Origin of the sequence: Komagataeibacter sp. FNDCR2, assembly GCF_021295395.1 — a bacterium.
Classification (GTDB): Bacteria; Pseudomonadota; Alphaproteobacteria; order Acetobacterales; family Acetobacteraceae; genus Komagataeibacter.
Genome location: NZ_JAIWOU010000001.1, coordinates 2,545,515 through 2,660,857 on the forward strand (window position 1 = coordinate 2,545,515; position 115,343 = coordinate 2,660,857).

Sequence of the window (115,343 nt, forward strand, 5' to 3'; positions counted from 1 at the left end):
GTCGTGGCCGCGGCGCTGGCCAGCGTGCGGCTGGTGCGCAAGGATGGCTGGCGGCGCGAGCGCATGTTCGAGCGCGTCAACACCTTCCGTGAAAAGCTGCGCAGGGCCAATGTGCCCTTTACCATGACGGCAAGCCACATCGTGCCGATCCCGGTGGGCGATGCGAAGCGCTGCCGCGAACTGAGCGACCGGCTGCTCAGTGATTACGGGATCTACGCCACGCCCATCAATTATCCCACCGTGCCGCGCGGGACCGAGCGCCTGCGCCTGACGCCGGGGCCGTTCCACACGGATGCGATGATGGATGACATGGTGGCCGCCCTGACCCACCTGCTGCGCCTGAACGACCTCAAGACGCAGCCGGTGCCCGCCATGGCCTGAACCGCGCCCGCCCGCCTGCCTGTCGCGACAGAGGGCGGGCGGGAATGGTCTAGCGGTTCTGGGCGATGGCTTTTTTCAGCGTGTCATAATCCGCCGCGCCGGGAATGATCTGGCGGGCGTTGAAGACGAAGGTCGGCGTGCCGTCCAGCCCGATGGCGCGCGCCAGATCCATGTTCGCCTCCAGGATGGCGGTCACCTTCGGGCTGCTCATGTCGGTCGCGAGCTGGGTCGCGTTCAGGCCGGACTGACCGGCCAGCGCGCGCATGCGCTCGACCGTGGGGGTGGTGGAATCATTCATGACCGCGTGCTGCATGCGGAAATAGGCGTCCTGCCCCCCCTGTACAAACGCCGCCACCAGCGCCTGCGAGGCGATGAGGCTGCCCTGCCCCAGAACGGGGATGACCTTTTCGACAATCCGTACATCCGTGTCCTCCCGCGTCAGGCGGTCGAGGTCGGGCAGCACCTTGCGGCAGTAGGGGCAGCGTGGGTCGTAGAATTCCACCACCGTCGCATGGGCCGCGGCATTGCCCAGTACGCCATCACTCGCCGCCGGGGCCAGCAGTTCGGCGCGGTGGCCATCCAGCGCGGTGCGCGCGGCGTTCTGCTGGGCGGTCGTGGCGGAGGTGCGCAGGGCGGCGATGGCGTCGGACAGGATGGTGGGGTCCGTCTTCAGCGCCTCGCGCACGATGCTGACGATTTCCTGCCGCTGGGCGGGGGTGAAGCTGCCGGCGGTATCGGCGGCGGTGGCCAGGGGGGCTGCAACCGGCCCGGCCACGCTCATTGCCCCGGCGGCCAGCAGGACGTGCAGCAGGCGCGGACGCCGGCATGGGGAAATGAAGGTCACGGGTTTGCTCCGTTATCATGTCGGGATAGGGTGTCTGTAACGGATCGGGCTGCGGAAAGGAATGGCCATGCTGGCCGCAGGGGGGCATGGCGGTTGCCGGGGGGCCATAAGGCCGCTAAGTCGTGATGGGCCTGTCACGATCGCGCGGGGCCGCGCACGGGCAGCCTATGAACAAAGCCGACCTGCCCATGGAGAAGCGTGCGTGCCTGAGCATTCGATCATACCTCTTGCCCGTCGGTATATGCGTACGGCGGTTACGGCTGTCCTGGCCATTTCGGTTGCCGGTTGCTCCCTGCATCGCTATTCGCCCGTGCGGCTGGTGTCGCACATGTTCGGCCCTTCGCCCGGCCCGCTGATCGGCATGGTCTCGGCCGATGAGCCCCAGGCCACGCTGGTCGGGCGCGACATTCTCCAGCGCGGCGGCAACGCGGCGGACGCGGCGGCGGCCATGGGCATGGCGCTGGCGGTCACGCTGCCTTCACGCGCCTCGCTTGGCGCGGGCGGGGCGTGCCTGGCCTACAGGCCGGGCGACCAGAATGGCGGGCGCGCCTTCATGTTCCTGCCCGTCGCGGGCACGGTCACGGATCCCGCCATGCCGCGCGCGGACCGTCCGGCCTCGGTGCCCATGCTGGCGCGCGGGCTTTATCTCATGCATCTGCAATATGGCTCGGCGGCCTTTTCGGATCTGCTGCCCGATGCGATCACGCTGGCCGCGAACGGCATCAATGTCAGCCGCCAGCTTGCCACCGATCTTGCCGCCGTGCAGGTTCCGCTACTGGCCGATCCGGGGGTGCGGGTCGTGTTCAGTCGTTCGGATGGCAAGGCGCTGGCCGAAGGTGATGCGCTGGTGCAGACGCATCTGTCCGGCGCGCTGGACCAGATTCGCGGCATGGGCGTGGGCGACCTGTATAACGGCGCGCTGGGGCAGTCCTTTGTCGCGGGCAGTCAGGCGGCGGGCGGTGGATTGCAGATGAGCGACCTGCGGCAGGCCATTCCATCCGAACGCCTGCCGCTGGTGGTCAGAAGCGGTGAAACGCAGGTCGCCTTCCTGCCGCCGCCCGCCGATGGGGGGCTGGGCAGCGCGCTGGCGTTCCGCGCCGCCTCCACTTCCGACGCCACGCAGCGCGCGCAGGCCAGTGTTGCGGCATGGCGCGCCCAGAATGGCAACCGCCAGACCGGAACGGGGGATGACATGACCGCCCGCGCGCAGGCCATCGTCAATGCCGGTGGCGGGGCGACTGGCGGCCTGCTGCCAGCACTTCCGGCCTCGACCTCGTTCACGGTGGTTGACCATGGTGGCATGGCGGTCGCCTGTAGCGTGAGCATGGACAACCTGTTCGGTACCGGGCGCATGGCGGGCAATACCGGCATTGTTCTGGGCGCGTCGCCCGCGCGGGTGCCGCAACCGTTGCTGACGGCGGCCGTCGCCTCTCAGGGGCGCGCCTTGCGGGCGGTCGCCGCCGGTTCGGGCCAGAATGACGCCGCCGCCGCCGTAGGGATCGCGATGCGCCAGATCATGGCCGGGCAGACGCCCGACGCCCACCCGGTGACGGCGCAGGGCCGTGTCAACGCCATATCCTGCCCGCAGGGCCTGCCGGGGGATGCGTCAACCTGCGTCGCCGCCACCGATCCGCGTGGCGCGGGGCTGGCGCTCGGGCCGCGCTAGGGCATTACTTGCGGGAAGTGATGAACGGGGCATTGTAAATGATCCTGTTTTGTTCCATATTGAACGGCATGACGCATCGCCTTGGTAATCTGGCGGCGCAGGGCAGGGTGCCCGCTCTCGGTTTCATCTTCTCAAGCACCAGGTAGGCAGGCTATGGCACAGGCTCCGGGTATGGATAAAAGCAAGGCCCTGGAAGGGGCATTGAGCCAGATCGAGCGCGCGTTCGGCAAGGGTTCGATCATGCGCATGGGCGAACGCCCCACCCAGGAGGTGGCGGTGATCTCCTCCGGCTCGCTCGGGCTGGATATCGCGCTGGGCATTGGCGGCCTGCCGCGTGGCCGCATTGTCGAGATTTATGGCCCGGAAAGCTCGGGCAAGACCACGCTCGCGCTGCACGCCATTGCCGAGGCCCAGCGCAAGGGCGGCACCTGCGCCTTCATCGACGCCGAACACGCCCTTGACCCTGGCTATGCCCGCAAGCTGGGCGTGGATGTGGACAACCTGCTGATCAGCCAGCCCGATGCGGGTGAGCAGGCGCTTGAAATCGCCGATACGCTGGTCCGCTCCGGCGCGATCGACGTACTGGTTGTCGATAGCGTGGCCGCCCTCGTACCGCGCGCGGAACTGGAGGGCGATATGGGCGACAGCCATGTCGGCCTGCATGCGCGGCTTATGAGCCAGGCGCTGCGCAAGCTGACCGGCTCGGTCTCGCGTTCCAACACCATGATGATTTTCCTGAACCAGATCCGCCTGAAGATCGGCGTGATGTTCGGCAGCCCGGAAACGACCACGGGCGGCAACGCGCTGAAGTTCTATGCTTCCGTGCGCATGGATATCCGCCGTATCGGCTCGATCAAGGACAAGGACGAGGTCACGGGTAACCAGACGCGCGTGAAGGTGGTCAAGAACAAGATGGCCCCCCCCTTCCGGCAGGTCGAATTCGACATCATGTATGGCGAAGGGATCAGCAAGGTGGGTGAGCTGATCGACCTGGGCGTCAAGGCGGGCATTGTCGAGAAATCCGGTGCATGGTTCTCCTGCGACAGCCAGCGTATCGGGCAGGGACGCGAGAACGCCAAGCAGTACCTGCGCGACCACCCGGAAATGGCGGCCGACATCGAACGCCGCGTGCGTGAGCAGGCGGGCGTTGTGGCCGAAGCCATGCTGGTCGATGAGGCGGGTGAGGATAGCGGCGAGGACTGATCGCCCTTGGCCTGGGCCGTTGTGGCAGGCTATCGTTTTCCCGTGGGCCCCATCCGTTCGGGGGCCATGCGGGATATGAAGCGGGGTAAGGCTGTTGAAATGAGACCGCGTCTTGCAATGATCGGATTGCTGGCCTGTCTTGCTTCCTGTAGCGGGGGGCACGACGACAATAATGATCCGGTCGATGTGGATGAGGCCCCGCCCCCCGCCGGCGCCGCCGGGCGACAGCTCGCCCGCGCGCGTGAGGCGCTGCGCCCGCTTTCGACAAAGCACCTGCCCCCCCCGGCTGACCCGGCCGATGACACGGCGACGGAAGCCTACCACGCGCCGCCCGATGCGGCGGCGATGCAGATGATCTCCTCCGGTTACGACCCCAATCAGGCCGGTGATGATGATGGCGGCAGCGAGGACGGCAAGCATTTTGTCGTGCCGGACACGCAGGTCAGTTACGGGCGGCAGGGCAAGCCCGCGAATTAGGGCCTGCCAGGTAATGTGCGGGTTGCTCCCCGGGCAGGTTTTTCAGGCCGATCCTAAAGCACCAGCACGGCACGGATATCATTGACGTTGGTGAGTGTCGGGCCGGTAATGATCAGATCCCCGGTCTGCCGGAACACGCTGTAGCTGTCATGCGCGCGCAGGTGGTGGCGCGGGTCGCAGCCCAGCGCACGGGCGCGGGGCAGGGTATCGGGGGCGATGAGGGCGCCCGCGGCGTCTTCCGTGCCGTCAATCCCGTCGCTATCCGCCGCTATGGCCCATATACCGGGCTGTTCATGCAGGGCCGTGGCCATGGCGAGCAGGAATTCCGTATTCCGCCCGCCACGCCCCGGCGCCGGGGCGGCGGGGTTGATCGTAACCGTCGTCTCACCGCCCGAAAGCAGCACGGCAGGCCCGGCCACAGGCAGGCCATGCAGGCGGGCGGACAGGGCGATCCCGGCCATGAGGGTGCCCGCGTCGCGGCTTTCCCCCTCCAGCGCATCGCCCAGGATCATGGCGGTCAACCCATGTTCGCGTGCCGCGACGGCCGCGGCCTGAAGCGCCATGAGGGGGGTGGAGATCAGCCTGAAATCGCCCCGTGGCGCGTGACTGCCGGACGGGGCCTGCATCAGCACGGTTCTGATCGCATCGGGAATGGTGATGCCATAATGGGTGAGGATGGACAGCGCATCGGCCGGTGTGGTCGGGTCCGCCACCGTGGGGCCGCTGGCTATGGTCAGCGGGTCATCGCCCGGCACGTCGCTTATGGCCAGCGTCACCACCCGCGCGGGGGCGGCGGCCTGGGCCAGTCCGCCCCCCTTGATGGTGGACAGGTGGCGGCGGACGACATTCATGTCCCGTATGCTCGCCCCCGAATGAAGCAGGGCGCGGTTGATCGCGCGGATATCATCCAGGCTTACACCGGGCTTTGGCAGTTCCAGCAGCGCGGACCCGCCACCGGAAATCAGGGCGATGACCAGATCATCCGGCCCCAGGCCCGCCACGGCCGCCAGCATGGCGCGGGCGGCGTCCTCGCTCCGGCTGTCGGGCACCGGATGGGCGGCTTCCATGACACGGATGCGGCGGGTGGGCGTGGTATGGCCATCGCGCGTGACCACGCAGCCCGTCAGCTCCACATCCGGCCATGCCGCCTCCAGCGCCGCCGCCATGGAGGCGGCGGCCTTGCCCGCGCCCACCACCACGCATTTCCCCCGTGGGCGGGGCGGCAGGTAGCGGGCCAGCACCACGGCGGGCATGGCGCTGCGGATGGCGGCGTCCAGCATGGCGCGCAGGGCGGCGCGGGCGCGCGCGTCCGTCCACTGCGTGGCGGGTAAGGGGGATATGGTCGTATCGTTCATTGCACTGTCCTGGTCATGTGGCACGGCCCGTGGGGCCAGTTCATGCCATGCGGGCGGGGGTGGGAGGTGTGTCACAATTGTCACGTCTGTGTCAGGATACCCGGAATGGGGCGATGGCCAGCGGGTGTACACGCTAATTTGGGCGGGCCTTGTCTGGATTGGCGGGGGCGATGGTGATACGCGGCAGATGGTCTGCGCGCAGGGGCAGGCGCCACAGCAGAAAGGACAAGGGCATGGAGAAGTGTGTGCTGGACGGCGGTCCTGTCATCTCCACGCATCCTGCCCACGGCACGGTGCAGCCTTACATGATCTTTCCCCGCCCGGAATGGGCGGCCCTGCGCGCCAATGTGCCGCAATCGCTGGGGGAGGCGGACATCGCCTCGCTGCGCGGGTATAACGAGCCGGTCTCGCTGGAAGACATAACCGAGATTTACCTGCCGCTTTCGCGCCTGCTCAACCTGCATGTCATGGCGACGCGCAGCCTGAACAACATGGTCAAGAGCGCCTTTATCGGCGCACCGATGGCGCGGATGCCGTTTGTGATCGGGATCGCGGGCAGCGTGGGGGTGGGCAAGAGCACGTTTGCGCGCCTGCTGCAGGCGGTGCTGTCGCGCTGGCCTGATCACCCCAATGTGGCGCTGGTCACGACGGATGGCTTCCTGCACCCCACGCAGGTGCTGGAGCAGCGCAACCTCATGCACCGCAAGGGCTTTCCCGAAAGTTACGACCTGCGGCAGATGATCTCCTTCCTCGCGGCGCTGAAGGCGGGCGCGCGTGAGCTGAAGGTGCCGGTCTATTCGCATGAGGCCTACGACATCGTGCCCGGCCGCTACCAGGTGATCGACCAGCCCGACATCCTGATATTCGAGGGGCTGAACGTGTTGCAGACCGTGTCCGAACAGCCGTTCATGGCGTCCGACTTCTTTGATTTCTCGATCTATCTCGATGCCGATACCGATGTGATCGCGGACTGGTACGTGCAGCGTTTCCTGCTGCTGCAACAGACCGCGTTCCGCAAGCCGACATCCTATTTCCATCACTGCGCCAATCTTTCCCCCGGCGAGGCCGAGCGCATGGCGCGCGACATCTGGCGGCGGATCAACCTGCCCAACCTGCAGCAGAACATCCTACCCACACGCGAACGCGCCCGTGTGGTCATGCATAAACAGCCGACCCATGCGGTGGACACCGTATGGATGCGCCAGATCTGAAACCGGAAAAAAATGGCCCGACGCATCGCCGGGCCACTGGAATGCCGCCTGCGGCTCAGGTGTTGAGATAGATGGTCTTGGTATCGACATAGGCTTCGAGACCGTACTGGCCATCCTCGCCGCCGATGCCACTGTCGCCATAGCCGTGGTGGAAGCCCTGCGCTGCCTCGCCGCCTTCGCGGTTGACATAGATCTCGCCAAAGTTGAGGTCGTTGGTCAGGCGCATGATGTTCGCGAGGTTCTGCGTGAACAGATAGGCTGACAGCCCATAGCGCGACTTGTTGGCCTGGGTGAGGGCATCATCGAAGTCCCGCACGCGGATCAGGGACAGGACGGGGCCGAACACTTCATTCTGCACAATGTCCATGTCCCCCGATATGTCGGTCAGCAGGGTCGGGGCGTAGAAATTGCCCTTGTCGTAAGCGCCGCCGGTCAGGCGCTTGCCACCCAGTTCGACCTTCGCCCCCTGTTCCACGGCGCGGCGCACCATGTCATCCACCTTTTCCAGTTCGGCGGTGCTGATCTTGGGGCCCATGTCGGTCTTTTCATCCAGCGGGTCGCCGGTCCGGATCTCCGCGATTTTCGCGCGCAGGCGCTCCAGGAAGGCATCATAGACGGCCGTATGCACATAAGTGCGTTCATTGGCCGTGCAGACCTGGCCGCAGTTCATGAACCGCGCGCTGACGGCGGCATTGACCGCCGCGTCCAGATCCGCGTCCTCCATCACGATGAAGGGGGCCTTGCCGCCAAGTTCCAGCCGCACTTCCTTCAGCCCTTCGGATGCGGCGGCCATGATCTTGCGGCCCGCGGGCGTGCTGCCGGTCATGGTGATGAGCTTGGTGATCGGGCTCGTGACCAGCGCATTGCCCACCGTGGCCCCGCCGCCGGTCACGACATTGACGATCCCCTTGGGGAACCCGGCCTCAACCGTCAGTTCGGCCAGCGCCAGGGTGGAGAGCGGCGTCAGTTCATGGGGCTTGATGACAAAGGTGTTCCCGGCGGCCAGCGCCGGACCCAGCTTGCGGGCGGTAAGCGCGAGCGGGAAATTCCACGCGGAAATGCCCGCGACCACGCCATGGGGTATCTTTTCGATCAGGATCTTCTCGCCCGGTCGGCTGCCGGGAATGATGTTGCCTTCCAGCCTGCGCACGTTCTCGGCCGCGAAGCGGATGAGCTGGATGGCGAAATTGACCTCGATCCGGGCTTCCTTCAGCGGCTTGCCGTTTTCGGATGTAATGATGCGGGCCAGTTTTTCCCCGTCGCGCCGGATCAGCTCGATCAGGCGGTACAGGTAATCCGCCCGGTCCGTCGCGACCTGCCGGCTCCATGCGGGAAAGGCGTCCTGCGCGGTGCACAGCGCGCGGGCGACGTCGCCTTCGCCCGCGATGGCGACATGGGCCAGCACATCGCCAGTGGCGGGGTTGCGGATGGTGTCACGTTCGGAATTGTCAGCTTTGGTCCATTCCCCGCCGATGAACAGGTCATAGGTTTTCGGCTCGGCCATTATGGAGTCTCCGTTTCGGGTGATGGGAAAAATTTCGGCGCCCCGGACGCAGTACGTAGCAATGCCCCCCGATCCCGCGGGGGCGGGACGGGGCAGGCGGGCGCGGGGTGGTACGGGTGTTGGGGGAAAGGTAACAGGCGGGGATCAGGACAGGAAGGGGTGGCCTTCATGGGCGACCAGCAGATCATGCATATCGGTTGCGTGTTCTTCTTCTTCCGCAAGGATCTTTTCGAGCATGATGCGCGTTGTGGGGTCATGATCGGCAAAGTAGCGGATCAGTTCACGGTAATGCTCGATCACCAGCCGTTCGGCCACCAGGTTCTGGCGCACCATCTCGATCAGGTTGCCGCCATGGCCGTATTCGGTGGCGGAACGGGTGGCCAGTCCCTCGGGCGAGAGATTGGGCGTGCCGCCCAGCTGGTCGATGCGGTTGGCGGCCCAGAGCATGTGGGCGCGCTCTTCCTTCGCATGGGTCGCGAACTCGCTGGCCACGCTTTCGCTGTTGATGCCCGCCACGGCAATGGAATGCATGGTATAACGCAGGACACAGACAAGTTCGGTGGCCACCACCGTCTGCAACAGCTCGATCGCGGTCTTTACGTTTCCCTGATAGGCCGGGGTCAGCGCGCCTTTCTCGATCGCCTGTTTGGCGCGTGCGCGCAATGTCTGCACATCGGTCAGGAAAGTGTTCTCGACTACATCGGACATGGTCGTCTCCTTGTCTGTTCCCGCATGGCGGGAAGCCCGCACCGGGGTGCGGGCCGTTGCCGGGGTAACGGTCGGAAAGGGGAGGGGGTTCCCCGCCGGGAGGAGGGCCGTGACGACAAAATGGTCATGAATGGCGGAAACCGCGCAAAAAAAACGGAGTTTTCGCTTTTTCAGGCGTTGCCATTCACGGTCAGATCATTATTGATCCGTATTAATAAGACCTATCAGCTTTAAGGATGACTCAACGGCATGGTATCATTCACCGCAGGCCAGTCTGAAAAGCTCCCGCGTCGCGCATTGAGCGAGGAAGCCTATGACCATGTGCGCCGCGGGCTGATCCGCAGCCGTTACCGCTCGGGGGAACGTCTGGTCCTGCGGCCCCTGGCCGCCGAGCTGGGATTGAGCCCGACCCCGGTGCGCGAGGCGCTGCTGCGCCTTGTGTCCGAACATGCGCTGGAACTGAATGATCGCAATACCGCCATCGTTCCCGCCATGACCCAGCGCAGCTTTGCCGAGATTCATGACCTGCGTTCGGATCTGGAAATGCGTCTGGCCGCCGCCGCCGCCCAGAATGCGTCCGACCATGGAATCGAGGCGCTGGTCATTTTGCAAAACCAGTTCATGGACGCCGCGCGCGCATGATGATGGCGGCATGGCCGCCTTCAACGCGGATTTCCACACCACGGTCGCGACCCTGGCCGAACTGCCGCTTACGGCCACCATCCTGCGCAACCTGTGGATGCGCATCGGGCCGATCTACGCGCTCTCGCGGCCCATGCGCCACCTGGAGCATGAGGGGCGCATCCACCCGCATGAGGAACTGATCGCGGCGCTGCGCCAGCGTGACGTGGCGGCGGCACAGGCCGCCGTGGCGCGTGATTTCGAACATGCCCGCCGCTGGATCGAACCCCGGCTGACCTGAATGGCGCGGTCCCGGTCGCGCCGGTGGCCCCTTTCGGGGCGTTCAGGGGCGTTCAGGGGCCTTGAGCTGGGGCACCTCGATGTCGATTTCCAGCATCGAGACGGAGTTGCCGCGGTCCAGCTTGACCTGCACCTTGTCCTGATCGACGGGGATATGCTTCTTGATGACTTCCAGAATCTCGGCATGCAGCTTGGACAGCAGGTCGGATTCGGATGCGTTTCCCGTGCGTTCATGGGCCAGCAGGATCTGGAGCCTGTCACGCGCGACCGGGGCGGATGTCTTGCCGCCACGGCCGAAAAAGGAGCTGAACAGGCTCATCAGTTTCTTCCCTTGAACAGCCGTGCGAACAGGCCCTTGCGCTCGGTCGGCACGGTCACTTCCAGCTTTTCGCCCTCCAGCCTGCGCGCGGCCTCGGCATAGGCGCGGGCGGGCGGGCTGTCGGGGCTGCTCAGGGTCACGGGCGCGCCAAGGTTGGACGCGCGCAGCACTTCCTCGCTTTCGGGAATGATGCCCAGCAGCGGGATGGACAGGATTTCCAGAACATCCTCGATACGCAGCATTTCGCCACGCGCGGCGCGCGCGGGGTCGTAGCGGGTCAGCAGCAGGTGCTTTTCAACCTTGCCGCCGCCCTTGGCCTTCTCGGTCGTGCTGTCGAGCATGCCGATGATCCGGTCACTGTCCCGCACGGACGATACTTCCGGGTTGGTCACGACAATGGCGTAATCCGCGTGGTACATGGCAAGCTGCGCGCCGCGCTCGATCCCGGCGGGACTGTCACAGATTACCCAGTCGAATTTTTCGCGCAGTTCCTGCATCACGCGCGCCACGCCCTCGGCGCTCAGCGCGTCCTTGTCGCGGGTCTGGGATGCGGGAAGGATGGAGAGCGTCTCGATGCGCTTGTCACGGATCAGCGCCTGCGAAAGCTTGGCGTCGCCCTGGATCACGTTGATCAGGTCGAATACGACGCGCCGCTCCGCCCCCATGACAAGGTCGAGATTGCGCAGCCCGACATCGAAATCGACCACAACGACATTCTGCCCGGTCTGTGCCAGTGCCGCGCCCAGCGCCGCGGTTGACGTCGTCTTTCCGACGCCGCCCTTGCCGGATGTGACAACCAGCACTTTTGCCATTGGGGTAGTTCCTTGTCCGCTTTTGGGGGGTGTTTTCTTGTTCATGATCTGATGGATACAGTTGTATGGGTTGGCGCGCGCAGGGCGCAATGGGAATTCAGCACGGTATTGTCAGGTTTTGCGGCCCGCGAATGCGGGCGGCACCAGCGGCTGCACGACAAGTGTGTCATTACTGAGAACGATCTGCGCGGGTTTGTGCACGTAGCGCGGATCCATCTCTTCAGCGGTAATGTAATAGCCGTCAATGGCCAGCAGCTCGGCCTGCATGGACTGGGCGAAGATGCGGGCGTCGGGCTGCCCGTTCATGCCCGCGATGGCCCGCCCGCGCAGCGCGCCATACACATGGATCGACCCGCCCGCCGTCACCTCCGCCCCCGAACCGACGGAACCGACGATGATGATGTCCCCATCGGGGTTCATGATCACCTGGCCGGAGCGGATCGGCTGCTCGATGATCATGGAGGAGCCGCGTGGCGCCTCGGGGGGTGTGGGCGCGCTGTCTTCGGGAATGTCCACCGCGCCCGAGGCGCGGCCCCCCATGAAGCCCGCCGGCCAGTCCCACTGCGCGCAGGCGGGCCATGAGGTATCGCCACCCTCGATGCCGATGATGCGGATGCCGCGCGCGCGCAGCGCGGGGTAGAGTTCGGCCAGTCCCTCGGTCTGTGCATTGAGCAGCGACAGGTCCAGAATGACCGGCTTGCCGGCGAAGAACGTGCTCGAACGCGCGATCTGCGCATCCAGCCCGGCCAGCCAGTCCGCCAGCATGGGTTCGGGGGAAAGCACCAGGGCAAGAAACGACCGCCCGCGTGCGCGGATTTTCGGTGTGGGACGCAGTTCGTCTGGCAACGTGATCCTGTCCTGTATGGTAAGTGGGCGTGTCTGTTTCCAGCTATCGCGCCATGCCGCCCCTGTCGAGGGGTGGATGGCTTTTCACCGCCTGTACGCGGCAGCTTTTCCTTTCATGCGCGTCAGGGCTTGGCGAAGGGCGGCCCAATGCAATAAAGCGGGAACATGCGCATCCTCTACCACCTTCCCCTTTCGCCCTATTCCCGCAAGGTCCGGCTTGTGCTGGGGGAAAAGCGGCTGCCGTTCGAACTCAAGATCGAGCGCGTATGGGAAAACCGCCCCGATTACCTGGACCGCAACCCAGCGGGTACCGTGCCCATGCTACAGGAAGAAAACGGCCTGTGCATTCCGCATTCATGGGTCATCTGCGAATATCTGGAAGAAGCGTATCCGGACACCCCGCTCCTGGGCCGCACGCTGGCCGAACGGGTGGAGGTGCGCAGGCTGGTGGCGTGGTTCGATGAGAAATTCGGCGGTGAAGTCTCGCGCCCCCTGCTCAATGAAAAGGTGCTGAAGCGCATTTCCAAGCGCGGCAACCCCGATGGGGCCGCGCTGCGCGCGGGGTATGCGCATATCCGCGCCCATCTTCCCTATATCGACTGGCTGGCCGAAACGCGGCAGTGGCTGGCGGGCAACATGCTGTCCATGGCGGATTTCGCCGCCGCTTCCCACCTGTCCAGCCTTGATTACCTGGGGGATGTGGACTGGGCGCGCGCCCCCGCCGCCAAGGACTGGTACGCCCGGATCAAGAGCCGCCCGTGTTTCCGCGCACTGCTGCAGGAGCGGGTGACGGGCATCAACCCGCCCGCCCATTACGCGGATCTGGATTTCTGAGTCGATGACAGGCGGGAGAGCCCCCATCCTTGATGCCATCGTCCTGGGCGCGGGGGCCGCGGGCCTTATGGCGGCGGCGACCGCGGGGCAGGCGGGCAGACAGGTGCTGGTGGTGGACCATGCGCCGCAGGCGGGGCGCAAGATCCTCATTTCCGGTGGGGGGCGGTGCAACTTCACCAACATGGATGCGGGGGCGGGGCAGTTCCTGTCCGCCAATCCGCATTTCGCCAAATCGGCGCTGGCGCGCTACACCCCGGCCGATTTCCTCTCCCTTGTCCGCCGCCACCGCATTCCCTGGCACGAAAAGGCGGCGGGCCAGCTGTTCTGTGACCGCTCGGCGCGCGACATCGTGGACATGCTGCTGCGCGAATGCGCGGCGGGGCAGGTGGACATACGCCTGTCGCACCGGATCATCGACGTGGCGCGTGACGGCGCGGGGCTGTACCGGGTCGAGACGGATCACGGGGTTTTCGTGGCGCGCGGGCTGATCGTGGCCACGGGGGGGCTGTCCATTCCCAAGCTGGGCGCCACGGGCCTTGCGCATGATCTCGCGCGCCGGTTCGGCCTGCGGGTCGTGGCGCCGGCCCCCGCACTCGTGCCGCTGACATTCGGCGCGCAGGATCTGGAATGGATGGGGGCGCTGGCCGGGCTGTCGGTCAATGTGGCGATCGGCTGCCACAGCGGGGCGGGACGGCAGGCGCGCCACGTCGTGTTCCGTGATGGCATGGTCTTTACCCACCGGGGCCTGTCCGGTCCCGCCATCCTGCAGGCGTCATCCTACTGGCAGCCGGGACAGGCGCTGGAGATCGACCTGCTGCCCGGCATCGACGCGGGGCGGCGGTTGCTGGAAATCAAGCGCGACCGCCCGCGCGCGGGCGGGGTAGCCATGCTGTCCATGCTGCTGCCGCAGCGCCTGGCCCAGCTTCTGGCGCGGTCCTGCCTGCCCGAAGGGCAGCTTGCAGGCATGCCGGACGCGGTTCTGGCCGGTGTGGCCGGCATGCTTTCGGCATGGCGGCTCAACCCCCATGGCACGGAAGGCTACGTGAAGGCCGAGGTCACGCGCGGTGGCGTGGATACGGATTGCCTCTCCTCACGCGATATGGAGGCGCGGGATGTCCCGGGCCTGTTCATGGTGGGGGAAGCCGTGGACGTGACCGGCTGGCTGGGCGGCTACAACTTCCAGTGGGCGTGGGCCAGTGGCCACGCGGCGGGGCGGGCCGTGGCGGAACGCACGGGCTGATGCTGTTTGCCTCGCAGCCTTTCCTTGTGGTGTTCCTGCCGCTGGTGCTGGGGCTGTATTACGGCGTGGCGGCGTCAAGGGCGGGACGGCAGACGGTGGTGATCGCGGCGTCGGTGCTGTTCTATGGGCTGTGGGACTGGCGGTTCGTGCCGTTCCTGCTGGCGATGGTCGGGTTCAACCAGATGGTTGCCATGGCGTGGGGGCGCTGGCGGCGGCGGGGGTGGCTGGGGTTCGGGATCGCGGCCAATCTCGCGGTGCTGTTCGGCTTCAAATACGCGGACTGGCTGGCCGGTGTGGCCATGGGGCTTGCGGGCCGGGCGCATGCGCCGTGGCCGATCATCCTGCCGCTGGGGCTGTCGTTTTTCGTGTTCCAGAAAATCTCCTATCTGGTTGACCTGGGGCGCGGGCAGGCGCGGGTGTACCGGCTGGCGGATTTCATGGAATTCGTCACCTTCTTCCCCCAGCTCGTGGCGGGGCCGATCGTGCGGCATAACGAACTGATCCCGCAGTTCGACGCCAGCCCGCGCAATGGCGCGATGTGGGAAAACCTTGGCCGGGGTGGCCTGCTGGTGCTGGTCGGGCTGGGCAAGAAGCTGGGTCTGGCCGATACGCTGGGCGCCATGGCCAACCCGGTGTTCGATGCCGCCCATGCGGGGCACCCGCCGGGTCTGGGCAGTGCGTGGCTGGCCGCGACAACCTACATGCTCCAGATCTATTTCGATTTTTCCGGCTATTCGGATATGGCCATCGGCATGGCGCTGATGATGGGCATTCGCCTGCCATTCAATTTCAACGCGCCCTATACGGCCGTGTCCGTGCGGGATTTCTGGCGGCGGTGGCACATGACGCTGTCGCGCTTCCTGCGTGATTACGTCTATATCCCGCTGGGCGGAAATCGCTGCCCCCCGGCGCGGCAGGCCGCCAATGTGGTGGCGACGATGGGGCTGGCGGGAATCTGGCATGGGGCGGGGTGGAATTTCATGCTCTGGGGCCTGCTGCATGGCGGCGCGCTGGCGCTGTCGCATGCATGGACCCGCGCGGGACGCGTGCTGCCATGCTGGGGCGGGCGGGGGCTGACGCTGTTTTTCCTGCTGCTGACATGGGTGGTGTTCCGCGCCGCCGACCTGCCCACGGCGGGACGGATGTTCATGGGGATGGCGGGGCTGGGGGGAATGGGAAAGGTGCTCCTGCCGCACCCGTTGATACTGGCTCTGGCCCTTGGCGTGGCGCTGGTCGGGCCTGCCTCGCAATCGGTCATCATGGACCGGCTGCGGCCCGCGCCATGGCTGGCGGTGGCGGCGGGCGTGGCCTTTGTGCTGCTGGTGTTCCTGGTCGGGGGCAGGCCGCCCGAGCCGTTCATCTATTTCCAGTTCTGACCGCGGCGTTCCGTCGCGAAAAAAGCGGCGCGGGGATTTCTGTTTTCCAGTTCCTTAAACTCCCGCGCGTAGGTTCCCGATGATCGGGGTTCGGGAATTCTGTATGCGAAAGGGGCGGGAACGACATGGCGGAGGGGGCCTGTATTGTTCCGCCGGGACTGGTATTGATACGCGACGCATCCCAATTTGAAGGTGACGGTCCAGCAAAGGGACCGGATACGGTACGGGCAGGAGCATATGGCAGGCAGGCGTGACAGCATGGATGACGGCCCGGGGGATCTGTTCGGGGCGTCCGGGCCGCAGGCGCAGCCGGGCCGGGGGCCGGTGCCGTTTCCACCGCGCGCCACCACGCCCGCCGCGCGCACCCAGCCGCTGGCGGACCGCCTGCGCCCCGCGACGCTGGATGATGTGGTGGGGCAGGACCATCTGCTTGGGCCCCATGGCAGCCTGCGCCAGATGCTCGCGCGCGGCTCGCTCGCCAGCCTGATCCTGTGGGGCGGCCCCGGCGTAGGCAAGACCACCATCGCGCGCCTGCTGGCCGATGCAGCGGGGTTGCGCTTCGTGCAGCTTTCGGCGGTGTTTTCCGGTGTGGCGGACCTCAAGCGCGCGTTCGAGGATGCGCGGCGCACCAGCGCGCAGGGCGGCGGAACGCTTCTGTTCGTGGACGAAATCCACCGCTTCAACCGCGCCCAGCAGGACGGGTTCCTGCCGGTGGTGGAAGATGGCACGGTGGTGCTGGTGGGCGCGACGACGGAAAATCCCTCCTTTGCGCTGAACAGCGCGCTGCTCTCGCGCTGTCAGGTGCTGGTGCTGCACCGGCTGGATGACGCGGCGATGGAGCAGCTCCTGCACCGCGCCGAAACCGCGACCGGCACGCCCCTGCCGCTCACGCCCGAAGCCCGCGCGACCCTGCGCGCCATGGCCGATGGCGACGGGCGCTACCTGCTGAACATGGTCGAGCAGCTTCTGGCCCTGCCGCCACAGGCGCGGCCGCTCGATCCCGCTGGCCTGTCCGGCCTGCTCGCCCGCCGCGCGGCCCTGTATGACAAGGACCGGGAGGAGCATTACAACCTGATCTCGGCGCTGCATAAATCCATGCGCGGCTCCGACCCCGATGCGGCGCTGTACTGGTTCGCCCGCATGCTGGAAGGGGGCGAGGATCCGCGCTACATCGCGCGCCGCCTGACCCGTTTCGCCGCCGAGGACGTGGGCATGGCCGACCCGCACGCCCTGCCGCTGGCCATCGCCGCGTGGGAGACGTTCGAACGCCTCGGCTCGCCCGAGGGGGAACTGGCCCTGGCCCAGCTTGTGGTGCATCTGGCCACCGCGCCCAAGTCCAATGCGGTGTACAAGGGCTACAACATGGCCCGCCGCGCCGCGCGCGCCACCGGCAGCCTCATGCCGCCCGCCCATATCCTGAACGCGCCGACCACGCTCATGAAGGATATCGGCTACGGCAAGGGTTACGAATACGACCATGACGCCGAAGGCGGCATATCGGGCCAGAACTACTTTCCCGACGGCATGCGCCGCCCCCGGCTTTACCAGCCGACCGACCGTGGATATGAGCGCGAAGTGGCGCGACGACTGGACAGTTGGAACAGAGTGCGCGAAAGCCGTGGGTCATGAGTGTCGTTACCCTTACCGTCAGCGATGACGAAGCCGATATCCGCCTGGACCGCTGGTTCCGCAGGCACTACCCCCACCTGACGCAGGGCGCGCTGCAAAAGCTGTGCCGCACGGGGCAGGTGCGTGTGGATGGCGGTCGCGTCACCGCCGCCACGCGCCTTGCGCCCGGCCAGGCGGTGCGCGTGCCGCCCATCCCCAACGCCAGCCGCCCGCCGCCGCTGGCGGCCCGACCGCTGGATGAGCGGCAGGTGCGCGAAATCAACAAGATGGTCCTGTATCGCGATGACCATGTGATCGTGCTGAACAAGCCCGCCGGGATCGCCGTGCAGGGCGGGCCGGGCATCACCCACCATATCGACGCGCTGCTCGATGGCCTGCGCGACAGCCCCGATGACCCGCGCCCCCGGCTCGTCCACCGCATCGACCGCGATACATCGGGCCTCCTGCTCGTGGCGCGCACGCCCGGTGTGGCGGCCAAGCTCGCGGCCGCCTTTCGCGGGCGCGACGTGCGCAAGATCTACTGGGCCGTCGTCGTGGGGCGCCCCAGCCCGGCCACGGGCATCATCGACCAGCCGCTGACCAAGCTTGGCGCGGGGGCGGGCGCCATCAGCGTCGTGGCCGAACGGGGGGATGCGGACGCGGTGCACGCCCTATCGGAATACGAGGTGCTGGACGCGGCGGCGCGCAAGCTGTCATGGCTGGCGCTGTCCCCGCTGACCGGGCGCACCCACCAGCTTCGCGTGCATTGCGAGGCGCTGGGCAACCCCATACTGGGGGATCCGAAATATGGCGGTGACATAGCTCATGTCGCAGGGTTCGTGGACAGGTTACACCTGCATGCCCGCAGGCTGGAACTGCCGCACCCGGCAGGGGGCACGCTGGTGGTCGAGGCGGATCTGCCGCCGCATATGCGCGAGACATTCCGGCAGATCGGGTTTGTCGCCCCCCAGCCCGCGCCCTGCCGGCGTATCTAGGGCAGGGACAGCGGGATAACGGTACAGGACAGGAAGCGAGATGGCACAGAACGGAAATGCGCGACGGATACTGCTGGGTTCCGCCGTGGCCCTGGTAGTGGTGGCTGGCGGGGCGGGTCTTGCGGTCAGGTCCATGCTGGACCCCGATGCGCTGCGCAGCCGAGCCATCGCCGCGATCGAGAAGCAGACCGGCAGGCAGGTGCGCATGGGCGCGCTGGATTTCCATGTCTTCCCCTCCCTTTCGCTGTCGGTGCGTGATGTCGGCCTGTCGGACATGGCGGGCGGGGCCTATACGGACATGCTCACGGCGGACCGGCTGACGGCGCGGCTGGGCCTGATGGCGCTGCTGCACCATGAAATCCAGCTTGAGGGCCTGACGCTCGACCATCCCGTCATCCATCTCGAACGCACGGAGAAGGGGGAGGCCAACTGGCGTCTTTCCCCCACCAGCGCGCAGGCCAACGTCGCGCCGGATACGGCGACGAAACAGGCGGCGTCGGACTGGAAGGTGCAGATCGGCAGCATCCGCGTCACCAATGCCGACCTTGACTGGGATGACCGCCTTTCGGGCAGCAGGGGCAAGGTGGTCGTGGACCGCGTCAACCTGACCGATGTCAGCGGTGAGCAGCCCCGGATCGACGTGGCCGGTCATAATGAGGGCGGCGCCTTCACGCTGGCGGGCCATACCGGCCCGATCACCCTGACCTCCACCGCGCGCGTCGGCTGGCCGGTGGCGTTGCAGGCGACGTTCAGCGCGGGCGGCCAGCCGGTGGGGCAACTGGCGGTCGATGGTTCGGTGGCCGATCCCGACCACATGAAGGGCTACAACATCCGGCTTGATGGCAGTCTCACCACCCTTGCCGCGATCACGGCCGTAGCGCCGGGGCTGGACCTGCCCGATGTGCGCCGCCTGTCGTTCAAGGCCAATGTGGTGGATGGCAGCGCGCCAGACAGCGAAGGCAGCACGCCGCTGTTCAACAGTGTGCACCTGGACACGGGCGCGGTGGATGCGGGGCGGTACATCGCGGGCCTGACGTTGCAGGGCCTGTCGATTGACGCGCCGGGCCCGAAGGATGGCGTCACCATCCGCAGTCAGGGCCAGTGGCAGGGGCAGGGGCTGAAACTTTCGGGCACGCTGGGCTCGCTCCAGCAGGTGGAGACAGCGGTGCTGTCGCATCTGGCCGAGCCGCTGCCGCTCTCGTTCGACCTGTCGGGCGATCCGGGCGCGCTGCGGGTCGCGGGTACGCTGGGTGGTTCGCGCGCGGTGGTGAACGTATCGGCCACGGCGGGGCATCTCCTGTTGCCCAATGGCGCGGCGCTCGACCATCTGGAAGCGTCCTCCCATCTCGTAAGCGAGGATAACGGCGCGCATTTCCAGCTCTCGGACATCGCGGTCAAGAGCACGCAGGCTTCCTTCACCGGGGCGCTGGACCTGTCGGTTCATGGCGGGCATGACGGTGTGCCGCTGCTCAGCGGCGCGCTTGATTCGAGCTGGCTGAACGTGGACGCCCTGATGGGCCAGACGGCAAAGGCCGACGCCACGGGCGGCACCGCGCCCACGCAGGCGAAACCCGGTGATGAGCCGCTGCCTTTCGCCATGCTGCGCAGGCAGGACGTGGACCTGCGCCTGAGCGTGGCGCAGATGGAGTTCGAGGGGGATGAATACCACAACGCGCTGACCCACGTCGTCCTGCGCAACGGGCGGCTGACGATCGACCCCATTCAGGCGCTGGGCACGGGGCGCAGCCTGTCGGGCCAGTTGGAGGTCGATGCATCGGGCAGCGTGCCCACGGTTTCGGGCACGATCGGCACGTTGGTCCTGCCCGCGGGATGGGTGGAGAGCAGGGCCGGCCTGTCGAACATGGTGCAGGGCGCATTGCAGGTTGTCGGTACCCTGCGCGCGCAGGGCAATACCCGCACCGAACTGCGCAACAGCCTGACGGGCCATATGGGCGCGTCCATGGTCAACGGCACGATCAGCGGTACCGCGCTGGGTGAACTGCTGGGTGATGCGGCGCGTGGCGCGCTTGGCACGGGGCCGATCGCCCTGCGCTGCTTCGGCCTGCACATGGCCATGGCCGACGGGCGCGCCAATGTCGATACCATCGGTGTACAGACCAATGCGCTGACACTGACCGGCCACGGCACCGTGGGCATGGTCACGCAGGATCTGGACCTGCATCTGGTGCCGCAGGTCATGATCGGCGGAACCGGGGCCAGCGTGCCGCTGCGTGTGGGCGGCACATTGGCGTCGCCACGGCCCAAGATGGATGGCGGCGCGGACGGGCGTTACGCGATCGGCCTGCTGCTGGGCGGTTCGAACGGCAATGCCGTAGCCGATCCCTGCCCCGCGACGCTGAAGGCCGCGCGGGAAGGGCAGGCCGGCCCCCAGCCCACGACCGCCGCCCCCAAGGGGACGGCCTCCGCCGGGGGCGGGGTTTCCAAACTGCTGGGCAATTCCAAGGGCGCGCCTGATGTGAAGAAGGCGGCGAACCTGCTCAAGGGTCTGGGGATTCTGAAATGATGAAGGAAGGCGTGCGCGTACCCCGGGCCGAAACCCCCGGCACCCGCAAGCGGTTCTGGGCCGAGGCCACAGTCCGCCCCGTGGCCGGGGGGGGCTTCGGCGTTGAACTTGACGGGCGTGGCATCCGCCTGCCCGGCGGCACGGCGCTGTGCGTGCCCTCCGAGACCCTTGCCGGGGCCATCGCGGGGGAATGGGCGCGCGCGGGTGGAAAAAAGGGGGGCGCATTCACCCCCGATGACCTGCCGATGACGCGCATGGCCGGCAGCATGATCGAACGGATCGCGCCTGAACCCGCCGCACAGGTCGCGGCGCTGATGCAGTACGTGGATGGGGAACTGCTGTGCTACCGCGCGGAGCATCCCGCCCGGCTCTGCGCGGCCGAGCGCGAGGAATGGGATCCCCAGCTCGCCTGGCTGCGCGCGCGCCACGGGATCGACATGGCGGTCACGCACGGCATCATGCCGCTGGCGCAGTCCGGGGATGTGCATGCGGCGTGGAATGACGTGCTGGGCAGGCAGGATAACGCGACGCTGGCCGCGCTGGGCGTGATGGTGCCCGCCATGAAAAGTATCGTGCTGGGGCTTGCGGTGGTGACGGGCGCGCTGTCAGCCACCCGTGCGGCGGAGATCGCTACCGTGGGGGAACGCATCCAGATGACGATATGGGGCGAGGACGCCAAGCTGGTTGAGGCCCTGCGCCAGCTTGCGGCGGAGGTGGTTGAGGCCGACCGCTTCATGCACCTGTGTCAGGCGCAGTGAAACGACGACCGTGACGTAAAAAAACAGACGGCCCGGTCATGTGACCGGGCCGTTTTTTTCTGCCTGTTCCCAGGGCGTGGCATTCAGGGCACCAGCACCGTGGCGCTGGCCTGACTGGCGATCCCTTCCTCCCGCCCGGTAAAGCCCAGCCGTTCGGATGTCGTGGCCTTGACCGAAATCCGGTCGATATCCACCTTCAGCAGCTCGGCCAGTCGTGCGCGCATGGCCTCCGAATGCGGGCCGATCTTGGGGCGTTCGCAGATCAGCGTGACATCGGCGTTGACCAGCATGCCGCCGCGCTGGCGGATGCGCTCGCCCGCGTGGATGAGGAAGCGCGCGCTGTCGGCATCCTTCCACTGGTTCTGGCTGGGCGGGAAGTGACGGCCGATATCCCCTTCGGCCAGCGCGCCGTAAATCGCGTCGCACAGGGCGTGAATGCCCACATCCGCATCGGAATGCCCGGCAAGGCCGCGCGTGTGGGGCACGCTCACGCCGCACAGGATCAGGGGGCGGTTCTCGGCAAAGGCATGCACGTCATAGCCGATCCCGGTGCGCGGCAGCAGGGTCGGGCCGATCAGGCGTTCCAGGCGCACCAGATCCTCCTTGTAGGTCAGTTTGATATTGTCTTCCGAACCGGGAACGATGGCGACATGGTGCCCGGCCAGTTCCAGCAGGGCCGCGTCATCCGTCGCATCGGCGGCGGTGGCGGAGCGGTGCAGGTCGTGCAGTATCCCGAAGCGGAAGCCCTGCGGCGTCTGGGCGCGGAACAGGTCGGTGCGGGGCACGGTATCGGTGATGATGCCATCACGCGCGCGCTTGATGGTGTCGGCCACCGGCACGGCGGGAATGGCGCCCGCATGGTGCGCAAGGGCCGCGATCACGCCCTGTGTCACGCTGGCGGGCACGTACGGGCGCGCGCCGTCATGGATCAGCACCAGATCGGGGCGTTCGCCGGCGGGCAGGCGGTCAAGTGCTTCAAGCCCCGCGCTTACGCTGGCCTGGCGCGTATCGCCACCGGGCACGACCGGCAGGACCGCACAGGCTTCGGGGGCGAAACCCTCCAGCGCCGCGCCCAGCAGGGCCGGGTCGCCCACGGGCTGGATCATCGCTACATGAGGGGCAAGGGCATCCGCCGCGTGGCGGATGACGGGCCGGCCGCCGAGCGTGACATACTGCTTGGCGACGGGGGTCGCGGTCTGGGCGCTGTACCGGCTGCCCTGACCCGCGGCGAGAAGAATGGCTGCAACACGCATGATGCGGAGCAATGCGGCCATGTGGCCCGCGCGTCAAGCATTGTGCGGTGACAACCTGCCCGCGCCGCGGCACGAAAATGTTTCCCGAATGCACTGAAGCTGATTGCACGGGGCGGCGGGAGGGGGTATTCTGCCTAAATCATAAGCATTATTGGCGGATATTTTAGCCGGCATGCCCTTTAATGCCGCCGCGGGGGCGGCCGGGAGGCTGGCGGGGAAGCGGGGTTCATGTCGTCTCAACTGCTGTCGCCCATTGACCTGGGGGGTGGGGTCGTCCTGCGGGCGCCGGTCATCCTGGCGCCCATGGCCGGGGTGACCGACCTGCCGTTCCGCAGGCTGGCGCGCAGGCTGGGGGCCGGGCTGGTCGTGTCGGAAATGATCGCGTCCTGGGCCATGGTGCGGGAGAACGAGAACACCCTGCGCATGGCCGAGGTGGCGGATGACGGCCCCAATTCCGTCCAGCTTGCCGGTTGCGACCCCGACGCCATGGGGCAGGCCGCGCGGATCGCGGTCGATCGCGGGGCGGATATCATCGACATCAATTTCGGCTGTCCGGTCAAGAAAGTGGCGGTGGGCCAGCTTGCCGGGTCCGCCCTCATGCGTGATGAAGTCCAGGCCGCGCGCCTGCTCGAAGGGGTGGTCCGCGCCGTTGACGTGCCGGTCACGCTCAAGATGCGCATGGGCTGGGACCATGACAGCCTCAACGCCCCCGCCCTTGCCCGGATTGCACAGGAATCGGGCATCCGGATGGTGACGGTGCACGGGCGCACCCGCCAGCAGTTCTATAACGGCACGGCGGACTGGCATTTCGTGCGCAGGGTGGTCGATGCGGTGTCGCTGCCGGTCATCGTCAATGGGGATATCCTTACGGTGGCGGATGCGCGCGTGGCGCTGGAGCGTTCGGGCGCGCAGGGTGTCATGATCGGCCGTGGCTGCTACGGCCGCCCGTGGTTTCTGGCGCAGGTGGCGCAGGCGCTCATGGAGGGCACGGAGGTGGCCGAGCCCGACCTCGCGGCGGAAAAGGCCATCGTGCTGGAACATTACGGCATGATGATCGACCATTTCGGCGCCCATCCCGGCCTTCGGCTCGCGCGCAAGCATGTCTCATGGTATTCGGCGGGGCTGCCGGGTTCGGCGGGTTTCCGCGCCGCGGTCAACCGGGTCGATACGGTGGACGCCGCCATCGCCATGATCCATGAATTCTACGACCGCCAGATCGCCGCGGGCACCGTGCGCGGCCCGCGCCCTTCGACCGTGGAGGCGGAAAAGGCCGCGGCGCAGGCGGCATGAGGGACAGCCCCATCCCCCCATCGGCCCATGTACCGTGCGCGCCGGACAACGTGACGGGCAATGGCCGGGTCATACTCGATTCGCTGGCGCTGCCGGTCATGGTCGTGCGGGCGGATAACAGCATTGGCTACGTGAACAGCGCGGCGGAACCCTTTTTCGGCATGTCGCGCGCGCATCTGGCGCAGTCGCGGCTGACCGGCATCCTGCCGGAGGACAATCCGCTTTTCCTGCTGATGGAGCAGGTGCGCGCGCAGGACCACACCGTGGTCGAGCATGAGGTCACGCTGGAAAGCCCCCGGCTGTACCGCACCGGTGTTACCGTGCAGGGCGCGCCCGTGCCGGAGGAGCCGGGATCGGTTGTCCTGACATTCCATGATTTTTCAGCCGTGCGGGTGCTGGACCGGCAGCTCACCTTCCGTTCGGCGGCGCGCAGCGTGGCGGGCATGGCGGCCATCCTGGCGCATGAGGTCAAGAACCCGCTTTCGGGCATTCGCGGGGCGGCGCAGCTTCTGGAAACATCGGTGGGCGAGTCCGATCGTGAACTGGCCGTGCTGATTCAGGACGAGGTCAACCGCATCCGCGACCTGGTGGACCGGATGGACATGTTCAGCGACCGCCCGATAGAGCGCAGGCCGGTCAACATCCACCGGGTGCTGGAGCATGTGCGCATGCTCGCGCAGCAGGGGTTCGCGGCGGATATCCGCTTTCACGAAGTCTATGACCCGTCATTGCCGCCGGTATGGGGCAATCGCGACCAGCTGGTGCAGGTGCTGCTCAATCTTGTAAAGAACGCGGCGGAAGCCCTGCACGGCCATGTGGACGGCGCGGCCCCGCCCGAAATCACGCTGACAACCGGCTACCGCCCCGGCATATGGGTATCCACCGGCGGCGGGCAGCGCGTGCAGTTGCCGCTGCTGGTGTCGGTGCGTGACAACGGGCCGGGTATTGCGGAAAACATCCGCCCGCATCTGTTCGAACCCTTCCTTACGACCAAGGCCACGGGCAGCGGGCTGGGGCTGGCGCTTGCGGGCAAGATCGTGGGAGACCACGGCGGCGTGATCGAGGTGGAAAGCCAGCCCGGCTGTACCGAAGTGCTGCTTCACCTGCCTGTTGTGACTGAGGAGTGGGGCGCGTCGTGAACCGCCCCGTGCCGGATCTGAGAGATTTATAGCGTATGTCGCTACCGACCATTCTTGTCGCGGATGATGACCGTTCCATCCGCACGGTACTGAGCCAGGCGCTGGGGCGCGGGGGCTATCAGGTGCGCGCCACCGCGCAGGCCGCCACCCTGTGGCAATGGATAGAGGAAGGCGAGGGCGACCTCGTGATTACCGATGTCGTGATGCCCGATGAAAACGGGCTGGACCTGATCCCGCGCATCCGGCGTATCCGCCCCGACCTGCGGGTCGTGGTCATGAGCGCGCAGTCCACGCTCATGACGGCGGTGAAGGCGACCCAGCGCGGCGCGTTCGAATACCTGCCCAAGCCCTTTGACCTCAAGGAAGTGCTGGCGCTGGTGGCCCGCGCGCTGGCCACGCCCGCCACCCCCGTCACCCCCATGGCGGCCCCCGCGCCCGACGAGCAGATGTCGCTGATCGGGCGTTCGGTCGTGATGCAGGACATCTACCGCATCATCGCCCGGCTCACGACATCGGACCTGACCGTCATGATCGGGGGCGAGAGCGGAACCGGCAAGGAACTGGTGGCGCGCGCCCTGCATGAATACGGGCGCAGGCGCACGGGGCCGTTTGTCGCGATCAACATGGCGGCCATTCCGCGCAACCTGATCGAGAGCGAACTGTTCGGCCATGAGCGCGGCGCCTTCAGCGGGGCGACCAACCGTGTCGCGGGCCGTTTCGAGCAGGCGGCGGGCGGCACGCTGTTCCTTGATGAGATCGGGGACATGCCGCCCGAGGCCCAGACCCGGCTGCTGCGCGTGCTGCAGGATGGCGAATTCACGACAGTAGGCGGCACCACGCCCATCCGCGCCAATGTGCGCATCATCGCCGCCACCCATCGCGACCTGCGGCAGGCCATCCGCGCGGGCACCTTCCGCGAGGACCTGTACTACCGCCTGAACGTGGTGCCCATGCGCCTGCCCCCCCTGCGTGAGCGGGTGGAGGACATCCCCCTCCTGGCGCGTCATTTCCTGAACATGAACGCCCATGACAGCGGCATGATCCGCGTGCTGGACGAGGAGGCGGTGACCCGCCTGCAGGGCTATCGCTGGCCGGGAAACGTGCGTGAGCTTGAAAACCTCATGTGCCGGATCATCGCGCTGCATCCGCAGGAACATATCGGCGCGGACATCATTGACGCCGAACTGAACGAATCCGGCGGCGCGCTGGCCGGGGCGGAGGGCGAAGGCGGCGGGGCGGGCGAGACCCTGTCCGAAGCCGTGACCCGCCACCTGCGGCGCTTCCTGTCTTCCGGGCAGGACGGGATGCCCATGAGCGATATTTACGACAAGGTCATCGCCGAGGTCGAACGCCCGCTGATTTCCATGACCCTGTCCGCCACGCGCGGCAACCAGATCCGCGCCGCCGCCATGCTGGGGCTGAACCGCAACACGTTGCGCAAGAAGATACGGGATCTGGACATCCCGGTGGTGCGCGGCGGCGCATGAGCGCAGGGGACACACCGCGCCCCGGTCCCGCCTACCGGCTGGCGCGGCGCATGCTGGACATGCTGGTGCGCCGCAATGTGGCGCTGGTGCTGGTGCTTCTGGCGCTGGTGCTGGGGGTCGCGACCTTCGTGGTGCTGTCGGGGGGGCGTTCGCTTGCGCACCATCCGCAGATTCAGGCGCTGGTCTTTGTCCTGAACTTCCTTGTGCTGCTGCTGCTCGCGACCTCGCTGACCGAAAAGGTCGGGCGCGTGCTGGCCGAACGGCGCAGCGGGCTGGCGGGCGCGCGGCTGCATGTGCGGCTGGTGACGCTGTTCGGCATCGTGGCGGTCGCGCCGACCATCGTGGTGGGCATCTTCGCGGCCGTGTTCTTTCACTACGGCATCCAGATCTGGTTCAGCGACCGGGTCAACACCGCGCTGAACGAGGCGCTGGAAACATCGCGCGGCTACCTGCAGGAACATAACGCCAATATCCGCACGGAAGCCTTCTCGCTGGCCAACTACCTTGTCAGCGCGCAGAACGGCCTGTCCGGTTCGGGGGGGGACCTGCTGCATGATTCGGATGCGCTGTCGCAGGTGCTGGATTCGCAGGCGACCCTGCGCGGGCTGGATGTGGCGGTGGTGTACGACCCGTTCACCAACACGGTGGTCGCGTCCGGCGGGCTGATGGGGCGCACGGCCAACCTGCGCGACCTGCCGCCGCCGGCCGCGACCCTCATGGCGCGGACCAATGAAATCGCCATCCTGGATTCGGCGGATGAAAAGACCGTCCGCGCCGTGGTCACGCTGGGCGATACGCCCCCGCTCATGCTCATGATCGCACGCCCGGTCGATCCCGACATCCTCGAACACATGCACCGCACCGAGCAGGTGGTAGCCGACTACCAGCGCCTGAACGGCAACCGCGCCAAGATCCAGTTCACCTTCGTGCTGATCTTCGCCCTTGTCGCCGTGCTGGTGCTGGGGGCCGCGATCCTGATCGGGCTCATGCTCGCCAACCAGATCGTCCGCCCGCTGGGGCTGCTCATCCTGGCTTCCGAGCGGGTGAGCAAGGGCATGCTGGACAGCAACGTGCCCGAAGGCGACCGTGATGACGAGGTCTCCAGCCTGTCACGCGCCTTCAACCGCATGACCACCCAGCTTGCCACCCAGCGCGCGGAACTGGTCAACGCCACCAACCAGATCAATGAACGCCGCCGCTTTACCGAAGCCGTGCTGGCTGGCGTATCGGCGGGTGTGATCGGGCTGGACTCCCAGCGCATGATCGAACTGCCCAACCGGGCGGCCAGCGTGCTGCTGCACCGCGACATGGCCGCCAGCGTGGGCCGTCCGCTGATCGAGGTGGTGCCCGAACTGACCGGCATGCTCGACCGCATCGCCCATGACGGCGCACGTGAACTGACGGGCGAGGTGCAGGTGCTGGCGGGCGGGCGGGCCTGCACCCTGCTGGTCCGAATCGGCGCGGAAATGCAGAGCACCATGACCGGCGATTTCGCTGACGGATATGTGGTCACATTTGACGACATAACAGCCTTGCAGGTAGCGCAGCGCAAGGCCGCGTGGGCGGACGTGGCGCGGCGCATCGCCCATGAGATCAAGAACCCGCTCACCCCCATCCAGCTCGCGGCCGAACGGCTCAAGCGCCGCTTCCTGCGCGAGATCGCATCCGACCCCGATACCTTCGCCCAGTGCGTGGACACGATCATCCGCCACGTGGGCGATATCGGGCGCATGGTGGATGAATTTTCCGCCTTCGCGCGCATGCCGCAGCCGGTCATGCGTGTGGAGGACCTCTCACGCATCGTGCGCGAGGCGCTGATCCTGCAACGCAACGCCCACCCCGAAATCCGCTACGAGGTCAGCCTGCCCGACCGGGGGCCACTGGTGAACTGTGACCGCAGGCTGGTGGGCCAGGCGCTGACCAACCTGTTGCAGAACGCGGCCGACGCCATCGCCATGCGCCCCCCGCGTGAGGCGGCGGGCGGGGATGGCGTGATCGGCACGATCCGTATTACATTGAGCCATAATGGCCCGAACGTCGTGCTTGCCATCGCGGATGACGGTATCGGGCTGCCAGTCGAGGACCGCGCCCGACTGACCGAGCCGTATGTGACCCACAAGCCCAAGGGAACCGGCCTGGGCCTTGCGATCGTCAAGAAGATTCTTGAGGATCATGGCGGAAGCATCGGGCTTGAGGACCGCGCCGGAGGCAGGGGAGCTGTGTCGACGTTGATTTTGCCGATAAAGGACGACCATGGGGCATGAAATCCTGATCGTTGATGACGAGCCGGATATACGGCTTCTTATCGAGGGCATTCTGGCCGATGAGGGATACGAGACCCGGCTCGCGGCCGATTCCGATTCCGCCATCGCCGCTTTCAGGGAACGTCGGCCCGCGCTTGTCGTGCTGGACGTGTGGCTTCAGGGGTCGCGGCTTGACGGGCTGGGCATCCTCAACGTCCTGCACAAGGAGGAGCCGTCCATCCCGGTCATCATGATCTCGGGGCACGGGACGATCGAGACCGCCGTGGCCGCCCTCCAGCACGGCGCGTATGACTTTATCGAAAAACCCTTTCAGGCCGACCGGCTGCTTGTGGTGGTGCGGCGCGCGCTCGAGGCCTCGCGCCTTGCGCGTGAAAACGCGGAACTGCGCCTGCGCGTGGGCTCCAGCACGGTGCTGGAGGGCCGCAGCGTCGCCATCGCCGCCGTGCGCAACCAGATCGACCGCGTGGCGCCCACCGGCTCGCGCGTGCTGATTTCCGGCGCGGCGGGCACGGGCAAGGAAGTGGCGGCGCGGATGATCCACGCCAGTTCCCGCCGGGCGGAGGGGCCATTCATCGCCCTGAACTGCGCCACACTCGCGCCCGGCCGGTTTGAAGAAGAGCTTTTCGGCATCGAGGGCGGGGAAAACGGTGCCGGCCGGCGCACCGGCGTGCTTGAGCGCGCCCATGGCGGCACGCTCCTGCTGGATGAAGTGTCGGATATGCCGCTGGAAACGCAGGGCAAGATCGTGCGGGCGCTGCAGGACCAGACCTTCGAGAGGCTGGGCGGCGCGCGGCGGGTCAAGGTGGATGTGCGCGTGCTGGCGACCACCAACCGTGATCTCCAGTCCGAGATCGCGCTGGGGCGCTTCCGCGAGGATCTGTACTACCGGCTTGCCGTCGTGCCGCTGCGCATTCCCGGCCTGCGCGAACGGCGCGAGGACATACCCGAACTGGCGCGCATGTTCCTTGACCGCGCGGCCGAGAACGCGGGCCTGCCGCTGCGCGAACTGTCGGGCGATGCGATTGCGGCGCTGCAGAGCTATGAATGGCCCGGCAACGTGCGCGAACTGCGCAATCTCATGGAGCGGCTGCTGATCATGATGCCGGGCAACAGCTCGGATCCCATACGGGCCGACATGCTGCCCTCCACCGTGGGGGATGGCGCGCCCGCGCTGCTCAAGTTCGATTCTGACGAGGATGTGATGAGCCTTCCCCTGCGGGAAGCGCGCGACCTGTTCGAGACCCAGTACCTGCAGGCGCAGCTCCTGCGCTTTGGTGGAAATATCAGCCGGACCGCGGGATTTGTGGGGATGGAGCGCAGTGCGCTGCATCGCAAGCTCAAGCAGCTTGGCGTCACGTCCGAGGACCGCAACGCCGGATGAGCTTTTGCCCACTGCGCGCATGACTGCTACACAACGAACTGTGATACGGATGGTGGCAACGCCGTAGCATGACACGCGACTGTGCCGTGTAAGTCCGCCCAACAAGCAACAAGTAAGGCCCTGCCGTGGCAAAAGAACCTTCACAGAATGTACAGGACGTCTTTCTCAACCACGTCCGCCGGTCGAAAACGCCGGTCACCATTTTCCTCGTCAACGGTGTCAAGCTTCAGGGCATCATAACGTGGTTTGACAACTTCTCCGTCCTGCTGCGGCGCGACGGGCATACCCAGCTTGTCTACAAGCACGCGATCAGCACGGTCATGCCGGCCACGCCGGTCAGCCTGTTCGAACCCCCGGCCGAGACCGAAGACACACCGGAGCGCGCGGTGACGGATGGCAACCCGTCGTGACGGCGGGGGTGCCCCCTGCTTCGGCCACGCGCGCGGCCGTCATCCTGCCGTGGGAACGTCCTGACCGCCATGACGACGCCCGCGCCGCCGAGGCCCGGCTGGAGGAAGCGGTAGGTCTGGCCGCCTCCATCGGGCTGGTCGTGGTCTGCCAGGCGGTGCTGCTGCTGCGCGCGCGCAAGCCCGCCACCCTGCTGGGGACGGGGCAGGTCGATTCGCTCAAGGAGACGGTCAAGGCCGACAACATCACCGTCGTCATCATCGATTCCCGCCTGACCCCGGTGCAGCAGCGCAACCTTGAGCGCGCGCTGGGCTGCAAGGTGATCGACCGGACCGCGCTGATCCTTGACATCTTTGGCGAACGCGCGGCCACGCGTGAGGGCACGCTCCAGGTCGAGCTTGCGCATCTGGAATACCAGCGCAGCCGCCTTGTGCGGACATGGACGCATCTTGAACGCCAGCGCGGTGGTTTCGGCTTCCTCGGCGGCCCCGGCGAGACCCAGATCGAGGCCGACCGCCGCATGATCGGCGACCGGATCGTGCGCCTCAAGCGCGAGCTGGAGCAGGTCCGCCGCACCCGTGGCCTGCACCGGCAGGCGCGCCGCCGCGTGCCGTTCCCCATCGTCGCACTGGTGGGCTACACCAATGCGGGCAAGTCCACCCTGTTCAATGCGCTGACCGGGGCCAGCGTTTATGCGCAGGACCAGCTTTTCGCGACACTCGACCCGACCATGCGCAGCATCCAGCTTCCATCGGGGCGGCGGGTCATCCTGTCGGACACGGTGGGGTTCATCAGTGACCTGCCGACCGAACTGATCGCCGCCTTCCGCGCGACGCTGGAGGAAGTGGCGGAAGCCGACATCATCCTGCACGTGCGCGATGTCGCCCACCCCGACAGCGCATCGCAGCGCGACGACGTGATCGAGGTGCTGGAGGGCATGGCCCGCAACGGCACGATCGAGCCGGACTGGCAGTCCCGCGTGATCGAGGTGCTGAACAAGGCCGACCTGGTGGGCGGGCGCGACGCGGTGGGCGCGCGTCCGGGCAATGTAGTCATCTCGGCCATTACCGGCGACGGCCTGCCCGAACTGCTGGCCGCGATTGACGAACGCATGACGCGCACGATGGAAGTCGCCGCCTACCGCGTGCCGCTGGCGCAGGGGGCGGCCATGGCGTGGCTGTACGAGCATGGCGAAGTGACGGAGCGCACGGACGGGGAGGACGGGGCCGAGATGACCGTCCGGCTTTCCCCCGCCAATCGCGCACGTTTCGAACTCCAGTTCGGCGCCATGGTGACCTGCCTGCGCGACTGAGCACCCGGCCGCGCACTGACTGTCCTGTGACCATGGGCGGGGTGGAAAATGCGCCGCCACGGGCGCATGGAAGATGGTGGCGGAAGACGGCTTCGGCAGGCCCCCCTCCGGACGAACCCGGAGGGCCGGGCCCCGGCGGCGGACCTTTTGAAACGGTCTTCATGGGACAGTAGCGCGACGGAGGCGGCAATGACGGAACGGATCACCCTGGCGGACATGCACATGGTGGTGGCCATGATGCGGGCGGCGGCGAAGCGCCATGTCATGCCGTTCTTCCGCTGTCTCGACCGTGCCGATATCCGTAACAAGACCGGCCCGCTTGATATCGTGACCGTGGCGGACGAAGCCGCCGAGCGTGACCTGACGGAGGCCCTGCGCGCGGCATGGCCCGACGCGCTGGTGGTGGGGGAGGAAGCGGTCGCGGCCAACCCGCGTCTGCTGGATGGCCTGGCCACGGCGGCGCTGGCCTTCGTGATCGATCCGATCGACGGCACGGCGAATTTCGCCGCCGGGGTGCCGCTGTTCGGGGTCATGGTTTCGGTGGTGTCGCATGGGCAGGTTATCGGGGGCGCGATTGTCGATCCGGTATGCGACGTGGCGGTTCTGGCCGCGCGCGGCCACGGCGCGTGGCTTCAGGACACCCATGGGGCCGACCGTCGGCTGCATGTGGCCCCGGCTGTTCCGCCGCGTGAAATGTCGGGCAATGCCTCATGGCGCTACCTGCCGCCGCCGCTGCGCGAAATGGTGACGCGCAACCTGCCCAAGGTGGCGGGATCATGGGATTTCCGCTGTGCCGCGCATGAATACCTGATGCTGGTGGACGGGCGCTGCCATTTCCTGCTGTTCAACCGCACCCTGCCTTGGGACCATCTGGCCGGATGGCTGATCCATGCCGAGGCCGGGGGCTACGCCGCCCGTTTCGATGGCACGTCCTACCGCGTGACGGATCACGGCGGCGGGCTGCTTTACGCGCCGGACCGGGCAAGCTGGCAGGCGCTGCATGACCTGCTGTTCGCCACGGCCTGAAGCGCGGGGCGTTCTGGCCGGCTTCAGGTAACGGGGGCCGTGCGTTCGCGGCGTTTGACGGTCTGCCAGCCGTCTTCCATGGTTTTTACGTCCACATCCGCCAGCGCCAGGCCGCGCGCGGCCAGATCGCGCTCCATCGCGGTGAAACGGCGGGTGAATTTGGCGTTGGCCTGACGCAGGCAGGCTTCGGGGTCCATGTCCAGCTTGCGGGCCAGCGTGGCCAGCGTGAACAGTACATCGCCCAGTTCATCGAATATCTTTTCGCGGTCGCCGCTTTCCAGTTCGACCTTCAGTTCGTCGATTTCCTCATCCACCTTGGCCGCCACTTCCGCCACGGTGTCCCAGTCAAAGCCGGTGCGGGCCGCGCGGGCGGACAGCTTGCGCGCGCGCAGCAGCGCGGGCAGGCCAACCGGCACGTCATCCAGCGTGCCGCCACGGTTGCGCGCCAGACGTTCGCGCGCCTTGCCATCTTCCCACTGGCCCGCGGTGCGCTCGCCCGCGCCAAACACATGGGGGTGGCGGCGGACCATCTTGTCGCCAATCATGCGCGCGACCGTGGCGAAATCGAACAGGCCCTGCTCATCGGCCATCTGGGCGTGATAGACCACCTGCAACAGCAGGTCGCCCAGTTCATCGGGCAGGCTGTCCCAGTCCTCGCGCGCTATGGTGTCGGCCACCTCATAGGCTTCCTCGATGCTGTAGGGCGCGATGGAGGCGAAGTCCTGCTCCCGGTCCCACGGGCAGCCGGTGCGGGGGTCACGCAGGCGCGCCATGATGTCCAGCAGGCGTTGCAGGGCGGTCGCGGCATCTTGCATGGGTGTGTTTCCTGCCTGTTTGTGTTGCGGTCATGCGCAGGTTTTGTATAGATCGCCCACCGCCCGGGCGGAACGTTTTTATCAGGACATACGGAACATGCGCAGCGACGGACAGGCGACGGTCTTTATTGATGGCGAGGCAGGCACGACGGGGCTGGGCATCCGCAATCGCCTCGGGCGCCTGCCGGTCACGCTGCGCTCCATCGACCCTGAACGCCGCAAGGACCCGCAGGCCCGGCGCGAGATGATGGCGGCGGTGGATATCGTGATCCTGTGCCTGCCCGACGCGGCGGCGCGTGAAGCGGTGGCGATGGCCGACGCCATGGGGGACGACGCCCCGCGCATTCTTGACGCCAGCACCGCCTTTCGCACCGATCCGGCATGGGCTTACGGCTTTCCCGAAATGGATGCGGACCAGCCCGCCGCCATCCGCGCCGCCGCGCGCGTGTCCAATCCCGGCTGTTACCCGACGGGGCTGATCGGCCTGCTGCGCCCGCTGGTCCGCGCCGGGCTGGTCCCGGCGGATTATCCGGTCAGCATCAACGCCGTAAGCGGCTACAGCGGCGGCGGTCGCGGCATGATCGAGGCGCATGAGCGCGATGGCGGCCCCGCCTTCGAGCTGTACGGGCTGGGGCTTGGGCACAAGCACATGCCGGAGATGGCGCTCTATGCCGGGCTTGCCCGCGCGCCGGTATTCGTGCCGTCAGTGGGGCATTTTCCGCAGGGCATGATCGTGTCCGTGCCGCTGCATCTCGACCTTCTGCCCGGCCGGGTCCGCATGGCGGACCTGCATGCGGCCCTTGCCGCCCATTACCGGGGGTCCGACCGCATTACGGTGGCCGAACCCTGCGCCAAACTGGTGGCCGATGCGCTGGCGGGCACCGACCGGATGGAGCTGCGGGTGCATGGCGATGACGCGCTGGGTCAGGTCGTGCTGACCGCGCGGCTGGACAATCTGGGCAAGGGCGCGTCGGGTGCCGCGCTGCAGAATGTGGCGCTGATGCTGGGGCTGGAGCCGCCGCCGCCAGTGTGATATAGCGGGTCCGCAAGACGTCCCTGGACTGATTGCCTGTATGCGAGAGTGACGGAACGGTAGACGTAGTCGACTCAAAATCGACCGCCGAAAGGCATAGGGGTTCGAATCCCCTCTCTCGTACCACAGTCTGGCGCACCGGCGCGCGGTGTTGCCCTTCCTTGCCCGTGTCGTGAACAGGACGATGTCTCCCTTGCCTGATCCCCTTACTGCCAAGCCGTCCGCGCGGCCTGCCAATCCGTGTTTTTCTTCCGGTCCCTGCGCCAAGCGGCCCGGCTGGTCGCTCGATGCGCTGTCGGATGCGCTGGTGGGGCGCTCGCACCGTTCGACGGAAGGGCGCGCGCGCCTGAACGAGGTCATTACCCGTTCAAAGGCCATCCTCGGCATGCCGGAGGACTGGGTGCTGGGCATCGTGCCGGCGTCGGATACGGGTGCGGTGGAAATGGTGCTGTGGTCCATCCTTGGTTCCCGCCCGGTGGACGTGCTGGCGTTCGAGAGTTTCTCCGCCACATGGGCCAATGACATCATTGCCCAGCTCCAGTTGCCCGATGCCCGCGTGCTCAAGGCCGATTACGGTGAAATCCCCGATCTGGCGCAGGTGGACTGGGCGCGCGACGTGGTGCTGACATGGAACGGCACGACATCCGGCGCGCGCCTGCCTTATGACGCCGCCATTCCCACCGTGCGCGACGGGCTGGTGATCTGTGACGCGACATCCGCCGCCTTCGCCATGGACCTGCCGTGGGAGAAGCTGGATGTCGTGACCTGGTCGTGGCAGAAGGTGCTGGGGGGCGAAGCCGCCCACGGCATGCTGGCGCTGTCGCCCCGCGCGGTCGAACGGCTGGTCTCCACGCCCGCGCCGCGCGCGCTGCCCAAGATCTTCCGCCTGACGGATAAAAAGGGCCTGATCGCGGGCATCTTCCGGGGTGATACGATCAACACGCCCTCCATGCTGTGCGTGGAAGATGCGCTCGATGGCCTGAAATGGGCCGAAAGCCTTGGCGGGCTGAAGGGGCTGATCGCGCGCAGCGAAGCCAACCTCGCCACCATCGCAGAATGGGAAGCGAAGTCCGACTGGGCGCGGTTCCTTGCTCCCGATCCCCATCACCGCTCCAGCACCGCCATCTGCCTGCGTATTGTCGCGCCGTGGTTTACCGCGCTGGACCACGCGGGCCAGACGGCGGCGGCCAAGAAGATCGTCTCCCTGCTGGGCGGGGAAGGGGTGGCGATGGATGTGGGCAGTTACCGCGACGCACCGCCCGGCCTGCGGCTGTGGGGTGGGGCGACGGTGGAAGCCGCCGACCTGCGGGCCGTCCTGCCCTGGCTTGACTGGGCCTATGCACAGGTTCACCGCGAACACGCCTGAAGCGCGCCCGCTTTCCTGCCAGATCCACCCTGTTCCGGCCTGTCGGCGGCAGGGTGCAGCACAAGGCCCAGATATGACTGATGACCCGCCGTTCAATCCCGCGCTGCTGCCTGCCGGATTCGTGGACAGGCTCCCCCCCGAAGCCGAGGCCGAGGCCGCCGGTATCGCGACGCTGATGCATGTGTTCGCGGCCCATGGTTATGACCGCGTGACGCCGCCACTGCTGGAATTCGAGGAAACGCTGCTGTCCGGCGCGGGGTCCGCCGTGGCGGAACAGACCTTCCGCCTGATGGACCCGGACACACGGCGCATGATGGCGCTCCGGCCCGACATGACGCCGCAGATCGCCCGCATCGCGGCCACCAGGCTGCCCGACGTGCCGCGCCCGCTGCGCCTGGCCTATGCGGGGCCATGCATTCTCATGACCAGCAACCGGGGCGATGGTGACCGCCAGATCACGCAGGCCGGAGTGGAACTGATCGGGCCGGACCGCCCGGAAGCGGATGCGGAAATCGTCGCCATCGCGGCGGAATGTCTGGCCACGTTGCAGGTGCGGGGCGTGTCGTTCGACCTGACCATGCCCGCGCTCACCACCGCGCTGCTGGATGCGGGCGGGTTTGACGGGCATGTGCGCGGCATGCTCATGCGCGCGCTGGACCGCAAGGACGCGGCGGCGGTGGCCCGCCATGGGGGCGAACTGGCCGCCGTGCTGATCCGCCTTCTGCATGTCGCGGGCCCCGCGCAGGGCGCGCTTGCGGAACTGGCGGCGGTTGACCTGCCGCACGCCGCGCGCGTGCTGAGTGAAAGGCTGGCCGCGACCGTCGCGGCGATCGAGGCCCGCGTGCCCGGTATCCGCCTGACGGTGGACCCGGTGGAGTTCCGGGGCTGGCAGTACCATACCGGCGTGTGCGTAAGCGTGTACGCGGCCGGACAGCGCGAGGAGCTGGGCCGCGGTGGCCGCTACCTGTCCAATAATGACGAACCGGCCTGTGGCCTGACATTGCGGCCGGACATCATCCTGCGCGCGGCCCCCGCGCTGCCCAGCCGCACGCGGGTCTTCCTGCCATGGGGCACGGCGGCGGAAGTCGGCGCGGCCCTGCGCGCGGGAGGGTACGCCACCGTGGGCGCGCTGGGGCCGGATGGGGATGCGCGCGCCGAGGCCGCGCGGCTGTCCTGCCCGCTGATTGTGGTTGATGGTCAGGCCGTCGCGGTGGGCGACGCCTGATTTCGCGGTTGATTTTCTTACGAGCAAGATTTTTCCGGCTGGCCGCGCCGTGGCCACCGGGCAGCATATCAAGGAGCATGAAATGTCCAACGTCACCGTGATCGGCACCCAGTGGGGTGACGAGGGCAAGGGGAAGATCGTGGACTGGCTGGCCAGCCGGGCCGATGTGGTCGTGCGCTTCCAGGGTGGCCATAACGCGGGCCATACGCTGGTGGTGGGCGAACAGACCTACAAGCTGTCGCTGCTGCCCTCGGGTCTTGTGCGTGGCAAGACGGGCGTGATCGGCAATGGCGTGGTGGTTGACCCCGAAGCCCTGCTCAAGGAAATCGACCGCGTGACGGCGCAGGGCCTGACGGTCACGCCCGAGACGCTGAAGATCGCGGAAAACGCGCCGCTGATCCTGCCCGTGCATGGCGCGCTGGACCGTGCGCGTGAAGCCGCCCGGGGGGAGCGCAAGATCGGCACGACCGGGCGCGGCATCGGCCCCGCCTATGAGGACAAGGTGGCCCGCCGCGCCATCCGCCTGTGCGACCTGGCCGAGCCGGAAACACTGGACTGGAAGCTTGATGAACTGCTTCTGCACCATAACACGCTACTCAAGGGGCTGGGTGCGGATACCTTCACCAAGGCCGAACTGCTGGACTTCCTGAACACGGTCGCCCCGCGCGTGCTGCCCTACATGGCCCCGGTATGGGATCTGCTTGATGACAGCCGCCGCAGTGGCGCGCGCATCCTGTTCGAAGGCGCGCAGGCGGTCATGCTGGATGTGGACCATGGCACCTATCCGTTCGTGACCAGCTCCAATACGGTCGCCGCCAATGCCGGGACCGGCGCGGGTGTCGGCCCGACCAGCATCGGTTTCGTGCTGGGCATTGCCAAGGCCTACACCACCCGCGTGGGTGAGGGGCCCTTCCCCAGCGAACTGCATGACGAGATGGGGCGCATACTGGGTGAACGCGGGCATGAATTCGGCACCGTGACGGGCCGCCCGCGCCGGTGTGGCTGGTTCGATGCCGTGCTGGTGCGCCGCGCCGTGCGCGTGGGGGGCGTGAACGGTCTGGCCCTGACCAAGCTGGATGTGCTCGACGGGCTCAAGGAAATCCGCATCTGCGTCGGCTACGAGCTTGATGGCAAGACCACGAAGCATTTCCCTTCCGCCCCCGGTGCGCAGCAGCGCATCCGCCCGGTGTTCGAGACGCTGGAAGGCTGGGAAGACAGCACGCGGGGCGCGCGCTCCTGGGCTGACCTGCCGGCCCAGGCCATCAAATATGTCCGCCGGATCGAGGAACTGGTCGAAGCGCCGGTCACCCTGCTGTCCACCAGCCCCGAACGTGACGACACCATCCTGATGCGCGATCCGTTCGAGGACTGATCGCCTTCGCCATGGTGCCTGTAAATGGCCGTTCCTGAATAGGTTTCTGGGCGCCGCCTTTTTTCAAAAAGGCGGCGTTTCCTGAAGCTTTTTGAAAAAAGCTTCACCAAAAACTTCCTTAGGATTTGCGTAATACGCCCTAAAGGAAAAGCCCCGCACGCTTCTGGCGTTGCGGGGCTTTTTGCAGGGCAGGGGTGGGGCGTCAGGCAGGCGCCTGTTCGGCATGGCTGGCGCGCCGGGTGGCGACTTCCGCCTTCATTGCGGCCTGTACCTTTTCAAAGGCCCGGACCTCGATCTGGCGCACCCGCTCGCGCGAGATGTTGTACACGTGGGAGAGTTCCTCCAGCGTGGCCGGTTCGTCCTTCAGCCTGCGTTCGGTCAGGATGTGGCGCTCACGATCGTTCAGCGACTTCATGGCGTTGGCCAGAAGCGCCTGCCTGCCGGACAGTTCCTCGCTTTCGGCAAGGGTTTCTTCCTGGTTGTCGGTGTTGTCCACCAGCCAGTCCTGCCATTCCCCCTCCCCATCCAGCCGCAGGGGGGCGTTCAGGCTGTGGTCCGGGGCGGCGAGCCTGCGGTTCATGTTGACCACGTCCTGCTCCGGCACGCCGAGGGACTGCGCGATCTTGTTGACCTGCTCGGGCGGCAGGTCGCCATCATCAATGGCCTGCATCTGCCCCTTCAGGCGACGCAGGTTGAAGAACAGTTTTTTCTGCGCGGCGGTGGTGCCGATCTTGACCAGCGACCAGCTATGCAGAATATATTCCTGTATTGCCGCGCGGATCCACCACATGGCGTAGGTGGCCAGACGGAAGCCACGATCGGGGTCGAAGCGGCGCACGGCCTGCATCATCCCGATATTGCCTTCGCTGATCAGTTCGCCCACGGGCAGGCCATAGCCGCGATAGCCCATGGCGATCTTGGCGACGAGCCGCAGGTGGGATGTGACAAGTTTATGCGCGGCTTCGGTATCGCCCTTGTCCTTCCACAGGTGCGACAGGCGAAGCTCCTCCTCCGGGGAGAGCATGGGGAATTTGCGGATGTCCCGAAGATATTTGGACAGGTTGTTCTCGGGACCGGAAATGAGAGCAGAAGAGGCCATGGTAACGGACTCCTGTTCCAGAGGGATGGATAGCGGTGATCCGGATCAACGTGAATGTGACCGACCGGGTTGCATCATCACTCTGATAGACGCACGACTGGACTTCTCACGTCCCCATATAGAACCCCCGTCATGGGCAGTCTTATACAGGACGTCCAGTTAGCCTGGGGGCGTCGGCCCCGGCAAACAATCATGGAACATAGTGATTTTGGGCCTGTTTGTCAATAAATATGCATCCGGACTACGCAATATTGGCCAGAAGCTCACGGAAATCGGGCGGGGGCGCGGTCTCGAACAGCATCTCCGCGCCACTGCGCGGGTGAATGAAGCCCAGCCGGCGGGCATGCAGCGCCTGGCGGGCGAAATCCAGCGCCGCTGCCCGCGCCGGGGCGGGCAGGCCGCGCGCGGCGGCGGGAATGCGGCGCAGATAGACCGGATCCCCCACCAGCGCGTGGCCCGCATGGGCGAAGTGAACCCGGATCTGGTGCGTGCGCCCGGTGGCCAGCCTGCACTCCACATGCGCCAGGCCACCGTGGAAGGTGTCCAGAATACGGTAATGCGTCAGTGCCGCCTTGCCGCCGCCATTGGCGATGACCGCCATGCGCTTGCGGTCGCGCCGGTCACGCCCGATCGCGCCATCGAACGAACCGTGGGCGGGAGAGGGAATGCCCCAGCATATGGCCTGGTACGCCCGGTCGATCCGGCGTTCGGCAAAGGCGAGGGAGAGCGCCTGATGCGCCATTTCGGTCTTGGCCGCGACCATGATACCCGATGTATCCTTGTCCAGCCGATGCACGATACCGGGCCGCTTCTCCCCGCCGATGCCGGTCAGCCCCTCGCCGCAATGTGCTAAAAGCGCGTTGACCAGCGTGCCGTCCTCGTTTCCCGGGGCGGGGTGGACGACCATGCCCGCAGGCTTGTCCAGCACGATCAGGTCCCGGTCCTCGAACAGGACGGTCAGGGGAAGATCCTGCCCCTGCGGCGTGGCGGGGATTGCGGGGGGGAGATGAATTTCATAACACATTCCCGCCCGCACCGGTTCCGCCGGATCGCGGAGCGGACTGCCATTGCGCGACAGGTGGCCACTTTCCATAAGGGACTTGACGCGTGAACGTGACAGCGTCGGCATCGCATTGGCGATGAAGCGGTCGGTGCGCTGGCCCGCGTCGTCCGCCGTGGCGATGACAGGGGCAGGGGGGGCGGTGTCGGTCATGGCATGTATCTATCGGAAAAAACGGTATTCGGGAACGGAAAGCACATAATGGAAAAACAGGGATCGCGCGCGCTGCTGGCTGCGGTGATCGGTATGGGGGTGCTGCTGTTCATCGGCTCCCTGGGGCTGGTGGGCGTGCTGGTGCACCGGATGATGCACCCGCAGGCCACACAACAGGCCGCGACGGCCCATCTGGCCGCGCCAGTGGCGGTCACGGCGGGTGCGGGGGGATATGGTGACCTGACGCTGGATGAACCGTCCGGCACCCGCATTGAATCCGTTGCGGTGCGCCCGGATGGAATGGTTGTGGCCGTACTGGCGGGTGGTGATCGCGCCGGGCGGATCATTATATGGGATCCGGCGGGGCAGCGCGTCGTGGCGCGTCTTGTGCTCGCGCCCTGAGCCGGGGCGGCAGGAAAAACGGAGGCCGCCCATTCTTGCTCTTGCAATGGGCGGCGGGATCACATAGAAGCGGCGTCGGCCCTGGTCCCGTTCGTCTAGAGGCCTAGGACACCGCCCTCTCACGGCGGCAACACGGGTTCGAATCCCGTACGGGACGCCATTGATATTCCGATGACCGGGAATATCCGCATGAAGGGCGATGTATTTCGTTTCATGACTGAATATGACCAGCAGGCTTTGTCCCGCATGGTGCCTGTGTTCGCGCCGCTTTCCTTCGCGCGCATGGTATAATCACCCGTGCGGCAGGTCGGTCTGTAGTTATTGGGCGCTCATGTTATTGATAATCGTGATGTTATCTGGATGGGTGTAGGGTCAGGCATGGTAATTCCGGCAAATAATTTCCGGTAATTATTGTACAGGGCATAAATTTATTTCCAGATTTCGGGTATTAAAATTCATTAATGAAACGGAAACCTGAAACTCCCCCAAAATATCAATGTTTATCCGGGGCTCCTGAAAAGGATTGTCCCGCTGAAAGACGCTTCTGGTATCAAGGATGGAGTTCAAGATGACCGAGGATGAAAGCAGGCGCATACCATTTTCCACCCCGGCAGAACGAATGAAAAGTCTTTCGATTACGGCAATACTGGTGTTGTTGATAACTGTTGTTACGCTGGCAAGTCTGTTTGTTCTTTATTTCATGCTTCCTGATTTCTGAATAATATCCTTTCTGGTTTCTGGCCCTGTCTGGCCGTCCTGATACCCGCAATAAAATCCCATGCATCCGGAAACGCTCCTAAAGGGCGGAGGACGTTTCGCAACCATCCGTGTCCCGCGGCAAATCATGCTGCCCGGCCCGATATTCCCCCAGATGGTGTTTTGGGGGGTGGGAGCTGTATTTTATCGTCAGGTAAAACCCGACAAATGACAGGGAAGTTTTTGGTGAAGCTTTTTTCAAAAAGCTTCAGGAAACGCCCCATTTTTGAAAAAAGGTGGAATCTAAAAACTTTTATTCTATTTTATAGAACAATTATTTCCAATAATATCATGAATATTAAAAATCCATCGGAAATACCATTATCTGCCTGTATGGGAATTCAGATCAGCTCCGCGGCAAGAAATAAAATTGGATATTGGATTGGGGCTGCAATTTATAATTTATGTAAATCAGGTATATAATATGCCGATCGAAAAAATATTCCCTTCGTGCGGCGGATGCACTTTGAATTGGAATAATTTTCCAGAATAGACGTGATTTATTTATTCAAAATACTGCGGAACGTCTAAAATATTCCATGTAGAAATAGGTTTGTATTCCTAATGCCCCCTGTCCACGCAGGTTGGGGCATATGGAAGGGTGAGACTGAAATGCAGATACATCCCTGCCGGTTTCCAGCCGCCATGCCGGGTAAATCCTGAAAAAATCATAATTAAAATAGGTAGTTAATAAAATACGCCGTCCGGAATTTCATCCGCGCACATGCGGGCCGCGCGCCAGGGGCGGGGCTCTGGCTCGGCATTTTTTTTTCTGCTATAAGAACTATATTCGAAAAGAAATATTCCGGAGTCATGTATTGTGAATGCGCTGCTGGCAGGCCTTACACTTCTGATCATTGGCGACAGCCATGTAACATTCAAGGACTCCCTCCTCTCCATCCTGCCGGACGAATTCACCAGACAGGGCGCCAGGGTCATTACCTATGGCGTATGTTCCTCCACCGCCGCGGACTGGGTCGTGCCCAACCCCAATAATGGCTGCGGCGCGGCCCAGCGTATCGGGGATGAACCGATCGGCGCGCCGGACATGAAGCCCGCCTCTCCACCACCCATGGCGTCCCTGCTTGAAAAATGGCACCCGGATGTCGTCATGGTGGTGCTTGGTGATACAATGGCGGGATACGGCCAGAAAACGATCTCGCGCGACTGGGTGGACGAGCAGGTCAAGACCCTGACCTACACCCTGGGCAAGACCGCGTGCATCTGGGTCGGGCCGACATGGGGGCAGTACAGCCCGCGCTACGGCAAGACCGACCAGCGGACCACCGAAATGGCCACCTTCATGAAGGAGGAAGTGCCGCCGTGCACCTATGTCGACGGGACGGAACTGATGAAGCCGGGCTCGGTCAGCACCATTGACGGCATCCATGCCACCGCCGCCAGCTATCAGGTCTGGGGCGACGCCATTGTAAAAACGACGCTGCCCATACTTGAAAAGATCAAGGCGGAAGAACCCGCCGCCGGACAGTAAGGCGCATGGCTGGTGCCGCGCCGCCAGAACGCGATGCAGCCAGCCGGTAGAATGACGGTATTTCATGGGTATCCGGTTATGAGCCAAGGGCAGGCGGCAGTTCCCGCGCGCAGTACGTGGCGGCAGATCCTCCGTAATGAATTCTTTCCCACGGACCGGCGGCGCGACATCGATGGCCTGCGTGGGCTGGCCATCATTTTCGTGGTGCTGTTTCATGCCGGGTGGCTGGATGGCGGCTTTATCGGCGTTGACATATTTATCGTCATTTCCGGTTATTTCATCGGCCGTTCCGCGTTGATCCAGCAGCCTTTCCAGCCCATGCGCTTCGTCAGCCGCCGGTTGTACCGGCTGCTGCCGGCCCTGTTCTGCATGGTCGCGGCCATATCCGCCGGCATGCTGTGGTGGGTGCTGCAAAGCGACCGCGCCGATATCGCGCTGAACGGGGCGTACGCGCTGGTCTATCTGTCCAATATCTGGGCGGCGGGCCATGTGGGATATTTCGAGGGGCAGAGCATTGCCTACCCCTTCCTGCATACATGGTCGCTTTCCCTTGAGATGCAGTTCTATCTCGTCATTTTCATCATGGCGCTGGTGCTTACGTACACCCATCACCGCAACCGGGGGCTGGTCGGGATTTTCGTGCTGTCGTTGGGATGCAGCCTGTACAGCAACCATGTCGGCAATTCTCAGGGCTACTATAATATCCTCGACCGCCTGTGGGAGTTCTCACTGGGGGCGCTGATCTGGATTGTTCCCCGCCCGCGTTTCAGTCGCGCGGTGTCCAACATCGTCTGCGGCCTTGGGGTGGCCTTCCTTTTTTACGCGGCCTTTTCTTACCCGCTCCGGTTCGCCTGCCCCTCCTACATGATCGCCCTGCCGTGCCTGGCGGTCATGGGTGTCATCATGTGCCCGCAGCATGATGTCGCGCGCATGCTGCTCGTACCCGTTTCCCCTATAGGTGTTATTTCGTATTCGATATATTTATGGCATTGGCCAGCCATCGTGGTGGCGAACTACCTGTTGATGTTTCAGGTCCATGGCCTGGTTATGGGGGGTGTGCTGGCGTTGGTCATGGTCATAAGCCTGCTCAGTTACGTGGGGATCGAACGGGTTTTTCTCGATTATGAAGGCCGCGTGACGCCATCTGTCCGGAATTGCGGCGCATTGGCGCTGGTGGGCGCGTGCGGCGGGCTGGCGATGGTGCTGTCCTACGTGTCGTTCGTGTCACGTGTGCATTAAGGCACACAGGTCCCATGTGTCCTGGGTGGTGCGGTCCGTCCGTATGCCCATGCCCAGAGGCATGCATAATGTGACGCTGCTATGTGGTGCTGTATTATGCATGCCCTTGGGTATGGCGCATGCCGATGGCGGCGTGGCCCCTGGCTCCCCACAGGTCGCGCAGGCAGGTGTGACGGCGGCGGGCGCGCCCGTGCCTGAAAACGCGGCGCTCGACCTGCTGCTGCGCAAGGCGGAGTACTGGATCGGGCAGCAGGAATATGACAAGGCGACCGAGGTGGTGCGTGAAGCGCGCAGCATCGCCCCCGACAGCAGCCGGGCCCTGTACGACCAGGGCCGCATCCAGATCGGGACGGGCGACGCCGCGGCCGCGGGCCAGACGCTCAGGCAGCTTTCGCGCAATGGGGATGCATCGTCCTATATCGGCATGCTCAATGCCCAGATCAGGTACGGTAAACTCGACCCGCAGGCATTGGCCGAGGCGCGCCATCTGGCTGAAACCGGCAAGATGATGCAGGCCATGTTCAAGTACAAGGCCCTGTTCAAGAACGGCGATCCGCCGCCGGATCTGGCGCTGGAATATTATCGTGTGCTGGGTTCCACCATCCTTGGGTATCAGGAAGCGCGGACCAAACTGGGCGAATACGTCGCCCATAGCCCCGAAGACCTGGATGCGCGCCTGGCCTATGACCGGATCCTGACCTACCGCATTACCAACCGCGAACAGGGGCTGAGTGACCTGAAGGTGCTGGCCCGCACCGCCAGTTCCAGCGCCATCCGGCAGGATGCGGCGGCATCGTGGCGTCTGGCCCTGACATGGGAGCCCATAACGGGTTCCAGCATGCCATTGTACCGGGAATGGCTGGAAGCCCACCCCGATGACGCGGAGATACGCGATCTCCTGCAAAAGGCGCAGGAAACGCAGTCCGGCATCGATGCGGCCACCTACCGCATAGAAGGCTACAAATTCCTGTCGCGGAAGGATTACGTCGCGGCGGCCCGTAGTCTGCATCAGGCGCTGGCGCTCAATCCCGACGACCCGGATACGCTGGGTGGTCTGGGGGTGGTGGCCGAGGGAGAACAGCGTCTGGAGGATGCGAAAAAGTATTTTGCCCAGGCCGTCGCCGCCGATCCCGCGCCCGACAGCCACTGGCGCACGGCGTTGCAGCATGTCTACGCCGGGGGCGGCCCAGACCCGCTGGTGGGGAATGCCCAGTCCGCCATTGATGAGGGGCGTCTGGCCGCGGCCCAGGACGATATCGACCGCCTGCGCCAGCATCCCGGCGCGACCGAGGCGGCGCTGTTCTTGCAGGCGGCGCTGTATCGCAAGCAGGGCAGGCTGGATGAGGCCGCGCGGGTGTATCGGGAAATCCAGCGCATTTCGCCCCATAATCCCGAAGCTCCCTATAACCTTGCCTATGTCCTGATCCAGCAGGGGCGCGGGGATGAGGCCGATGACCTGATCCGGCTCGTGGCGCAGAAGGAGCCACGCCGGGCGTCGCTCCTGCGCGGCATGCAGTTGCGTTACGCGGCGGCGCATACCGGCGACCTGACGCGGCGTATCGCCCTGCTGCGCAGCGCGCTGGCCTATATGCCGGATAATCCGTGGGTATATCTCGAACTGGGCAATGCGCTGTACGACAACGGGCAGGTTGCGCAGGCGGACGCCCATATGCGGCAGTTGACCAGCGGCCGCGATGTCACCGATGCAGATATCGAGGCCGGTGTCCTGTATGCGGTGGCGCATCATGACATCACCACGGCGGCCCGGCTGTATGCCCGTCTGCCCCCGTCCGCCCGCACGCCCGCCATGGTGCAGGCGGAGCGCCAGATCCGCCTGACGCAGATGGTCCGCGCCATCGACCCCCAGGCGCCCGATTACAGGGACCAGCTCATGGCGCTGGCCAATGCGCCCGACCCCGATGGCACGCTGGGCACGATCATCGCCACAGCCTTCATGGATCGCGACGATCCCCGCTCCGCGCGCAAGGTGCTGCGGTATGAGAACCAGATCACCCCCAATCCCGAACCGGAGCAGAAACTGGGCTATGCCGGAACGTCGCTGCGCATAGGCTCATTGCGGGACGCACAGGCCTACCTGAAGGATTTTGACCAGCTCGCGGCTGAAAACCCCGATGGCATCACCAGTGACCAGATGCGTGTGCGCGAGCAGATCGAGATCGGCATGACCATCATGAAATCGGACCGGCTGGACCAGGGCGGCAAACCCGGCCAGGCGGAAAAGCTCATGCTTCCCCTTGTCGCGGCCAATCCCGATTCGGCCGAAGCCCATCTGGCGCTGGGCCGTGTTTACGAGACACAGGACAGGGCGCGCCACGCGCTGGGCGAGGATCTGGCCGCGCTGAAGCTGCGCCAGAACGACCGCTACATCCTGGCCTCCATCGTGCGGGACGCCACCGGGGCGGGGGATCTGGCGCTTGCGCATGAATACATGCAACGCCTGACCGAGCTTGCCCCCGACAGTTCGATTACATGGGAAGTGCGTTCGGAGATCGACCGGGTGGAGGGGCATGCCAGAGAACAGCTTGCCGACCTAGAACGGGCGCATGACCTGCAATGCAGTAGCAGCCCGAGCGTGAAATGCAACGCGCCGGACGCGTTCGTGCCCGATTACATGTGGCCGGACATGGAGGGAGACCATAACGAGCCGAAGGCGGTCACGCTTTCCGCCATGTACCCCTCCCTGCCCAGTGACACGGTGCTGCAGGCGACCGAGCGCAATATTGCCTACCTGCGCGAATCCCTTGCGCCGCAGATTGACGCGAATGTCTATATTCGCGGCCGTACCGGCGCGCGCGGGCAGGGGCAGATGACGGAAGTGTCCGTGCCGATTACAGGCTCGTATCCGCTTTCCTCATGGGAACACCGGCTGACCTTCTCCGCCACGCCCACATTCCTGTTCACGGGCAATCCGGGCCAGAGCACCTCCATCTACAACCCGAGCACCTTCGGAACGCAGGCCGTCAATGGCGGCAAGGCCAGGGATCATTACAATATACAGGGCATCGCGCTGGGCGTAAGCTACATGAACCGCTGGTTTACGGGCGATGTGGGGACATCCCCCCTCGGCTTTCCCATCACCAATGTCGTGGGCGGGGTCGAATTCGCGCCCCAACTGGCCCGGAACCTCAGGCTGCGGATCAGCGGCGGTCGGCGCATGGTTACGGATAGCGAACTGTCCTATGGCGGCATGACCGACCCCGCGACCGGCAGGACATGGGGCGGTGTCACCCGCATTTTCGGCCATGGATCGCTGGAATACGCATCCGCGTTATGGACGGCCTATGTCGGCGGTGGCGGCGCCTATCTGGAGGGGACCAATGTGGTCAGCAATACCGAAGGGGAAGCCAGGGCGGGCGGGAATGCAAAGGTATGGCGCTACAGGGACCGGCAGGCGCTGCGCGTGGGGCTGGATCTCATGTATTTCGGGTATGAACGCAACACCTACTTCTTCACGCTGGGGCAGGGGGGGGTACTTCTCTCCCAGCGCGTATTACGGGGCGATGGTTCCGGTGGAATGGTCCGGCCATGCGGGGCGCTGGAACTGGTTCCTGCGTGGCGAGGCGGGGTACCAGAACTACCATAGCGGCGGGTCGCCCTATTATCCCCGCAATCCCGGCCTGCAGGCCGAACTGCCGCAGGGCAGGGGGCGGTTCGGGGGCGAGGGGGCCAGCGGGCTTGCGGGTAATTTCGGGGCGCGGCTGGTCTATCAGCTTACACCGCAGTTCAGGCTGGGGGTGAACGGTGGCTACACCCGCGCGGGGAGCTGGTCTGAATCCACCGGCATGCTGCTGTTCCATTATGTATTCGATGCGCCCGATACCCCGCAGGCCCCGGGATCGTCACGCCTGTCGGTTGATGAGGACTGAACCCCATGGCCAGATGCAGACAATGGCTTGTGAACACGAAATACCACGCTCTTGCCGCCTGCGCGCTGGTGGCGCTGGGGCCGTGCGCGCCGCTGGCGCGGGGCGCGTCCTGCCCGGTGGGGATGGGGGAGGCCACTGTGTGCATCCCGGCGGCGGACAGGCTGTCCGGCGGCATGGACCGCGCGCCGGGCGTGCATGACGATGCCCGGGCCGGTTACGCGCCCGGCAATATCTGGCAGGTCGATGGCCGGGTCTGGCGGGCGGTATCCGTGGCGGCGGGGGCCGCGCGGTGGGAGCCGGTCGCCACCGCGCGCCCTGCGGATGCGCTGGCGGGCCATGCCGTGTTCGCAGGGGGGACGGTACGGATGGTCACGGGCTATGTGGGGCCCGCCGTGGATGTGGAAACCCTGCATGCGGGCCAGCCGGTCGTGACCACCATCGGTATCGGGGCGGATGGGGCCTTTGACCACGCGGCCCTGCGCGCGGTTCTGGCCGGGCGGGATGCGGGAACATTCGCGACCGTGCTGCGGGTGCATGACCAGAGCGGGCATGGCCACGACCTGGAGGCCACGCCGGGCCGCCATGTCGTCCATATCGGGGAGGTGCAGGTCGCGGGGAACGAGACCCTCTCATGGGGGGAGGAAAACGGGCCGGGCGGGTTTGTCATCCCCGCATCGCTGCGGGTTCCGGCGGATGATTTCTTTTTTGGGACAGTAGGCACCTATGCCTCCTCCAATTCCGGGTACGCGGCCTATCCCGTGCCGGTAATGCTGGGGAGCGCCGTGCGCGGGCGCGTGTTCAAGGCATTTTTCGGCAGCTACAGCCTGGATGGATTCGCCCATATCGCCGATGCCACAAGCCCAGACCGCCGGACGGACATGGTCATTACCAATTCCCCCGCGGCCTTTGATGTCCATGCGACGCGGGGCGGATATGGTCTCGATTGCGCGAATGCCTCCGCCCGGCTGGACTCCCCCATCGCGCCGGGACAGATGAATGGCGGCTATATCGGCTTCAATGCCGATGGCGGGCCATGGTTCTCGCAGGGGCGCAATACGGGACAGTGGAGTGGTCTGGTCATTGCCGACAGAGCGCCCGATCCGGCGGGGCTTGCGGCGTTCCAGGCCTCGGCCGCGGCGGTGGGGAACTACATGCCCCAGCTTCGCGCCACGCTTGTGGTGATCGGGGATAGCCGGTCGGAGGGGTTCCGCCTGTCGGATGGCCGGAACTGGCCCTATCTCATGCAGCAGTATGGGCGCTACCAGAGCTATGACTTCGCGGTGTCCGGCGCGACGACACGACAGATGCTGGGCATGGTCGCGGCGGCGGAAGCCGTGGGCCAGCGGACCACCGGCAGCCGGGTCGCGGTCATTTTTGGCGGGTATAACGACCATCTGGAGTTCAACCACATCCCGGCGGAGGAGACGGTACGCAACATCGCCAGCATGGTGCGACGCCTGAAAAAGGCTGGCTTCACGGTCGCCCTGATCGATGAGACCAACACATCCGGCGCACCGCGCGCGGCGCTGCGCGCGGCGGTGCGCGCCGGGACCATCACGCCCGATATCGAGATCGACCCCTTCGCGCCCGACCAGCCGCTGTACAATGTGGAGAACCATACCAACTGGAGCAATGACGATACCCACCCCTCCCAGACCGGCCATGCCATCCTGGCCAGCATGGTGTGGCGGCAGGTCGGCGCCCGCCTGCTGCCCGCGCGTTGACAGCGTGGGGCGCGTGGGGGAGCATCAGGCCACGACCGGTGGCGTGCCGGAAATGCGGGTGGTTGCACTTTGACGGATTCCAGATAGGGAAGCCCGACAGTTCAGGGGATACATGATTATCTGATGCGGTTTGATCTCAAGACATCCGGCCTGCCAGCCCACCCGGCCCCGATCATGGGGCGTCGCGCCATGCTGGCGGCCCTTATGGCCATGGGGGGCGTGTCCATGTCGTCCATCACCGGGTTCGCCGCGCCCGGGGCGGCGGATGACGTGGCACGGCAATGGGCCGTGTTCCGGCGGAAATATTTCCGCCCCGATGGCCGCATTGTCGATACGGGCAATAACGGGGAATCCCACAGCGAGGGTCAGGGATACGGCATGCTTTTCTCCGCCGCCGCTAATGACCTCCCTTCGTTCGAGGCGATGTGGAACTGGACGCAGGCCACCTTGCGGCACACACGGGACAGTCTGTTTTCATGGCGTTTCCTGCCCGGTCAGGTACCCGCCGTGCCCGATACGAACAACGCGACCGATGGGGACCTGCTGATCGCCCTTGCCCTTGCCCGCGCCGGGCGGCGGTGGCAGCGCGTGGATTTCGTGCAGGAAGCCGTGGCGATCTACCGCGACGTGCTGCGGCTCATGACCCTGCGGGTGGGAGGCTACAGGGTGCTGCTGCCCGGCGCGCAGGGCTTCGTGTCCCCCGATGCGGTCACGCTCAATCTTTCCTATTACGTCATGCCCTCGCTGCTTCAGGCCTTTGAACTGACGGCGGACCCGGCATGGCATGGCGTGATGCATGACGGCATGCGCCTCATCCTTCAGGCCCGCTTCGGCCAATGGCGGCTGCCGCCGGACTGGGTCTCGATCGACCGGCGCACACAGGCCCTTTCCATCGCGAAGGGGTGGGCGCCGCGTTTTTCCTATGATGCGATCCGGGTTCCGCTCTACCTGTACTGGGCCCACATGCTCACGCCGGACCTGCGGGCGGGATACGCCCAGTTCTGGACCCATTTCGGCGCGGATGCGCTGCCCGGCTGGATAGACCTGACAACGGGCGCGCGTTCGCCCTATAATGCCCCGCCGGGATATCTGGCGGTCGCGCAGTGCACGGGGCTTGCTTCATCGGCAAAATTGCCGACACTTGACCATGCGCCGGATTATTATTCCGCGGCATTGACGCTTCTGGTTTATATCGCGCGGGCAGAGGAGCAGGCGAAGTGAGCGGATCAGGGTCAGAAGACAGGGTTGAAGGCGACGGTCAGTCCGGTGCGGTGGGGCGTCCGCGCGATATCGAGCGTGTCCTGCAAAGCTTCGGGGTCGAGCAGGGATTCGTTTACCGGCCTTTTGTCGATCGCTCCCTTATGGAAACGGAAGAGACATCCGCCGCCACCGACTCCTCCAGCCCCGAAGATCTGGCGGAGGTCGAGGATCCGTACGACTGGCAGGCCGAAAACGAACCCGGTGAGGAACCACCCGCGGATGAAGTAGTGGACTCCGAACCACCGGCGGAGCAGCTTCTGCCCCCGCCCGAAGCCAGCACGGCCCCACAGGTGGAACCGCCGGTTGCCGCCATCGCCGCCCCGCATGTGCAAGAGGAACCTGTCGCCATCGCGCCACCCGAGGTGCAAACGCCCGAGCCCGCCATTGCATCGGCTCCGGAGGGTGTATCGGAACCCGAACCCGAACCCGAACCCGAACCCGAACCCGAACCCGAACCCGAACCTGCGCCTGCGCCTGAGCCCGAAATCGTGCCTGAACCCACACCGGAACCCACACCGGAACCCGTGCCCGAAACCACACCCGCGCCCGCGCCGGAGCCTGAAGTCGGGCCGGCACCGGAGCCGCAGCCCGAAGTCGATGCGCCCCCTCCCGCCATGCCCGTGGCCGCCCCGCAGCCCGCGGCCGATGCTGCCGAGACCGGGCGGAAGCCCCTGGCCGCCGCAATGCCCGAAACGGTGGCGCCGATTGAAAAAAGTGATGCGGAGCTTCTTCCCCTCCTGCCGCCGGCCGAAGCCGGGGAGGACTGGATGCCCGTGCCCAAGGCGCGGCACCAGCGTGGCGAACGCCCCCGCCCGGTAAGCCGTGGCTTCGCCTTTCCCCTGCCCGATATCCGCAGGCAGGCAGAGCGCAGGCTGTTCCGCCCCGCGCCGCTGCCTGTGCGTGTTTCCCGTCCCCAACAGACCAAGGTGAGTACCATGACCAAGTCGAATTCCAGCCCCGCCAATGAATCCCCCCTCGCGCCGTCCACCGATGGTTCACCCACCATGGAGGAAATGTTCATGATCCTGGGTGGCCGGGCGACCGATCGGCTGACCCCCAAATCCACGTTGCGTGACGCCCTGTCGCGCCGCAAGGAAGACGACGAATCCTGAAGCGGCGCATTTTCCCGCTTTTCCGTCCATCCGGCGGCCTGCCGGGTGTGATGGACGGACACAGGCGTGGCGGTTGAGGCAGGAACGTGCATCGTCCCATCCCTGGGGCGCGGCACGGCTGGCCACGCAGTTGTCCGAACCCGTAGGACCTGTTTGAAGTGACATGGACTGTTCTGATGCACGCGATCGGCAGGCGTGCTGCCCCTCTGACAGTTTTTGAGCGTAACTTTCTGTTTTTGCCGTTTATTTCGGACGAGTGGTTTTATGTCAGAGGTTGAGTCGCCCACATCGGCGGATTCGGCGTGGTCGCGCCGGTTGGAGCAGTTTCTGGCTTCGCGTCCGGGAATCGCCATAGTGGTGGCCTTCGCCCTGTGCGCCATGTTCGCGGCCGCCACGGTCACGCTCACGCCCAATCAGCAACTGGTCGTGGCGGGTATCTTTGTGGGTATCTTCTTCATCGTCGGCCGGAAGAAGACCCGGCGCGTGCAGGTTTTCCTGGAGGTGCTGTCGGCCGCCGTCTCGCTGCGGTACCTGACATGGCGCCTGACGGATACGCTCTATTTCAACACATGGATCGAGATCGGGCTGGGCACGCTGCTGCTTACGGCGGAACTCTATGCCCTCGTGATGCTTTTCCTGAGCTATTTCCAGAGCATCTATCCACTGGGCCGCGCGCCGATCCCGCTGCCGGACAACCCTGCCGACTGGCCTACGGTGGATGTCTACATCCCCACCTATAACGAAGACCTGAGCATCGTCCGGCTTACCGTTCTGGGCGCGCTGGGCATGGACTGGCCCCGCGACAGGCTGAACGTCTATCTGCTCGATGACGGCAGGCGGCCGGAATTCGCCCTGTTCGCCGAAGCCTGCGGGGCAACCTACATCGCGCGGCCCACGAACGAACATGCCAAGGCGGGCAATTTCAATTATGCCATCAAGCGTTCATCGGGCGAATTCATCCTGACGCTGGACTGCGATCATATCCCGACCCGCGCCTTCCTGCAGATCACCATGGGCTGGATGGTGGGTGACCCCAAGATCGCGCTCATGCAGACGCCGCATCACTTCTATTCCCCCGACCCGTTCCAGCGCAATCTGGCCGCGGGCTTCCGCACCCCACCCGAAGGCAACCTGTTCTATGGCGTGATCCAGGACGGAAATGATTTCTGGGATGCGACATTCTTCTGCGGGTCGTGCGCCATCCTGCGGCGTGTCGCGATCGAGGGGATCGGCGGGTTCGCGACCCAGACCGTCACCGAAGACGCCCATACCGCCCTGCGCATGCAGCGCGAGGGCTGGTCCACCGCCTACCTGCGCATTCCGCTGGCGGGCGGGCTGGCGACCGAGCGCCTGATCACCCATGTCGGGCAGCGTGTGCGCTGGGCGCGCGGCATGCTGCAGATTTTCCGTATCGACAACCCCCTGCTGGGGCCGGGCCTGAACTGGGGGCAGCGGCTGTGCTATCTGGCGGCCATGCTGTCCTTCCTGTTCGCGGTGCCGCGCGTGGTGTTCCTGACCGCGCCGCTGGCCTTCCTGTTCTTCGGGCAGAATGTCATCGCCGCATCGCCCGTGGCCGTGCTGGCCTATGCCGGGCCGCACATGTTCCACGCCATCGGCACGGCGTCGCGCATCAACAGGGGCTGGCGCTATTCGTTCTGGAGCGAGGTGTACGAAACCACCATGGCGCTGTTCCTGGTGCGCGTGACGGTCGCTACCCTGCTCAACCCCTGGCGTGCGAAGTTCAATGTCACGAACAAGGGCGGCGTGCTGGAAAGCGGGTATTTCGATCTGCGCGCGGTCTATCCCAATGTCATTATGGGGGGGCTCATGTTCCTCGGGCTGCTCCGGGGGCTGTACGGGCTGGCGTTCGAACATGTCGATTTCATCGCCCGGCGCGCCTATCTGCTCAATTCCTGCTGGGCCACGCTCAGCCTGCTGATCATCCTTGCCGCCGTCGCCGTGGGCCGTGAAACCCATCAGAAACGCTACAGCCACCGTATCCGCGCCAGCCTGCCGGTAAATGTGACCACCGCGGACGGCATTGTGGTCGCGGGCGTGACCGAAGACCTGTCCATGGGTGGGGCGTCGATCCACATGACATGGCCCCAGCCCATAGTGGGGCCACAGACGGTCGAGATTCACGTCAATATCGAAGGGGAGAGCCTGCGCCTGCGCGCGCATGTGATCCGTAGCCGGAACGGCCAGTGCGTGTTCAGGTGGGACATCGGCTCCCTTCAGGAAGAAGCAAGTATCATCCGCATCGTGTTCGGTCGTGCCGATGCGTGGGTGGACTGGAACGATTACGGAAATGATCGCCCCCTGCGGAGCGTGTGGGATATTTTCGTCAGTATTCTGGGCCTGTTCCGTCCCCCCGGGCGCCTCACTCCACGGAAGGGGGCCCGCTATCCCAGTTTCAGTGAGGAAAATGTGTCGACGGATGAAGCCGCACCCGGGGCGGGGCGCGCCCAGCGCAGGAACAGGACCGGGATACTGTCTGGTTCACGCAGCCTGAAAATGATACCGCTGCTGGCCATGCTGGCCTGGGCGTCCACGGCTTACGCGGCGCCCGACCCTTCGGCCGCCGCCACCGCCGCCGCTGCGGGCGCTGCCGATGCGGCGGACGCGGTAGGGGCGGCCGAAGCGGCCGTGGACAGTGGCGAGAACGCGAGCGGCGCGTCCGCCCAGATGGCCACCACCCATACCTATACGTTCGACCAGCTCGGGGCGCTCACCGCCCTGACCATGCGCAGCGCGACGCCGCTGCAGGGCCTGCAGTTCGGCATTCCTTCCGACCAGCTCGTCACCTCGGCGCGGCTGATCGTCTCGGGGGCCATGTCGCCCAGCCTGCGGCCTGAAAACAGCGCCGTGACCATCACGCTGAACGAACAGTATGTCGGCACCCTGCGGCCCACACCGGGCCAGCCCGCGTTCGGGCCGATCGCGTTTGACGTGAACCCGATCTTTTTCGTCAACAGCAACCGGCTGAATTTCAGCTTCGCGGTCGGCACGAAAGGCTGCGCCGACCCCATGGACAAGCTGCTGTGGGCAAGCGTTTCGGAACATTCGCAGCTACAGATCACCACCATCTCGCTTCCCGCGCGCAGGCAGCTTGCCCGCCTGCCACAGCCATTTTACGACAGGGCGGTTGACCAGCGCGCGGTCATCCCGGTGGTGCTGGCGGCAAGCTATGACCCCGAGATCCTGACGGCGACTGGCATCGTCGCCTCGTGGTTCGGCAAGCAGACCGATTTCCGTGGCGTCACGTTCCCCGTCTCCTCCACCGTGCCCCGCACGGGCAACGCCATGGCGGTGGGCGTGGTTGCCGAACTGCCCCGCGAACTCGGGCATCTTTCCGTCGGGGGACCGACGGTGATGGAGGTCGCCAATCCCTTCGATCCCAACGGGACGGTGCTGGTGGTGACCGGGCGTGACCGGGACGAGGTGATTACGGCCAGCAAGGGCATAGGCTTCGGTTCGGGCACGCTGCCCGCCACCGACCATGCCGATATCGCGCCCATTGACGTAGCACCCAGCCAGCCCAACGACGCCCCGGCCTTCATCCCGACCTCGCGCCCGGTGAAGCTGGGGGAACTGGTGCCGGACAGCGAACTGCAGGGCGTGGGTTTCACGCCCGGCGTCATGACCGTGCCGTTCCGTATCCCGCCGGATCTGTACACATGGCATAGCCGCCCGTACAAGGTGCATGTCCGTTTCCGCTCGCCCGACGGGCCGGTTCTGGATGTCGCCCGCTCGCACCTGGATGTCAGCATCAACAACATCTACCTGCGTTCCTTTTCCCTGCGTGAAAACAACGGGGAAATAGGGAAGGCGCTGGCGCATATCGGTCTGGGCAACACATCGGGGGTCGAGAACCGTATTGCCACGGTCCAGCCGTGGATGGTTTACGGCAAGAACCAGTTGCAGTTCTATTTCGATGCGATGCCCATGTCCTCCGCCGGAGCCTGCAAGGCGGGGCCGGCCCTGCTGCACCTGTCGGTCGATCCTGACTCCACCATCGATTTTTCCAATGCCTTCCACATCACGACCATGCCGAACCTGGCGTATATGGCCAGCGCGGGGTTTCCCTTCACCACCTATGCCGACCTGTCGCATACGGCGGTCGTGCTGCCCGATCACCCCGCCGCCCCCGAAATCGGGGCGTTTCTGGATCTGATGGGCTTCATGGGGGCCACGACGTGGTACCCGGTGGCCGGTGTTGAAATCGTCACCGCCGACCATGTGAGCGATGTGGCGGACAGGAACCTGATCGTCCTGTCCACGCTGGCGGAAAGCGCGGATGTCGCGCCCCTGCTGGCGAATGCGGCCTATCAGATTTCGGACGGGCACCTGCACATGGCCGCCCGCTCCGCGCTGAATGGGGTCTGGAACGCGTTTGAAGATCCGCTCTCGGCCCTCAGGCGGCACGCGCCCACGGAGATCGACACCGACCTTACGGGGGGTGTCGGCGCGATGGTGGAGGCGCAGTCGCCACTCATGGCCGGGCGCACCGTGCTGGCCTTCCTGTCCGGTGACGCGCCGGGCCTGAACCACCTGGTCCAGACACTGAACCTGCGCAAGAACCAGCCTGACATCCAGGGCGACCTGGTGCTGGTGCATGGCGATGCCGTGTCGTCCTATCGCGGGTCGCCGGTCTATACCGTGGGGTCGGTGCCGTTATGGATGTGGCCGGACTGGCATATGCACAACCGCCCGGTACGGGTGATGGTGGTCGGCCTGATCGCCTGCGTGCTGCTGACGGCGGTGATGTCGCGCGCGCTGGTCCGCCACGCCCGCCGCCGCTACAAGGCGCTGCAGGTTCAAAAGCGCACCTTCCGTGACTGACCGGCGCGGCATGGACGTGAGCATTTCACGCGGTGTGGCGGGGATGCCAATGCCGCTGGCTTGCGGCCACGTTTGGTGGCAGAGTAGGTTATAGTTGTTTTATCCGCAGTCCCGGTGCGGCATGGTGGCGGCGCCATCATCGCTACGACAGCACGACCGCGGGGGAGTGCCATGATTTCGAACCACTATCTTGTTATGGACCAGTAATGACAACTTTCAAGAAACAACCGGATTTTTCCCTGTTCCTTCAGGCCCTGTCCTGGGAAATTGACGATCAGGCCGGGATCGAGGTCAGGAACGAGCTTCTGCGCGAGGTCGGTCGCGGCATGGCGGGCCGTCTTGCGCCGCCGCTGTGCAACACGATCGATACCCTGCAGATCGAACTCAACGCCCTGCTGTCCATGATCGGCTGGGGCTATGTCTCGCTCGAACTGCTGAGCGAGGAAAAGACCCTGCGCATCGTGCATGAGGACCTGCCGCAGGTTGGCAGCGCGGGTGAGCCGCCGGGAACCTGGCTGGCTCCGGTGCTGGAGGGGCTGTACGGCCGCTGGATCACGTCACAGCCGGGCGCGTTCGGGGATTACGTGGTGATGCGCGATCTGGAGGCGGAAGATCTGGATTCCGTGCCGCGCCAGACCATCATCCTTTACATGCGCGTCCGCAGCAGCTCGCTGTAAGGCTGGCGGACTGGTTGAAGCCGGCCTTCCGGGCCGGAAAGGACGACGCCCCCCCATGGCCCGCCATCCCGGCTCCAGCATGCAGGCTGAAGGCGGGGGGTGGGCCGCGGCCGTTCGTGGGGTCGCTGTCATTGCTTCAGGTCCATGATGGGGCGGCGGCTTCCGGTACATGACAACGGGGCGGGGCGTGATCCGTTCCCCATGTTCGCCCGTATCCATGGTCGCGCGCACCGCACGCTGGGGGCAGGCCAATGAAAAAACATGTGCTGTCGATCTCCATGGGGACATTGGGGCTGCTGGTCGCCAGTACCGTGCCCGTGACGGCGGCGGGCTGGCCCGATACGCCCCTTGGGCGCGCGGGCATGCTGGTGGCGATCCAGGAGATGGAAATCATGCTCCTGACCCACCCCAGCGCCACACGCGCGCTGGAGGCATGGTGCGCGCTGCACCACATGGCGGACCCGCCCGTCATCATGGCGCGCAAGGTCGCGCGGACCGGCCCGGACATCGTGCCCGACCGGGTCCGGGCCGAACTGGCGGTCAGCGCCACCCAGCCTGTCCGGCACAGGCAGGTGCGGCTGGTCTGCGGCCCGCATGTCCTGTCCGTGGCCGATAACTGGTACGTGCCCGACCGGCTGACAGCCGCGATGAACGCCGCGCTGGAGCAGACCGACGTGCCCTTTGGCCGGGTGGTGGCCGCGTTGAATTTCTCCCGCCAGCGGCTGGAATTCACCCGGCTGTGGTCGCCATGGCCCGGAAGCGGGGCGGTGGCATCCGGCGCCATGATCGTGCCGCCAGCGGAAATCGTGCGGCAGCGTGCGGTGCTGCGCGATGCGCATGACCAGCCGTTCAGCGAGGTCGTGGAAACCTATACGAACCAGATGCTCGATTTTCCGCCCCCGCCCGAAGTCGCGCACTGACGAGATCGCGCACTGACACGGATTGCGGTGGACGGGCAGGGGCGCTACGCCGGGACCAGCCGCGTGACCGGAGCAAGGATCCAGACATGACCGACCTGCGAGACCCGAACCTGCCCGCCGATGAAGTGCGGCGCGTACTGGACCTGCACCCCCACCCCGAAGGGGGCAGCTACCGCGAGATATGGCGTGACAGCCCCGCCGATGGCCCGCGCGGCGCGGTTTCGACCATCCAGTTCCTGCTCGCGGCGGGGGAGCGGTCGCACTGGCACCGGGTCGATGCGGCGGAAATCTGGTGCTGGCAGGGCGGCAGCCCCCTGCTACTGGAAATCGCGGCGCGGGCGGGCGCGCCTGTCAGCCGCATCCTGCTTGGCCCCCTTCCGGGGCGGGGGCAGGTGCTTCAGGCCGTGGTGCCCGCAGGGGCATGGCAGGCCGCATCCAGCCAGGGCGGCTGGAGCCTTGTCGCCTGTCAGGTCGCGCCGGCTTTCGTGTTCAGCAGTTTTGAACTCGCCCCTCCCGGCTGGTCGCCCGATGGAGCGGCCCCGTGACGACGCGGGCCATGCCGCAATGGCTGCTATGGGCGCGTGAACTGCAGGCCCTGGCCCAGAGCGGACTGGCCTTTACCCAGAACCCGTTTGATCGGGAACGCTATGAAAACATAAGGAAGATCGCGGCCGACATGATGGCCGTGGGCAGCGGGGCGGTGATGGACCGCGTGCTGGACCTGCTTGCCGGGCAGCATGGCTACGCCACGCCCAAGGTCGTGGTCCGTGCGGGCGTGTTCGATGCGCGCGGGCGTATCCTGATGGTGCGCGAGCGGCTCGATCATGACCGCTGGACCCTGCCGGGCGGATGGGCGGATGTGAACCTGACCCCGGTGGAAAACGTGATCAAGGAAGTGCGTGAGGAAAGTGGCCACACCATCCGCGTGACCCGCCTCGCGGCGGTATGGGACCGTGACCGGCAGGGCCATCCGCCCGGTCCTTTTCCGTGCTACACGCTGTTCTTTTTGTGTGAACTGACCGGCGGCGTGGCGCGGACCAGTATCGAGACATCGGAAATCGGCTGGTTCGGCGCGGCGGACATTCCCGCCGACCTATCGGTGGGGCGCGTGCTGCCCGCACAGATCGCGCGCATGTTCGTCCATGCCCGCAATGCGGACCTGCCAACGGATTTTGACTGAAAACACGCCATGGCAGGCCATTGAAATCCCCGCAAAGATTTCCATATCCCATACAAATTGTAACCTACCGGCATTTCCATAAATAACAGGACAGACAATGACCGAACAGACCACGGCAACCCCACCCGAAGCCTCGGGCGAACAGCATGAATTCAGCGCCGAGGTCGGGCGGCTGCTCGACCTTGTGGTGCATGCCCTTTATTCGGAACGTGAGATTTTCCTGCGTGAACTGGTGGCCAACGCCGCCGATGCTACTGACAAGCGCCGTTTCGAGGCCCTGACCGATGGCGCGCGCGCCCTGCCCGATGATGCGAAGATCCGCATCAACCCCGACAAGGATGCCCGCCTGCTGACAATCAGCGATGACGGCGCGGGCATGGGCAAGGATGAGCTGGCCCGTAACCTGGGCACCATCGCGCGTTCCGGCACCCGCGCCTTTGGCGAGGAACTGGCCAACGCGAAGCCCGAGGACAAGCCCAGCCTGATCGGGCAGTTCGGCGTGGGCTTCTATGCCGCCTTCATGGTGGCGGACCGGGTGGACGTGATTTCACGCCGCGCGGGCAGCGAGGAAGCATGGCGCTGGTCCTCCACCGGCAAGGGCAATTACACCATAAGCCCCGCCACGCGTGAGAAGGCGGGCACCGACATCATCCTGCACATCAAGGAAGACGCGAATGACTTCCTTGATTCATGGCAGCTCGAGACGATCGTGCGCAAATGGGCCGATCACATCTCCTGGCCCATCAGCATCGTCAAGGATGGCGAGGAAACCGCCGCGAACAAGGGCACGGCCCTGTGGCGCAAGCCACGTGGCGAGATTGATGAAGAACAGCTCAACGAGTTCTACCGTCACGTCAGCCATAATTTCGATACGCCGTGGGCCACGCTGCACTGGCATGCCGAAGGGACGCTGGAATTCTCGGCCCTGCTGTTCATTCCGGGCAGCAAGCCCTTCGAATTCGCCGAGCCGGTGCGCGAAAGCCAGATCCGCCTGCATGTGCGCCGTATGTTCATTACCGACGATGCCGGGCTGCTGCCGCCGTGGCTGCGCTTTGTAACCGGCGTGGTCGATACGGAGGATCTGCCGCTCAACGTCTCGCGTGAGATGTTGCAGGCCACCCCCGTTCTCGCGCGCATCCGCAAGGCCGTGACCAACCGCGTGATCTCGGAACTCAAGACCCGCGCCAGAGATGAAGCGGATTTCGAGAAATTCTGGGACAATTTCGGCCCCACCTTCAAGGAAGGCATCTGGGACGACGCCGAGCACCGCACCGAACTGGCCACCATCGCGCGCTTCCGTTCCAGCACGCAGGAAGGCTGGACCACGCTTGATGCGTATCTGGAACGTAAAAAACCGGAACAGGAAGCAATCTATTACCTGACCGGCGACCGTACGGAAATGCTGCCCACCTCGCCGCAGCTTGAAGGCTTCCGCGCGCGCGGGATCGAGGTGCTGCTGCTGTCGGACGCGGTGGATTCCTTCTGGCCGGACCGTCTGGGCGTGTACAAGGATACGCCCCTGCGCAATATCAGCCAGTTCCACACCGACCTGGAAAAGTTTGGCGCGCCCGAGGAAACGGCGGAAGAAAAGAGCGCGCTGGAAGTGGTCATCCCCGCGCTGAAGGAAGCGCTGGGGGACACGGTTTCGGACGTGAAGGGCACCAATCGGCTGGTCAACAGCGCCGTGGTGCTGGCAGCCCCCGAATCCGGCCCCGACCTGCAGATGATCCGGCTGATGAAGCGCAGCGGCCAGCAGGTGCCCGATACGGCCCCTGTGCTGCAGGTCAATCCCGCCCATCCGCTGATCCTTGATCTGGCCACGCGGGTAAGGAATGGCGACCCGGTGCAGGATATCGCGCTGGTGCTGATGGACATGGCCCGGATTCAGGATGGCGAAAGCCCGAAGGATCCGACCGGCTTCGCCCAGCGCCTGACCTCCATCCTGACCCGCCTGCCGGTGTCGGACGGCCCGCAGGGCTGATCCATCCCTCCGGTCTGAGTTGTCACGTCCCGCCATGCCTGTGCATGGCGGGATGTTTTTTTTGGAACGCGATACCTCTTTTATTCCCCCCTTGCGCGCATATCTATGCGGGGCAGGCCGGGCGGAATGAAAATCCCCGCGCGCCCCTGATAAAGTATTCGGCCCGGGGGGCTTGAATACACGCGGGCCGGATGCTTCCCTACGCGTCCTTGTGATGTGTTCCGGTTTTTCGACGGTGGCAATGAATATATGAAAATTGATAACGTCTCCTATCGTAGTGTCTGGGTGGATGCGGAGGATGGCTGGTCAGTCCATATCTTTGACCAGACCCGGCTGCCCTGGTCGCTTGATATCCTGCGCCTGACCGAACGCGACCAGGTGGCGCACGCCATCCGCACCATGCAGGTGCGTGGCGCGCCGCTGATTGGCGCGGTCGCCGCCTATGGGCTGGCGCTTGCCCTGCGCCACGATAGCAGCGACGCGGCCATGGAACGTGACGCCGCCCTGCTGGCGGCCACCCGCCCCACGGCGGTCAACCTTGCATGGGCGATCCGGCGTATGCTGATACGCCTGCGTACCACCGCGCCCGCCGGGCGCGTGGCGGCGGCGTATGACGAGGCCGGGCGTATCTGTGATGAAGACGTGATCCAGAACGAGGCCATCGGCCGGCAGGGACTGGAACTGATCGAGCAGGTGGCCAGCCTCCGTCCCGGCCCGGTCAATATCCTGACGCATTGCAACGCGGGCTGGATCGCGACGGTGGACTGGGGCACGGCGCTGGCCCCCATCTACATGGCGCATGACCGTGGCATCGACGTGCATGTATGGGTGGACGAGACGCGCCCGCGCAACCAGGGTGCGTCCCTTACGGCATGGGAACTCGGCCGCCATGGGGTGAAGCATACCGTCATCGCGGACAACGCCGGTGGCCACCTGATGCAGCACGGCATGGTGGACATGGTCATTGTCGGCACCGACCGCGTGACCCGCACGGGTGATGTCGCCAACAAGATCGGCACCTACCTCAAGGCGCTGGCGGCGCGGGACAATGGCGTGCCCTTCTGGGTGGCGCTGCCTTCCACCACCATTGACTGGACCATAAGCGACGGCGTGCGGGAAATCCCGATCGAGGAACGCCCGGGCCGCGAAGTCACCCACATACAGGGGCGTAACGAAGCCGGTGTGCCCACGACCGTCCAGCTCGTGCCCGATGGCAGCCACGGGGCCAACCCGGCCTTCGATGTCACGCCTGCGCGACTGGTCACGGGGCTGATTACCGAACGTGGCCGCTGCCCCGCCACGGCGGATGGCCTGTGCGACCTGTTCCCCGAATACGTCTGAGCCCCGCCCCGTACGGGGCGGGCAGTTACCTATAACCTTGACAGGTGGGGGCAGGATTGGCTTTGTCGCGCCAGCAACCGGGCGCGTACCAACAGGTCGCGCCCCCCGGAATCTGGTAGAATCAGGACAAGAGCATGCATCCCTATCGTACCCATAGCTGTGCGGCCCTGCGGGCTGCCGACGCCGGGCAGACGGCCCGCCTTTCGGGGTGGGTACACAGCAAGCGCGATCATGGCGGCCTGCTGTTCATTGACCTGCGCGATCATTTCGGCATGACGCAGATCGTGATCCCGGCCGGCTCCCCCGTGCTGGAAACGGCCGAGCGGGTGCGGGTGGAAAGCGTGCTGACGGTAACCGGCGAAGTCGTGCTGCGCGACGGCGCGACCGCGAACCCCAACCTGCCCACGGGTGAGATCGAACTGCGCGCGCGTGAAATCGAGGTGCAGTCCAGCGCCGACGTGCTGCCGCTGCAGGTGGCGGGCAACGAGCATTACCCTGAGGACCTGCGCCTGACCTACCGCTACATCGACCTGCGGCGTGACAAGGTGCATCGCAACATCATGCTGCGCGCACAGGTGATCGCGAGCCTGCGCAGGCGGATGACGGACCTTGGTTTCGTGGAGTTCCAGACCCCGATCCTGACCGCGTCCTCACCCGAGGGCGCGCGTGACTTCCTCGTGCCCGCGCGCATGCATCCAGGCAAGTTCTACGCCCTGCCGCAGGCCCCGCAGCAGTTCAAGCAGTTGGCCATGGTGGCGGGGTTCGACCGCTATTTCCAGATCGCGCCGTGCTTCCGTGATGAAGCGGCCCGTGCCGACCGTTCGCCGGGTGAGTTCTACCAGCTTGATTTCGAGATGGCGTTCGCCACACAGGAAGACGTGTTCGCAACCCTTGAGCCGGTGATGGAAGGCGTGTTCAGGGAATTCGGCGGCGGGCGCATCGTCAGCCAGGCCCCGTTCGCGCGCATTCCCTACGCCACGGCCATGGAAGTGTATGGCAGCGACAAGCCCGACCTGCGCAACCCGCTCCTGCTTTCGGACGTGACCGAGGCCTTTGCCGGGTCCGGCTTTGGCCTGTTCGCCCGCATCGCGGCCGATGGCGGCCAGATCCGCGCCATCCCGGCGCCCGGGGCGGGGGATCGCCCCCGCGCGTTCTTTGACAAGCTCAATAACTGGGCGCGGGAATCCGGTGCGGGCGGTCTTGGCTACATCATCTTTGCCGAGGATGGCGGCAAGGGCCCGATCGCGAAGAACCTCGAGGCCGACCGGATCGAGGCCATCCGCGCCAAAACCGGACTGAAGGCGGGCGACGCGGTGTTCTTCGTCGCGGGCAAGGGCGATGAGATGGTCCGCTTCTCCGGCAGCGTGCGCACGCGCGTCGCGACCGAGCTTGAGCTGATCGAACACAATGCCTTCCGCTTCTGCTGGATCACGGATTTCCCGATGTACGAGCGTAATGAGGAAACGGGGCAGATCGACTTCTCCCACAACCCCTTCTCCATGCCGCAGGGGGGCATGGAGGCGCTCCAGACACAGGATCCGCTGACCATCAAGGCGTTCCAGTACGACATCGTGTGCAACGGCGTGGAACTGTCCTCGGGCGCGATCCGTAACCACCAGCCCGATGTGATGATCCGCGCCTTCGAGATCGCGGGCTATCCGGCCAGTGAGGTCGAGGCCCGCTTCGGCGGCATGCTCAACGCCTTCCGTTACGGCGCGCCGCCGCATGGCGGATCCGCGCCGGGCGTGGACCGCATGGTGATGCTGCTGGCCGATGAGCCCAACATCCGCGAGGTGATCCTGTTCCCGCTCAACCAGCAGGGCCAGGACCTGATGATGGGCGCGCCCGCCCCGGTCGAGCCGCAGCGGCTCAAGGAACTTTCCCTCGCCCTTGACCTGCCGCGTCCCAAGCCCGGCCAGGCGAAGGGCTGAGCGCATGGCCATGGCGGGCTGGCGGTTCCTGCTACGCCGTGGCCGAAATTACCCGGCGGGCATGGTCGCGGCCATCATGGCCACGGCCCTGTGGCAGGGATGCGCCATGGCGGCCCCGCCCGCCATGCTGGCCCACCGGGCGGTGTATGACCTGTCCCTGTCCGCCGTGAATGGTGGCGATGTGGTCACCGCGGAAGGGAAACTGACCTTCGTCCTGTTCGATATGTGTTCGACATGGTCAATGCAGCAGCAGTTGCACCTGCGCACGACCGGGCGCGGCGGGGCGGAAGCGGTCAGCGATTCGGATTATGCCGTGCTGGAGGAAAAGGACGGCTCCTCCCTCATCTTCCGTGCCGACCAGACGGAAAACGGCAGCCCCGCCCCCCGTATCGCGGGGGAGGCCCGGATGCGCCCCGCCGGGGGCAGCGTGCATTATACAGCCCCCGTGGCGCATGACGTGGCGCTGCCGGCCGACACCCTGTTTCCCGTCGCGCATACCGCCGCCATAATCCAGGCCGGGCTGGCGGGCAGGGGGCAGATTTCACCCTATCTGTTCGATGGCACGGTGGATTCTGGCGCGCTGGGTACCTATGTGCTGCTGCTTGGCCGGCAGGCGCCGCCCGTCGCCACTTCCGTCGCGGCGCTGTCCCCGCTTGCGGCAGTGCGGGCGCATGTGGCCTATTACAACACCACCACGCGCGACATGGCCCCGATGTTCGAGACGGGCATGCGTTATTTCGCCAATGGGGTGGCCGACAGGGTGGAGCTGGATTTCGGCCAGTTCCGCATGGCCGGAACCCTGCGGGAGTTCAGGCCGCTCCCCGTGCCCGATCACTGCCCCGGCACGGGCGCGCTACCCGGGCGCGGGGCCGTTGTCAGCCCGGCGCGTCCTCCAGCGTAACCGCCAGCGGCACATGGTCGGAAGGCTGGGGTCTGCCACGTTCCGCGCGCGCGGGCAGCGCGCCAAGCAGCCGTTCGGCCACACGCGGCGAGAGCAGGGCATGGTCGATCCGCAGCCCGCTGTCGCGCTGCCAGGCGGCGGCCTGATAATCCCAGAAGGTATAGAACGCCCCGGTGGGGTGGAGGGCGCGCAACGCATCGGTCAGCCCCAGCCAGAGCAGGCGGCGGAAGGCCGCGCGGCTCTGCGGGCGCAGCAGGGCGTCATCGGGGGCGAGCGCGCCGGGGGCGCAGTCTTCATCGGTGGGGCAGACATTGTAGTCCCCCAGCAGGACGAAATCCTGTCCGGCCTGAAGCATGGCATGGGCATGCAGCGCCAGTGCGTCCATGAAGGCCAGCTTGGATTCGTAGCCTACGCTGCCGCCGGAATTGCCGTTGGGCAGGTACAGGTTGCCAAACACCAGCCCGCAGGTGCGTATTTCCACGTAGCGGGCCTGCGGCGGGTCGGTTTCCCAGCCGGGCAGGCTGTCATGGATGACCGTGTGGGGATGCCGCGTCAGGATGGCGACGCCGTTATAGCTTTTCTGCCCCACCACCACGCTGTCGTAGCCTGCGGCGCGGAACGCCTCGACGGGAAAGAGGTCGGTCGCGCATTTGATTTCCTGCAACGCCAGCACGTCGGGTTGTTCACGGGCAAGGTAGTCCAGCACATGGTCCTGACGCTGGCGGATGGAATTGACGTTCCAGGTGGCGAATTTCATCATTCGACCGAAAAGCTGGTGCCACACCCGCACGATGACGCGGCATTGGGGTTGCGCACGGTAAAGTGCGCGCCCATCAGGCTGTCGTTGAAGTCCAGCTCCGCGCCCGCCAGCAGGTCCATGCTGGCCGGGTCGACCAGCACGCGCGCCGTGCCCGCCGCGATCACGATATCATCGGGCGTGGCATCGGGCTCAAGGGCGAATTTATACTGGAATCCGTTGCACCCCCCCGCCAGGACCGATACGCGCAGCGCCGGTTCGCCCGTGGGGCCGGGGGCCTGCCCGTCCAGTATTTCACGCAGGCGCTTCGCCGCCGCGTCCGATACACGGAAGCTCTCTGTAGTCGGGGAGGGAGACGTGGACATCGGGTTCACCATGATCTGTGGAACGCGCCGGGGCTGGATCATGTTGGCCACGGGCTGCGCGCGGGTTAGGATGGGCGAACGGCATCATCATATGTCGCCGCATCCATGGCTGGGTCTTGATCCTATATGAATACTGCACCCTACGCTGTCCAGACCGCAACGGCCCGTGGCCGCCTCCACCCCGAGGCCGAAGCCCCCACACGCAGCCCGTGGCAGCGCGATCGCGACCGGGTCATCCATTCCGCCGGGTTTCGCACGCTCCAGTACAAGACCCAGGTCTTCCTCAACCACGAAGGCGATTTCTTTCGCACGCGCCTGACCCATTCGCTGGAAGTGGCCCAGGTCGCGCGCTCCATCGCCCGCAGGCTGGGGCTGGAGGAAGACCTGACCGAAGGCCTCGCGTTGGCGCATGACCTTGGCCACACCCCCTTCGGCCATGCGGGGGAGGAAGCGCTTTCCGCCGCCATGAAGCCGTGGGGCGGCTTCGACCACAATACCCAGTCCCTGCGGCTGGTGACATTGCTGGAGCGGCGCTATTTCGCCTTCGATGGCCTGAACCTGACATGGGAAATGCTTGAGGGGCTGGCCAAGCATAACGGCCCGGTGGACCACCCCACCGCCTATGTGGCCGATTACGCGGCGCGGCACCGGCTGGAACTCGACAGCTATGCCTCGGCCGAGGCGCAGGTCGCCGCCGTGTCGGACGATATCGCCTACCACGCCCATGATCTGGACGATGGCCTGCGCGCGGGGCTCCTGCATATCGGGGAGCTTGAGGCCCTGCCCGTGGTGGGGGACGCCCTGGCCGAAGCCCGCGCCGCCCAGCGCGCGGGCGCGCATGGCGCAAGCGATCGTGACCCCCGCCTGCGCCATGAGACGATCCGCCGTGTCATCAACACGCTGGCCATGGACCTGATCGGCCAGACACAGCGCAACCTGCAACGCCTCGCCCCGCGTGGCGCGGACGATATCCGCCATGCCGCCGGCCCCGTGGTGGCCTACAGCCCGGAAACGGCGGCGGCCAATCTGGAAATCCGCAAATTCCTGTACGCGCGCCTTTACCGGCACTGGCGCGTCAACCGCATGACACGCAAGGCGCGGCTGACGGTCGAATCGATTTTTACCATCCTGTCGGAAAATCCCGGCCTGCTGCCCGATGGCTGGCGTGAACTGGCGGTGGCGGCGTGTGAGGGCGGGGACAGGGCGCGCGCGTGCCGCGTGGTGGCCGATTATATAGCCGGGATGACCGATCGCTGCGCGATGGAGGAATATCGACGGTTGACGGACCTGTCCTCGCCGGGGTGAAACACGCGCAGCAAGATATCCGCCTGCCATGCCCGCCGGGCAGCCGCGCGGGCCCTTTATGCCGGACCGCAGGGTCCATTACCGTTTGTTGGGAAGCCGAAGCCGCATGTCAGACAGTCTGTTCGCCCGTTACCTCTCGCATGTGCGCGACGCGCTGCGCCAGATCATGCCCGATCTGCCGGGTGCGATGCTGGACCGGGTCGAAGTCACCCCCACCCGTGACCCCGCCCATGGGGATCTGGCCACCAACGCGGCGCTGGTCATTTCCAAGGCCGCACGCCGCCGCCCGGCCGAGATCGCGGCCGAACTGGCCACCGTGCTGGCGGGCGTGCCCGGTATCGCACGCGCGGAAGTGGCGGGGCCGGGCTTCGTCAACATGACGCTTGCCGCCAGCGTATGGCAGGACGTGGCGCGCGAGGTGCTGGAAGCGGGCGAGGAGTACGGCCGTGGCACGGCGGGCCGGGGCGTGAAGGTGAATGTGGAGTATGTCTCCGCCAACCCGACCGGGCCGATGCATGTCGGCCATTGCCGCGGGGCCGTGGTGGGCGACGTGCTGGCCAACCTGCTGGCCAAGGCCGGATATACGGTCACGAAGGAATATTACATCAACGACGCGGGCGCGCAGGTCATCGCGCTGGCCTGGGCGGCCTACTGGCGCTACCTGCAGGTGCTCGGCACCCGCATGACGCAGGAAGCCTTCGCCGCCCTTGTTCCCGGCGGCGCGATCCAGTACGGCGGCGACTATCTGGTGCCCGTGGGCGAGGCGCTGGTCAGCCGCCACGGGGGCAGCCTGGCGGCGGCGGACGCGAATCCCGCCGACCCTTCCGTATGGCTTGAGACCGTGAAGGGCGAGACGGTTGATATCATGATGGCCATGATCCGCGAGGATCTGGATGCCCTTGGCGTGCATCACGACGTCTTCACCAGCGAGGCGCGGATTCTGGCCGATGGTGAAACCGACCGCGCCATCGCCCGGCTGGCGGAAAAGGGCCTGATCTACGAAGGCGTGCTGGAGCCGCCCAAGGGCAAGCTGCCCGATGACTGGGAAGCCCGCCCGCAGACGCTGTTCCGCTCCACCGAATTCGGTGATGACGTGGACCGCCCGCTGCGCAAGTCCGATGGGTCGAACACCTATTTCGCCAATGACATCGGCTACCATGCCGACAAGATCCGCCGGGGCGCGGATGTGCTGGTGGATGTGTGGGGGGCCGACCATGGCGGCTACGTCACGCGCATGAAGGCCGCCGTGGCGGCGCTGGCGCATGAGGGCCGCCCGGTGCTCGATGTATTGCTGTGCCAGATCGTGCGCATCGTGCGTGATGGGGAGCCGGTGCGCATGTCCAAGCGCGCCGGGACGTTCGTGACGCTGCGCGACCTGATTGACGAGGTCGGTCGTGACGCCGTGCGCTTCACCATGCTGACCCGCAAGGCCGATGCGCAGATGGAATTCGACCTGGACCAGGTCGTGGCGCAGAGCCGCGACAACCCGGTCTTCTATGTGCAGTATGCCCATGCGCGCTGCTGTTCGGTGCTGCGCGCGGCGGCGGGGCTGGCCAATGAAGGCAGGCTGGGTGGCGGCATCACGCCCGCCGAACTGGCCGCGACCGACCTGTCGGGCCTGACGTCGGATGCCGAACTGGCGCTGCTGCAACGCATGGCGCAGTGGCCGCGTATGGTGGAATCCGCCGCCGCCGCGCATGAGCCGCACCGCATTGCGTTCTATCTTAATGAACTGGCGTCCGATTTTCATGCATTGTGGAACCGGGGGCGTGAGGACACGACCCTGCGTTTCATTCAGGAAGATGAGATTGCCACCACCCGCACCAAGCTCGCCCTTGTCGAGGCGACGGCAACCGTGCTGCGTTCGGGCATGAAGGTGCTCGGCGTGCAGCCGGTCGAGGAGATGCGATGACCCCTGAAAACTCCCCCCCCGGCGCGACCCCGCCGGATGATGGCGGCCGCAACCCGGCGGCCCCCGATCCCTACATGGCGTCGGGCAACCGCGCGCGTGAACGCATGGGGGCGGATTCCAACCCCGATCTGGACCCGCGCCGCCCCATGGAACCCTCCGAGGGCACGCGCCCGCGCGCATCCGCCGGCAGGGCGGGGCTGGATGTCCGCGCCCTGCTGGCGCGGATGGCGGGCAGCAACCTGCTGGGAACCGACCCCATGACCCGCAGGCTGGTCTATGGCGCGGCGGGGCTGGGTGGCGTGCTGGTGGTGGCGATCGGGGGGTGGTCGCTGTTCGGCCATCATCAGGGCGGGATTCCCGTGCTGGGCCCGCCGCCGGGTCCGGTGCGGGTCAAGCCCGCCGATCCGGGCGGGATGCAGATTCTGGGCGCGGCGGACGGCATGTCGGCGGATGGCGGGGTGATGCGCCTGTCACCGCCGCCCGAACAGCCGCAGCCCGACGCCATGGCGCGCCAGTATGGCCAGAATGCGGGTGCGGATACCCCTCCCGCCCCCAATGGCGGGAATAATGGCGGGAACGTCGCGGCCCCACCCCCCGCGCCTTCCGCCACGCCCCCGGCGGCGGTTGCGCCCACGCCGCCGCCCGCCACGGCCCCTGTGGCGCCCGCGCCCGCGCCGTTGCCCGCGCCACAGGCCGAAGCCCCGGCTCCCGCCCACCTGCCGCCGCCCGTGCCGCGCGCGCTGAATACGGGCGATGGGGCATATGGCGTGCAGCTTGCGGCGCTGGATACACAGGCGGCGGCCATGAAAAGCTGGAACAGCCTGACCAGCCGCTACCCCGGCGTGTTTGGTGACTACAGGCCCGCCGTGGTGAAGGCGGAGCGCAATGGCCGGACCTTCTACCGGCTGCGGATCAGGGGGCTGGACAGGGCGCAGGCCACGGCGCTGTGCGCGAAAGTCAGGGCGAAAAGCCTGCCGTGTGACCCGGTTCATTCCTGAGCATGACGGCGCGCGCACCAGCGGGCAGGGGAAGTGGTGACAGGGGATAGCGCCATCCCCGCCCCATCCACGGTCATGACGACCGCGCCCGTCGTGTATCTGGAGGGGTTCGAGGGGCCGATGGACCTGCTTCTGGAACTGGCGCGGGCGCAGAAGGTGGATCTGTGGCGCATTTCCATCCTGCAGGTGGTGGAGCAGTTCCTGGCTGTCGTGCGTTCGGCGCAGCGTGTCCGGCTGGAACTGGCGGCGGACTGGCTGGTCATGGCGGCATGGCTGGCATGGCTCAAGTCACGCCTGCTCCTGCCCGAGGACGACGCCGAAGCCACCGATGCCGAGGAAGCCGCCGCCCTGCTGCATGAGCGGCTGCTGGAACTCGAACGCATGGTCCAGCTTGGCCGCTGGCTGGCCGGGCGGCCCCAGTTGGGTCACGATGTTTTCGGGCGCGGGGCGGGGGAAAGCCTGGTGGCCATTGACCGTTCGGGGCTGGCGGTCGATGTGCCGCAGCTCATGCGCGGTTACATGGCGGCCATGCGGCGGCGGGCGCGCAAATCCGTCTATCAGCCGCGCGTTCTGCGTTTCTGGACCGTGCAGGATGCGCTGGAACGGCTGCGGCGCATGCTGGGCGGGGTCAATGACCCGGCGCGGTGGTGCGGGCTGGAGCGGTTCATGCCCGACCTGCCACCCCCGTCCGACGCGACGGAGGGAATGGTGGAGACCGGCCGCCGCGCCGCTGTCGCGGGCACGCTGCTCGCCAGCCTTGAAATGGCGCGCGATGGCAGGATCGAACTGCAGCAGGCCGCGCAGTTCGGCCGTATCCTGCTGCGTGAACGTAGGGATGATGCCGCAATGACGGAACCGGAAGGGGAACTGGACTGATGAACGATACGCCCCAACAGCCCGGGCAGGACATGCCGGAAAGCAGGGAAGCCGGTGCGGACATAAAGGTGCGGGAGTTTTCCATCCGGCTGGTGGAAGCCCTGATTTTTGCCCGCGCCGATCCGCTCAGCACCCGCGCCGTGGCCGAGGTGCTGAGCGCGCAGGGCGGTGTCCCGCATGATGTGGCGGATCGGGACGCCTATGTCGCGGCGACGCTGGCGGCGCTGGTCGCGCGGTATGCCGGGCGTGGCGTCGTGCTGGTGGAAGTGGCGGGGGGCTGGCAGTTCCGCACCGCGCCGGATCTTGCGTCCCGGCTGACCCGCGTGATGCCGCGCCCGCGCAGGCTGGCGCGTTCGACCATGGAAACGCTGGCCATCATCGCCTATCACCAGCCCTGCACCCGTGCCGAGATCGAGGAAATCCGCGGCGTAAGCCTGAGCCAGCAGGTGCTTGATACCTTGCTGGAGGCGGAACTCGTCATGCCGCTGGGCCGCAAGGAAGTGCCGGGGCGGCCCATCCTGTGGGGGACATCGTCCGGGTTCCTGCGGCATTTTGGCCTCAAGGATCTGGGCGATCTGCCCCGGCGGGAGGAACTGCTGGTGGAAGTGCCCGATACCGACCCCGAGGTTCCTGACCCGCCCGTGTCATGATAGGTGTGCGGGAAGCTGTGCTAGGATACGGGGGCGCGCCGGTGGCGCAATGCCCCGGCGGTGGTGAAGGATACAGGGTTCATGTTCGATTTCGCGTGGTCTGAATTTGCCCTGGTCGGGGTGGTGGGCCTGTTGCTGATCGGCCCGAAGGACATGCCCGTCGCCATCCGCACGGTTACCGGCCTTATCCGGAAGGCGCGGGGGCTGGCTACCGAATTCCAGTCCCATGTGGATGAAATGGTGCGCGAGGCGGATCTGACCGAAGCGCGTGACCAGCTTGGCCAGCTCCGGCGGCTGAACGTGCGCGACAAGATCATGAAGGCCATTGACGGCGACGGCACGCTGCGCCGCACGCTTGACGAGCGGCCGCTCGCGCCGGTCGTGACCCCGCCGCCGGGGCCGCCTGCCACGGACATGCCCGAACGGACGCTGCCCCCCCTTCATCATATCCCCCCCCTGATGGATATGGCGCAGGACGTGGCCGATGCAGGCGAGCGGGTCGACGCCCCTGATTTCCTGCCGCCGCGCACGGCACGGCGCATCGCGGCCGAGATGCCCCATCTTTCCCCGCCCGCCTTCCTGCCGCCGGTAAGGGTGATCCATGCAGGGCGGCGCATTTCCGTTGCGGCGGGCGGGCAGGACCAGTAACGCGATGGACGCAGGAGACAGGCCCCTGAACGAGGATTCGATCAACGACCAGCCCATGCCGCTGCTTGAGCATCTGGTCGAGCTGCGGCGCAGGCTGCTGTGGTCCATGGCGACCTTCGTGGTGTGTTTTGCCATCTGTTACTATTATTCGGAACAGATCTATTTCTTCCTGGCCCGGCCGCTCGGCGCCATCATGCGCCAGAAGGGCGAACAGCCGCACCTGATCTACACCGCGCTGTACGAGGCTTTTTTCACCTACATGAAGGTCGCCTTCTTCGGCGCGGCCTGCCTGTCCTTTCCCATGATCGCGGTGCAGGCGTGGATATTCATCGCCCCGGGGCTGTACCGGAGCGAGAAGCGCGCCTTCGCCCCGTTTCTTGTCGCGACACCGGTCATGTTCGCCATAGGGGCGGCGCTGGCCTATTATTTCATCTTCCCCGCCGCGTGGAAGTTCTTCCTGTCGTTCCAGACGGCGGACGGGCAGGACGGCCTCCAGATCGAACTGCAGGCCAAGGTGTCGGAATACCTGTCACTGGTCATGAAGCTGATCCTGGCCTTCGGCATGGCGTTCGAACTGCCGGTGGTGCTGACGCTGCTGGCGCGTGTGGGGCTGGTCACGTCCAGGGGGCTGGCGCGGGTGCGGCGTTACGCCTATGTGGGCGCGTTTGTCGTCGCCGCCATCCTGACCCCGCCCGACGTGATTACCCAGACCGGGCTGGCCGTGCCGCTGATCGGGCTGTACGAGATTTCCATCCTTTGCGCCCGCCTTGTCGAGCCGCGCAATCCGCCTGAAGAAACCGAGGAGACGACCTGATGCATGACCTGCGCGCCCTCCGCGCCGATCCGGAGGGTTTTGACGCCGCCCTGAAGCGACGCGGCGAGCCCGCCGTGGCCACCGCCCTGCTGCTGCTGGATCGTGAGCGCCGCGCCGCCGAGACGGCCCTGCAGGAACTTCAGGCCCGCCGCAAGCAGATCTCGAAGGAAATCGGGGCGCTGCGCAGGACCGGCGCCGACAGTTCCGCTCTCGAGGCCGAGGTGGCGTGCGCCAAGGCGCGCATGGAGGCGTTCCAGACCCAGGTGGACGACCTCGACAGTCGTATCCGCGGCACGCTGGAGCGCCTGCCCAACCGGCTGGACGCCAGCGTGCCGGACGGGGCGGACGAGAGCGCCAACGTGGTGGTCCACCAGCATGGCGCGCTACGGGAATTCCCGTTCACGCCGCGCGAGCATTTCGAACTGGGCGAGGCGCTCGGCCTCATGGATTTCGAGACCGCGTCCCGCCTGTCCGGCGCGCGCTTCGTGGTGCTGCGCGGGCAGCTTGCGCGCATGGAACGCGCGCTGGGCCAGTTCATGCTCGACCTGCATACGGGTGAGAACGGTTACGTGGAAACCAACGTGCCCGTTCTGGTCAATAACGAGGCCATGTACGGCACCGACAAGCTGCCCAAATTCGCCGACCAGTCCTTCCGCACCGAAGATGGCCGCTGGCTGATCCCCACGGCGGAAGTGCCGCTGACCGCCAGCATCGCGGGCCAGATCCTGCCCGCAGGCGAACTGCCCCGGCGCAATGTCGCCCTGTCCTCATGCTTCCGTAGCGAGGCAGGGGCCGCCGGGCGCGATACGCGCGGGATGCTGCGCCAGCACCAGTTCCAGAAGGTGGAGATGGTCAGCATCACCACGCCCGAGGAAAGTGACGCCGAACTCGAACGCATGACTCGCTGCGCCGAGATGGTGCTGGAGCGGCTGGGCGTTCCCTATCGCCGCATGCAGCTCTGCGCGGGGGATACCGGCTTTGGCGCGGCCAGGACATTCGACCTGGAGGCCTGGCTGCCGGGGCAGAAGGCGTGGCGCGAAATCTCGTCATGTTCCACCACGCGCGACTTTCAGGCCCGGCGCATGAATGCCCGCTACCGCGCGGCGGATGGCAAGCCCGCCTTTGTCCATACCCTGAACGGCTCGGGGCTGGCGGTGGGGCGCACGCTGATCGCGGTGATGGAAAACTACCAGAACGAAGATGGCAGCATTACCGTGCCCGACGTGCTGCGGCCCTATATGGGGGGCGTGGAGGTTATCCGCGCGGGCTGAGCCTCAGTAAATCATAAGAAAGTTTTTGGTGAAGCTTTTTTCAAAAAGCTTCGGGAAACGCCGCCTTTTTGAAAAAAAAAGACGGCGCCCGAAAATTTTTGTTTTTCTTATCAACAGGTTATTTTCAAACAGCTTCCAGCCCCAGAAACTAGCGCCGCCTGCGCGCGGGGCGCCTGCCCTGCGGCGGGGCGTCGCGGTTGCGACGGCCCAGCGGATTGGCCCGGGCATCCGGGCTGAAAGGGGAGGTACGCGGCGCGCGGGCGCGGATGCTCTGCTGGCGCAGCACATCCTCGATCCAGTCATTCAGGCGCGCGGTCGTGGCTTCGGCGTCCTCACGGTTCACGTAAGCCTCGGGGAAGCGCAGCGCCAGCCACCGCCATGCCACCAGCCGCTTGTGCCGCTTTTCCGCCCGCTCCAGTTCCGTGCGCTCGGCGCGTTCCGGCGCGGGCAGGCGGCCCGTTCCGGGCGGTGGCACGGCATTGCCCGCCGCATGGTCGGCCGCCCAGTGCACAAGGCGCTCGATGCCGTTGTCGCGGTCATCCACCGGGCACATGGCATAGACCCAGCGTTGCGCCAGCGTCAGGTCCGCCACCCCTTCCAGCGCCGTGGCGATGGCGAAGGCCTGTTCCATGTTGGCCAGGCGGTAATTCGGGTCATCGCGCCGCAGCACCGCGCGGCGGATGCGCACCAGCACGCCGAACAGGCTGTCGGATCCGATCTCGGCGGCCACGGCCTGCACGATGTCGGCATCGGGCTGGACCTGCGGGCGCATATCCTCGATCGGCTGCGGGGGGGCGGCCAGCATGGCGTGGATGAAGGACGGGCTGCCCACACCCTCCAGCACGGCGACGACACCCTGTTCATGCTTGCCGTAGCGCCCGGCGCGGCCACCGATCTGCTTGACTTCCTGCGGGTTCAGGTCGCGTGTCTGGGTGCCGTCATATTTGCGCAGCGCCGCGAAGATGACGCGCCGTATGGTCAGGTTCAGCCCCATGCCGATGGCGTCGGTCGCGATCAGGATATCCGCGTCGCCACTGTTGAAACGCTGGGCTTCCGCGCGGCGGACCTCGGGGCTGAGCGCACCGTACACCACGGCCACGCGCTTGCCATGCGCCAGGAGCATGGCGCGCAGGTCCAGCACCTCGCGCCGTGAAAAGGCGATCAGCGCATCGTGCTTTTGCAGTTCATGCACGCTTACGGCGCGTTCGGCGGCGACCAGCGGGCTTTTGCGTTCAAGCCGGATTTCATCGACCGGGTCGCCGCACAGTTCCGCAATGCGCCGCACCATGGGAATGCAGTCCGGCGCGCCCAGCACGAACAGGTGGCGCGCGGGCGCGCCCATGATCGCCGCCGTCCAGGCCGCGCCCCGGTCGGGGTCGGTCAGCATCTGGGCTTCGTCGATGATGGCGACATCCACGGGGTTGTGCAGCGGGCACATCTCCACCGTCGCGGCCAGGTGGCGGCTGCCGGGCACATCGATGCGTTCTTCCCCCGTAGCGAGCGAGGTCGGCACGCCGCGCGCCATCAGCGACTCGCGGAACTCATGGGCCAGCAGGCGCAGCGGGGCCAGCGCCAGCCCGCTTTCGGCCGCCGCCAGCGCATCGAGCGCGGTATGGGACTTGCCGCTGTTGGTCGGCCCCGTGACCAGCGTTATGCGGCGTTTGAGCGCGCGCGCGGTGCGAAAATGCGCGGCGTAGCGGTCAAGTGCCGCGACCTGCGCGATCACGGCATTGCCCACGCGCCGGTTGCCCAGGTCGGGGGCCAGCGGCGTGCGGGCCGGGCCTTCGGCGCTGTCGCGACGCCACTGGGGCAGGTTCTGGCGCAGGGCCATGAGCTCGGCGGGATCGAACTCCCAGCGTTCCTGGCCGCCGGGCTGGGGCACGCGGCGGGCGACGGGCAGGCGGTTTTCGGCAATCCAGCGCAGCGCCTCGCGCTGGGAACAGCGCAGCAGGCCGGGCACGTCGGTAAAGGGGACAAGGCTCTTTTCCCACGCGCGCAGGCGCTGGACTTCCTCGCGCCGGCGGGTGCGGGCCGTGTCCTCTATCTGCGCGTCGCGGTCCCTGCGGCTGCTTTCCTCCCGTTCCAGTTCAGTGGCGAACACATCGGCGTCGGGCAGGGCGAAGGCGTCCGCCACGGCAAGGGCGAGCGTGCGCAGCTCGGCAGGCGACAGCACGCGCCCGGTTCCGTCGAACAGGTCGGCGCGCAGGTTGTCCACCGCCGCGCGCGGCGTCTCGCCCTGGGCGCGCAGCCTGTGTTCCAGCACGGGGGCCAGGGCCGCGAGCAGGCAGGCGTCATCGGGTTCGGGGTCCTGTACCGCCGTGGCCGCGGCCTCCGCATCGGCGCGGGTCACCCATACCTTGCCCGCGCGGCGGGTCAGGTCCATGAGACGCGACCCCCACGGCTTGCGCCGGACGGTACACAGCGCGGCGCGGAAGGCGGCGTCCCCTATCCGCTCCGCGCCGGGTTGCAGCATGCGCGCGATCACGCGCTCCAGCTTCGGGCGTTCGCGGTTTTCAACATGCAGCCCGCTGGATGCGATCGCGGCGTCCAGCGCCAGCAGGGCCGGGGCGGCCCGGTCGGGGAATTCTGAGGTCATCTAGCCTATGTGCGTCATCTGCGCGGCGGGGACAATGGACTCAGTACTTGCATCAATACCGGAAATCATTGAATAGAAACCCGCATCGTACACGTGTGACGTGACATGAGCGCCCCGGCATGGGCATTGTGCGGTGAATTCAGCTTCCCGTGGCGCGTGATATATTTGTTTGTGCTGGAATTCCACGCCGTGGATGGCCTAGACATTCCCGCCTCAGCCACGCAGTGGCGGCGGCCGCATGTTTCAGGACATCCTGTGCCTGCGTTCTGTCCAGCCGGGAGAGTGATAACCTGATGTCCGATACGTTGATTATGCCAACTTCCGAAACCATGCTCACGGGACTCGCACCCGTGGAAGGGCAGGAAGGCGTGTTCCACCTCGCCGCGCCGAGCAAGGAATACGGTCACCTGAACGCGGAAACCGTCCTGTCGGTTCACCACTGGACGGACCGGCTGTTCAGCTTCACCACCACCCGCGACCCCGCGCTGCGCTTCGAGAACGGCCAGTTCACGATGATCGGCATCGAGGTCGAGGGCAAGCCGCTGCTGCGCGCCTACAGCATCGCCAGCGCCAATTACGAGGACCATCTCGAATTCCTGTCCATCGCGGTGCCTGACGGCCCGCTGACCTCGCGCCTGCGCCATGTGAAGGTGGGGGACAAGGTGCTGATCGGCCGCAAGCCGGTGGGCACCCTGCTGCTTGATAACCTGCGTCCGGGCCGCAACCTGTATTTCCTGTCCACCGGCACGGGGCTCGCGCCCTTCATGAGCCTGATCAAGGACCCGGAATGCTATGACCGGTACGAGCATGTGATCCTGAGCCACACGGTCCGTATTTCGGGTGAGCTGGCCTATTCCAACCACATCCGCCATGAACTGCCCGAGCATGAATTCCTGGGTGAGGACGTGGCGGGCAAGCTGCTGTACTACCCCGCCGTCACGCGCGAGGAATTCGCCGTGACCGACCGTATCACCAAGCTGATCGAGACGGGCAAGATCTTTACGGACCTGAACATCCCCGCCCTCGACCCCGAGCATGACCGTGTCATGATCTGCGGTTCGCCGGAGATGCTGGCCGATACGGAAAAGATGTTGCAGGACCGCGGGTTCGATGAAGGCAACAACTCCCACCCCGGCGCCTATGTGGTGGAAAAGGCGTTCGCCGAACGCTGATTGACCCGTGTCCCGGCCCCTGACTGGCGGCCGGGACCTATTTCACCGGGGCCGCATCCATGCGTTGCAGTCCCTTGCCGGAATGGCGTGTGCTGGCTCGTCTTTCCGGCCGAGACAGGATGCGCAACTGGCATGAGTTATGATTTTGATCTGTTCGTCATCGGCGCGGGTTCCGGCGGGGTGCGGTGCGCGCGCATCGCGGCGGGCCATGGCGCCCGCGTGGCGGTGGCGGAAAGCCGCCACTGGGGCGGCACCTGCGTCAATCTGGGCTGCGTGCCCAAGAAGCTCATGGTCCAGGCCAGCGATTATGGCGACTGGGTGGATGACAGCCACGGCTTCGGCTGGAGCACCCGGCGCGGGCACAATGACTGGGCGGAACTGATCGCCGCCAAGGACCACGAGATCGCCCGCCTCAACGGCATCTACATCTCCATGCTGGAAAAGGCGGATGTGGCCCTGTTCACCGGCCATGCCACCATCGAGGACGCGCATACCCTGCGTATCGACCCATCCCCCCTGGCGCCCGACGCGGCCCCCCGGCGGGTGACGGCGCAGCGGATCGTCATTGCCGTCGGCTCCACGCCCACCATGCCCGCCATACCTGGTATCGGGCATGCCATCTCATCCGATCAGGCGTTCCACCTCAAGGCGCGGCCCGCGCGGGTGTGCATGGTGGGGGGCGGTTATATCGGCGTGGAATTCGCCGGGATTTTCCGTGGCCTCGGCTCCGAGGTGGATCTGGTCTACCGGCAGAACCTGCCGCTGCGCGGTTTCGATTCCGACCTGCGCCACGCCCTGCACGACGCCATCGACCTGCGCGGCATCCGCCAGCACGCCGGTGTCTCCCCCACCGCCATCGACCGGCTGGAGGATGACACCTTCGCCGTGACGCTGGACAACGGCACGCGCATCGTGACCGACTGCGTGTTCTTCGCGACGGGCCGCCACCCGAAGGTGACCGGCCTGGGGCTGATCGAGGCGGGTATCGCCACGCAGGAAAACGGGCGCATCATCGTCGATGCCAACAGCGAGACATCGGTGCCCGGCATCTACGCCATCGGCGATGCGACCAACCGGCTGAACCTGACCCCCGTCGCCATTGCGGAGGGGCATATCCTGGCCGACCGGCTTTTCGGGACCACGCCGCCCCGGCAGTGGTCCTTTGACACCACGCCCAAGGCGGTGTTCTTCACCCCCACGCTGGCCAGTGTCGGCCAGACGGAGGCGGAAGCCGCGCAGCATGGCGATGTGGATGTGTATGTCAGCCGCTTCCGCCCCATGCGCAATACACTGAGCGGGCGCGAACAGCGGACCTACATGAAACTGGTGGTCGATCAGGCCAGCCAGATCGTGCGCGGCGCCCACATGCTGGGCGATGACGCGCCGGAAATCATGCAGGGACTGGCCATTGCGGTGACGGGCGAACTGACGAAGGCCGACTGGGACCGCACCATTGGCATCCATCCCACCGCGGCGGAGGAATTCGTGACCATGCGCACCCGCACCCGGGTAACGCCGCGCAGCGCGGGCTGAAACGCCAGGGACGCCACGGCTGAAAAACCGTTGCCAGCTTCATGCCGGCAGCGGTTTTTTTTCATTCAGCGCGGGGCGACCCAGCCATTGCCGGTGGAATCGCCAAGCTGGCCGTCACCGTTGATGCCGCTGCTCTGGTAGGCGCTGCCGAAGCGTGACAGGTCCGTGCCTGTAACGGAATCACGATGCACATGTTCCAGATGGTCGGGGTCCGGCCCATGGTTCAGTTCCATGGACGGCGCTTCCTCATAACCGGGGGGAAGGTGGCCGCGCTGACCATGGACGGTCATCCTGTCCTCGCTCTGGCTGTTGTCGTCCGTATCCGCCGGCGCGGCCCATGCGGTCACGCTGAACAGGCACAGCCCTGCTGACAGGGCGGTTAAGAGTTTCCCACGTGACGTGGCCATGATCCGTAATCCTTTTACCTGTAGGGTGCAGCATGCCAATCCCGCTTCCCGCGGGGAAGTCCCGGCGTGGCAGGCCAACCCTGTTTCTTTTACATAATGGGGACTGAAGGCGGGAATGCGACCATAAACCGTATGGATGCGGGCCGTCTGTGGCCACAATGCAACATCTGCCGCCCACGGGCGGCGGCCAATAGTGCGTGGCGCCAAGAACAGGCTTTGCCATACCGCGCTTTTTTCGACATAAAGGCTCCCCTTCCGCCACAGGCGGGGATTGTTTTGTATCCAGAGGAATTAGGATCCGACCCATGAGTGCGACGCACAGCCCCAACAGTTCTTCCCGGCAGGCCTGGACGCCGGAGAGCTGGCGGTCGTTTCCGGCGCGGCAGATGCCGCGATACCCCGATGGGACAGCCCTTGAGGCCGTGGAATCCCGCCTGCGCCGCTACCCGCCGCTGGTCTTCGCCGGGGAGGCACGGCGCCTGCGCGCGCATCTGGCCAAGGCGGCCCGGGGGCAGGCCTTCGTGCTGCAGGGCGGCGCGTGCGCCGAAAGCTTCAGTGAATTCACCGCCGACATCGTGCGCGACACCTTCCGTGTGCTGTTGCAGATGGCGGTGGTCCTGACCTTCGGGGCGAAGGTTCCGGTCATCAAGATCGGGCGCATGGCGGGGCAGTACGCCAAGCCGCGTTCCGCCGATACCGAAACGAAGGACGGCGTGACCCTGCCGTCCTACCGTGGCGACATCATCAACGGCTCCGACTTTACCGAAGCCGCGCGCGTGCCCGATCCCGTACGGATGGAGACGGGGTATTTCCAGTCCGTCGGTACCATGAACCTGCTGCGCGCGTTCGCGGGGGGCGGTTACGCCAACCTGCACGAGGTGCATCGCTGGAATCTCGGCTTCGTGGAGCGTTCGCCACTGGCGCAGCGCTATGGCCAGCTTGCCGAACGCATTGGCGAGACGCTGGATTTCATGGCAGCGTGCGGGCTGACCGCCGCCACCACGCCGCAGATTGACGAGACCGAGTTCTATACCTCGCACGAGGCCCTGCTGCTGCCCTACGAACAGGCGCTGACCCGCATCGATTCGACATCGGGCGAATGGTATGACTGTTCGGCCCATTTCGTCTGGATCGGCGACCGCACCCGCCAGCCCGACGGCGCGCATGTCGAATTCCTGCGTGGCGTGCGCAATCCCATCGGCATCAAGGTCGGCCCCACCACCACCATCAAGGATCTCGAGCAGCTTCTCGACATCCTCAACCCCGAGGACGAAGCCGGTCGCATCTCCCTCATCTCGCGCATGGGGGCGGGCAAGGTGCGCGACCACCTGCCGCCGCTGCTCGAGAAAGTGATGGCCACGGGGCGCACGGTCACATGGCTATGTGACCCGATGCACGGTAACACGAGTTCCACCAGCACGGGCGTCAAGACCCGTTCGTTCGATGCCATCCTGTCCGAAATCCACGGGTTCTTCGATGTGTTCGAAGCCGCGGACGCCAGCCCCGGCGGCGTGCATTTCGAAATGACCGGCCAGAACGTGACGGAATGCATCGGCGGCGCGCATCGCCTGACGGAAGATGACCTGGGTGAGCGCTACGAAACCTTCTGCGACCCGCGCCTGAACGCGGAACAGTCGCTTGAAATGGCGTTTCGCCTGGCCGAAGAACTGAAGACGCGGGTGCGTCATATAGGGGGCGGAGCGCGCTAGTTCCGCCATTGGGGGAACTGGAGGCGACATGACCCAGGGTGAAGGCCCCGATAATGGGGGCAGGACCGCGCGCGCGGTGGCGCAGGATGTGATCGCCGCGCGCACGGATGCCTATTTCAATCGTACGCGGGCCATTGTCGAACGCTTCGGGGACAGGAAGGTGACCTACGCCATCTTCCTGCGCCGCCCCGTCATCTCGGCGCCACGGCTTATGGTGGAGTGGCTGCACGCGGTCGCGGCCCGGTGCGGGACCACCCTTGAATGCACGGTCATGTTTCCCGAAGGGACATGGGTGGGCGCGGGTGAGCCGCTGGCCTACATCACCGGGTCGTTCGCGTGGCTCGCCCCGCTTGAGACGCTCATGCTCCAGTTGCTGGGACCGGCCTGTGTCGCGGCCCATAATGCCTACCAGATGGCCATGGCGCTGCCGCATGTGCGCTTTCTGGCCATGGAGGCCCGGCATTGCGCGGGCTTCGACATGCAGGAGCAGATGGCCTATGCCGCCTCGGTGGGAAGTCTTGCGGCCCGGAAGGAAGGGGCGCAGGGCTTCATCGGGGGGGCGAACGACGCCACGGCGCATTATTTCGGTGCGTCCATGGGGCTGGGCACCATGCCGCACGCGCTGGTGGGCTATGCCGGGTCCACGCTGGCGGCGGCCGAGATGTTCCACACGGTCTATCCTAATACGGACCTGGTGGTGCTGGTCGATTATTTCGGCCATGAGATCACGGACGCGCTGGAAGTCTGCCGCCATTTTCCCGAACTTGCCGCGACAGGGCGGCTGTCCGTGCGGCTTGACACCCATGGCGGCCGGTTTCTGGAGGGGCTGGACCCGGCTTCGTCCTATGCCGTGCTGGAGCGGCATACGCCGGGCAGCATCCGGCGCTACCGTTCCGACAAGGAACTGCGCCACCTTGTCGGCACCGGCGTGTCCGCCGCCGCCATCTGGCGCATGCGCGAAGTGCTGGATGAGGCCGGATTCCCCCATGTGCGCATTATTGCGTCATCGGGCTTCAGTGTGGAAAAATGCCTCAGCATGGCGGACGCCCATGCCCCGGTCGATGTGATCGGCACCGGCTCCTTCATTCCCGATCGCTGGTCGGAAACCTATGCCACGGCTGACATCGTGGCCTATGACGATACGCCACGGGTCAAGGTGGGGCGTGAGTTCCTGCTTCGTCGCAAAAGCGACCTCTAGTGCGCGCAGGCCCCGATACGGGGCGGATAACGAAAGGCTTCATCGTGTCAGACACCATTTTTGCCCCCGCGGAGGGGTGGCGCGTGCGGATTCTGGATCTGTCAGGCGGTGCCGAGGACAATATCGTGGAGGAAGTCGGCGGCTTCCCCGACCTGATCCAGGCCAACGCCTTCGCGCGCGCCTATGTGCGCGACAGTATCGAGCGGTGCCGCATGGCGGGCCTTTCCCCCGCCGAGGTGCTCAAGGCGTGGTTTTCCTTCGGGGAGGACGCTGAGGTGCTCGAGGCCGGTGACATGGGCTGGCGCTCGGCCAATGAACTGGACGATTTCGCGGCCCATGCCGCCACACCCATGGAGCGTGACTGGCGCGCCTTCGACCCCCGCCGCGCGGAGGATGACGAGGCCGAGGACTGAGCGCGCGCCCATTGCGCATTGGTGGTCCATGCTCTCTGGCGTTTCGGGCGTGATCGCCGCATATAGGGGGCATGAAACTCCGTTTTGCGCCCAGCCCGACCGGGCTGATCCATGTTGGCAATGCGCGTCAGGCCATTGCCAATGCCCTGTTTGCCCGCCGCCATGGCGCGCGTTTCCTGCTGCGGATCGATGATACCGACAGGGGCCGCTCGAAAGAGGAATATGTGCAGGCCCTGCAGGACGACCTGCGCTGGCTGGGCATCGGGTGGGACGAATATGTCCGCCAGTCGGACCGGCTGGACCGCTACGCGCTGGCCATCGAACACCTGAAGGCCAGCGGGCGGCTTTATCCATGTTTTGAAAGCGAGCAGGAACTCGCCTCCAAGCGCGAGGCGCGCATCCGCATGCGCAAGCCCCCCATTTACGACCGTGCGATGCTGCGCATGACCCCGCAGCAGCGCGCACAGGCCGAAGCCAATGGCAAGGTGCCGTACTGGCGCTTCAAATTGTCCGACCACCGCACGGTGGAATGGAATGACCTGGTCATGGGGCCATCGCGCGTCAAGCTGCCCGCCATTTCCGATCCGGTGCTGGTGCGCGCCGATGGCACGGTGCTGTACACCCTGGCCTCGGTTGTGGATGACATGGAACTGGGCATCACCCACATCATCCGTGGGGAGGACCATGTGACCAATACCGGCGTGCAGATCGACATCGCCGAGGCGCTGGGCGCGAAGCGCAACCGCTTCACCTTCGCGCACCTTCCGCTTTTGCTGGATGAGGGCGGCGGCAAGCTGTCCAAGCGTTTCGATGGACTGTCGATTCGCGCGCTCAGGCAGGACGGGATCGAGCCTTCCGCCATCGTATCCTACCTCGCCCGCCTTGGCAGCGCGGATGACCCGGCCCCGCTTTCGTCTGATGAACTGGCCGCCAGCTACGACCTCGGTCGTGTCTCACGCTCGGCCGCGCGCTTCGACATGCGGCAGTTGCTGGGGCTGAACCGCCGCATCATGCACGCCATGCCGTTTGAGGAAATTCGTGCCCGCCTGCCCGATGGCGCGACCGAAGCCTTCTGGCATGCCGTGCGCGGCAATGTGGACATGGCCAGTGAGCTGCGCCAGTGGTGGGACGTGGTGGCGGGCGAGATCGTACCGCCCGTCATGGACGCGCAGGACACGCCCTTCCTGCTTCAGGCGCTGGAATGCCTGCCCGCCGAACCGTGGGACGACACGACATGGAAAACATGGACCACCGCCGTGCGTGAGGCCACGGGCCGTACCGGGCGCGCGCTGTTCCACCCCCTGCGCCTGGCCCTGACGGGGGAGGAGAGCGGGCCGGAAATGCGTGACCTGCTCCCGCTCATGGGGCGCGAGCGCGTGGCCGGACGGTTAAGGATCGTATCGCGCTGAGATGAAAAAAGGCCCGGATTGGAACCGGGCCTTTTTCATAAGTGATTTGAAAATAACTGATTGATAAAGATAAAAGTTTTTGGGTGCTGCCTTTTTTCAAAAAGGCGGCGTTTCCTGAAGCTTTTTGAAAAAAGCTTCATCACAAACTTCCTTACAATTTACGGAATGTGCCCAGGGCAGACGCTTACCTGTCGCCCGCCTGCCGGGCCTTGCGCCCGCGTGAGAGTTCGGTCACCACGCCGTGCAGCGTGCGCAGTTCCTGCTCCGTCACCTCACCACGCAGGAAGAAGTGCCGCAGGTTGCGCACCATGCCCGCGCGCTTCTGCTCATTGCGCAGGAAGCCGCACTCATCCAGATCGGTGATGAGATGGCGCATGAAATTGTCCAGCTCGCCCCGGGTCGCCACATGCGTCTCATTGGTCATGAGCGTGCGCGGCGGCGTGTCGTCATGCGTCATCCACCATTCATACGCCATGATCATGACCGCCTGCGCCAGGTTGAGCGACATGAAGGAAGGATTGAGCGGGTAGCGGATCAGGGCATCGGCGCGGGCCATGTCCTCGTTATCCAGCCCCGCGCGCTCAGGCCCGAACATGAGGCCGACCTTCAGCCCGCGCTCCGTCATCTCACGCAGTTCGGCGGCCCCGCCGCGGGCGGTCATGACCGGCTTGACGATATGGCGCGGGCGCGGACAGGTGGCGAAGACATGGTGCAGGTCGGCCACCGCGTCATCCACCGTCTCGAACACGGTGGCGGATTCGAGGATGCGGTCGGCCCCCGAGGCGCTGCGCCATGCGCGCTCCAGCGGCCAGCCGTCACGCGGGGCGACAAGACGCATGTGGAACAGCCCGCCATTGGCCATGGCGCGCGCGGTGGTGCCGATATTCTCGGCCATCTGGGGCCGGACAAGGATCACGACCGGGCTGTTGCCGATGGGGCCGATATCCGCCCCGCCATCGCGTCCGGTCATGCCTGCCTCCATGTCGTGCCCTGCGGGCCATCCTCAAGTACGATGCCCTGCGCCGCCAGTTCATTGCGTATGGCGTCGGCCCGGCCGAAATCACGCGCCTTGCGCGCGGCCAGACGTTCGGCGATCAGGGCTTCGATGGCGCTGGCGTCAACGGTGCTGCGACCACGGAACCACTGCTCGGGTGTGTCATGCAGCAGGCCGATCAGGTTGCCCGCCGCCCTGAGCTGGCGGGCAGCCAGGGTGTCACCACCCAGTGCGGCATCGGCCAGCGCGTGCATCTCCGCCAGTGCGCGGGGGGTGTTCAGGTCATCGCACAGCATGGATACGAAGCTGTCCGGCGGCGGGGGCAGGGGAGCAGGCTGTTCGGGCAGGTGTTCCAGCGCGCGGTAGAAGCGGTCGAGCATCTGGCGTGCCTCATCCAGCCCGGCCTGCGTGAAGTTCAGGACCGAACGGTACTGCGCACGCAGCAGCAGCAGGCGCAGCGCTTCCGCCGGGGTGTCGCGCAGCACGTCGCGCACGGTCATGAAGTTGCCGAGGGATTTCGACATCTTCTCCCCGTTGACCAGCAGCATGGCGTTATGCACCCAGTGCGTGGCGAAGCGCCCATGCGGGTGGCAGCACATGCTCTGCGCGCGTTCGTTTTCATGGTGGGGGAAAAGAAGGTCCGACCCGCCGCCGTGAATATCGAAGCTTTCGCCCAGGTAACGGTGCGACATGGCCGAACATTCGATATGCCAGCCCGGCCGCCCGCGCCCCCATGGGCTGTCCCAGCCCGGCGTCTGGTCGTCCGATGGCTTCCACAGCACGAAATCCCCCGGATCGCGCTTGTAGGGGGCGACTTCCACCCGTGCGCCCGCGATCAGGTCATCGGGGCTGCGGCCCGACAATGCGCCATAGGAATCGTAGGTGCCCACCGCGAACAGCACGTGCCCCTGTGCCTCATAGGCATGGCCGCTTTCGATCAGGCGGCGGATCATGTCCTGCATTTCACCGATATGGTGGGTCGCGCGCGGTTCCACGTCGGGCGGCAGGATGGAGACGGCGGCCAGATCGTCATGGAAGTCGTGGATGGTGCGCGCGGTCAGGTCCGCTATGGATTCGCCGTTGGCCAGCGCGCGGGCGTTGATCTTGTCATCCACGTCCGTGATGTTGCGCACATAGGTCACGCGCGGGTACAGGTGGCGCAGCAGGCGCACCAGCACGTCCGCCGTCAGCATGGCGCGCAGGTTGCCGATATGCGCCAGATCATAGACCGTGGGGCCGCAGTAATAGACGCGTACGTTCAGCGGGTCGAGCGGAACGAAGGGAACGGTGCTGCGGGTCCTGCTGTCATGCAGGTGCAGGCGGGGCTGTGTATCGGACATGATGCGTCTAGATGCGACAGACAGCCAGTGGGGCGCAAGACTTCATCTGTGTCTCCCGTGGGGGGTGGACAAAAGGGGCGGCGAACGGCTGGCCACTGCTGCCCTTTCAGCCGATTTCCTGCCCGATCTGCTTGATGTCGTGAAAGGCGAGATCGGGGTTCCCTTCCGCCGTGCGGCGCATCATGAACGCCGAGGACGCAAGGAAGACCGGGTCGCCGTCAATATCGTCCGCCATGGCGGGGCGGTTGACCATGCAGAACGTTTCCAGCTTGTCGCGCGGGCCGGTGACCCAGCGGGCCAGGTTGTACGGCGTCGATTCAAAACCGATGGCCACGCCATATTCGCCCTTGAGCCGGGATTGCAGCACATCGAGCTGGAGCGTGCCCACCACGCCCACGATCGGCGGCGCGCCGTCCTGCGGGCGGAAAAGCTGCACTACGCCTTCCTCCGCCAGTTCGGTCAGGGCCTGGCGCAGCTTCTTGGCCTTCATCGCGTCATCCAGCCGCACACGGCGCAGGATTTCGGGGGCGAAGTAGGGCACGCCGGTAAAGCGCAGGTCCTCGCCCTCGGTCAGGGTGTCGCCAATGCGCAGCGTGCCGTGGTTGGGAATGCCCACCACGTCACCCGCGAAGGCCTCTTCAGCCAACTGGCGGTCGCGGGCGAAGAAGAACTGCGGGGTATGGAGCGCGAACTGCTTGCCAATGCGCACATGCTTGAGCCGCATGCCGCGTTGCAGCCTGCCCGAACAGATGCGCGCGAACGCCATGCGGTCGCGGTGGTTGGGGTCCATGTTCGCCTGGATCTTGAACACCAGCGCGGTGAGCGCGGGTTCATCGGCGCGGACATTGCGGGTCTCGGTCGCCTGGTCGCGTGGCGGCGGGCCGAAGGCGGCCAGCGCGTCCAGCAGGTCGGTCACGCCGATTTCCTTCATCGCGCTACCGAAGAATACCGGTGTCAGGTGACCGGCATTGAAACTTTCACGGTCGAATTCGGGAAGTGCGGCCTCGACCAGCTCCAGATCCTCGCCAAGCTGCACCATGCGCGGGTCGGACTGGTCCAGTTCCTCGCTCACATGCAGTTCACGGCTGCGCAGGTCATAGGTGCCGACAAATTTGGCCGCCCGCCCCACCGGCCATGTGGCCGGTGCGGTGTCCAGCGCCAGCGAGGACGAGATTTCATCAAGCAGGGCAAAGGGATCCTGCGATTCGCGGTCCATCTTGTTGATGAAGGTCACGATGGGAATGTCGCGCAGGCGGCAGATCTCGAACAGCTTGCGCGTGCGCGCCTCGATCCCCTTGGCGGCGTCGATCACCATCACGGCGGCGTCCACCGCCGTCAGCGTGCGGTAGGTATCTTCCGAAAAGTCTTCGTGGCCCGGCGTATCGAGCAGGTTGAAGATGCAGCCGCCATATTCGAACGTCATGACCGAGGTCACGACCGAAATGCCACGGTCGCGCTCGATCCCCATCCAGTCCGAACGCGTGCGCCGCCGCTCGCCCTTGGCCCGGACGTTACCGGCCATCTGGATCGCGCCGCCGGCGCGCAGGATGCGCTCGGTCAGCGTGGTCTTGCCCGCATCGGGATGCGAGATGATGGCGAATGTGCGCCGCCGGGTAATTTCGGCGGCAAGCGAGGTATCGGCTGCGGGGGCGTTCACGAGCGTGTCCATTCCTGCGGCTGGCCCGGCGGGAAGGCTGTGGAACCAGGCAGGGGCCAGAAACGCGGACGCCGGACGCGGGGACTCAGCCCCACGCCCGGCGTCACGCCTGCCCGGTTCCGGGACTTGATCAGCGAGAGTAGAATTCGATGACCAGGTTCGGTTCCATCTGGACCGGATAAGGAACGTCCGACAGCTTGGCCGAGCGCAGGAACGTGCCCTTCATCTGGCGGTGATCTACTTCCATGTATTCCGGAACGTCGCGTTCGCCGCTCTGGGCCGCATCCAGCACGATGGCGAGCTGCTTGGACTTTTCACGCACTTCGATCACATCGCCGTCCCGCACCAGGAAGGAGGGGATGTTGACCTTGCGGCCATTGACCGTGATGTGGCCGTGGCTGATGAACTGGCGCGCCGCGAACGGGGTGATCGCGAACTTCATGCGGTAAACAACCGCATCCAGCCGGCGTTCCAGCAGGTCGATCAGGTTTTCGGAGGTATCGCCCTTGCGGCGGACGGCCTCGTCATAATACTTGCGGAACTGCTTTTCGCCGATGTTGCCGTAGTAGCCCTTCAGCTTCTGCTTGGCCATCAGCTGCACGGAGAAGTCGGAGGGCTTCTGCTTGCGGCGCTGGCCATGCTGGCCGGGGCCATATTCGCGCTTGTTGACCGGGGACTTCGCACGGCCCCACAGGTTCACGCCAAGGCGGCGATTGATTTTGTACTTGCTCTCAAGGCGCTTGCTCATGTCGCGCTTTCTCTTCATTCATCTGCATGACCCGTGGCGGAGCACGTGCCATGTCGTTGCACCGGTAGGTCCTGTTCCCCATGAACAGGACGGGCGCGCTACGTATTACCGGCGCCGGGGAGCAATCACCCATGGGCGCCGGCCGTGTCGTCCACGTTCCCGGCAGTCGGGCGCGTATAGAAGTACTGCGGGGGCCGTGTCAATCATCACGGTGTGCCCATCGTGCCGAAAGCCTGTATCGCACTGGCATGCCCGCCTGTTATGAAGCGGGAGCAAACGAATTTTCCACCATGATGAATAAGGGGTCTATGCGCATGGAAACGCCATTTACGCAGCGCTGGGGGCTGTTTGTCGGGCTGGGCGTCGTCTCGCTCGTGCTTGGGTTCATGGCATGGGTGGATGCGCTGGCCGTCTCGCTGGCCAGCACGATCCTGTTCGGGCTGCTGCTGTTCGTGGCGGGCACGCTGCAACTGGTGCATGCCTTCGCCGTGCGGGAGTGGAGCGGCAGGCTCATGTCCATCCTGGGGGGCGGGCTGTATATTCTGGCGGGCGTGATGATGATGGAGGAACCGGCCACCGGCTCCATGGTCATCACGCTGTTCATCGCGGCCTGTCTGGTGGTGTCGGGTATCGGGCGCATCGTCATGGCGTTCCAGCAGCGCGGCCTGCAGGGCTGGTGGCTGATCCTGCTCGGCGGCGTGATCAGCCTGCTGGTGGGGGTGTGCCTGTATGTGACGCTGCCGTGGTCGGGGCTGTGGCTGATCGGCACCTTCATTGCCGTTGAACTGATCGCCAGCGGAATCGGCTGGGTCCAGTTCGGTCTGGCCCTGCGCCAGGCCGCCTACCTGCCGCCGGAAAACTGAGCGGCCAGGGCGCGCTCGATCGGGTTGTCGGCGCTGACTTCCAGCACGGCGCGCAGGTCATCGGCGGTCATGCGCGCCTCGAACGCGGGGCCGCCGGGCTGGAACAGGTTCGCGCGTGACAGTGGCCCCGCCATGACCGGGTCGAAGCCCGCGTCATGGATCAGCCAGCCCGTCGCATACAGCGCCTGCGTGACATTTCCCGCCATGGGCAACCCCATGCGTGGGGGCGGACGCCCGCTCTGCGCGGCCAGTGTCGTCATGTCCTCGGAATTGAAGGCCCTGACCACCGCGGCCGAGGGAAACAGCGCCTGCGTGGTCAGTCCCGCGCCGTCGCGCTGCGCCAGACGCCCGATCCTGCCATCGCGCCATGGATAGGGATTGGTGACATCCACCAGCGGGCGGCTGCCCAGCAGCGGCCCGATGCTGTTGCCAAGCTGCGGCAGCGCGCCATAGGGCACCGCCAGCACGACGACATCCCCGAATTCCACGACCTCCTGCGCGCTGCCCGCGTGGGCGAGGGGGGAGGAGAATCCCGCCGCCCGTTCTTCCGCATCCCGGCGGTCAAGGGCGGAAAACATGACCTGGTGCCCGGCCTCGATCCATAACCGGCCCAGCGTGCCGCCCACATGCCCCGATCCGACCATGCCGATGCGCAGGGGCGTGCGCGCCCGGGCGGCCCGCGGCAGGCTGGCGGGCAGCAGGCTGGCCAGCAGGGCGGTCAGGCCCTGGCGGCGGGTCAGGTTCAGTGGCGGCATATATTTCTCCTGTTCATCGGGCTGTGGCGGTATGGCGCGGGATGTTTTATCTGTAGTTTGGTTTTTTGCCGAACTGACCGCTATTATATGGCACAGAGCCGGGTAGAGCAGGAGTAACAGCGCCATGACCAACACACCCGATCAGGAGAATGGCGCAGCGGTGGCCCAATCCGCTGTTCCCGACGGCGTGGCGCATCCTGATGAGGTGCTGCACGAAGCCGCACAGGAAGACGAGGCCGCACAGGCCGCGACCGACGTGCCCGATCCCGGCCCGGTACCCGCCGCCCGGACACATGTGGTGGTCTCCCCCGACGATGCCGTCGCCACCACGCCGGAGACCGCCATGGCCAGCGTGGCGGGCGTGTTCCGGCCCTATAAGGACACGTTCCAGCTCATGGGCGCGGTGCTGTTCGTGATGGTGGTGCTGGGCGTGGGGTGGAACGCCATGCATGCATCGGGCATCTGGCCGGAATGATCCCGTTTTATGAAGTAGTTTGAAAATAAGTAATTAATATAAAAAGTAAAAGTTTTCATCCATGCGTTATTCGGCAAGAAATCTCCAAAAGTCGTCTGTCCGGCCCTGAGCGACGCTGGAAGTCGCCTTGTCAGGGAAGTGCCAGCCGTACCGAGACCGGGCAGTGGTCGGACAGGCGTGCGCTCGGCCCGTCCGCGCGGTAGAGCATGACCCGCAGGCTGTCGGGTTGCAGCCAGCCGCGTGCGGCCCCACCCAGAATGATATGGTCGATAAAATAACTGCCCTGCCCGCAGGGGCTGGCATGGCCTGCGGTGGCGAGTGTCAGCGGGCCGTTTTCCGCCAGCATGCGCAGGGCCGGGTCATCCGGGGCCAGCAGGCGGTTGAAGTCGCCCAGCACGGCAAAGGCTTCCCCCTCATCCTGCCGCTCCAGAATCCAGTCCTGGATCACGGCCATCTGCCGCAGCAGCGTAAGACAGGCCGGTTTGCGCTCACGCGGCCCGGAATCGCGGCATCCGGCCTTGAGATGGATGACGAGCAGCCGCAGCCTGTCCGGCCCGGTACCAATGCTCAGATCCAGCCCTGAACGCAGATGGCGCGGCGCATCGGGGGGATAGACATCCAGCGCCGTGACATCGGGGTGGCGTTCCACGCTCAGCCCGGAACGGATGGCGAGCGCCACCTTCTGCACCACCTGGTCGCCTGAAATGATGATGTGATAGGCCGGGGCGGGAAACAGGCGGGCGGCAAGGGCGGCGGTGTCGATTTCCTCAAGCGCCACAATATCCGGGGCCAGCCTGCGGGCGTACTGCGCCAGCCGGTCCAGTTCCGCGGGTGTGCGTGGCGTGACATCCGCGGGCAGCGCCGCGTCACCCTGCGCGCGGGCTGTCAGCCAGTCGAGGTTCCATGTGGAAAGTTTAAGGCTGCCCGCCGCCTGCGGGGCACCGGCGGGCAGGGCCAGCAACATGGACAGGCATACTGGCCCCCACCACCGCCCGCCGCCAGCTTCAGTCCGTGGTCGGCCTGTCGGTCTGCGCCTGAAGGGCCGCGATGGCTTCATCCACATGGATGAACCTGCGGGACGCTTCATCCAGGACCACCACTTCCCCGCTTGCGATATCATAGAACCATCCCTGCAACGTCAGGGTGCCACGGGCAACCCCTGCCGCCACGGCGGGATGCGTGCGCAGATGGGCGATCTGGAGCTGTACGTTCTGCTCGGACAGGCTGCGCACGGTGGCGGGGCCGGCATCCGATGCCTCAAGAACGGCGCGCGCGGCTTCGGCATTGCGCAGCCAGCTTGCCACGGTGGGCATCCTGTTCAGCTTGCTGGGGTCGGGATCCAGCAGGGCCTGCATCGCGCCGCAGTTGGAATGACCGCAGACGATGATGTGCGAAACCTTGAGCGCGCTTACGGCATATTCGATGGCGGATGACACGCCGCCCAGCATTTCCCCATAGGCGGGCACGATATTGCCGATGTTGCGCAGCACGAACAGGTCGCCCGGCTGGGTCTGGGTAATCATGCTGGGGTTCACCCGGCTGTCGGCGCAGGCGATGAACAGCGTATCGGGGGACTGGCTTTCGGCCAGGCTGGCGAACAGTTCACGGTTCTGGGGAAAGACTTCCGTATTGAAGCGCTCTACACCGCGCAGGAGATCAATGAGGGTATCCCGGGCAGTATTGGTATCGGCCATCGTAAAATCCTGTCACCTGAATATCCAGACATGGGGAAGAAACCACGTTGTGCAACAGAACTGGTGCGGCACCCGGTGGCCCGGTCTGGATCTTTCTCCGTCTATATCATGGAAACACCTGTCCGCCACAAATGTTTCTTGGTTACGTATGATGGAAATACTAAGTAACCGCAATATAGTTAATAAATATTCACTTTCTGTATTGAAACACTGGCAACGCACCCCGCGTACAGCACAACGGCGCGGCCAGGGACCGCGCCGTTGCATGCTGCCGGGGGGCGGGATAATGCCTGCTCAGCCCGCAACCGCCTGCCGCAGGGCGTCGCGCACGGCGTCCAGCGCGGCCGCGACCTTGCCAATATCGGGGCCACCGGCCTGCGCCATGTCGCGTCGGCCACCGCCGCCCTTGCCCCCCATGGCGGCACTCGCCGCGCGTACCAGGGCCACGGCATCGACCCGTTCGGCCAGATCGGGGGTGGCGGCGACCACGATGCTGCCCTTGCCATCAGCAGTGGAAATCAGGGCAATGACGCCCGAGCCGATTTCCGTGCGCAGGGAGTCCGCCAGCGGCTTGAGTTCCTTGGGCGGCAGTTCGCCCACATTGCGCGCGTCAAGCCGGATACCGTTGATTTCCTCCACCGTCGTGGCGGCCTGACTGCCCGAGGCCAGCTTGCGCTGCAGGTCGGAAATCTGGCGTTCCATGACCTTGCGCTCATCCAGCAGCACCGCAAGGCGCTCGGGCGCTTCCGCGGGCGGAACCCGCAGCATCGCGGCCATCTGGACCAGACGCTCTTCCGTGGCGATGGTCGCACTTTCTGCCGCGCGGCCCGTCACCGCCTCGATACGGCGCACGCCCGATGAGACGCCACTTTCCGATGTGATGCGGAACAGCCCGATATCGCCCGTGCGGCGCACATGGGTGCCCCCGCACAGTTCGATCGACCATCCGGCGCGGCCTTCCTCCGGCGCGCCCATGGAGACCACGCGCACCTCATCGCCATATTTCTCACCAAACAGGGCCATCGCGCCGTGTTCAATGGCTTCTTCCGGCGTCATGTGGCGCGTGGTCACTTCCGTGTTTTCACGGATGCGGGCATTGACCTCGGCCTCGATGCTGGCCAGTTCCTCGGGCGTGATGGGGCGGGGCTGGCTTACGTCAAAGCGCAGGCGGTCGGGGGCGTTCAGGCTGCCCTTCTGGGTCACATGCGCGCCCAGGCGGCGGCGCAGGGCCTCGTGCAGCAGGTGGGTGGCGGAATGGTGTGCGCGGATGGCGCTGCGGCGGGCATGGTCAACCTGCGCCGTGACCGCCATGCCCGGGCGGATCGTACCTTCGATGACCGTGCCGTAATGCACCATCAGGTCGCCCAGCTTCTTTTGCGTATCGGTGACGGCCACGTGCAGGCCGGGCGCGGTGATGGTGCCGGTATCGCCCACCTGGCCACCGCTTTCGCCATAGAAGGGGGTCTGGTTCAGCAGCAGCGCCACCTTCGTGCCGGGGCCTGCCGCGTCCACCTGCGCGTTGTCCACGATGACGGTCTGGACCTCGGCATCCGATGTTTCGGTGGTGTAGCCCAGGAACTCGGTCGCGCCGAAGGTGTCACGCGCCTCGAACCACACGGTTTCGGTCGCGCTGTCGCCCGATCCGCTCCAGGCCGCGCGCGCGCGTTTGCGCTGCACGTCCATGGCCTCGTTGAATCCGGCCACATCCACGTCATGGCTGGTGCCGCGCAGGGCATCCTGCGTCAGGTCCAGGGGGAAGCCGAAGGTATCGTACAGCCTGAACGCGACATCGCCCGGCAGGGGCGCGCCGTCGCCCAGCCGCTCCGTCTCGTCCGCCAGCAGCGACAGGCCGCGGTCGAGCATCGCCTTGAAGCGTTCTTCCTCGCCGCGCATCGTCTCCTCGATCAGGGCGCGGGCGTGCACCAGTTCGGGATAGGCCTCGCCCATCTGGCGGATCAGGGCGGGGACCAGACGGTAGAAGGTCGGTTCCGTCGTGCCCATCATGTGCAGGTGGCGCATGGCGCGGCGCATGATGCGGCGCAGGACGTAACCCCGCCCGTCCTTGGACGGCAGCACGCCATCGGCGATCAGGAAGGATGTGGAGCGCAGGTGGTCGGCCACCACGCGGTGGCTGGCGTTGAACGGGCCATCGGGCTCCTGCCCCGTCACCTCGGCCGAGGCGAGGATCAGGGCGCGGAAGGTGTCGATGTCATAATTGTCGCGCTTGCCCTGCAAGATGGCGGCGAAGCGTTCCAGCCCCAGCCCGGTATCGATGGACGGGCGCGGTAGGGGCGAGCGCGTGCCGGGCGGGTTTTCGAAATACTGCATGAACACGAGGTTCCAGATCTCGGTAAACCTGTCGCCGTCCTCATCGGGGGAGCCGGGCGGGCCGCCGGCCACTTCGGGGCCGTGGTCGTAGAATATCTCGGAACACGGGCCGCACGGGCCGGTATCGCCCATGCGCCAGAAATTGTCGGATGTGGGAATACGGATGATCCTGTCATCCGGCAGGCCCGCGATCCTGCGCCACAGGCTGGCGGCTTCCTCATCATCGGCATAGACCGTCGTGAGCAGCCTGTCCCGGGACAGGCCGAAGGTGCCGGTGACCAGATTCCATGCCAGCTCGATGGCTTCCGCCTTGAAATAGTCCCCGAACGAGAAGTTGCCCATCATCTCGAAAAAGGTGTGATGCCGGGCGGTGTAGCCCACATTGTCCAGGTCGTTGTGCTTGCCGCCCGCGCGGACCACCTTCTGGGCGGTGGTGGCGCGGGAATAGGGGCGCGTTTCCTGCCCGGTGAACACGTTCTTGAACTGCACCATACCAGCATTGGTAAACAGCAGTGTCGGATCGTTGTGCGGCACCAGGGACGAGGACGGCACGATCTGATGCCCATTCCCGGCAAAATAGTCGAGGAAGGTGGCACGAATGTCGTTGGTTGTGGGCATGGCGGGAGACAGACGATCCTGTATTGAAGATATAGATATAAAACCGGATTCACTCACCTAGCGCAGCTAGCACCAGACCGGAAGTACGAACATGCGTGTTCTGCCATATGGCCGGTGCGTGACGGACCGGGTGCGTGACCCGAAATGGACGGACGGGAAGGAATACGGGATGCACGACTGGCAGGCGGAGCGGGACTGGCCACTTCTGACGCAGGGGCTGGCGGGGCGGTTGCGCAATGACTGCATGGTGCAATGGCTGGAGTTTGTACACCATCCCTTTGTCAAAAGCGTGGGGGACGGCACGCTGGCGCCCGGGGCGTTCAGGAATTTCCTGATCCAGGATTACCTGTACCTGATTCAGTATGCCCGTGCGTGCGCGGTCGCGGTCCATAAATCGGACACGGTGGCGGGCATGCGGCACGCGGCCCATCTCCTGTCGGGCATACTCAATACCGAACTGTCGATGCATGTGGCGTATTGCGCCGGATGGGGGATAGACGAAGCGGCGCTGGAACAGGCGGAGGAGTCGCTGGAGTTACTTGCCTACAGCCGCTTTATACTCGATCGCGCGCTGACGGGCGACCTGCTTGACCTGCTGGTGACAATGGCCCCCTGCCTGATCGGCTATGCGGAACTCGGCGCGCGCCTGCATGCGGATCCGGCCACGAAGCGGGAGGGGAATCCCTACTGGTCATGGATCGCGCTGTACGGTGGGGCGGAGTACACGGAACTGGTGGAAGAGGGTATCCATCGGCTGGAACAGGTGGGCGCGGCCTGTGGCGCGCAGGCGCGCTACCCGGTCTTGCTGGGGGAATTCGCAACCTCGGTCCGGTTGGAAACCGCGTTCTGGGCCACCGCGCGCCCGGCGTGAAATGGCAGGATGGTGGCCCCTTTGCCCGGGGCCGGGGGGGCGTTGAAAACGTGCTTCCGGCTGATATGGAAGTTCGCCATCATTCCCGTCGCGGCACCCGCCGCGAGCGCCAGCACGGGATAGGCCTTGAAGACCGGCGAGAGATGGAACAGCGTGAACACGCAGCCCCGGTTCAGGAAAAACCCCAGTGAGTTACCGGCCAGAAACCGCAGCCACTGGATAATGAAATGATGCTGGTTGCCAGCCTTGCGGAATGTCCATAGCCGGTTGATCAGCCAGTTGATCGAAGCGGCGATGAAATAGGCCGAGATCGTCGCGATGGTCAGCCCCACGACGGGCCGGAGCGTGTAAACGGCAGTCGTGTCCCAACCCAGCCCCAGCAAGCCTACAATGCCGAATTTCAGGAATTGTATGGCTTTCTCATGGGGGGATGCGGACAAGACATTTCCTTTCGCCTGCCGTTGGGGACAGGGTGTCGAAAAAATGCGTAACGAATTCTTCCATGCCCGGCGGGCACCCTTGGCAGGATAGGGGATCTGAAATCAAAAGACAAAAAAGGGAGCAGTCACCCGCTCCCTTTTTTTCAGGCCGGATCAGTGCAGGATGATCTCGACGCGACGGTTCTGGGGCTCACGCGTGTCGGGGCCTGTGGGCACCAGCGGGTGGGCTTCGCCATAACCATGGATGTCGATCGCGTTGGCGGGCACGCCGTCACGGATCAGTTCGGCCTTCACGCTGTCCGCGCGGCGCAGGGACAGGCCAAGGTTGTATTTCTCACCACGCGGGCCGGGATGGGCGGCGGAGTTATCGGTGTAACCGTTAACCTCGATGCGGGTGGTCTGGATGTGGGTGGACGCCTGCGCGGCCTCGGCCACGATCTCACGCGCACGCCCGGTCAGCGCCGCGCCGTCCCAGTCGAAAAACACCAGGTAGGTGCGGGCGGCTGTCGGCGCGGGCGGCACCACGGCGGGAGCCGGCGGCGGCGGCGGCGGCGCGTTGTTGAACGCGTAGCGGACACCTACGATGAACTGGTGGTTGAAGCGGTGATCGAAGCTCGCATGGCCGTCACCCGCGGTGAAGTTGCCCATGGTGAAGGACTGCGGCTGGCCGATCATGCGGTATTCGGTGGTCATCTGCAGGCCCGGCACGCCCGGGATGTCGTAGGCCGCACCGACGATGCCCTGATAGGCGAAGCCGCCCTTGGTGCCGCTCAGGCTGCGGGCGCCGGACGGGTTGTTCGCGCCAACGGTGATGTTGTGGTCACCCTGCCACAGGTAGCCGGCACCCACACCGACGAACGGCGTGACGGGCACATCGATGCTGAACAGGCGCTTCAGGTCGATGTCATACAGGACATTGACGAAACCGCCATAGGAGCGGTCGCTGCCCTTGTCGCCACGGGACTTGCTGTAGATCTCGGACCAGTTGTAATCGCCCTCGACTTCCGCGCGCAGGCCGTTGCCGAAGCCCCAGCCGACCGCGCCGAAGCCGGTCCAGCCATGGCGGTGGCCCAGCTTTTCACGGCCCGGCTCACCGGGAACACCGGCACCGGAATTGGTGTCGGCGAAGTGCCCGTGCTGGGTCTGGGTCAGGTTGTAACCGCCGCCGATATCGACATACGGGCCGGTGATGGTCGTGGCCTTGGCTGCGAACGGTGTCGCTGCCAGCAGACTGGTCGCCAGCAGAGCAGAGCGGAGACGCATAAGATCATCCTTCCTCATGTTATTACTTCTTTGTAAACCACATCTTTCCAATGATGCGAAGATTAATCCATCTGCCATCCCAAACACAGCATGCTTCCTGTGGTTCCGTCCCGTCCGCCATTCATGAACGGCAGAAAGGTGACACTGTGGCGCGAGGCGGTGGAGTAAGAGTTTTTTATATTTAATAACAAGTTACTAAATGGGGAATATCGTTGTGGAAACAACAATGTAATAAAAGATTTAGAGTATTTTGTGGCAAAAAAAACACAAATTGCCTTGTACACATGCGGGGGCGGGAAACATTAGGCAATAAAAAAGGGGAGCACATCGTGCTCCCCTTTCCGGTAACGGGTCGGCCGGATCAGTGCAGGATGATCTCGACGCGACGGTTCTGGGGCTCACGCGTGTCGGGGCCCGTGGGCACCAGCGGGTGGGCTTCGCCATAACCATGAATGTCGATCGCGTTGGCGGGCACACCGTCACGGATCAGTTCGGCCTTCACGCTGTCCGCGCGGCGCAGGGACAGGCCAAGGTTGTATTTCTCACCACGCGGGCCGGGATGGGCGGCGGAGTTATCGGTGTAACCGTTAACCTCGATGCGGGTGGTCTGGATGTGGGTGGACGCCTGCGCGGCCTCGGCCACGATCTCACGCGCGCGCCCGGTCAGCGCCGCGCCGTCCCAGTCGAAGAACACCAGGTAGGTGCGGGCGGCTGTCGGCGCGGGCGGCACCACGGCGGGAGCCGGCGGCGGCGGCGGCGGCGCGTTGTTGAACGCGTAGCGGACACCTACGATGAACTGATGGTTGAAGCGGTGATCGAAGCTCGCATGGCCGTCACCCGCGGTGAAGTTGCCCATGGTGAAGGACTGCGGCTGGCCGATCATGCGGTATTCGGTGGTCATCTGCAGGCCCGGCACGCCCGGGATGTCGTAGGCCGCACCGACGATGCCCTGGTAGGCGAAGCCGCCCTTGGTGCCGCTCAGGCTGCGGGCGCCGGACGGGTTGTTCGCGCCAACGGTGATGTTGTGGTCACCCTGCCACAGATAGCCGGCACCCACACCGACGAACGGCGTGACGGGCACATCGATGTTGAACAGGCGCTTCAGGTCGATGTCATACAGGACGTTGACGAACCCGCCATAGGAGCGGTCGCTGCCCTTGTCGCCACGGGACTTGCTGTAGATCTCGGACCAGTTGTAATCGCCCTCGACTTCCGCGCGCAGGCCGTTGCCGAAGCCCCAGCCGACCGCGCCGAAGCCGGTCCAGCCATGGCGGTGGCCCAGCTTTTCACGGCCCGGCTCACCGGGAACACCGGCACCGGAATTGGTGTCGGCGAAGTGCCCGTGCTGGGTCTGGGTCAGGTTGTAACCGCCGCCGATATCGACATACGGGCCGGTGATGGTCGTGGCCTTGGCTGCGAACGGTGTCGCTGCCAGCAGGCTGGTTGCCAGTAACGCTGCGCGAAGACGCATGGTTGAGTCCTTAAAATCTGATTGCAGGGCGGGCCCTGTCTGTGATCCGGGCAATGGATTTGCCCCGATACAGGGCAGCCTGAGATTACCCGCAAGCTTATGATGCGGACTTAGCGTGTCTGATCCCGCTTGAGAATGGGCTAAATGGCGCATGCGGACGGGCTGTGACAAAAAAAGCACATATCTTTCAGGCATCTTTAGGCAAGGTTGGTAAAAGCCCAGTGTTTATAAGGCTTTTATGAAACGTCCCGGACAGATATCCCGATTTTGCATAGGTCACTACCGCAAAAGGAGGATCTGCGTATGCCAGTAAAAGGCCGAAACGATTCGGCATGAATCAGGGGAACGCACCGGGCGTTCCCCTTCATTTCATTCACTTTGTGCGCTGGTATGGCCGGGTCAGTGCAGGATGATCTCGACACGCCGGTTCTGGGGTTCGCGCGTGCCGGGCCCCGTGGGCACAAGGGGGTGGGTTTCGCCATAACCGTGGATGTCGATGGCGCTGGCGGCCACCCCGTCACGGATCAGTTCGGCCTTCACGCTGTCCGCGCGGCGCAGGGACAGGCCAAGGTTGTATTTCTCGCCCCTGGGGCCGGGATGGGCGGCGGAACTGTCGGTATAGCCATTCACCTCGATACGGGTGGTCTGGACGTGGGTGGACGCCTGCGCGGCCTCGGTCACGATTTCGCGTGCCCGGCCGGTCAGCGCCGCGCCGTCCCAGTCGAAGAACACCAGATAGGTGCGCGAGGCCACCGGGGCGGCGGGAACGACGGCAGGCTGCGGTGGTGGTGGCGGGGGCGCGGTGTTGAACGCATAGCGCACGCCCACGATGAACTGGTGATTGAACCGCTGGTCGTAACGCAGGTGGGTGGTATCACGCCCCAGCGGGCCGGAATAGGACTGGTTGATCGTGCCCATGTCGAAGGATTCGACCTGGCCGATCATGCGGTATTCGGTGGTCATCTGCAGGCCCGCCACCCCCGGGATGTCATAGGCCGCGCCCACGATGCCCTGATAGGCGAAGCTGCCATTCGTGCCGTGCTGGCTTATGGTATGCTGTAGCGTGGTGATCCCGCTCACGTTCTGCCACAGGTAGCCCGCACCCACACCGACGAACGGCGTGACGGGCACGTCGATATCGAACAGGCGCTTGAGGTCGATGTCGTACAGCACATTGACGAACCCGCCATAGGAGCGGTCGCTGCCATCGGTCCGGCCGCGCATCCGGTGGCCCTTCGGGTCGCCCGTGGTCGCGGTGATGCTGCTCAGGTCGGACCAGTTGTAAACCCCTTCCACTTCGGCGCGCAGGCCGTTGCCGAAGCCCCAGCCGAAAGCAGCGAAGCCGGTCCAGCCGTCGCCATGGCGCACCTGCTGGCGTTCGTGCAGGCCGGGGTCGATCCCCTTGTCAAAGGGGCCAGTCACGGATGCCGGCGCGCCCTTGAGGTAGGTGTTGTTGATATCGTTCAGCCGCTGCCTGTCATAATCATGGACGTGCTGGGTCTGGGTCAGGTTGTAGCCACCGCCGATATCGACATAGGGGCCGGCTATGGTTGTTGCCATGGCGGCGGCGACGGGCGCCATGATCTGGGATGTCGCCAGCAATGCCACGCGAAGACGCATGTTCCCATCCTTGCAGTTCGATCAGACGCCTTCGTGCTTGCGGAAATGGGGGCATGTTCCACATCGGCCTGATACGTGTTGACACAATCGGCCCGGGGGCCGTTATCCGGAGTGCCAGCGGGAAGCGTGGGGATGGGAATGGCTGAAGACCCGCCCGCCCCGTTCCATGGCTGGACCGTTGTGCGGGGCAGGGATTGAGATATGGTAAATGCCGCGCCGCCGGGCGGAGCGAAGGGCGGGATGTTGTAAAAACGTCACATAAGGCCGTGCAGCCCGGTCAGGGCGTGCAGCCATCGGCGCGCAGGATCTCCAGCACGGCCTCATCGGGCACGTCACGGCAGGTAAAGGCCCGCCCGATGCCGCGCACCAGCACGAAGGACAGGCGGCCGTCGCGCATTTTCTTGTCGCGCTGCATGTTGCGCACGAGCTGCGTGGCCGAGAAGCTGCGCCCCGTATCGCCTATGCGCGCGGGCATGGACAGGCGGTCGAGATGGCGGGTCACGCGGTCCAGATCCTCGATGGGGCAGTAACCCAGCCGGACCGACAGCATGAACGCCAGCCGCAGGCCGATGGAGACGGCTTCCCCATGCAGCAGGCTGCCATCATAGCCCATCTCCGCCTCCAGCGCGTGGCCGAAGGTGTGGCCGAGATTGAGCAGGGCGCGGCCGTCGGTCTTGCGTTCCTCACGTTCGTCGGCAATCACCACGCGCGCCTTGAACGCGCAGGCCATGCGGATGGCTTCGGCCTGTATGGCCGGATCGCCCGACAGGACTTCGGCCCCGTTGCGTTCGCACCAGTCGAACAGCCCCGCATCGCCCAGCAGCCCGGACTTGACGATTTCGGCATACCCCGCGCGCAGTTCGCGCACCGGCAGGGTGGCGAGGGTGGATGTATCGGCCAGCACCGCGATGGGCTGGTGGAACGCGCCGAGCAGGTTCTTGCCAAACGGGGTATTGATACCGGTCTTGCCACCGACGGAGGAATCCACCTGCGAAAGCAGCGTTGTGGGAATCTGCACGAAGGGCAGCCCGCGCAGCGTGGTGGCGGCGCAGAACCCGGCCAGATCCCCCACCACGCCCCCGCCCAGCGCCACGACCGTGGTGCCGCGCTCCACATGGGCTTCCAGCAGCGCGTTGGTCACGTGTTCATACATGCCGATGGTTTTCGAGCCCTCACCGGGCGGGATGGAGATGACCTCGGCGCGGGTGCCGGTTTCCTCCAGCCCTTCCAGCAGGCGGGGCAGGTGCAGGGGGGCGACGGTTTCATCCGTCAGGATCATCACGCGCTTCTGCGGCAGCACGGGGGCAAGCAGGGCCCCGGCCCGCCGGACCACATCCGCGCCGATGATGACATCGTAACTGCCCCGTTCCAGCCGCACCGGCACGCGCAGGGGCTGCCGGCCCTGCTTCAGGGCCCCTATGACATGGTCGGCGCTGTGTTCCACGCTATCTTCTCCACAATCCACGATAATATCCGCCTCCGCATAGACCGGGTGGCGCACGCGCATGAGATCGGCCAGCACCGCATGGGGCGCGGCCGTATTGAGCAGCGGGCGATGGGTCCGGTCCGCCACGCGCTGCACCAGCACCGGCAGCGGGCAGCGCAGCCAGATGGAAACGGCATGCTCGCGCACGCTGGCGCGCGTACGCGCATCCATGAAAGCGCCGCCCCCCGTGGCCAGAACCACCGGCGGCCCGGCCAGCAGGCGGCGGATGACCAGCCTTTCGCCCCGGCGGAATTCCGGTTCGCCATATTTTTCGAACAGGTCGGCGATGGTGCAGCCGGCGGCGCGTTCGATTTCCTCATCCGAATCGACGAACGGAATACCCAGCCGCGTGGCCAGGATGCGGCCTATGGTCGTCTTGCCCGCCCCCATGAGCCCGACAAGCACGATGGTGCGCCCGCCGCCCGCCCGCCGGGGGGCGGCGGGGCCGACGGCGTTCAGGTCAAGCGGAATGGTGAGCGAAGGGGACTCCGGGCCGGGCCGGTGGGGGGGAATCGGGCGTGACATGGCGGGCAACCTAACATACAGCAGGACGGAACCGGTAGAGTCCGCAGGCGGGATCACGCCCGCGCTGGCGGGGGGGCATGCCCCGCGCCACGGATGGACAGGGCGCCGGGTTGCGCAGGATATGGGAAGCGGTTTGATGATCCGTATTGTTATTGCCGTGATTGGCGTGCTCGCCCTCGGTGGGGTGGGGGTTTTTGTCTCGCTGGGCGTCTTTCCGCCCGCGCTGGTGCAGCATGACGTGCATAAGGATATTCCGATGGCGCTTGCCGCCGCCCCGCCGCCGCCCGCGTCCCCGCTGGGCGTGCCCGCGGCCCTGCCTGTCGCCCCCCTGGCCCCGGCGCGGTAAGCGGGGCCACCAGTGGGCGGCGACGGAACCGATGCGTTTTTGGAAATGCTGGCCGCCGAGCGTGGCGCCGCGGTCAACACCATCCGCGCCTATGCCCGTGATCTGGAGGACATGGCGCGCGTACTGCACGCATGTGGGCTGACGCCCCTCGTGGCGGGGGAAGATGACCTGCGCGCCTATCTGTCAGGTCTGGCGCGGCAGGGGCTGGCCCCGCGCACGCAGGCGCGCAGGCTTTCGTGCCTGAAGCAGTATTTCCTGTTTCTGGCGCGGGAGGGCATGCGGGCGGACAACCCCGCCGCCCTGCTTGAAGCGCCCCGGCTGGATGCGCCCCTGCCGCGTTTCCTGTCGGAAGGGGAGGTGACGGCGCTGCTGGCCGCGTGCGAACCCGAAGCGGATGCGACGCCCGCGCGCAGGCGGCGGCTGCTCATGGCGCGCGCGGCGCTGGAAATGCTGTACGCGTCGGGCCTGCGCATATCGGAACTGCTGTCCCTGCCGCGCCGCGCGCTGGACGCCGCCCCCGGCATGATGCTGGTGCGCGGCAAGGGGGGGCGCGAGCGCATGGTGCCCATGTCGGCCCGCGCCCGCGCCGCCGCCCGGGCGCTCATGGACATGGATGCCGGGCGTGAAAGCCCGTACCTGTTTCCCGGCAGGGGGCCTGCGCGGGCCATGACGCGGCAGGGATTCGACCGGATCATGCATGACGTGGCGCTGCGCGCGGGGCTGGACCCGGCGCGGCTTTCGCCCCATGTGCTGCGTCATTCCTTCGCCACGCACCTGCTGGCGCACGGGGCGGATCTGCGCGCGCTCCAGGTGCTGCTGGGGCATGCCGACATCGCGACCACGCAGATCTATACCCATGTCATGCTCGACCGCCTGCGCGACGCGGTGGCCCGGCATCACCCGCTTGCGCGGATGCCGGTTGCGCAGGCGGGATAGACAAAAATGCATGGCGGGGAGAATTCCCTGCGTGAAAATGTTTGGCTGGCGTGCAGGCTGTGCTATCGGCAGCGCATGCGCCAGTTTCTAGATTTCGAAAAGTCGGTCGCCGAACTTGAGAACAAGATCGACGAGCTTCGCACGATGTCCGGTCCGGACGGGATCAACATCGCCGATGAGATCACCCGGTTGGGCGAAAAAGCCGACCGGCAGTTGCGTGCCGCCTATGCCAAGCTGACACCGGGGCAGAAGGTACAGGTCGCGCGCCATGCCCAGCGCCCGCATACGGTCGATTACATCGGCACGCTGATAACCGAATTCTCCCCGCTGGCGGGTGATCGCCTGTTTGGTGAGGACAAGGCCATCATCGGTGGCGTGGGGCGCTTCAGGGACCAGCCCGTGGTGGTGATCGGGACCGAGCGCGGGGCCGAGATCGAGACACGGCTCAAGCATAATTTCGGCATGGCCCGGCCCGAAGGCTACCGCAAGGCGCAGCGCCTGATGCGGCTGGCGGGACGATTCGGCCTGCCGGTCCTGACCTTTATCGACACCTCCGGCGCATGGCCCGGCATCGATGCCGAGGCGCGCGGGCAGGCCGAAGCCATCGCGCGTTCGATCGAGACCTGCCTGAGCGTGCCGGTGCCGGTCATCGCCACCGTGATTGGCGAAGGCGGTTCCGGCGGGGCCGTGGCGCTGGGCGCGGGCGACCGCGTGATGATGCTGGAACACGCGATCTATTCCGTCATCTCGCCCGAGGCCTGCGCTTCCATCCTGTGGCGCGACCCCAAGCTGGCCCCCACTGCTGCGGATGCGCTCAAGCTGACTGCGCAGGACCTGCTTCAGCTCGGGCTGATCGACCGGATCATTCCCGAACCGCTGGGTGGCGCGCAGCGCGACCCGCAGGCCGCGATTCGCGCCGTGGGCGACGCCATCGCGGCTGAAATGCCCGCGCTGCTGGCGCGTGAACCGGCACTGCTCAAGGCGCAGCGGCGTGAAAAATTCCTCGCCATGGGGCGTGAAGCCATCAACGTGAAGCCCTGACCCGCCACCCCGTGCCGCAGGCGCGGCGCGGCGGCCCCTGCGGCGGTCCCCTGCGGCGATCCGTGTTTCAGGGCCGGTCCGGCTCACCCGCATGGGGCTCGAAGCCGAACGATACGATCATGTCGCGCACGGCCTGCGCGGCGGCGCTGACCGCCTGCGCGTCCGTACCCTTGCACAGCAGGCACACGCCCCGCCGGGTTTCATCCAGCCGGTAGGGGTAGGATCCGATATCTATGCCGGGGTAGAGATGCTGTATCGCTTCAAGCCGGGCGGCAAGCGTGCCCTCGTACAGCCCGTTCACGTGCCATGCCTGTGATGTGACCGGCGTGCCGTGGGTCAGGGTGGGCAGCACGGCATCGAACATCGCGCGCATGATGCGCGGCACCCCCGCCATGACATGCACATTGCCGATGCTGAATCCGGGCGCCACCGATACCGTGTTGCGGATCGGGACGGCCCCCTGCGGCATCGTGGCCATGCGCTGGCGGGCGGCGTTGAATTCCCCGGGGGCGAAATGCGCCTCGAGTTCGCGGAAGGTCTCGGGGTGGTGCACCCACGGCACGCCGAACGATTCCGCAACGCAGGCGGAGGTGATATCGTCATGCGTCGGGCCGATGCCGCCGGTGGTGAACACATTGTCATAGGCGGCGCGGGCATCCGTTACATTACGGACAATGACGGCGCGGATGTCCGGTATGATCCGGACCTCGCTCAGTGTAATGCCGGTTTCCGACAGGCGGCGTGCGATATACTGCACGTTAACATCCTGTGTCCGGCCGGACAGGATCTCGTTGCCGATGACCAGCAGGCAGGCGGTGGGGTTCATGAAGCACATTCCACTAGGTTGCGGGCGGGAGCATTTTCTCCCCATCCTATAACGACAGCCAGACAATCGGAAGGAGAGGACATGGATACGGCATCAATGCCACAACCGCACTGCGTATGGGATATCCAGGCGCAACTGGGCGAGGGGCCGGTCTGGTCCGCATCCGAACAGGCGCTGTATTTTGTCGATATCGTGGGTCGCGCCATCCATCGCTTCCATCCCGCCACCGGCGCGCGGACCTCATGGCCCACGCCGTTGCGGCCCGGTTTCGTGGTGCCGGTCAGTGACGGCACGCTCCTGTGCGGGCTGAAGGATGGGCTGTACCGCTTCGATCCGGCATCGGGCGATGTCCGGCGCTCGGTCGCGGTGGAGCCGGGCCAGCCGGGCAACCGGATCAATGATGGCTGTGTCGATGCGAAGGGACGGCTGTGGTTCGGCACCATGGATGATGGTGAAACCACGCCAACGGGTGCGTTGTATTCCGTCACCCGCACGCCCGGCGGGCTGGAGGTGCTGCGCCATGATGAAGGCTATATCGTCACCAACGGTCCCGCCATCTCGCCCGATGGCGCGCTGCTGTACCATAACCACTCCCCCGCCGGGGTGATTTACGTCTTTGACCTCGCCCCCGATGGCGCGCTGTCCAACCGGCGGGTCTTCGCCCGCATCACGGATGGCTACCCCGACGGGGTGGTGGCGGACAGCGCGGGCACCCTGTGGGTGGGGGTCTGGAACGGGGGGCGGATCGAGCGTTTCCGCCCCGATGGCACGCGGCTGCCCCCCGTGGCCGTACCGGCCCGTAATGTGACGAAGGTGGCTTTTGGCGGGGCGGACCTGCGCACGCTCTACATTACCACCGCACGCAAGAACATGTCGGCGGAGGAACTGGCCCACCTGCCGCTGGCGGGTGGCCTGTTCAGCATGCGGGTGGAGGTGCCGGGGCAGGCCCCCACCGCGTTCCCGGCGGATGAGGTGACCGTGCTGGGCGCCATGGCGCGGGGTCTATAGCAGATCCTGTAGCTGCGGGATCAGCGGGCGGTCGGCATCGGGCATGGGGTAGTCGCGCAGTTTCGCGGCGGGTACCCATTCCAGTGTCTGCCCCTCCCGCGCGGTGGGGGTATTCTTCCACCGATGGCAGACATAGACCGGCATGAGCAGGTGGAAATGCCCGTAATCATGGGAAATGAACGTAAACGGCGCCAGGCAGGAACGGGCGACATCCAGGCCCAGTTCCTCGTCCAGTTCGCGTATCAGCGCGGCCTCGGGTGTTTCGCCCGGTTCGACCTTGCCGCCCGGAAACTCCCATAACCCGGCCATGGGCTTGCCCTCCGGCCTGCGGGCCAGCAGCACGCGGGCATCCGCGTCCACCAGCGCCACGGCGGCGACCAGCACCACCTTGCGCCCGCCGCCCGCTGCGTCTTCCGCCATGGCGGGGGAGTCGTCCCCGCCGGACAGGTCCGCATGGCGCGCCTCGAACAGGCGGACGGGATATTCCCCCCCGCGTGAGACGAATTCCTGCGATCCCGTCCCGTTTTCCCGAAAGCCGATGCGGCGCAGCACGGCGATGGAGGCATGGTTGTCATGCGCGGCGGAGGCCGTCAGCCGGTCCACCGGCAGGTTGGCCAGCGCCCATCGCGCCAGTCGCCCCGCCGTCGTGCTGGCCACCTTGCGGTTCCAGTGCGCGCGCCCCACCCAGTAGCCCAGCGTGCCGGAACGGTCCGCCGGGTCGATGCGCAGCCCGATGCAGCCGATCAGGGCGTCGGGCTGTTCGGATTGCGGGCAGGTAATGGCGAAATGGTAGGCTTCCCCCCGCCGGGACTGGTCGATGGTGGCGGCGATCCAGTTCTCGGTCATGGACAGCGAATAGGGGAACGGGACGCGGCTGAGCATCCGCACCACGCTCCAGTCGTTGATCAGCCTGTGCATGGTGCCCGCGTCGGAGGTGCGGACTTCACGCAGCCGGTAATCCCCGGCCTCCAGCATGAGGCCGGGTTCGTGCCCTGCTGGCTGGCTCATGCGCCGGCAACGCCCGTGGCCACCGGGGCCTCCGTATCCTGGTCGGCGGGCAGCCCGCATTCCTCCAGCAGCGCGCGCAGGTTGCAGATGACCGGGAAAATCTCCTGGTTCCGGTCGCCGCCCTGTTCGCGCCACGCCGCCTGTTCCAGTTCCACGATCTCGCGGTCCTCGCGGAAAATCCGTTCGGTAAACGCCGTCAGGAACGGCCAGGCCAGATCCAGCAGGCCCGGAATGCCCGGTCGCCGGATCGAAAGCAGCCCGAACACCCGGTTGGTCAGTTCTGCCGCGTCCTGCGGGACGTAGGCGATCCACAGATCCATGACCGGCGCGTTGTCACCTGTCTGGATGTGCAGGGTCTGGTAGGGATAGACGGTGCGGATGGTCATGACATCGCGAAACGCGAATTTCTCGCTGTTGTCGCGCTTCTGGCCAAAGATCAGCGCCTCGCCCAGCGGCTGCTTGCCCCCGGTGCGTGCGAAGCTGTAGCGCGCCTCCACCAGTCCCGGCCCACGTTCCTGCCCCAGGAAGCGCGGCTTCATCTGCCCCATCTGCTTCATGTGCATGAACTGATGGTTCATATCCATCAGGTTCTCGTGCATGAAACTGTAGTGGCAATGGACAAGCTGGCCGAAACGGCGGGTCTTGTAGGCCGGATTCGCGACCTCGGCCAGACGGGGCAGCGGGGTTGCGTCCGCCTTCGCCGCATCGCCGGGGAAGACAAAGATCAGGCCGTCCACTTCCCGCACCGGATAGGTCCGCACCCCGTTGGGCAGCTTGCCCTTGCCCAGATAGGGCACGTCGATGCAGCGGCCCGAGCGCCCGTAGGCCCAGCCATGGTAGCAGCATTGCACGGAGTCGCCCTTCACCACCCCCTGGCTGAGCGGCACCTGCCGGTGGGCGCAGCGGTCTTCCAGCGCGAAGATGCCGCCGCCCTCACGCGGGCGGACCAGGGCGATGGGCTGCCCCGCGTAGCGGGTGCCGATGGTCTTGCCCGGCTTGAGTTCCCGCGACCAGGCGACGGGATACCAGAAATCGGGGTTGGAGCGTATACGGCGCAGATCCCGCCCGCCAGGCGCGGAAGGGGTCTGCATGCTGTCAGATGGTAACGACTGGTCCATTGGCTCTCTTGACTGTTAACAGGGCATGGCAGCCGATGCGCCATGGGGCGGGTGCGGAGTGCAAGGGGGGCATCTGATTGCAACCGTATCCTGTCGCCATGGCGATATTAAGGATGTTTTTTACGGGTAGCGCAAATGGTTCGCATCATACTTGTTTTGTAACGCACGCTGCGGCGCCCGCGCGGGCGCCGGAGTTTATGACGCGGGCGACAGCTCCGCGCTCAGATCCTCGATAAACTGGAAGGCGACGCGCCCCGAACGCCCCCCGCGCGCGAGCGACCACGCATTGGCCCGGCGGGTCAGGTCCTCATCCGTGATCGGCAGGTTACGCGCGCGCGCATAACCACGGACCATATCCATGAATATGTCCTGCGCGCAGTTGTGGAAGCCGATCCACAGGCCGAAACGGTCGGACAGCGAGACCTTTTCCTCCGTTGCCTCGGAGGTGTTGATGGCGGTCGAGCTTTCGTTCTCGATCATCTCGCGCGGCATGAGGTGGCGGCGGTTGGACGTGGCGTAGAACAGCACGTTTTCCGGCCGCCCGGCGATGCCGCCGTCCAGCACCGACTTCAGGGCCTTGTAATCCGCGTCCTCCCGCTCGAAGGACAGGTCATCGCAGAACACGATGAACCGGCGGGGGCTTTCGCGCAGCAGGGCCAGCAGTTCGGGCAGGGTGGCCAGATCCTCGCGCTGGATTTCGATCAGCGCCACCCGGCCCCTGCCCGGGGCCGCCGGCCTGCCGTCCACAAGGTTGGCCTGCGCGTGCGCCGCCTTGACCAGCGAGGACTTGCCCATCCCGCGCGCGCCCCACAGCATCGCGTTATTGGCCGGAAGGCCACGGGCGAAGTGCAGCGTATTGTCCAGTATCATCCGGCGCTGGCGCTCGATGCCCTGCAGCAGTTCCATCCCGACATGGGCCACATGGGGCACCGCCGTCAGGCGGCCAAGGGCGGGATGCCAGATGAAGGCGTCCGCGCCATCCAGCCCGGCAAGGGAGGGCGCGGGCGGGGAAAGGCGCTCAAGCGCCGCCGCGATACGTTCGAGAACGGGAAGGGAAGTGCTGTCCATCGTCGATCCTGATTCAGCATGACAGAAAGCGGGGGCCGCAGGCCACCGCGGGATCCGGAGCGCGTTGGCCAGTTACAGCGGGCGAACGCCTTGACGGGAAACAGGCGAAAACTATGGTCCGCATGGCAAACCCGCAACCCGTTCCATCCCTTCTTGTGCCGGAAAGATATCAATGCCTTCGATTTTCAATGATTTACTGACCACCCCCGCCCATGCCCAGTCCGCTGGCGGCGGTTTTCTGAGCGCGGATGGCCTGATGGCGATGCTGCCCTATGTGGCCATGTTCGGCATTTTCTATTTCCTGCTGATCCGCCCGCAGCAGGTCAAGCAGAAGCAGTTGCGCAACCAGCTTTCCGCCCTGCGCCGGGGGGACCGGGTGCTGACGGCAGGCGGCATCATTGGCGTGGTGCAGAAAATACAGCCGGATTCGAACGAGATGGAAGTCGAGATCGCCCAGGGCGTGCGCGTGCTCGTGCTGCGTGACACCATAAGCTCGGTCATTACCAGCAGCGCCACCCCCGCCAATGACTCCACGCCCGAAAAGCCCGCGAAGAAGGCGTAAGCCGCCACTCCCGCCCCGCCCGGCCGCATTCGGCCGGCCGCCAGGGTGAACTTCCCCCGCGCTGTGCCGTTCTGTGCCTAAAGCAGGAGAAGGCATAATGCAGAGGCAGCCCGGCATTACGCACACCAGCCCGGCCGCGCGGCATGGTCCGGCCATACGCGGGCGCGCCGGGCTGATCGGGGGGCTGGCCGCACTGTCCGGCATCCTGTTCGGGCTTGATACCGGGGTCATGTCCGGTGCGCTGGACCTGATCACGCAGGAATTCATCCTGTCGGATTTCCAGCGCGAATCCCTGGTGGCCATCATGCTGATGGGGGCGGCGCTGGGGGTGCTGTGCGCGGCGTGGCTGTCGCACGCATGGGGGCGCAAGCGCACGCTGGTCCTGACGGCGGGGCTGTTCGTGATCGGCCCGCTGCTCTGCGCCGAAGCCTCTTCGTACCACATGCTCATGCTCGCCCGCCTGCTGCTGGGGGTGGCGACGGGGGCGACCACGTTCGTCACCCCGCTCTATATTGCCGAAATTGCCGATTCAGGCCGCCGTGGCGCGATGATCCTGGGCTACCAGCTCATGATCTCGCTGGGGCTGCTTTCGGCCTTCGTGTCCGACGGGCTGTTCTCCTATTTCGGGGTGTGGCGGTGGATGCTGGGCATTGTCGGCTTTCCGGGGCTCGTGTTCATGATGGGGGTGCTGTTCCTGCCCCCCAGCCCGCGCTGGCTGCTGGCGCAGGGGCGCGAGCGTGACGCGCGGCGGGTGCTGATCGAACTGCGCGGCCTGCCCCGGCTGGTCATGGCCGAGCGCAACGCCATCATGGCGCAGCTTGTGGCCCGCAGGGACGGGATCGGCAATTTCGTGAACGATCCCAACTGCCGCCGCGCCATGTGGCTGGCGGTGGGGTTGCAGACGGCGCAGCAGTTCTCCGGCATCAACGCGGTGCTGTATTACGCGCCCCATATCATCGGGCTGGCGGGGTACAGCCACAATGTGCAGATCTGGGGGCCGGTCGGGGTCGGGGTCATCAACCTGCTGTCCACCTGCGGGGCCATTGGCTGCGTGGACCGCATCGGGCGGCGGCCGATGCTGATTGGCGGGTTCGCGGTCATGGCGGTGGCCATGGCGGGGCTGGCGGTCACCCTGGCCGATGGCGGGGCGCTGCCGCCCACGGCGGGCATGCAGTGGTTGATAGGCGGGTTCATGCTGGTGTTCGTCGCGGCGTTCGCGTTTTCGGCGGGTCCGCTGGCGTGGCTGCTCTGCGCCGAGATCCTGCCCCTGCGCGGGCGTGAATTCGGCATGGCCTGCTCCACCTGCGCCAACTGGGTCGCGAACATGCTGGTCAGCATC

At 65.7% G+C, this 115,343-nt stretch carries 97 protein-coding genes, 2 tRNA genes and 1 pseudogene (2 of these 100 cut by a window edge); 68 read left to right on the forward strand and 32 right to left on the reverse strand.

Translation table 11 applies throughout. The features are described from left to right. Positions 1–381, forward strand: partial view of a 5-aminolevulinate synthase gene (hemA, locus tag LDL28_RS12130; RefSeq protein WP_370636390.1) — the 3' end only. 885 nt of this gene lie to the left of the window's left edge; only the last 381 of its 1,266 coding nucleotides appear in the window; its start codon lies beyond the left edge, outside the window; the stop codon is at positions 379–381. 49 nt (positions 382–430) lie between these two features. On the opposite strand, the gene LDL28_RS12135 is transcribed toward hemA, so the two are convergent. Then, entirely contained in the window at positions 431–1,225 is a 795-nt protein-coding gene (locus LDL28_RS12135; RefSeq protein WP_233058775.1) for a DsbA family protein, read from the reverse strand. Positions 1,226–1,466: 241 nt separating this feature from the next. Here LDL28_RS12135 and LDL28_RS12140 point away from each other — a divergent pair, with 241 nt between their 5' ends. The 3 genes from LDL28_RS12140 to LDL28_RS12150 all read left to right on the forward strand — a co-directional run bounded on the left by LDL28_RS12140 (position 1,467) and on the right by LDL28_RS12150 (position 4,571). Continuing rightward, the gene (locus LDL28_RS12140; RefSeq protein ID WP_233059296.1) at positions 1,467–2,891 is read left to right on the forward strand and encodes a gamma-glutamyltransferase; all 1,425 of its coding nucleotides are present in this window, start codon (positions 1,467–1,469) and stop codon (positions 2,889–2,891) included. 153 nt (positions 2,892–3,044) lie between these two features. After that, on the forward strand, positions 3,045–4,094 hold the full coding sequence (gene recA / locus LDL28_RS12145; protein WP_233058776.1) for a recombinase RecA: 1,050 nt from the start codon (positions 3,045–3,047) through the stop codon (positions 4,092–4,094). A gap of 117 nt (positions 4,095–4,211) precedes the next feature. Continuing rightward, positions 4,212–4,571: a hypothetical protein gene (locus LDL28_RS12150; RefSeq protein ID WP_233058777.1), complete on the forward strand. Its 360-nt coding sequence runs from the start codon at positions 4,212–4,214 to the stop codon at positions 4,569–4,571. Positions 4,572–4,624: 53 nt separating this feature from the next. On the opposite strand, the gene LDL28_RS12155 is transcribed toward LDL28_RS12150, so the two are convergent. Then, the gene (locus LDL28_RS12155; RefSeq protein ID WP_233058778.1) at positions 4,625–5,926 is read right to left on the reverse strand and encodes a glycerate kinase; all 1,302 of its coding nucleotides are present in this window, start codon (positions 5,924–5,926) and stop codon (positions 4,625–4,627) included. A gap of 233 nt (positions 5,927–6,159) precedes the next feature. Here LDL28_RS12155 and coaA point away from each other — a divergent pair, with 233 nt between their 5' ends. Further along, on the forward strand, positions 6,160–7,137 hold the full coding sequence (coaA, locus tag LDL28_RS12160) for a type I pantothenate kinase (RefSeq protein WP_233058779.1): 978 nt from the start codon (positions 6,160–6,162) through the stop codon (positions 7,135–7,137). 55 nt (positions 7,138–7,192) lie between these two features. Here the strand turns inward: coaA and aldA are convergent, their stop codons facing one another. Then, positions 7,193–8,641, reverse strand: coding sequence for an aldehyde dehydrogenase (gene aldA / locus LDL28_RS12165; RefSeq protein WP_233058780.1), 1,449 nt, complete (start codon positions 8,639–8,641; stop codon positions 7,193–7,195). A 144-nt stretch (positions 8,642–8,785) separates the two neighbouring features. After that, positions 8,786–9,349 carry a bacterioferritin gene (locus LDL28_RS12170; protein WP_233058781.1) on the reverse strand — a complete coding sequence of 188 codons (564 nt, stop codon included), beginning with the start codon at positions 9,347–9,349 and terminating at the stop codon, positions 8,786–8,788. A 249-nt stretch (positions 9,350–9,598) separates the two neighbouring features. Between LDL28_RS12170 and LDL28_RS15720 the strand changes: the two are divergent. Next, positions 9,599–10,271: pseudogene (locus LDL28_RS15720) on the forward strand (GntR family transcriptional regulator). Positions 10,272–10,313: 42 nt separating this feature from the next. Here LDL28_RS15720 and minE read toward each other — a convergent pair. From minE to minC, 3 genes are all read right to left on the reverse strand, one after another. Further along, on the reverse strand, positions 10,314–10,589 hold the full coding sequence (gene minE, locus LDL28_RS12185) for a cell division topological specificity factor MinE (RefSeq protein WP_233058784.1): 276 nt from the start codon (positions 10,587–10,589) through the stop codon (positions 10,314–10,316). After that, positions 10,589–11,401: a septum site-determining protein MinD gene (gene minD / locus LDL28_RS12190; protein ID WP_233058785.1), complete on the reverse strand. Its 813-nt coding sequence runs from the start codon at positions 11,399–11,401 to the stop codon at positions 10,589–10,591. Before minD ends, minE begins: the two co-directional genes overlap by 1 nt. 111 nt (positions 11,402–11,512) lie before the next feature. Next, on the reverse strand, positions 11,513–12,247 hold the full coding sequence (gene minC / locus LDL28_RS12195) for a septum site-determining protein MinC (RefSeq protein ID WP_233058786.1): 735 nt from the start codon (positions 12,245–12,247) through the stop codon (positions 11,513–11,515). 165 nt (positions 12,248–12,412) lie between these two features. Between minC and LDL28_RS12200 the strand changes: the two genes are divergently transcribed. The 7 genes from LDL28_RS12200 to LDL28_RS12230 all read left to right on the forward strand — a co-directional run bounded on the left by LDL28_RS12200 (position 12,413) and on the right by LDL28_RS12230 (position 21,582). Then, positions 12,413–13,081 (forward strand): glutathione S-transferase family protein, encoded by a 669-nt coding sequence (locus LDL28_RS12200; RefSeq protein ID WP_233058787.1) that lies wholly within the window; start codon positions 12,413–12,415, stop codon positions 13,079–13,081. Positions 13,082–13,085: 4 nt separating this feature from the next. After that, on the forward strand, positions 13,086–14,321 hold the full coding sequence (locus LDL28_RS12205; protein WP_233058788.1) for an NAD(P)/FAD-dependent oxidoreductase: 1,236 nt from the start codon (positions 13,086–13,088) through the stop codon (positions 14,319–14,321). Continuing rightward, positions 14,321–15,697: an MBOAT family protein gene (locus LDL28_RS12210; protein ID WP_233058789.1), complete on the forward strand. Its 1,377-nt coding sequence runs from the start codon at positions 14,321–14,323 to the stop codon at positions 15,695–15,697. The genes LDL28_RS12205 and LDL28_RS12210 overlap by 1 nt, the downstream gene beginning before the upstream one ends. A 237-nt stretch (positions 15,698–15,934) precedes the next feature. Beyond that, complete coding sequence (locus LDL28_RS12215; protein ID WP_233058790.1) at positions 15,935–17,326, forward strand: replication-associated recombination protein A; 1,392 nt, start codon at positions 15,935–15,937, stop codon at positions 17,324–17,326. Beyond that, positions 17,323–18,300 carry an RluA family pseudouridine synthase gene (locus LDL28_RS12220; protein ID WP_233058791.1) on the forward strand — a complete coding sequence of 326 codons (978 nt, stop codon included), beginning with the start codon at positions 17,323–17,325 and terminating at the stop codon, positions 18,298–18,300. Before LDL28_RS12215 ends, LDL28_RS12220 begins: the two co-directional genes overlap by 4 nt. Positions 18,301–18,340: 40 nt before the next feature. Next, on the forward strand, positions 18,341–20,824 hold the full coding sequence (locus LDL28_RS12225) for an AsmA family protein (RefSeq protein ID WP_233058792.1): 2,484 nt from the start codon (positions 18,341–18,343) through the stop codon (positions 20,822–20,824). Beyond that, on the forward strand, positions 20,821–21,582 hold the full coding sequence (locus LDL28_RS12230; protein ID WP_233058793.1) for an ATP12 family chaperone protein: 762 nt from the start codon (positions 20,821–20,823) through the stop codon (positions 21,580–21,582). The genes LDL28_RS12225 and LDL28_RS12230 overlap by 4 nt, the downstream gene beginning before the upstream one ends. Before the next feature lie 83 nt (positions 21,583–21,665). Here the strand turns inward: LDL28_RS12230 and ispF are convergent, their stop codons facing one another. Next, entirely contained in the window at positions 21,666–22,835 is a 1,170-nt protein-coding gene (gene ispF / locus LDL28_RS12235) for a 2-C-methyl-D-erythritol 2,4-cyclodiphosphate synthase (RefSeq protein ID WP_370636391.1), read from the reverse strand. Between the two features lie 228 nt (positions 22,836–23,063). Here ispF and dusB point away from each other — a divergent pair, with 228 nt between their 5' ends. The 8 genes from dusB (at position 23,064) to LDL28_RS12275 (ending at position 33,142) form a co-directional block, all read left to right on the forward strand. Further along, the gene (gene dusB, locus LDL28_RS12240; RefSeq protein ID WP_233058795.1) at positions 23,064–24,125 is read left to right on the forward strand and encodes a tRNA dihydrouridine synthase DusB; all 1,062 of its coding nucleotides are present in this window, start codon (positions 23,064–23,066) and stop codon (positions 24,123–24,125) included. Next, complete coding sequence (locus LDL28_RS12245) at positions 24,122–25,264, forward strand: nitrogen regulation protein NR(II) (protein ID WP_233058796.1); 1,143 nt, start codon at positions 24,122–24,124, stop codon at positions 25,262–25,264. Before dusB ends, LDL28_RS12245 begins: the two co-directional genes overlap by 4 nt. Before the next feature lie 35 nt (positions 25,265–25,299). Further along, entirely contained in the window at positions 25,300–26,751 is a 1,452-nt protein-coding gene (gene ntrC / locus LDL28_RS12250) for a nitrogen regulation protein NR(I) (protein ID WP_233058797.1), read from the forward strand. Beyond that, the gene (locus tag LDL28_RS12255) at positions 26,748–29,015 is read left to right on the forward strand and encodes a PAS domain-containing sensor histidine kinase (RefSeq protein WP_233058798.1); all 2,268 of its coding nucleotides are present in this window, start codon (positions 26,748–26,750) and stop codon (positions 29,013–29,015) included. Before ntrC ends, LDL28_RS12255 begins: the two co-directional genes overlap by 4 nt. Next, entirely contained in the window at positions 29,005–30,396 is a 1,392-nt protein-coding gene (locus LDL28_RS12260) for a sigma-54 dependent transcriptional regulator (RefSeq protein ID WP_233058799.1), read from the forward strand. Before LDL28_RS12255 ends, LDL28_RS12260 begins: the two co-directional genes overlap by 11 nt. 125 nt (positions 30,397–30,521) lie before the next feature. Next, on the forward strand, positions 30,522–30,806 hold the full coding sequence (gene hfq / locus LDL28_RS12265; RefSeq protein WP_025813097.1) for an RNA chaperone Hfq: 285 nt from the start codon (positions 30,522–30,524) through the stop codon (positions 30,804–30,806). Further along, on the forward strand, positions 30,803–32,116 hold the full coding sequence (hflX, locus tag LDL28_RS12270) for a GTPase HflX (RefSeq protein ID WP_233058800.1): 1,314 nt from the start codon (positions 30,803–30,805) through the stop codon (positions 32,114–32,116). The genes hfq and hflX overlap by 4 nt, the downstream gene beginning before the upstream one ends. 189 nt (positions 32,117–32,305) lie before the next feature. Next, positions 32,306–33,142, forward strand: coding sequence for an inositol monophosphatase family protein (locus LDL28_RS12275; protein ID WP_233058801.1), 837 nt, complete (start codon positions 32,306–32,308; stop codon positions 33,140–33,142). Positions 33,143–33,165: 23 nt separating this feature from the next. Here LDL28_RS12275 and mazG read toward each other — a convergent pair whose 3' ends face one another. After that, complete coding sequence (mazG, locus tag LDL28_RS12280; RefSeq protein ID WP_233058802.1) at positions 33,166–33,957, reverse strand: nucleoside triphosphate pyrophosphohydrolase; 792 nt, start codon at positions 33,955–33,957, stop codon at positions 33,166–33,168. A gap of 97 nt (positions 33,958–34,054) precedes the next feature. Between mazG and argC the strand changes: the two genes are divergently transcribed. The 5 genes from argC (at position 34,055) to LDL28_RS12305 (ending at position 38,953) form a co-directional block, all read left to right on the forward strand. Then, entirely contained in the window at positions 34,055–34,990 is a 936-nt protein-coding gene (argC, locus tag LDL28_RS12285) for an N-acetyl-gamma-glutamyl-phosphate reductase (protein ID WP_233058803.1), read from the forward strand. 42 nt (positions 34,991–35,032) lie between these two features. Continuing rightward, positions 35,033–35,116: transfer RNA gene (locus LDL28_RS12290), tRNA-Leu, on the forward strand. A 58-nt stretch (positions 35,117–35,174) separates the two neighbouring features. Continuing rightward, the gene (locus LDL28_RS12295; protein WP_233058804.1) at positions 35,175–36,356 is read left to right on the forward strand and encodes a phosphoserine transaminase; all 1,182 of its coding nucleotides are present in this window, start codon (positions 35,175–35,177) and stop codon (positions 36,354–36,356) included. Between the two features lie 73 nt (positions 36,357–36,429). After that, on the forward strand, positions 36,430–37,581 hold the full coding sequence (locus LDL28_RS12300; RefSeq protein WP_233058805.1) for an ATP phosphoribosyltransferase regulatory subunit: 1,152 nt from the start codon (positions 36,430–36,432) through the stop codon (positions 37,579–37,581). Between the two features lie 82 nt (positions 37,582–37,663). Then, positions 37,664–38,953, forward strand: a complete 1,290-nt coding sequence (locus LDL28_RS12305) for an adenylosuccinate synthase (protein ID WP_233058806.1) — start codon at positions 37,664–37,666, stop codon at positions 38,951–38,953. Positions 38,954–39,155: 202 nt separating this feature from the next. On the opposite strand, the gene rpoH is transcribed toward LDL28_RS12305, so the two are convergent. Both rpoH and LDL28_RS12315 read right to left on the reverse strand, forming a co-directional pair. Continuing rightward, positions 39,156–40,052: an RNA polymerase sigma factor RpoH gene (gene rpoH / locus LDL28_RS12310; protein WP_233058807.1), complete on the reverse strand. Its 897-nt coding sequence runs from the start codon at positions 40,050–40,052 to the stop codon at positions 39,156–39,158. Positions 40,053–40,293: 241 nt separating this feature from the next. After that, positions 40,294–41,265 (reverse strand): RluA family pseudouridine synthase, encoded by a 972-nt coding sequence (locus tag LDL28_RS12315; protein ID WP_233058808.1) that lies wholly within the window; start codon positions 41,263–41,265, stop codon positions 40,294–40,296. 48 nt (positions 41,266–41,313) lie between these two features. Between LDL28_RS12315 and LDL28_RS12320 the strand changes: the two genes are divergently transcribed. The 19 genes from LDL28_RS12320 (at position 41,314) to LDL28_RS12405 (ending at position 66,910) form a co-directional block, all read left to right on the forward strand. Beyond that, entirely contained in the window at positions 41,314–41,667 is a 354-nt protein-coding gene (locus LDL28_RS12320) for a hypothetical protein (RefSeq protein ID WP_233058809.1), read from the forward strand. A gap of 84 nt (positions 41,668–41,751) precedes the next feature. Then, positions 41,752–41,827, forward strand: a tRNA-Glu gene (locus tag LDL28_RS12325). A gap of 408 nt (positions 41,828–42,235) precedes the next feature. Next, positions 42,236–42,385 (forward strand): hypothetical protein, encoded by a 150-nt coding sequence (locus LDL28_RS12330; protein WP_233058810.1) that lies wholly within the window; start codon positions 42,236–42,238, stop codon positions 42,383–42,385. 858 nt (positions 42,386–43,243) lie between these two features. Beyond that, the gene (locus LDL28_RS12335; RefSeq protein WP_233058811.1) at positions 43,244–43,915 is read left to right on the forward strand and encodes an SGNH/GDSL hydrolase family protein; all 672 of its coding nucleotides are present in this window, start codon (positions 43,244–43,246) and stop codon (positions 43,913–43,915) included. A gap of 78 nt (positions 43,916–43,993) precedes the next feature. Continuing rightward, entirely contained in the window at positions 43,994–45,154 is a 1,161-nt protein-coding gene (locus tag LDL28_RS12340; RefSeq protein ID WP_233058812.1) for an acyltransferase, read from the forward strand. 100 nt (positions 45,155–45,254) lie between these two features. Further along, entirely contained in the window at positions 45,255–48,758 is a 3,504-nt protein-coding gene (locus LDL28_RS12345; protein WP_255663143.1) for a cellulose synthase subunit BcsC-related outer membrane protein, read from the forward strand. Continuing rightward, positions 48,685–49,041, forward strand: a complete 357-nt coding sequence (locus LDL28_RS15620) for a cellulose synthase subunit BcsC-related outer membrane protein (protein ID WP_370636335.1) — start codon at positions 48,685–48,687, stop codon at positions 49,039–49,041. The genes LDL28_RS12345 and LDL28_RS15620 overlap by 74 nt, the downstream gene beginning before the upstream one ends. Positions 49,042–49,046: 5 nt before the next feature. Beyond that, complete coding sequence (locus LDL28_RS12350) at positions 49,047–50,765, forward strand: SGNH/GDSL hydrolase family protein (protein WP_233058813.1); 1,719 nt, start codon at positions 49,047–49,049, stop codon at positions 50,763–50,765. 123 nt (positions 50,766–50,888) lie between these two features. Continuing rightward, entirely contained in the window at positions 50,889–51,986 is a 1,098-nt protein-coding gene (locus LDL28_RS12355) for a glycosyl hydrolase family 8 (protein ID WP_233058814.1), read from the forward strand. Further along, the gene (locus tag LDL28_RS15725; protein ID WP_233058815.1) at positions 51,983–53,137 is read left to right on the forward strand and encodes a hypothetical protein; all 1,155 of its coding nucleotides are present in this window, start codon (positions 51,983–51,985) and stop codon (positions 53,135–53,137) included. Before LDL28_RS12355 ends, LDL28_RS15725 begins: the two co-directional genes overlap by 4 nt. A gap of 264 nt (positions 53,138–53,401) precedes the next feature. After that, a complete protein-coding gene (gene bcsA, locus LDL28_RS12365) occupies positions 53,402–57,979 on the forward strand; it encodes a UDP-forming cellulose synthase catalytic subunit (protein WP_233058816.1) in 4,578 nt (1,525 codons plus the stop codon). 206 nt (positions 57,980–58,185) lie between these two features. After that, positions 58,186–58,656, forward strand: a complete 471-nt coding sequence (gene bcsD / locus LDL28_RS12370; RefSeq protein ID WP_025813054.1) for a cellulose biosynthesis protein BcsD — start codon at positions 58,186–58,188, stop codon at positions 58,654–58,656. Between the two features lie 251 nt (positions 58,657–58,907). Further along, positions 58,908–59,576, forward strand: coding sequence for a hypothetical protein (locus tag LDL28_RS12375; protein ID WP_233058817.1), 669 nt, complete (start codon positions 58,908–58,910; stop codon positions 59,574–59,576). A gap of 86 nt (positions 59,577–59,662) precedes the next feature. Continuing rightward, positions 59,663–60,121: a cupin domain-containing protein gene (locus tag LDL28_RS12380; protein ID WP_233058818.1), complete on the forward strand. Its 459-nt coding sequence runs from the start codon at positions 59,663–59,665 to the stop codon at positions 60,119–60,121. A gap of 11 nt (positions 60,122–60,132) precedes the next feature. Beyond that, positions 60,133–60,756, forward strand: coding sequence for an NUDIX hydrolase (locus tag LDL28_RS12385; RefSeq protein WP_233059297.1), 624 nt, complete (start codon positions 60,133–60,135; stop codon positions 60,754–60,756). A 97-nt stretch (positions 60,757–60,853) separates the two neighbouring features. After that, positions 60,854–62,737 (forward strand): molecular chaperone HtpG, encoded by a 1,884-nt coding sequence (gene htpG, locus LDL28_RS12390; RefSeq protein WP_233058819.1) that lies wholly within the window; start codon positions 60,854–60,856, stop codon positions 62,735–62,737. Between the two features lie 249 nt (positions 62,738–62,986). Then, the gene (gene mtnA, locus LDL28_RS12395; protein ID WP_233058820.1) at positions 62,987–64,078 is read left to right on the forward strand and encodes an S-methyl-5-thioribose-1-phosphate isomerase; all 1,092 of its coding nucleotides are present in this window, start codon (positions 62,987–62,989) and stop codon (positions 64,076–64,078) included. Between the two features lie 134 nt (positions 64,079–64,212). Further along, positions 64,213–66,009, forward strand: coding sequence for an aspartate--tRNA ligase (gene aspS, locus LDL28_RS12400; RefSeq protein WP_233058821.1), 1,797 nt, complete (start codon positions 64,213–64,215; stop codon positions 66,007–66,009). Positions 66,010–66,013: 4 nt separating this feature from the next. Continuing rightward, positions 66,014–66,910: an EipB family protein gene (locus tag LDL28_RS12405; RefSeq protein WP_233058822.1), complete on the forward strand. Its 897-nt coding sequence runs from the start codon at positions 66,014–66,016 to the stop codon at positions 66,908–66,910. Here the strand turns inward: LDL28_RS12405 and LDL28_RS12410 are convergent. Next, entirely contained in the window at positions 66,885–67,670 is a 786-nt protein-coding gene (locus tag LDL28_RS12410) for an exodeoxyribonuclease III (protein ID WP_233058823.1), read from the reverse strand. The genes LDL28_RS12405 and LDL28_RS12410 overlap by 26 nt on opposite strands. After that, positions 67,667–68,032 (reverse strand): iron-sulfur cluster assembly accessory protein, encoded by a 366-nt coding sequence (locus tag LDL28_RS12415; protein ID WP_233058824.1) that lies wholly within the window; start codon positions 68,030–68,032, stop codon positions 67,667–67,669. The genes LDL28_RS12410 and LDL28_RS12415 overlap by 4 nt, the downstream gene beginning before the upstream one ends. 126 nt (positions 68,033–68,158) lie before the next feature. On the opposite strand from LDL28_RS12415, the gene LDL28_RS12420 reads away from it, so the two are divergent. The 8 genes from LDL28_RS12420 (at position 68,159) to serS (ending at position 76,506) form a co-directional block, all read left to right on the forward strand. Further along, positions 68,159–69,337 (forward strand): deoxyguanosinetriphosphate triphosphohydrolase, encoded by a 1,179-nt coding sequence (locus LDL28_RS12420; protein WP_233058825.1) that lies wholly within the window; start codon positions 68,159–68,161, stop codon positions 69,335–69,337. Positions 69,338–69,443: 106 nt separating this feature from the next. Further along, the gene (locus LDL28_RS12425) at positions 69,444–71,249 is read left to right on the forward strand and encodes an arginine--tRNA ligase (RefSeq protein WP_233058826.1); all 1,806 of its coding nucleotides are present in this window, start codon (positions 69,444–69,446) and stop codon (positions 71,247–71,249) included. Next, positions 71,246–72,247, forward strand: a complete 1,002-nt coding sequence (locus LDL28_RS12430; RefSeq protein ID WP_233058827.1) for an SPOR domain-containing protein — start codon at positions 71,246–71,248, stop codon at positions 72,245–72,247. Before LDL28_RS12425 ends, LDL28_RS12430 begins: the two co-directional genes overlap by 4 nt. A 75-nt stretch (positions 72,248–72,322) precedes the next feature. After that, positions 72,323–73,123, forward strand: a complete 801-nt coding sequence (locus tag LDL28_RS12435) for a ScpA family protein (RefSeq protein WP_233059298.1) — start codon at positions 72,323–72,325, stop codon at positions 73,121–73,123. Next, the gene (gene scpB, locus LDL28_RS12440; protein WP_233058828.1) at positions 73,123–73,773 is read left to right on the forward strand and encodes an SMC-Scp complex subunit ScpB; all 651 of its coding nucleotides are present in this window, start codon (positions 73,123–73,125) and stop codon (positions 73,771–73,773) included. Before LDL28_RS12435 ends, scpB begins: the two co-directional genes overlap by 1 nt. A gap of 81 nt (positions 73,774–73,854) precedes the next feature. Then, positions 73,855–74,421 carry a Sec-independent protein translocase protein TatB gene (gene tatB, locus LDL28_RS12445; RefSeq protein WP_233058829.1) on the forward strand — a complete coding sequence of 189 codons (567 nt, stop codon included), beginning with the start codon at positions 73,855–73,857 and terminating at the stop codon, positions 74,419–74,421. A gap of 4 nt (positions 74,422–74,425) precedes the next feature. Then, on the forward strand, positions 74,426–75,235 hold the full coding sequence (gene tatC, locus LDL28_RS12450; RefSeq protein ID WP_233058830.1) for a twin-arginine translocase subunit TatC: 810 nt from the start codon (positions 74,426–74,428) through the stop codon (positions 75,233–75,235). Then, complete coding sequence (serS, locus tag LDL28_RS12455; RefSeq protein ID WP_233058831.1) at positions 75,235–76,506, forward strand: serine--tRNA ligase; 1,272 nt, start codon at positions 75,235–75,237, stop codon at positions 76,504–76,506. The genes tatC and serS overlap by 1 nt, the downstream gene beginning before the upstream one ends. 148 nt (positions 76,507–76,654) lie before the next feature. On the opposite strand, the gene LDL28_RS12460 is transcribed toward serS, so the two are convergent. Beyond that, positions 76,655–79,102: a helicase-related protein gene (locus LDL28_RS12460; RefSeq protein WP_233058832.1), complete on the reverse strand. Its 2,448-nt coding sequence runs from the start codon at positions 79,100–79,102 to the stop codon at positions 76,655–76,657. A gap of 293 nt (positions 79,103–79,395) precedes the next feature. Here LDL28_RS12460 and LDL28_RS12465 point away from each other — a divergent pair, with 293 nt between their 5' ends. Together LDL28_RS12465 and gorA are read left to right on the forward strand one after the other, a co-directional pair. Further along, positions 79,396–80,274 carry a ferredoxin--NADP reductase gene (locus LDL28_RS12465; protein WP_025813950.1) on the forward strand — a complete coding sequence of 293 codons (879 nt, stop codon included), beginning with the start codon at positions 79,396–79,398 and terminating at the stop codon, positions 80,272–80,274. A 132-nt stretch (positions 80,275–80,406) separates the two neighbouring features. Beyond that, entirely contained in the window at positions 80,407–81,807 is a 1,401-nt protein-coding gene (gene gorA, locus LDL28_RS12470) for a glutathione-disulfide reductase (protein ID WP_233058833.1), read from the forward strand. A 65-nt stretch (positions 81,808–81,872) separates the two neighbouring features. Here the strand turns inward: gorA and LDL28_RS12475 are convergent, their stop codons facing one another. Next, the gene (locus LDL28_RS12475; protein WP_233058834.1) at positions 81,873–82,214 is read right to left on the reverse strand and encodes a hypothetical protein; all 342 of its coding nucleotides are present in this window, start codon (positions 82,212–82,214) and stop codon (positions 81,873–81,875) included. A 305-nt stretch (positions 82,215–82,519) separates the two neighbouring features. On the opposite strand from LDL28_RS12475, the gene LDL28_RS12480 reads away from it, so the two are divergent. From LDL28_RS12480 to gltX, 4 genes are all read left to right on the forward strand, one after another. Continuing rightward, entirely contained in the window at positions 82,520–83,923 is a 1,404-nt protein-coding gene (locus tag LDL28_RS12480; protein WP_233058835.1) for a class II 3-deoxy-7-phosphoheptulonate synthase, read from the forward strand. A 28-nt stretch (positions 83,924–83,951) separates the two neighbouring features. After that, entirely contained in the window at positions 83,952–85,121 is a 1,170-nt protein-coding gene (locus LDL28_RS12485; protein ID WP_233058836.1) for a nicotinate phosphoribosyltransferase, read from the forward strand. A 44-nt stretch (positions 85,122–85,165) separates the two neighbouring features. Next, positions 85,166–85,534 (forward strand): hypothetical protein, encoded by a 369-nt coding sequence (locus tag LDL28_RS12490; RefSeq protein ID WP_233058837.1) that lies wholly within the window; start codon positions 85,166–85,168, stop codon positions 85,532–85,534. Between the two features lie 71 nt (positions 85,535–85,605). Beyond that, complete coding sequence (gene gltX / locus LDL28_RS12495; RefSeq protein ID WP_233058838.1) at positions 85,606–86,943, forward strand: glutamate--tRNA ligase; 1,338 nt, start codon at positions 85,606–85,608, stop codon at positions 86,941–86,943. 184 nt (positions 86,944–87,127) lie between these two features. Here gltX and LDL28_RS12500 read toward each other — a convergent pair whose 3' ends face one another. The 4 genes from LDL28_RS12500 to rpsD form a co-directional block, all read right to left on the reverse strand. Next, positions 87,128–87,913 carry an RNA methyltransferase gene (locus tag LDL28_RS12500; RefSeq protein ID WP_233058839.1) on the reverse strand — a complete coding sequence of 262 codons (786 nt, stop codon included), beginning with the start codon at positions 87,911–87,913 and terminating at the stop codon, positions 87,128–87,130. After that, on the reverse strand, positions 87,910–89,277 hold the full coding sequence (gene cysS, locus LDL28_RS12505; RefSeq protein WP_233058840.1) for a cysteine--tRNA ligase: 1,368 nt from the start codon (positions 89,275–89,277) through the stop codon (positions 87,910–87,912). The genes LDL28_RS12500 and cysS overlap by 4 nt, the downstream gene beginning before the upstream one ends. A gap of 106 nt (positions 89,278–89,383) precedes the next feature. Next, on the reverse strand, positions 89,384–90,946 hold the full coding sequence (locus tag LDL28_RS12510) for a peptide chain release factor 3 (RefSeq protein WP_233058841.1): 1,563 nt from the start codon (positions 90,944–90,946) through the stop codon (positions 89,384–89,386). Positions 90,947–91,064: 118 nt separating this feature from the next. Continuing rightward, complete coding sequence (rpsD, locus tag LDL28_RS12515) at positions 91,065–91,682, reverse strand: 30S ribosomal protein S4 (RefSeq protein WP_102324620.1); 618 nt, start codon at positions 91,680–91,682, stop codon at positions 91,065–91,067. A 314-nt stretch (positions 91,683–91,996) separates the two neighbouring features. On the opposite strand from rpsD, the gene LDL28_RS12520 reads away from it, so the two are divergent. Next, positions 91,997–92,545, forward strand: a complete 549-nt coding sequence (locus LDL28_RS12520; protein ID WP_233058842.1) for an HdeD family acid-resistance protein — start codon at positions 91,997–91,999, stop codon at positions 92,543–92,545. Here LDL28_RS12520 and LDL28_RS12525 read toward each other — a convergent pair. Continuing rightward, positions 92,524–93,300: an NADPH-dependent F420 reductase gene (locus LDL28_RS12525; RefSeq protein ID WP_233058843.1), complete on the reverse strand. Its 777-nt coding sequence runs from the start codon at positions 93,298–93,300 to the stop codon at positions 92,524–92,526. The genes LDL28_RS12520 and LDL28_RS12525 overlap by 22 nt on opposite strands. Positions 93,301–93,424: 124 nt before the next feature. On the opposite strand from LDL28_RS12525, the gene LDL28_RS12530 reads away from it, so the two are divergent. Next, positions 93,425–93,775, forward strand: a complete 351-nt coding sequence (locus LDL28_RS12530) for a hypothetical protein (protein ID WP_233058844.1) — start codon at positions 93,425–93,427, stop codon at positions 93,773–93,775. Positions 93,776–93,905: 130 nt separating this feature from the next. On the opposite strand, the gene LDL28_RS12535 is transcribed toward LDL28_RS12530, so the two are convergent. The 3 genes from LDL28_RS12535 to alaS form a co-directional block, all read right to left on the reverse strand. After that, complete coding sequence (locus LDL28_RS12535) at positions 93,906–94,739, reverse strand: endonuclease/exonuclease/phosphatase family protein (RefSeq protein WP_233058845.1); 834 nt, start codon at positions 94,737–94,739, stop codon at positions 93,906–93,908. A 40-nt stretch (positions 94,740–94,779) separates the two neighbouring features. Then, positions 94,780–95,469 carry a carbonic anhydrase gene (locus tag LDL28_RS12540; RefSeq protein WP_233058846.1) on the reverse strand — a complete coding sequence of 230 codons (690 nt, stop codon included), beginning with the start codon at positions 95,467–95,469 and terminating at the stop codon, positions 94,780–94,782. A 294-nt stretch (positions 95,470–95,763) separates the two neighbouring features. Beyond that, positions 95,764–98,415, reverse strand: coding sequence for an alanine--tRNA ligase (gene alaS / locus LDL28_RS12545; protein WP_233058847.1), 2,652 nt, complete (start codon positions 98,413–98,415; stop codon positions 95,764–95,766). Between the two features lie 169 nt (positions 98,416–98,584). On the opposite strand from alaS, the gene LDL28_RS12550 reads away from it, so the two are divergent. Next, a complete protein-coding gene (locus LDL28_RS12550) occupies positions 98,585–99,286 on the forward strand; it encodes a TenA family protein (RefSeq protein ID WP_370636393.1) in 702 nt (233 codons plus the stop codon). On the opposite strand, the gene LDL28_RS12555 is transcribed toward LDL28_RS12550, so the two are convergent. From LDL28_RS12555 to aroB, 5 genes are all read right to left on the reverse strand, one after another. Further along, positions 99,208–99,726 carry a GtrA family protein gene (locus LDL28_RS12555; protein WP_233058849.1) on the reverse strand — a complete coding sequence of 173 codons (519 nt, stop codon included), beginning with the start codon at positions 99,724–99,726 and terminating at the stop codon, positions 99,208–99,210. The genes LDL28_RS12550 and LDL28_RS12555 overlap by 79 nt on opposite strands. 153 nt (positions 99,727–99,879) lie before the next feature. Next, positions 99,880–100,989 carry an OmpA family protein gene (locus LDL28_RS12560; RefSeq protein WP_233058850.1) on the reverse strand — a complete coding sequence of 370 codons (1,110 nt, stop codon included), beginning with the start codon at positions 100,987–100,989 and terminating at the stop codon, positions 99,880–99,882. A gap of 361 nt (positions 100,990–101,350) precedes the next feature. Next, a complete protein-coding gene (locus LDL28_RS12565) occupies positions 101,351–102,460 on the reverse strand; it encodes an OmpA family protein (RefSeq protein ID WP_233058851.1) in 1,110 nt (369 codons plus the stop codon). Positions 102,461–102,859: 399 nt separating this feature from the next. Then, positions 102,860–104,080: an OmpA family protein gene (locus LDL28_RS12570; protein WP_233058852.1), complete on the reverse strand. Its 1,221-nt coding sequence runs from the start codon at positions 104,078–104,080 to the stop codon at positions 102,860–102,862. A gap of 277 nt (positions 104,081–104,357) precedes the next feature. Further along, the gene (gene aroB, locus LDL28_RS12575) at positions 104,358–106,091 is read right to left on the reverse strand and encodes a 3-dehydroquinate synthase (RefSeq protein ID WP_233058853.1); all 1,734 of its coding nucleotides are present in this window, start codon (positions 106,089–106,091) and stop codon (positions 104,358–104,360) included. Between the two features lie 136 nt (positions 106,092–106,227). Here aroB and LDL28_RS12580 point away from each other — a divergent pair, with 136 nt between their 5' ends. The 3 genes from LDL28_RS12580 to LDL28_RS12590 all read left to right on the forward strand — a co-directional run bounded on the left by LDL28_RS12580 (position 106,228) and on the right by LDL28_RS12590 (position 108,414). Next, positions 106,228–106,437, forward strand: a complete 210-nt coding sequence (locus LDL28_RS12580) for a hypothetical protein (RefSeq protein WP_233058854.1) — start codon at positions 106,228–106,230, stop codon at positions 106,435–106,437. Between the two features lie 12 nt (positions 106,438–106,449). After that, the gene (locus LDL28_RS12585; protein WP_233058855.1) at positions 106,450–107,373 is read left to right on the forward strand and encodes a tyrosine recombinase; all 924 of its coding nucleotides are present in this window, start codon (positions 106,450–106,452) and stop codon (positions 107,371–107,373) included. A 75-nt stretch (positions 107,374–107,448) separates the two neighbouring features. Continuing rightward, positions 107,449–108,414 (forward strand): acetyl-CoA carboxylase carboxyltransferase subunit alpha, encoded by a 966-nt coding sequence (locus LDL28_RS12590; RefSeq protein WP_233059299.1) that lies wholly within the window; start codon positions 107,449–107,451, stop codon positions 108,412–108,414. A gap of 67 nt (positions 108,415–108,481) precedes the next feature. On the opposite strand, the gene LDL28_RS12595 is transcribed toward LDL28_RS12590, so the two are convergent. Continuing rightward, the gene (locus LDL28_RS12595) at positions 108,482–109,240 is read right to left on the reverse strand and encodes a molybdopterin-binding protein (RefSeq protein ID WP_233058856.1); all 759 of its coding nucleotides are present in this window, start codon (positions 109,238–109,240) and stop codon (positions 108,482–108,484) included. 81 nt (positions 109,241–109,321) lie between these two features. On the opposite strand from LDL28_RS12595, the gene LDL28_RS12600 reads away from it, so the two are divergent. Further along, entirely contained in the window at positions 109,322–110,248 is a 927-nt protein-coding gene (locus LDL28_RS12600) for an SMP-30/gluconolactonase/LRE family protein (RefSeq protein ID WP_233058857.1), read from the forward strand. On the opposite strand, the gene mutT is transcribed toward LDL28_RS12600, so the two are convergent. From mutT to LDL28_RS12620, 3 genes are all read right to left on the reverse strand, one after another. After that, complete coding sequence (mutT, locus tag LDL28_RS15675) at positions 110,243–111,256, reverse strand: 8-oxo-dGTP diphosphatase MutT (RefSeq protein WP_305069308.1); 1,014 nt, start codon at positions 111,254–111,256, stop codon at positions 110,243–110,245. The genes LDL28_RS12600 and mutT overlap by 6 nt on opposite strands. After that, positions 111,253–112,374: an aromatic ring-hydroxylating dioxygenase subunit alpha gene (locus tag LDL28_RS12615; RefSeq protein WP_233058858.1), complete on the reverse strand. Its 1,122-nt coding sequence runs from the start codon at positions 112,372–112,374 to the stop codon at positions 111,253–111,255. Before LDL28_RS12615 ends, mutT begins: the two co-directional genes overlap by 4 nt. Positions 112,375–112,569: 195 nt before the next feature. Beyond that, positions 112,570–113,442: an ATP-binding protein gene (locus tag LDL28_RS12620; protein ID WP_233058859.1), complete on the reverse strand. Its 873-nt coding sequence runs from the start codon at positions 113,440–113,442 to the stop codon at positions 112,570–112,572. 172 nt (positions 113,443–113,614) lie between these two features. Here LDL28_RS12620 and yajC point away from each other — a divergent pair, with 172 nt between their 5' ends. Together yajC and LDL28_RS12630 are read left to right on the forward strand one after the other, a co-directional pair. Next, positions 113,615–114,004: a preprotein translocase subunit YajC gene (gene yajC / locus LDL28_RS12625; RefSeq protein ID WP_233058860.1), complete on the forward strand. Its 390-nt coding sequence runs from the start codon at positions 113,615–113,617 to the stop codon at positions 114,002–114,004. Positions 114,005–114,101: 97 nt separating this feature from the next. Next, on the forward strand, positions 114,102–115,343 hold the 5' portion of the coding sequence (locus LDL28_RS12630; protein WP_233058861.1) for a sugar porter family MFS transporter. The gene runs 198 nt beyond the window's last position; 1,242 of the gene's 1,440 nt are visible here — the first part of the coding sequence; it begins with the start codon at positions 114,102–114,104; its stop codon lies beyond the right edge, outside the window.

Coding starts and splice junctions, on each gene's coding strand:
- LDL28_RS12140 (WP_233059296.1), top strand. CDS start 1,467: ATGCGTACGGCGGTTACGGCTGTCCTGGCCATTTCGGTTGCCGGTTGC.
- recA (WP_233058776.1), top strand. CDS start 3,045: ATGGCACAGGCTCCGGGTATGGATAAAAGCAAGGCCCTGGAAGGGGCA.
- LDL28_RS12150 (WP_233058777.1), top strand. CDS start 4,212: ATGATCGGATTGCTGGCCTGTCTTGCTTCCTGTAGCGGGGGGCACGAC.
- LDL28_RS12155 (WP_233058778.1), bottom strand. CDS start 5,926: ATGAACGATACGACCATATCCCCCTTACCCGCCACGCAGTGGACGGAC.
- coaA (WP_233058779.1), top strand. CDS start 6,160: ATGGAGAAGTGTGTGCTGGACGGCGGTCCTGTCATCTCCACGCATCCT.
- aldA (WP_233058780.1), bottom strand. CDS start 8,641: ATGGCCGAGCCGAAAACCTATGACCTGTTCATCGGCGGGGAATGGACC.
- LDL28_RS12170 (WP_233058781.1), bottom strand. CDS start 9,349: ATGTCCGATGTAGTCGAGAACACTTTCCTGACCGATGTGCAGACATTG.
- minE (WP_233058784.1), bottom strand. CDS start 10,589: ATGAGCCTGTTCAGCTCCTTTTTCGGCCGTGGCGGCAAGACATCCGCC.
- minD (WP_233058785.1), bottom strand. CDS start 11,401: ATGGCAAAAGTGCTGGTTGTCACATCCGGCAAGGGCGGCGTCGGAAAG.
- LDL28_RS12200 (WP_233058787.1), top strand. CDS start 12,413: ATGCGCATCCTCTACCACCTTCCCCTTTCGCCCTATTCCCGCAAGGTC.
- LDL28_RS12205 (WP_233058788.1), top strand. CDS start 13,086: ATGACAGGCGGGAGAGCCCCCATCCTTGATGCCATCGTCCTGGGCGCG.
- LDL28_RS12210 (WP_233058789.1), top strand. CDS start 14,321: ATGCTGTTTGCCTCGCAGCCTTTCCTTGTGGTGTTCCTGCCGCTGGTG.
- LDL28_RS12215 (WP_233058790.1), top strand. CDS start 15,935: ATGGCAGGCAGGCGTGACAGCATGGATGACGGCCCGGGGGATCTGTTC.
- LDL28_RS12220 (WP_233058791.1), top strand. CDS start 17,323: ATGAGTGTCGTTACCCTTACCGTCAGCGATGACGAAGCCGATATCCGC.
- LDL28_RS12225 (WP_233058792.1), top strand. CDS start 18,341: ATGGCACAGAACGGAAATGCGCGACGGATACTGCTGGGTTCCGCCGTG.
- LDL28_RS12230 (WP_233058793.1), top strand. CDS start 20,821: ATGATGAAGGAAGGCGTGCGCGTACCCCGGGCCGAAACCCCCGGCACC.
- ispF (WP_370636391.1), bottom strand. CDS start 22,835: ATGCGTGTTGCAGCCATTCTTCTCGCCGCGGGTCAGGGCAGCCGGTAC.
- dusB (WP_233058795.1), top strand. CDS start 23,064: ATGTCGTCTCAACTGCTGTCGCCCATTGACCTGGGGGGTGGGGTCGTC.
- LDL28_RS12245 (WP_233058796.1), top strand. CDS start 24,122: ATGAGGGACAGCCCCATCCCCCCATCGGCCCATGTACCGTGCGCGCCG.
- ntrC (WP_233058797.1), top strand. CDS start 25,300: ATGTCGCTACCGACCATTCTTGTCGCGGATGATGACCGTTCCATCCGC.
- LDL28_RS12255 (WP_233058798.1), top strand. CDS start 26,748: ATGAGCGCAGGGGACACACCGCGCCCCGGTCCCGCCTACCGGCTGGCG.
- LDL28_RS12260 (WP_233058799.1), top strand. CDS start 29,005: ATGGGGCATGAAATCCTGATCGTTGATGACGAGCCGGATATACGGCTT.
- LDL28_RS12275 (WP_233058801.1), top strand. CDS start 32,306: ATGACGGAACGGATCACCCTGGCGGACATGCACATGGTGGTGGCCATG.
- mazG (WP_233058802.1), bottom strand. CDS start 33,957: ATGCAAGATGCCGCGACCGCCCTGCAACGCCTGCTGGACATCATGGCG.
- argC (WP_233058803.1), top strand. CDS start 34,055: ATGCGCAGCGACGGACAGGCGACGGTCTTTATTGATGGCGAGGCAGGC.
- LDL28_RS12295 (WP_233058804.1), top strand. CDS start 35,175: ATGTCTCCCTTGCCTGATCCCCTTACTGCCAAGCCGTCCGCGCGGCCT.
- LDL28_RS12300 (WP_233058805.1), top strand. CDS start 36,430: ATGACTGATGACCCGCCGTTCAATCCCGCGCTGCTGCCTGCCGGATTC.
- LDL28_RS12305 (WP_233058806.1), top strand. CDS start 37,664: ATGTCCAACGTCACCGTGATCGGCACCCAGTGGGGTGACGAGGGCAAG.
- rpoH (WP_233058807.1), bottom strand. CDS start 40,052: ATGGCCTCTTCTGCTCTCATTTCCGGTCCCGAGAACAACCTGTCCAAA.
- LDL28_RS12315 (WP_233058808.1), bottom strand. CDS start 41,265: ATGACCGACACCGCCCCCCCTGCCCCTGTCATCGCCACGGCGGACGAC.
- LDL28_RS12320 (WP_233058809.1), top strand. CDS start 41,314: ATGGAAAAACAGGGATCGCGCGCGCTGCTGGCTGCGGTGATCGGTATG.
- LDL28_RS12330 (WP_233058810.1), top strand. CDS start 42,236: ATGACCGAGGATGAAAGCAGGCGCATACCATTTTCCACCCCGGCAGAA.
- LDL28_RS12340 (WP_233058812.1), top strand. CDS start 43,994: ATGAGCCAAGGGCAGGCGGCAGTTCCCGCGCGCAGTACGTGGCGGCAG.
- LDL28_RS12345 (WP_255663143.1), top strand. CDS start 45,255: ATGCCCTTGGGTATGGCGCATGCCGATGGCGGCGTGGCCCCTGGCTCC.
- LDL28_RS12350 (WP_233058813.1), top strand. CDS start 49,047: ATGGCCAGATGCAGACAATGGCTTGTGAACACGAAATACCACGCTCTT.
- LDL28_RS12355 (WP_233058814.1), top strand. CDS start 50,889: ATGCGGTTTGATCTCAAGACATCCGGCCTGCCAGCCCACCCGGCCCCG.
- bcsA (WP_233058816.1), top strand. CDS start 53,402: ATGTCAGAGGTTGAGTCGCCCACATCGGCGGATTCGGCGTGGTCGCGC.
- bcsD (WP_025813054.1), top strand. CDS start 58,186: ATGACAACTTTCAAGAAACAACCGGATTTTTCCCTGTTCCTTCAGGCC.
- LDL28_RS12375 (WP_233058817.1), top strand. CDS start 58,908: ATGAAAAAACATGTGCTGTCGATCTCCATGGGGACATTGGGGCTGCTG.
- LDL28_RS12380 (WP_233058818.1), top strand. CDS start 59,663: ATGACCGACCTGCGAGACCCGAACCTGCCCGCCGATGAAGTGCGGCGC.
- LDL28_RS12385 (WP_233059297.1), top strand. CDS start 60,133: ATGCCGCAATGGCTGCTATGGGCGCGTGAACTGCAGGCCCTGGCCCAG.
- htpG (WP_233058819.1), top strand. CDS start 60,854: ATGACCGAACAGACCACGGCAACCCCACCCGAAGCCTCGGGCGAACAG.
- mtnA (WP_233058820.1), top strand. CDS start 62,987: ATGAAAATTGATAACGTCTCCTATCGTAGTGTCTGGGTGGATGCGGAG.
- aspS (WP_233058821.1), top strand. CDS start 64,213: ATGCATCCCTATCGTACCCATAGCTGTGCGGCCCTGCGGGCTGCCGAC.
- LDL28_RS12405 (WP_233058822.1), top strand. CDS start 66,014: ATGGCCATGGCGGGCTGGCGGTTCCTGCTACGCCGTGGCCGAAATTAC.
- LDL28_RS12410 (WP_233058823.1), bottom strand. CDS start 67,670: ATGATGAAATTCGCCACCTGGAACGTCAATTCCATCCGCCAGCGTCAG.
- LDL28_RS12415 (WP_233058824.1), bottom strand. CDS start 68,032: ATGTCCACGTCTCCCTCCCCGACTACAGAGAGCTTCCGTGTATCGGAC.
- LDL28_RS12420 (WP_233058825.1), top strand. CDS start 68,159: ATGAATACTGCACCCTACGCTGTCCAGACCGCAACGGCCCGTGGCCGC.
- LDL28_RS12425 (WP_233058826.1), top strand. CDS start 69,444: ATGTCAGACAGTCTGTTCGCCCGTTACCTCTCGCATGTGCGCGACGCG.
- LDL28_RS12430 (WP_233058827.1), top strand. CDS start 71,246: ATGACCCCTGAAAACTCCCCCCCCGGCGCGACCCCGCCGGATGATGGC.
- LDL28_RS12435 (WP_233059298.1), top strand. CDS start 72,323: ATGACGACCGCGCCCGTCGTGTATCTGGAGGGGTTCGAGGGGCCGATG.
- scpB (WP_233058828.1), top strand. CDS start 73,123: ATGAACGATACGCCCCAACAGCCCGGGCAGGACATGCCGGAAAGCAGG.
- tatB (WP_233058829.1), top strand. CDS start 73,855: ATGTTCGATTTCGCGTGGTCTGAATTTGCCCTGGTCGGGGTGGTGGGC.
- tatC (WP_233058830.1), top strand. CDS start 74,426: ATGGACGCAGGAGACAGGCCCCTGAACGAGGATTCGATCAACGACCAG.
- serS (WP_233058831.1), top strand. CDS start 75,235: ATGCATGACCTGCGCGCCCTCCGCGCCGATCCGGAGGGTTTTGACGCC.
- LDL28_RS12460 (WP_233058832.1), bottom strand. CDS start 79,102: ATGACCTCAGAATTCCCCGACCGGGCCGCCCCGGCCCTGCTGGCGCTG.
- LDL28_RS12465 (WP_025813950.1), top strand. CDS start 79,396: ATGTCCGATACGTTGATTATGCCAACTTCCGAAACCATGCTCACGGGA.
- gorA (WP_233058833.1), top strand. CDS start 80,407: ATGAGTTATGATTTTGATCTGTTCGTCATCGGCGCGGGTTCCGGCGGG.
- LDL28_RS12475 (WP_233058834.1), bottom strand. CDS start 82,214: ATGGCCACGTCACGTGGGAAACTCTTAACCGCCCTGTCAGCAGGGCTG.
- LDL28_RS12480 (WP_233058835.1), top strand. CDS start 82,520: ATGAGTGCGACGCACAGCCCCAACAGTTCTTCCCGGCAGGCCTGGACG.
- LDL28_RS12485 (WP_233058836.1), top strand. CDS start 83,952: ATGACCCAGGGTGAAGGCCCCGATAATGGGGGCAGGACCGCGCGCGCG.
- gltX (WP_233058838.1), top strand. CDS start 85,606: ATGAAACTCCGTTTTGCGCCCAGCCCGACCGGGCTGATCCATGTTGGC.
- LDL28_RS12500 (WP_233058839.1), bottom strand. CDS start 87,913: ATGACCGGACGCGATGGCGGGGCGGATATCGGCCCCATCGGCAACAGC.
- cysS (WP_233058840.1), bottom strand. CDS start 89,277: ATGTCCGATACACAGCCCCGCCTGCACCTGCATGACAGCAGGACCCGC.
- LDL28_RS12510 (WP_233058841.1), bottom strand. CDS start 90,946: ATGGACACGCTCGTGAACGCCCCCGCAGCCGATACCTCGCTTGCCGCC.
- rpsD (WP_102324620.1), bottom strand. CDS start 91,682: ATGAGCAAGCGCCTTGAGAGCAAGTACAAAATCAATCGCCGCCTTGGC.
- LDL28_RS12520 (WP_233058842.1), top strand. CDS start 91,997: ATGGAAACGCCATTTACGCAGCGCTGGGGGCTGTTTGTCGGGCTGGGC.
- LDL28_RS12525 (WP_233058843.1), bottom strand. CDS start 93,300: ATGCCGCCACTGAACCTGACCCGCCGCCAGGGCCTGACCGCCCTGCTG.
- LDL28_RS12530 (WP_233058844.1), top strand. CDS start 93,425: ATGACCAACACACCCGATCAGGAGAATGGCGCAGCGGTGGCCCAATCC.
- LDL28_RS12535 (WP_233058845.1), bottom strand. CDS start 94,739: ATGTTGCTGGCCCTGCCCGCCGGTGCCCCGCAGGCGGCGGGCAGCCTT.
- LDL28_RS12540 (WP_233058846.1), bottom strand. CDS start 95,469: ATGGCCGATACCAATACTGCCCGGGATACCCTCATTGATCTCCTGCGC.
- alaS (WP_233058847.1), bottom strand. CDS start 98,415: ATGCCCACAACCAACGACATTCGTGCCACCTTCCTCGACTATTTTGCC.
- LDL28_RS12550 (WP_370636393.1), top strand. CDS start 98,585: ATGCACGACTGGCAGGCGGAGCGGGACTGGCCACTTCTGACGCAGGGG.
- LDL28_RS12560 (WP_233058850.1), bottom strand. CDS start 100,989: ATGCGTCTCCGCTCTGCTCTGCTGGCGACCAGTCTGCTGGCAGCGACA.
- LDL28_RS12565 (WP_233058851.1), bottom strand. CDS start 102,460: ATGCGTCTTCGCGCAGCGTTACTGGCAACCAGCCTGCTGGCAGCGACA.
- LDL28_RS12570 (WP_233058852.1), bottom strand. CDS start 104,080: ATGCGTCTTCGCGTGGCATTGCTGGCGACATCCCAGATCATGGCGCCC.
- aroB (WP_233058853.1), bottom strand. CDS start 106,091: ATGTCACGCCCGATTCCCCCCCACCGGCCCGGCCCGGAGTCCCCTTCG.
- LDL28_RS12580 (WP_233058854.1), top strand. CDS start 106,228: ATGATCCGTATTGTTATTGCCGTGATTGGCGTGCTCGCCCTCGGTGGG.
- LDL28_RS12590 (WP_233059299.1), top strand. CDS start 107,449: ATGCGCCAGTTTCTAGATTTCGAAAAGTCGGTCGCCGAACTTGAGAAC.
- LDL28_RS12595 (WP_233058856.1), bottom strand. CDS start 109,240: ATGAACCCCACCGCCTGCCTGCTGGTCATCGGCAACGAGATCCTGTCC.
- LDL28_RS12600 (WP_233058857.1), top strand. CDS start 109,322: ATGGATACGGCATCAATGCCACAACCGCACTGCGTATGGGATATCCAG.
- mutT (WP_305069308.1), bottom strand. CDS start 111,256: ATGAGCCAGCCAGCAGGGCACGAACCCGGCCTCATGCTGGAGGCCGGG.
- LDL28_RS12615 (WP_233058858.1), bottom strand. CDS start 112,374: ATGGACCAGTCGTTACCATCTGACAGCATGCAGACCCCTTCCGCGCCT.
- LDL28_RS12620 (WP_233058859.1), bottom strand. CDS start 113,442: ATGGACAGCACTTCCCTTCCCGTTCTCGAACGTATCGCGGCGGCGCTT.
- yajC (WP_233058860.1), top strand. CDS start 113,615: ATGCCTTCGATTTTCAATGATTTACTGACCACCCCCGCCCATGCCCAG.